Annotated in this window: 62 protein-coding genes, 2 tRNA genes and 2 pseudogenes (2 of these 66 running past the window's edge); 26 read left to right on the top strand and 40 right to left on the bottom strand. The window is 63.3% G+C overall.

From position 1 onward, the window contains the following. The 4 genes from XaFJ1_RS04995 to XaFJ1_RS04980 form a co-directional block, all read left to right on the top strand. Window positions 1-8885: the 3' portion of a non-ribosomal peptide synthetase gene (locus tag XaFJ1_RS04995; protein WP_012915581.1), read on the top strand. The gene continues 4804 nt to the left of window position 1, outside the view; only the last 8885 of its 13689 coding nucleotides appear in the window; its start codon lies beyond the left edge, outside the window; it ends in the stop codon at window positions 8883-8885. A 118-nt stretch (window positions 8886-9003) separates the two neighbouring features. Next, on the top strand, window positions 9004-15384 hold the full coding sequence (locus XaFJ1_RS04990) for a non-ribosomal peptide synthetase (RefSeq protein WP_012915580.1): 6381 nt from the start codon (window positions 9004-9006) through the stop codon (window positions 15382-15384). Window positions 15385-15389: 5 nt separating this feature from the next. After that, window positions 15390-50777 (top strand): non-ribosomal peptide synthase/polyketide synthase, encoded by a 35388-nt coding sequence (locus XaFJ1_RS04985; RefSeq protein ID WP_161525133.1) that lies wholly within the window; start codon window positions 15390-15392, stop codon window positions 50775-50777. A gap of 245 nt (window positions 50778-51022) precedes the next feature. Further along, on the top strand, window positions 51023-52819 hold the full coding sequence (locus XaFJ1_RS04980) for a thioesterase domain-containing protein (RefSeq protein ID WP_045756769.1): 1797 nt from the start codon (window positions 51023-51025) through the stop codon (window positions 52817-52819). Between the two features lie 322 nt (window positions 52820-53141). Here the strand turns inward: XaFJ1_RS04980 and XaFJ1_RS04975 are convergent, their stop codons facing one another. Continuing rightward, the gene (locus XaFJ1_RS04975; RefSeq protein ID WP_238988318.1) at window positions 53142-54056 is read right to left on the bottom strand and encodes a helix-turn-helix domain-containing protein; all 915 of its coding nucleotides are present in this window, start codon (window positions 54054-54056) and stop codon (window positions 53142-53144) included. 604 nt (window positions 54057-54660) lie between these two features. Here XaFJ1_RS04975 and XaFJ1_RS04970 point away from each other — a divergent pair. After that, window positions 54661-54795 (top strand): annotated as a pseudogene (locus tag XaFJ1_RS04970) (IS3 family transposase); the annotation flags it as partial. A gap of 75 nt (window positions 54796-54870) precedes the next feature. On the opposite strand, the gene XaFJ1_RS16475 reads toward XaFJ1_RS04970, so the two are convergent. Then, complete coding sequence (locus tag XaFJ1_RS16475) at window positions 54871-55068, bottom strand: alpha-hydroxy-acid oxidizing protein (RefSeq protein ID WP_080929685.1); 198 nt, start codon at window positions 55066-55068, stop codon at window positions 54871-54873. Between the two features lie 315 nt (window positions 55069-55383). Here XaFJ1_RS16475 and ectB point away from each other — a divergent pair, with 315 nt between their 5' ends. From ectB to XaFJ1_RS04955, 3 genes are all read left to right on the top strand, one after another. Beyond that, entirely contained in the window at window positions 55384-56667 is a 1284-nt protein-coding gene (gene ectB, locus XaFJ1_RS04960; RefSeq protein WP_012915575.1) for a diaminobutyrate--2-oxoglutarate transaminase, read from the top strand. A gap of 766 nt (window positions 56668-57433) precedes the next feature. Continuing rightward, window positions 57434-57610 (top strand): hypothetical protein, encoded by a 177-nt coding sequence (locus XaFJ1_RS16100; RefSeq protein WP_012915574.1) that lies wholly within the window; start codon window positions 57434-57436, stop codon window positions 57608-57610. Window positions 57611-57625: 15 nt separating this feature from the next. Further along, complete coding sequence (locus XaFJ1_RS04955; RefSeq protein ID WP_012915573.1) at window positions 57626-58105, top strand: helix-turn-helix domain-containing protein; 480 nt, start codon at window positions 57626-57628, stop codon at window positions 58103-58105. Between the two features lie 222 nt (window positions 58106-58327). Here the strand turns inward: XaFJ1_RS04955 and adhP are convergent, their stop codons facing one another. From adhP to XaFJ1_RS04930, 5 genes are all read right to left on the bottom strand, one after another. Further along, window positions 58328-59356 (bottom strand): alcohol dehydrogenase AdhP, encoded by a 1029-nt coding sequence (adhP, locus tag XaFJ1_RS04950; RefSeq protein ID WP_045756767.1) that lies wholly within the window; start codon window positions 59354-59356, stop codon window positions 58328-58330. A gap of 143 nt (window positions 59357-59499) precedes the next feature. Further along, the gene (locus XaFJ1_RS04945) at window positions 59500-60882 is read right to left on the bottom strand and encodes an NAD-dependent succinate-semialdehyde dehydrogenase (protein WP_230598221.1); all 1383 of its coding nucleotides are present in this window, start codon (window positions 60880-60882) and stop codon (window positions 59500-59502) included. Between the two features lie 96 nt (window positions 60883-60978). Continuing rightward, window positions 60979-62391, bottom strand: a complete 1413-nt coding sequence (locus XaFJ1_RS04940) for an NAD(P)(+) transhydrogenase (Re/Si-specific) subunit beta (RefSeq protein ID WP_012915570.1) — start codon at window positions 62389-62391, stop codon at window positions 60979-60981. 4 nt (window positions 62392-62395) lie between these two features. After that, a complete protein-coding gene (locus tag XaFJ1_RS04935; protein ID WP_012915569.1) occupies window positions 62396-62713 on the bottom strand; it encodes an NAD(P) transhydrogenase subunit alpha part 2 in 318 nt (105 codons plus the stop codon). A gap of 16 nt (window positions 62714-62729) precedes the next feature. Beyond that, the gene (locus XaFJ1_RS04930) at window positions 62730-63881 is read right to left on the bottom strand and encodes an NAD(P) transhydrogenase subunit alpha (RefSeq protein ID WP_012915568.1); all 1152 of its coding nucleotides are present in this window, start codon (window positions 63879-63881) and stop codon (window positions 62730-62732) included. A 298-nt stretch (window positions 63882-64179) separates the two neighbouring features. Between XaFJ1_RS04930 and XaFJ1_RS15865 the strand changes: the two genes are divergently transcribed. Then, complete coding sequence (locus XaFJ1_RS15865; RefSeq protein WP_012915567.1) at window positions 64180-64392, top strand: hypothetical protein; 213 nt, start codon at window positions 64180-64182, stop codon at window positions 64390-64392. 31 nt (window positions 64393-64423) lie between these two features. Then, complete coding sequence (locus XaFJ1_RS15860) at window positions 64424-64768, top strand: hypothetical protein (RefSeq protein WP_049887168.1); 345 nt, start codon at window positions 64424-64426, stop codon at window positions 64766-64768. Window positions 64769-64973: 205 nt separating this feature from the next. Here the strand turns inward: XaFJ1_RS15860 and XaFJ1_RS04920 are convergent, their stop codons facing one another. Further along, window positions 64974-65489 carry a single-stranded DNA-binding protein gene (locus tag XaFJ1_RS04920; protein ID WP_012915565.1) on the bottom strand — a complete coding sequence of 172 codons (516 nt, stop codon included), beginning with the start codon at window positions 65487-65489 and terminating at the stop codon, window positions 64974-64976. A 292-nt stretch (window positions 65490-65781) separates the two neighbouring features. On the opposite strand from XaFJ1_RS04920, the gene XaFJ1_RS04915 reads away from it, so the two are divergent. Continuing rightward, window positions 65782-66777: a polyprenyl synthetase family protein gene (locus XaFJ1_RS04915; protein ID WP_012915564.1), complete on the top strand. Its 996-nt coding sequence runs from the start codon at window positions 65782-65784 to the stop codon at window positions 66775-66777. Between the two features lie 138 nt (window positions 66778-66915). Here the strand turns inward: XaFJ1_RS04915 and murD are convergent, their stop codons facing one another. The 3 genes from murD to XaFJ1_RS04900 form a co-directional block, all read right to left on the bottom strand. Then, a complete protein-coding gene (gene murD, locus XaFJ1_RS04910) occupies window positions 66916-68328 on the bottom strand; it encodes a UDP-N-acetylmuramoyl-L-alanine--D-glutamate ligase (RefSeq protein WP_012915563.1) in 1413 nt (470 codons plus the stop codon). Beyond that, the gene (gene murL / locus XaFJ1_RS04905; protein WP_012915562.1) at window positions 68309-69664 is read right to left on the bottom strand and encodes a UDP-N-acetyl-alpha-D-muramoyl-L-alanyl-L-glutamate epimerase; all 1356 of its coding nucleotides are present in this window, start codon (window positions 69662-69664) and stop codon (window positions 68309-68311) included. The genes murD and murL overlap by 20 nt, the downstream gene beginning before the upstream one ends. A gap of 144 nt (window positions 69665-69808) precedes the next feature. Further along, window positions 69809-72418, bottom strand: coding sequence for a bifunctional aspartate kinase/diaminopimelate decarboxylase (locus XaFJ1_RS04900; protein ID WP_045756766.1), 2610 nt, complete (start codon window positions 72416-72418; stop codon window positions 69809-69811). 289 nt (window positions 72419-72707) lie between these two features. Here XaFJ1_RS04900 and XaFJ1_RS04895 point away from each other — a divergent pair, with 289 nt between their 5' ends. Then, complete coding sequence (locus tag XaFJ1_RS04895) at window positions 72708-73586, top strand: PhzF family phenazine biosynthesis protein (protein ID WP_012915560.1); 879 nt, start codon at window positions 72708-72710, stop codon at window positions 73584-73586. Window positions 73587-73697: 111 nt separating this feature from the next. On the opposite strand, the gene XaFJ1_RS04890 is transcribed toward XaFJ1_RS04895, so the two are convergent. Next, window positions 73698-74282 carry a glycine zipper 2TM domain-containing protein gene (locus XaFJ1_RS04890; protein WP_012915559.1) on the bottom strand — a complete coding sequence of 195 codons (585 nt, stop codon included), beginning with the start codon at window positions 74280-74282 and terminating at the stop codon, window positions 73698-73700. 846 nt (window positions 74283-75128) lie between these two features. Here XaFJ1_RS04890 and XaFJ1_RS04885 point away from each other — a divergent pair. Beyond that, a complete protein-coding gene (locus XaFJ1_RS04885) occupies window positions 75129-75527 on the top strand; it encodes an HU family DNA-binding protein (protein ID WP_012915558.1) in 399 nt (132 codons plus the stop codon). A 283-nt stretch (window positions 75528-75810) separates the two neighbouring features. Continuing rightward, a complete protein-coding gene (locus tag XaFJ1_RS04880) occupies window positions 75811-76407 on the top strand; it encodes a DUF1439 domain-containing protein (RefSeq protein ID WP_012915557.1) in 597 nt (198 codons plus the stop codon). Window positions 76408-76529: 122 nt separating this feature from the next. Here XaFJ1_RS04880 and XaFJ1_RS04875 read toward each other — a convergent pair whose 3' ends face one another. Further along, window positions 76530-76997: an SET domain-containing protein gene (locus XaFJ1_RS04875; protein WP_012915556.1), complete on the bottom strand. Its 468-nt coding sequence runs from the start codon at window positions 76995-76997 to the stop codon at window positions 76530-76532. 203 nt (window positions 76998-77200) lie between these two features. On the opposite strand from XaFJ1_RS04875, the gene XaFJ1_RS04870 reads away from it, so the two are divergent. The 11 genes and pseudogenes from XaFJ1_RS04870 to XaFJ1_RS04825 all read left to right on the top strand — a co-directional run bounded on the left by XaFJ1_RS04870 (window position 77201) and on the right by XaFJ1_RS04825 (window position 87174). Then, a complete protein-coding gene (locus XaFJ1_RS04870; protein ID WP_012915555.1) occupies window positions 77201-77659 on the top strand; it encodes an SUF system Fe-S cluster assembly regulator in 459 nt (152 codons plus the stop codon). Window positions 77660-77675: 16 nt separating this feature from the next. Next, window positions 77676-79118: a Fe-S cluster assembly protein SufB gene (gene sufB / locus XaFJ1_RS04865; protein ID WP_012915554.1), complete on the top strand. Its 1443-nt coding sequence runs from the start codon at window positions 77676-77678 to the stop codon at window positions 79116-79118. Then, window positions 79115-79522, top strand: a complete 408-nt coding sequence (locus XaFJ1_RS04860) for a lysozyme inhibitor LprI family protein (protein ID WP_012915553.1) — start codon at window positions 79115-79117, stop codon at window positions 79520-79522. The genes sufB and XaFJ1_RS04860 overlap by 4 nt, the downstream gene beginning before the upstream one ends. A 46-nt stretch (window positions 79523-79568) precedes the next feature. Beyond that, complete coding sequence (sufC, locus tag XaFJ1_RS04855; protein ID WP_012915552.1) at window positions 79569-80336, top strand: Fe-S cluster assembly ATPase SufC; 768 nt, start codon at window positions 79569-79571, stop codon at window positions 80334-80336. After that, window positions 80333-81595, top strand: coding sequence for a Fe-S cluster assembly protein SufD (gene sufD, locus XaFJ1_RS04850; RefSeq protein WP_012915551.1), 1263 nt, complete (start codon window positions 80333-80335; stop codon window positions 81593-81595). Before sufC ends, sufD begins: the two co-directional genes overlap by 4 nt. Further along, window positions 81592-82842 carry a cysteine desulfurase gene (locus XaFJ1_RS04845; RefSeq protein ID WP_012915550.1) on the top strand — a complete coding sequence of 417 codons (1251 nt, stop codon included), beginning with the start codon at window positions 81592-81594 and terminating at the stop codon, window positions 82840-82842. The genes sufD and XaFJ1_RS04845 overlap by 4 nt, the downstream gene beginning before the upstream one ends. A 118-nt stretch (window positions 82843-82960) precedes the next feature. After that, window positions 82961-83497, top strand: a complete 537-nt coding sequence (locus XaFJ1_RS04840) for a GNAT family N-acetyltransferase (protein ID WP_012915549.1) — start codon at window positions 82961-82963, stop codon at window positions 83495-83497. Further along, window positions 83494-83826: a non-heme iron oxygenase ferredoxin subunit gene (locus XaFJ1_RS04835; RefSeq protein ID WP_012915548.1), complete on the top strand. Its 333-nt coding sequence runs from the start codon at window positions 83494-83496 to the stop codon at window positions 83824-83826. The genes XaFJ1_RS04840 and XaFJ1_RS04835 overlap by 4 nt, the downstream gene beginning before the upstream one ends. A gap of 193 nt (window positions 83827-84019) precedes the next feature. Further along, window positions 84020-84276 (top strand): annotated as a pseudogene (locus tag XaFJ1_RS16095) (hypothetical protein); the annotation flags it as partial. A gap of 1158 nt (window positions 84277-85434) precedes the next feature. Further along, entirely contained in the window at window positions 85435-85722 is a 288-nt protein-coding gene (locus XaFJ1_RS04830) for a DUF3175 domain-containing protein (protein WP_230598051.1), read from the top strand. A 102-nt stretch (window positions 85723-85824) separates the two neighbouring features. Then, window positions 85825-87174: a sensor domain-containing phosphodiesterase gene (locus XaFJ1_RS04825; protein WP_045756764.1), complete on the top strand. Its 1350-nt coding sequence runs from the start codon at window positions 85825-85827 to the stop codon at window positions 87172-87174. Between the two features lie 192 nt (window positions 87175-87366). On the opposite strand, the gene pnp is transcribed toward XaFJ1_RS04825, so the two are convergent. The 25 genes from pnp to tpiA form a co-directional block, all read right to left on the bottom strand. Then, complete coding sequence (pnp, locus tag XaFJ1_RS04820; RefSeq protein ID WP_012915543.1) at window positions 87367-89475, bottom strand: polyribonucleotide nucleotidyltransferase; 2109 nt, start codon at window positions 89473-89475, stop codon at window positions 87367-87369. Between the two features lie 165 nt (window positions 89476-89640). After that, complete coding sequence (gene rpsO, locus XaFJ1_RS04815; protein WP_003467392.1) at window positions 89641-89901, bottom strand: 30S ribosomal protein S15; 261 nt, start codon at window positions 89899-89901, stop codon at window positions 89641-89643. A gap of 193 nt (window positions 89902-90094) precedes the next feature. Continuing rightward, a complete protein-coding gene (truB, locus tag XaFJ1_RS04810) occupies window positions 90095-91021 on the bottom strand; it encodes a tRNA pseudouridine(55) synthase TruB (RefSeq protein WP_012915542.1) in 927 nt (308 codons plus the stop codon). 157 nt (window positions 91022-91178) lie between these two features. Then, a complete protein-coding gene (rbfA, locus tag XaFJ1_RS04805) occupies window positions 91179-91589 on the bottom strand; it encodes a 30S ribosome-binding factor RbfA (protein ID WP_012915541.1) in 411 nt (136 codons plus the stop codon). A 122-nt stretch (window positions 91590-91711) separates the two neighbouring features. After that, the gene (gene infB / locus XaFJ1_RS04800; RefSeq protein ID WP_012915540.1) at window positions 91712-94414 is read right to left on the bottom strand and encodes a translation initiation factor IF-2; all 2703 of its coding nucleotides are present in this window, start codon (window positions 94412-94414) and stop codon (window positions 91712-91714) included. A gap of 95 nt (window positions 94415-94509) precedes the next feature. Further along, the gene (nusA, locus tag XaFJ1_RS04795; protein ID WP_012915539.1) at window positions 94510-96021 is read right to left on the bottom strand and encodes a transcription termination factor NusA; all 1512 of its coding nucleotides are present in this window, start codon (window positions 96019-96021) and stop codon (window positions 94510-94512) included. Next, on the bottom strand, window positions 96018-96623 hold the full coding sequence (rimP, locus tag XaFJ1_RS04790) for a ribosome maturation factor RimP (RefSeq protein ID WP_012915538.1): 606 nt from the start codon (window positions 96621-96623) through the stop codon (window positions 96018-96020). The genes nusA and rimP overlap by 4 nt, the downstream gene beginning before the upstream one ends. A 205-nt stretch (window positions 96624-96828) precedes the next feature. After that, window positions 96829-96905 (bottom strand) — tRNA-Met (locus XaFJ1_RS04785). Between the two features lie 211 nt (window positions 96906-97116). Further along, window positions 97117-98592, bottom strand: coding sequence for an NADH-quinone oxidoreductase subunit NuoN (nuoN, locus tag XaFJ1_RS04780; RefSeq protein ID WP_045757217.1), 1476 nt, complete (start codon window positions 98590-98592; stop codon window positions 97117-97119). Between the two features lie 36 nt (window positions 98593-98628). After that, window positions 98629-100131 carry an NADH-quinone oxidoreductase subunit M gene (locus XaFJ1_RS04775; protein WP_012915536.1) on the bottom strand — a complete coding sequence of 501 codons (1503 nt, stop codon included), beginning with the start codon at window positions 100129-100131 and terminating at the stop codon, window positions 98629-98631. Between the two features lie 20 nt (window positions 100132-100151). Continuing rightward, complete coding sequence (gene nuoL / locus XaFJ1_RS04770; RefSeq protein ID WP_012915535.1) at window positions 100152-102302, bottom strand: NADH-quinone oxidoreductase subunit L; 2151 nt, start codon at window positions 102300-102302, stop codon at window positions 100152-100154. A 7-nt stretch (window positions 102303-102309) separates the two neighbouring features. Then, window positions 102310-102615, bottom strand: coding sequence for an NADH-quinone oxidoreductase subunit NuoK (gene nuoK / locus XaFJ1_RS04765; protein WP_012915534.1), 306 nt, complete (start codon window positions 102613-102615; stop codon window positions 102310-102312). Then, complete coding sequence (locus XaFJ1_RS04760) at window positions 102612-103262, bottom strand: NADH-quinone oxidoreductase subunit J (protein WP_012915533.1); 651 nt, start codon at window positions 103260-103262, stop codon at window positions 102612-102614. The genes nuoK and XaFJ1_RS04760 overlap by 4 nt, the downstream gene beginning before the upstream one ends. Window positions 103263-103271: 9 nt before the next feature. Next, complete coding sequence (gene nuoI / locus XaFJ1_RS04755; RefSeq protein ID WP_012915532.1) at window positions 103272-103760, bottom strand: NADH-quinone oxidoreductase subunit NuoI; 489 nt, start codon at window positions 103758-103760, stop codon at window positions 103272-103274. A 3-nt stretch (window positions 103761-103763) separates the two neighbouring features. Then, window positions 103764-104855 (bottom strand): NADH-quinone oxidoreductase subunit NuoH, encoded by a 1092-nt coding sequence (nuoH, locus tag XaFJ1_RS04750; protein WP_012915531.1) that lies wholly within the window; start codon window positions 104853-104855, stop codon window positions 103764-103766. Beyond that, window positions 104852-107101: an NADH-quinone oxidoreductase subunit NuoG gene (gene nuoG / locus XaFJ1_RS04745; RefSeq protein WP_012915530.1), complete on the bottom strand. Its 2250-nt coding sequence runs from the start codon at window positions 107099-107101 to the stop codon at window positions 104852-104854. The genes nuoH and nuoG overlap by 4 nt, the downstream gene beginning before the upstream one ends. Further along, entirely contained in the window at window positions 107098-108441 is a 1344-nt protein-coding gene (nuoF, locus tag XaFJ1_RS04740; protein WP_012915529.1) for an NADH-quinone oxidoreductase subunit NuoF, read from the bottom strand. Before nuoF ends, nuoG begins: the two co-directional genes overlap by 4 nt. A gap of 5 nt (window positions 108442-108446) precedes the next feature. Continuing rightward, window positions 108447-108974: an NADH-quinone oxidoreductase subunit NuoE gene (nuoE, locus tag XaFJ1_RS04735; RefSeq protein ID WP_012915528.1), complete on the bottom strand. Its 528-nt coding sequence runs from the start codon at window positions 108972-108974 to the stop codon at window positions 108447-108449. A 157-nt stretch (window positions 108975-109131) separates the two neighbouring features. After that, on the bottom strand, window positions 109132-110439 hold the full coding sequence (locus XaFJ1_RS04730; RefSeq protein WP_012915527.1) for an NADH-quinone oxidoreductase subunit D: 1308 nt from the start codon (window positions 110437-110439) through the stop codon (window positions 109132-109134). Next, a complete protein-coding gene (locus tag XaFJ1_RS04725; RefSeq protein ID WP_045756763.1) occupies window positions 110436-111185 on the bottom strand; it encodes an NADH-quinone oxidoreductase subunit C in 750 nt (249 codons plus the stop codon). Before XaFJ1_RS04725 ends, XaFJ1_RS04730 begins: the two co-directional genes overlap by 4 nt. A gap of 33 nt (window positions 111186-111218) precedes the next feature. Then, entirely contained in the window at window positions 111219-111773 is a 555-nt protein-coding gene (locus tag XaFJ1_RS04720) for a NuoB/complex I 20 kDa subunit family protein (RefSeq protein WP_010343006.1), read from the bottom strand. Continuing rightward, a complete protein-coding gene (locus XaFJ1_RS04715) occupies window positions 111764-112120 on the bottom strand; it encodes an NADH-quinone oxidoreductase subunit A (protein ID WP_012915525.1) in 357 nt (118 codons plus the stop codon). The genes XaFJ1_RS04720 and XaFJ1_RS04715 overlap by 10 nt, the downstream gene beginning before the upstream one ends. Window positions 112121-112230: 110 nt before the next feature. Next, window positions 112231-112315, bottom strand: a tRNA-Leu gene (locus XaFJ1_RS04710). Between the two features lie 49 nt (window positions 112316-112364). Then, window positions 112365-112781, bottom strand: a complete 417-nt coding sequence (gene secG, locus XaFJ1_RS04705) for a preprotein translocase subunit SecG (protein ID WP_012915524.1) — start codon at window positions 112779-112781, stop codon at window positions 112365-112367. A 62-nt stretch (window positions 112782-112843) separates the two neighbouring features. Then, window positions 112844-113599 (bottom strand): triose-phosphate isomerase, encoded by a 756-nt coding sequence (gene tpiA / locus XaFJ1_RS04700; RefSeq protein ID WP_012915523.1) that lies wholly within the window; start codon window positions 113597-113599, stop codon window positions 112844-112846. Window positions 113600-113693: 94 nt separating this feature from the next. Here tpiA and XaFJ1_RS04695 point away from each other — a divergent pair, with 94 nt between their 5' ends. After that, window positions 113694-114494, top strand: a complete 801-nt coding sequence (locus XaFJ1_RS04695; RefSeq protein WP_012915522.1) for an SDR family NAD(P)-dependent oxidoreductase — start codon at window positions 113694-113696, stop codon at window positions 114492-114494. Window positions 114495-114565: 71 nt separating this feature from the next. On the opposite strand, the gene XaFJ1_RS04690 is transcribed toward XaFJ1_RS04695, so the two are convergent. Next, window positions 114566-114997 (bottom strand): group 1 truncated hemoglobin, encoded by a 432-nt coding sequence (locus XaFJ1_RS04690; RefSeq protein ID WP_155393071.1) that lies wholly within the window; start codon window positions 114995-114997, stop codon window positions 114566-114568. A 13-nt stretch (window positions 114998-115010) separates the two neighbouring features. Further along, a protein-coding gene (locus tag XaFJ1_RS04685; protein WP_012915520.1) for a DUF3034 family protein crosses the window boundary here: on the bottom strand, window positions 115011-115343 show its 3' end. It continues 537 nt past the right edge of the window; 333 of the gene's 870 nt are visible here — the last part of the coding sequence; its start codon lies off the right edge, out of view — the gene reads right to left on this strand; the stop codon is at window positions 115011-115013.

Raw genomic sequence — 115343 nt, 5'->3', positions numbered from 1 at the left:
TGCACGCCATGTGCGCCGATGCCCGGCCCAGCGTGTTGCTGGCCCACCGCGAGAGCGCCGCGTTGCTCACACCGCGCGAGGATCTGCACACCATCCTGCTGGATGACGCGCCATCGGCGTGGGCCTGCGCGCCAACGCATGCGCCGGTCGTTGCCACATTGCACCCACAGCATCCGGCCTACGTCATCTACACCTCCGGTTCCACCGGCACACCCAAGGGTGTGGTCAACACCCATGCCGCCATCGACAACCGTCTGCAATGGATGCAGCAAGCCTTGCAGTTGCAACCCCAACAGCGCGTCCTGCAAAAAACTCCCATTGGCTTCGACGTCTCGGTGTGGGAGCTGTTCTGGCCGTTACGCGTGGGCGGGTGTCTGGTGCTGGCGCAACCTGGCGGCCACAAGGATCCGGCCTATCTCAAGACGTTGATCGAACAGGCCAGCATCGACACCGCACACTTTGTGCCATCAATGCTACGCGTGTTTCTCGATGCACTGCCGCAAGGTGCATGCCGCACGCTGAGCCGGATCGTTTGCAGCGGCGAAACGCTGCTCGCCGATCTGGCACGTGACACGCGTACCCGTCTGCCGCAGGCACGCCTGTACAACCTCTACGGCCCGACCGAAGCAGCAGTGGACGTCAGTGCCTGGGAATGCGGCGAAGCCGACGTCACCCAGGTGCCGATCGGCCGACCGATCGCCAATACCCAATTGCACGTCCTCAATGCCTACGCTCAGTTGGCTCCGCTCGGCGTGGCCGGCGAATTGCACATCGCCGGCATGCAATTGGCCCGTGGTTATCTCGGTCGTCCAGACCTGACCGCCGAACGCTTCGTCCCCGATCCGTTCGCCGATCAGCCTGGCGCGCGCATGTACCGCACAGGCGATCTGGCGCGTTGGCGCGCCGATGGTGCGCTCGACTATCTCGGCCGCAACGACGATCAGATCAAATTGCGCGGATTCCGTATCGAACTGGGCGAGATAGAAGCCGCGCTACGCACCTGCACCGGCGTGCAGGACGCGGTCGTGTTGCTGCGCGAGGACAGCCCTGGCGAGCCGCGCCTGGTCGCCTATCTGGTCGGCGATGCCGAGCAACTTGGCGCCGACACGCTGCGCACGCAGCTGGCTGCGCGACTGCCCGAGGCCATGCTGCCAGCGGCCTATGTGCAACTAAAGGCATTGCCATTGACCACCAATGGCAAGCTGGATCGCAAGGCATTACCAGCCCCGGGTGCCGACGCGCTGGCAACGCAGACCTACCTGGCCCCGGAAGGCGAACTGGAAACCGTGCTCGCCGGGCTATGGCGCGAGCTGCTCGGTGTCGAACAGGTCGGTCGTGGCGACGACTTCTTTGCCCTGGGCGGGCATTCGTTGTTAGCCGTGCAGTTGATCGCGCGCATCCGCGACCGCCTCGGCATGGAAATACAGATTGGTGATGTGTTCAACCACAGCCAATTGCAGGCACTGGCGCAATGCCTGGAGCGCAGCGAGCGCAGCGACGCACAGCGGATCGTCACGGTGGATCGCCATGCGGCAATGCCGCTTTCCTTCGCCCAGCAACGCCTATGGTTCCTGGACCGCTTCGATCCCGAGAGCCAACTCGCCTATCTGATGCCCGGCGGCGTCCGCTTGAGCGGCGCACTGGACAGCCTCGTATTGCGCCGCGCGTTGGACCGTATCGTGCATCGGCACGAGGCGTTGCGCACACGTTTCGCGATGGAGCACGACGTCCCGGTACAGCGCATCGCCGATGCGCAGAGCCGCTTTCCACTGCACTGTATCGATCTGCGCACATTGCCCGACCCCGAGGCAGCCGCGCACGACCACGCCGCCGAAGAAGCCGGCACGCGTTTCGATCTGGAACACGACACCCTGGTGCGTGGCCGCCTGCTGCGCCTGGCCGAGCAGGAGCACCTGCTGCTGATCACGATGCATCACATCGTCTCCGACGGTTGGTCGATCGGTGTACTGATGCGCGAATTGGGCGCTTTGTACACCGCTTTCCTGGAAGGCCGCGCCGACCCACTGCCTCCACTTCGCGTGCAATACGCCGATTACAGCAGTTGGCAACGCCAACGGATCAGCGGTCAGATGCACGAACGCCAGCGCGATTTCTGGCGCAACCACCTACAAGGCGCCCCGGCGTTGCTGGAACTGCCGACCGATCACGCCCGCCCGCCGCACCAGGACTATGCCGGCGACAGCGTCGCATTCGCCCTGGACCACGCCCAGAGCACCGCGCTCAAACAGCTCGGTCAACGTCATGGCACGACCCTGTACATGACCCTGCTGGCCGCCTGGGCAGTGCTGTTGTCGCGCCTGTCAGGACAGAATCAAGTGGTGATCGGAACCCCTGTGGCCAACCGCACCCATGAAGAGCTGGAACCGCTGATCGGCTTCTTCGTCAACACTCAGGCACTGCGGCTGGATCTGTCGGGCAACCCTAGCGTGGCCCAGTTGCTGACACAGGTACGCGCGACGACCTTGGCGGCGCAGTCCCACCAGGATCTGCCGTTCGATCAACTCATCGAAATACTCAACCCTGAGCGCAATCTGGCAGCGCATCCACTCTTCCAGGTGATGTTGAACTGGGAGAATCTGCCTGAATCGGAACTGCAACTTTCGGGCTTGCGGCTACAACAATTCGGCCTGCCAGCGCAGACGATCAAATTCGACCTGCAAATGGGACTGCAGGAAGCGCACGACGGCCGCATCGTCGGTACGCTCGGCTATGCCACCGCGCTGTTCGAGCGCAGCACCATCGAGCGCCATCTGCATCACTTCTTCGCCGTGTTGCACGGCATGGTTGCCGACGAACACTGCCGCGTGGAGCGCTTGCCGCTCTTCAGCACCACCGAGCGCCAACAATGGCTGCAACGCCTCGCCCGCCAGCATCGCGTCTTCGCCGACCAGCGCTGTCTGCCCAGCGTGTTCGAGCAGCAGGCCGCACGCACGCCGCAGGCCATCGCCGTGGTCGATGGCCAGTGCACGCTGTGCTATGCCGACCTGGATGCCCGCGCCAACCAACTCGCCCATCACCTGATCGCGCACGGCATCGGCCCGGAAGATCGCATCGCACTGTTCCTGCACCGCGGCGTGGAGGTGATCGTCGCCATCCTCGCCGTGCTCAAGGCCGGCGCCGCCTATCTGCCGCTGGATCCGGCCTATCCCGCCGAGCGACTGGCCTTCATGCTCGACGATGCGCAACCGCGCGTGCTCATCACCCAACATGCGCTGGCGAACGCATGGCAGGAGCGCGACGACATCACCCTCCTCCGGATCGACACGGATACCGACGCCTGGGCACAACACCCCACTCACGCACCACAGCGCACCGATCTGCTGCCGCAACATCCGGCCTACCTCATCTACACCTCCGGTTCCACCGGCACCCCCAAGGGCGTCGTCATCGCCCATGCCCAAGTCGTGCGCCTGTTGCATGCCACCCGCGCGTGCGTCGCGCCGACCGCCGAGGATGTCTGGACCCTGTTCCATTCCTGCGCGTTCGATTTCTCCGTCTGGGAACTGTGGGGTGCACTGGCCCATGGCGGACGCCTGGTCGTGGTGTCACAGGACACCGCACGCGATCCCGACGCCTTCCATACCCTGCTGTGCGAGCAGCGCGTCAGCGTGCTCAACCAGACTCCCAGTGCGTTCCAGGCGCTGATCGATGCGCAACAGCACAGCGACTTGCAGCACCACCTGCGCCTGGTGATCTTCGGCGGCGAAGCCTTGCAACCGGCCAGTGTGTCCGCGTGGTTCACCGCGCATGGTCAGCGCACCACCCTGCTCAACATGTACGGCATCACCGAAACCACCGTACACGTCACCGCCCATGCACTCACCGCGCAGGATGTACAGCGTCCTGGCAACAGCCCGATCGGTGCACCGCTGGCGGATCTGCGCGCGTATGTACTGGGACCGGATGGTCAGTGCCTGCCGGTCGGTGTGGCCGGTGAACTGTACGTGGCCGGTGCGGGTCTGGCGCGCGGCTATCTGCATCGCCCAGGACTGACCGCCGAACGTTTCATCCCCGATCCGTTCGCCGATCAACCGGGTACGCGCATGTACCGCAGCGGCGATCTGGCGCGCTGGCGCGCCGATGGCACGCTGGAGTATCTGGGCCGCAACGACGAGCAGATCAAACTGCGCGGGTTCCGCATCGAACTGGGCGAAATCCAGGCCGCGCTGCACGCCTGCGACGGTGTGCGGCAGGCGGCGGTCATTGTGCGCGAGGACGATGGCGACAGACGTCTGATCGCCTATGTGGTCGCTGATGCGGTCGCCAGCGCCGAGCAACTGCGCGCCACCTTGGCCACCCGCCTGCCCGAGCACATGGTCCCGGCGGCTTACGTACAGTTGGATCGGCTCCCGTTGACCCCCAATGGCAAGCTGGATCGCAAGGCATTGCCCGCACCGGACGCCGACGCGCTGGCGACGCAAGCCTATGTCGCCCCAGAAGGCGAACTGGAAACACAGCTCGCCGATCTCTACCGCGAGCTACTCGGCGTCGAACAGGTCGGGCGTCACGACAACTTCTTCGCCCTCGGTGGGCACTCGCTGCTGGCGATCACCCTGATTGAGCGTCTGCGCCGACATGGCTGGCACTTGGACGTGCGCGCCTTGTTCAACACGCCTACGTTAGCCAGCCTCGCCAGCACCCTCACCTGCGCGTCCACGCTTCGCATCCCGCCCAATCGCATTACCCCCGATTGCGCCCGCATCACGCCGGACATGCTGCCACTGGTCGAACTCAGCCAAACCGAGACCGATGCTGCCGTGGCGACCGTCCAGGGCGGTGCGCCCAACGTGCAGGACATCTACCCGCTGGCGCCACTGCAGGAAGGTCTGCTATTCCATCATCTAGCCAGCCCAGAAAACGATGCTTACCTCAACAGCACCGTGCTGGCATTCGACACGCGCGCGCATGTGGATGCCTTCGTCGTCGCGCTGGAAACGGTCATCGCACGCCACGACATCCTGCGCACCAGCTTCGCCTGGCAGGGTCTGCACACACCCGTTCAAGTGGTCTGGCGGCATGCGCCACTGCTGTTGCACACCCTCGTCCTTGATGCGCAGGACGTGCTGGCAGCGTTGCAGCAGCACATGGATCCGCTTCGCTTCCGTCTGGATATCAGCCAGGCACCGCTGATCCATGCCGACCTCGTCGAAGATCGCGTGCACGGGCGCTGGCTACTTGGCCTTCATTACCATCACCTGATCATGGATCACACCACACTGGAACTGCTGATCGAGGAGATACATGCCCATCTGCACGGACACCAGCACCGCTTGCCCGCGCCGCTGCCATTCCGCAACTTCATCGCACAAGCACGTCTTGATGTAAGCGAAGCCGAACACCGCGCCTTCTTCACCCAGCAGTTGGGTGATCTGGAAACACCCACCATCCCGTTCGGCCTGTACGAAGTGCGCGGCACCGGCGCTGACATGGAACACAGACTGCGCCCTCTGCCCGATGGCCTGTCCAGCGCTGTGCGCCGTCATGCACACCGACTCAATATCACCCCATCCAGCTTATTCCATCTGGCCTGCGCACTGGTGTTGGCTCAAACCAGCGGCCAGGACGATGTGGTGTTCGGTACGACGTTGTTCGGTCGTATGCAAGGCGGCAACGGTGCCGACCGTGTTCTGGGCATGTTCCTCAACACGCTGCCTATCCGGCTGCAACGCAATGGCCGCAGCGTGGTCGAGGCGCTGCGCCAGACCCAGCAGCAGTTGGCGCAGTTACTCCACCACGAACACGCCCCATTGGCATTGGCGCAACGCTGCAGTGGCATCGCGCCACCAGCACCACTCTTCACCGCGCTGCTCAACTATCGCTATGCCGGTGGCATCACGGCGCAGACACCGGCCGACATAGCGCAGCAGGCACACAACCGGCTTGGCATGGAAATGCTGGCAATGCCGGAGCGCACCAACTATCCACTGGCGATCTCGATCAACGACATCACCGCAACTGGAGGTTTTTCGGTGGATGCGACGGTAGAGCCGCGCATCGGTGCCGAGCGCGTCATTGCGCTGATGCAACACGCGGTGCAGGCGCTGATCCAGGCGCTGGAACGGGCACCGGATACCCCATTGAATACTCTGATGTTGTTACCCGCCGACGAACTGGCGCAGTTGCACAGCTTCAACGCCACCACGGACGATCTCGACGGCAACGGCTTCCTGCATCACACCATCGCCTTACAGGCGCGGCGCACGCCGCAGGCGATCGCGGTCGTGGCGCAGACCCAGGCACTCCACTACGCCGAACTCGATGCCCGCGCCAACCAACTCGCCCATCATCTGATCGGGCTGGGCGTCGTACCAGAACGCATCGTCGCCGTGTGCCTGCCGCGCGGCATTGATCTGATCGTTGCCATCCTCGCCGTGCTCAAGGCCGGCGGCGCTTACCTGCCGCTGGATCCCGATGTGCCATCCGCGCGCCTGAACGCCATGCTCGCCGATGCACGACCCAGTGTGCTGCTCACCCATCGCGATACGGCTGCATCGCTTGCGACGCGCAACGGCATGCACACCGTGCGGCTCGATGTCGAGCAAGAGTTTTGGACCTGTGCGCCAACGCACGCACCCAACATTCCCGCACTACATCCGCAGCATCCGGCCTACGTCATCTACACCTCCGGCTCGACCGGCAAACCCAAGGGCGTGCTGGTCTCCCACCACGCATTGACCACGCGCCTGCACGCCCTGATCGACCTGTACCGACTAGCACCACAGGACCGCGTGCTGCAATTTGCCGCACTGGCCTTCGATGCGTCGGTCGAAGAACTCTTCGGCGCCTTGTGCTGCGGCGCCACCCTGGTGCTGCGCGACGATACCTGGCTGGACACCGAGCGGTTCTGGGCGCAGTGCGCGCAGGCCAACATCAGCGTGGTCGATCTACCGACCCGCTTCTGGGCGCAGTTATGCGCGCAGTCGCTGGACATTCCCACCTGCGTGCGTCAGGTCATCATCGGCGGCGAAGCGCTGACACCGGCCATGCGCCAGCACTGGGTCCAGAACACCCGCACGCCGCTGCTGGATACCTACGGCCCGACCGAAGCCGTCGTGGTCGCCACCGCCCAGGCCGTCGCCGCCGACACCCCGAGCGGCATTGGTCGCCCGCTCCTGGGCACCCGGGCGTACGTGCTGGATCGTGCCGCTCAGTTGCTGCCGATCGGTGCGCGCGGTGAACTGTATCTCGGCGGCACCGCAGTGGCTCGGGGCTACCTCGGCCGTGCCGATCTGACCGCTGAACGCTTCGTCCCCGATCCGTTCGCCGAACAGCCCGGTGCGCGCATGTACCGCAGCGGCGATCTGGCCTGCTGGCGTGCGGACGGCACACTCGATTATCTCGGCCGCAACGACGATCAGATCAAACTGCGCGGGTTCCGTATCGAGCTCGGCGAGATAGAAGCCGCGCTACGCACCTGCACCGGCGTGCAGGACGCCACCGTGTTGCTGCGCGAGGATATTCCGGGCGAACCGCGATTGGTTGGCTATGTGGTCGGCGATGCCGAGCAACTTGGCGCCGACACGCTGCGCACGCAGCTGGCTGCGCGACTGCCCGACTACATGCTGCCAGCGGCCTATGTGCAACTGAAAGTGTTGCCAGTGAACACCAACGGCAAGCTCGACCGGCGCGCGCTGCCGGCGCCGGAGGCTGCGACGCCGGCCAATGCGGCCTACGTACCACCCGCCACACCCATCGAGCGTCGTCTAGCCAAACTCTGGGCCAGCGTGCTGGGGCCGCAGCGCATCGGCCGCAACGACCATTTCTTCGAATTGGGCGGACACTCGTTGTCGGTAGTGCGGCTGATCGCCGCCGCCAGACGCAGTCACTTCGAACTGACCGTGCAAATGGTGTATGCCGCGCCGACGCTGCAAGCGCAAGCCGCGCGCCTGAGTGGCGACACACAGGCATTCGGATCCCAGGTGCTGGCTGCGCGGCGCCATGGCAGCCGCCCGCCCGTTTTCGTGGTACCGACCGGCATTGGCGACATCACCTATGCGTTCGAGTTGGCCGGCCACCTCGATGCGGACATTCCGGTCTATGCCTTGCCTTGGCCGGAACCGCTGCCGGCCACGATGGACGCACTAGCCACGCAGATGGCCGCGTGGATTCAGGCGGTGCAGCCGCACGGTCCGTATCACCTGCTGGGGTATTCCTCCGGCGGCCTGTTGTCCTATGCCATCGCCCAACACTTCGACCAGCAGGGCCAGTCCGTCGCTTTCCTCGGCCTGCTCGATTGCAGCCTGCCGACAGCGAAAGCGGACACCGACACGCTCGACACCGCGCTCGGCCAAGCGTTGCTGCAACGACTGGACGGATTGCGACACCATGAACCCTATCAGGAGCGCCATGACGTCCAGGCGGCGCTGGAAGCGCTGCTGAAGCACATCGGCGACAACGCATACGCGGACATGGCCGCAGCCTGCGAAAGCGATCCGATGCTGGCGCAGTTGGCGGCGGAAGAACAGACCACGGTCGCGAACATGTTGCAGGAGTGCGTCAACAGCACCCACTTCAACCGGTTGTGGCCAGCGTTCACCGCCCTGCCATTGCAGGTGGCGTGCAAGCTGCATCTCTTCCAGGCGAGCGAACCCGAACCGGCTACGGATGCCTATGGCTGGCAGCATCTGCTGCCAGCGGCGCAGATCGCACGGATGCCGGTGGGCGGCAATCACGTCACCATGATCGAGAACATGCACATCGTCGGGCTCGCACATTGCATTGAGCAGGCGCTCGACCGCGCGTCCCCTGCATGCACCTCCTCGACACCGCATGCAGCGCCTGCGCATGGCGACGGCATGACTGACTGCGCCAATCCCCGCCCTATGACAGACACCGACTGCGTGACCGCCCAGGTCACGCCATGAACGCCATGATCCTCCTCACCAGACCGCGCGCCTCCAGACTCGCAACCTCGCGCACCGCCTGCCGATGCAGCAGTATGCAAGCGATGGCGCAGCGCATTCCCGCCCCACAGGGAATCGCATGAGCGTCACCGATTTGCTCGCTCCGCTCGATGCGGCGCTGTATCCGCTCAGTTCGGCCCAGCAAGGCATCTGGCTCGGGCAACTGCTCGCACCAAAACAACCCAGTTACAGCATCGGCTGCGTCATCCGTTTCGAAGGCACCATCCACCGCGATGCCTGGGAACATGCCATTGCAACGGTCATCGCCCGCCACGACGCACTGCGCACGGTGCTGGTCGAAGAGGCTCCCTTGCCACGCCAACGCGTGCTGGAGTCACTGCCTTTTTCCCTGCCCTGGCACGATTATTCGGCCCACGCAGACAGCGAACAAAGCATCTGGGATCACCTGCACCAAACCATTGCAAAACCCTTCGCGCTGTATGGCCAACCGCTATGGGACATCCAGTGGCTGCAGGCCTCCACCGAACGTGGCTATTGCCTATACCGCTGCCATCATCTCATCGCCGATGGCATTTCCCTGGGAATGCTGTGCCGACAGGTTGTCGAATCCTACAACCAGCGTCTGCGCGGCCAGCCCGATCAGACAGCTGCCCCTTCTTATCTGCAAGCGCTCGCTGCCGACCAAGCCTATCTTGACTCTACCCGCTATCAGCGCGACCAGGCTTACTGGCGTGCCTATCTGCACACACGCCCTGCGCCGCTGTTTCCCAGCACCACCACCGCACTCGGCCATCAGCCAAGCGTGCAATTGACCTGCACACTGGACACTCCGGACTTCATCGTCTTGAGCACGCTGGCCGAGCGCCTGGGCGGCTCACTCACCAGCATGATCGTCGCCTGCCTGGCGACCTGTCTGGCCCGCCTGAGCCACCATCAAGGGCCTGTGGCACTCGGCCTGGCCGTCCACAATCGGCACAACGCCAGCGAACGTGCCATGTTCGGCATGCTGTCCGCGCAATTGCCGCTCTACCTGGACATATCACCGCACGCGGATATCGCTACCGCCATGCGCGTCATCGCCACGGCATTGCGCACGACCATGCGTCACGCCCGCTTCCCCTTGCAACACGCTATGCGCCAGTTGGGTGCGAGCGCACAGCAGACGCCGCGGCCATTCGACATCGGCGTCTCGGTCGAAGACTTCAGCGTGTTCAGCGATGCCGACATCGCGGAAGGCACATGGCAGACACTGCCACTGCATGCCGGTTACGAAGACACCGCGCTGAGCGTGTTCGTGCGGCGCTACAGCACGCGGCACCCGGCACTGCTGGAATTCAACGTCAACCCGGACCGATTGCCGCTGGCACTGGCCGAGAGCGCCATGACCGCATTGCGGCAGATGCTGCGTGGACTGCTCGCAACTCCACACAGCCCCCTAAGCCAACTGCCGCTGCTGTGCGCCGAGGAGCGCAGCCGGTTGGAGGAGTGCAATGGCCGCGAGGTCGCCCTTGCCGAGCACCCTTACCTGCACCATGAAATCGAACGGCAAGTCCAGTGTACGCCTCAGGCCATCGCCATCGTGGACGACAAGATGGCACTCAGCTATGCCGAGCTCGACGCACGTGCCAACCAGCTTGCCCATCACTTGATCGCACTGGGCGTCGGCCCGGACATCCGGGTGGCCGTCTGCCTGCCGCGCGGCAGCGACCTGGTGGTGGCCTTACTGGCAGTCCTAAAGGCAGGCGGCACCTACCTCCCGCTGGATCCGCGCTATCCGCCGGCACGCCTGGCCTTCATGCTTGAGGACAGCGATCCGCGCTGCCTGCTCACGCATGCGGCGCTCGCCGAACGCCTACCGCACAGCGCGTATCCCTGCGTCGCGCTGGACGCGAGTACCGCCTGGACGATGCACTCCACGCACCGCCCGGATCCAGGCACCCGCGGCTTGCTTCCCCACCACTTGGCCTACGTGATCTACACCTCCGGCTCCACCGGCCGAGCCAAGGGCGTGATGGTCTCCCATCACGCGCTGATGCAGTTCCTGACTGTGCTGCAATCCCAGTTGACGCTGTCGCCCGAGGACAGCCTGCTGGCAGTGACCACCGTCTGCTTCGATATCGCAGGCTTGGAATTGTTCGCACCGCTTCTGCATGGCGCCCGTGTGGTGATGGCCGGCGACCAAGCGATACGGCAACCGTCAGACTGGCTGCGGCTGCTACAACAGCACGCCATCTCGGTACTCCAGGCCACACCGGCGTTTTGGCAAATGCTGCTGGATGCCGGTTGGCAGAGCCATCCGCAGCTACGCATGCTCTGTGGCGGCGAAGCACTGACTCGGCAACTGGCGCAGCGCTTGCGTGCCGGCGGCGGCCAGCTATGGAACCTGTACGGACCGACCGAGGCAACCATCTGGACTAGCACCTATCACGTGCGCGGCGAGGAAGCTGTCAGTGTCGTGCCGCTGGGTCGACCTCTGCCGAACACACGCCTACACGTACTCGACCGCTATCGACAACGCGTCCCGTTCGGGGTCATCGGCGAGTTGTGCATTGCCGGCCCACAACTGGCACGCGGCTATCTGGGCCGTGCGGACCTGACCGCCGAGCGCTTCGTCCCCGACCCATTCGCTGCTCAACCCGGCCAGCGCATGTACCGCACTGGCGACATGGCGCGTTGGCGTGACGATGGTGCATTGGAATATCTCGGTCGCAACGACGAACAAATCAAACTGCGCGGCGTGCGTATCGAATTGGGCGAGATCGCCGCTGCACTACGCGCCTGCGATGGTGTGCGCGAGGCAGTCGTCATTGCCCGCTCCGACAGCGGCGAACAGCGACTGGTGGCCTACCTGGTCGGCGAGACGGTGCCGTCCGGCGACGCGACCAGGCCTGATGCCAACGTACTGCGCACGCGTCTGGCGGCATGCTTGCCGGAGGTCATGCTCCCGTCGGCCTACGTGTGGCTTGCGACCCTGGCGCTGACCGCCAACGGCAAGCTCGATCGCCACGCATTGCCGGCGCCGGATGCCAGCGCCCTGGCCACGCAGGCGTATGTCGCCCCGCAAGGCGAAGCGGAAACGTGCCTGGCCATGCTGTGGTGCGAGCTGCTCGGCGTCGGACAGGTCGGTCGTCACGACAACTTCTTCGCCCTGGGCGGGCACTCGCTGCTGGCTGTGCAATTGATCGCCCGCCTACGCGTCTGCCGTGGCATCGACCTCGCCCTGAGCACGCTCTTCGCCCATCCACGTCTGACCGATCTAGCGGTCGCACTCGCACACGCGCCTGCCAACGCGCTGCCGGCCATCGTGCCGGTGCCGCATCCCGATCCACTACCGCTGTCCTTCGCCCAGCAGCGTTTGTGGGTACTGGCGCAGTTCGATCCGCGTGCCAACCTAGCCTATCTGATGCCCGGCGTCGTGGCCTTGCGCGGCGCTTTGAACCTGACCGCCCTGCGGCAGGCGCTGGACCGCCTGCTCGCCCGCCACGACGCGCTACGCACCCACTTCGTCGCCACCGATAACGGCCCCGCCCAGGTGATCGCTCCGCCGAGCATCGCCATGCCACTGGAGTGCATCGACCTGCGCCACAGCGCCGATCCGCAGGCCGCCGCACAGCGTTACGCCGAACAGGAAACCAGCACTGCCTTCGAGCTGGAACATGGCCCGCTCTTGCGCGCACGCCTGCTGCAACTGGCCGAAGACAACCACTTGTTGCTGGTGACCCTGCACCATCTGATTGCCGATGATTGGTCGATCGGCGTACTGCTGCACGAACTCGGTGCGCTCTACAGCGCCTTCGTTCACGGCCAGCCCGATCCATTGCCGCCGCTGCCGATCCAGTATCCCGACTACACCCTGTGGCAGCGCCGCTGGATCGACGGGCCGCTGCTGCAACAGCAGCGCCAGTTCTGGTGCGAGCATCTGCGCGATGCCCCAGCCCTACTGACCCTGCCGACCGACCGACCGCGTCCGCCCGAACAAGACTACGCCGGCGACGCCATCCCGGTGGCCTTCGATGCCGCACGCACCCAAGCGCTGATCGCCCTGAGCCAGCGCCAAGGCACCACCCTCTTCATGACCCTGCTCGCCGCCTGGGGCGCGCTGCTGGCGCGTCTGGCCGGCCAGAACCAGGTGGTCATCGGCACTCCCATCGCCCAGCGCACGCGTGGCGAACTGGAGCCGCTGATCGGCCTGTTCGTCAACACCCAGGCCTTGCACATCGACCTGCGCGCCGATCCCTCCGTGGCCGATTTGTTGACCCAGGTGCGTGCCACCGCCCTGGCCGCGCAGGCGCACCAGGATTTACCCTTCGAACAGGTGATCGAAGCGCTCAACCCGGTGCGCAGCCTGGCACATGCACCGCTGTTCCAGGCCATGTTCACCTGGCAGAACACCCCGCAGGTCGCCCTCGCCCTGCCCGATCTGCACTGCCAACTGCTGCCCGCAGCGACCCGCGAGGCCAAGTACGACCTGGAGCTGGACCTGCGCCTGGAACACGGCTGCATCCTCGGCAGCCTGCGCTTTGCCACCGCCTTGTTCGACCCCGCCACGCTGCAACGGCAGTGGGACAACCTCGGCGTGCTGCTAGATGGCATGCTCGCCGACGACCACGCGCGCGTAGGCAAGCTGCCGTTGCTCTCGCCCGCCCAACGCCAGCACCTGCATACCTTCACCGGGCATGACGCGCCCGCCGCCGAACCACGCAGCCTGCCGCAGTGGTTCGCCCAGCAGGTTGCCGCAACACCGCACGCCATCGCGCTGGTCTGCGCCGATACCACGCTCAGTTACGAACAACTCGACCGCCAGGCCAATCGCTTGGCCCACCACCTCATTGCACTGGGCGCACAGCCCGAACGCTGCGTGGCGCTGTGCCTGCAACGCGGCATCGCGCAGATCCTCGCCGTCCTCGCCGTGCTCAAGAGCGGCGCCGCCTACCTGCCGCTGGACCCCAGCCAACCGCGAGAACGCATCGCCAACGTATTGGCCGATGCCCAACCGGTTCTGGTGCTCGTTGACGACCCAGAGCACCTCGTCGCATCGACGGCGTTGACGCCTCCGATCATCGCCATCGCCGCCGCACAGGCCGCCGCCGCCGACGCACCCGAGCACGCCCCGGTACTGCCGCCGCTATCGGCGCAACACCTGGCCTATGTCATCTATACCTCCGGCTCGACCGGCAAACCCAAGGGCGTGCTGGTCTCCCACCACGCATTGACCACGCGCCTGCACGCCCTGATCGACCTGTACCGACTAGCACCACAGGACCGCGTGCTGCAATTTGCCGCACTGGCCTTCGATGCGTCGGTCGAAGAACTCTTCGGCGCCTTGTGCTGCGGCGCCACCCTGGTGCTGCGCGACGATACCTGGCTGGACACCGAGCGGTTCTGGGCGCAGTGCGCGCAGGCCAACATCAGCGTGGTCGATCTACCGACCCGCTTCTGGGCGCAGTTATGCGCGCAGTCGCTGGACATTCCCACCTGCGTGCGTCAGGTCATCATCGGCGGCGAAGCGCTGACACCGGCCATGCGCCAGCACTGGGTCCAGAACACCCGCACGCCGCTGCTGGATACCTACGGCCCGACCGAAGCCGTCGTGGTCGCCACCGCCCAGGCCGTCGCCGCCGACACCCCGAGCGGCATTGGTCGCCCGCTCCTGGGCACCCGGGCGTACGTGCTGGATCGTGCCGCTCAGTTGCTGCCGATCGGTGCGCGCGGTGAACTGTATCTCGGCGGCACCGCAGTGGCTCGGGGCTACCTCGGCCGTGCCGATCTGACCGCTGAACGCTTCGTCCCCGATCCGTTCGCCGAACAGCCCGGTGCGCGCATGTACCGCAGCGGCGATCTGGCCTGCTGGCGTGCGGACGGCACACTCGATTATCTCGGCCGCAACGACGATCAGATCAAACTGCGCGGGTTCCGTATCGAGCTCGGCGAGATAGAAGCCGCGCTACGCACCTGCCACGGCGTTGAGGATGCGCTGGTCTTAACACACCCAGACCACGTTGGCGCACCACGGCTGGTGGCGTATGTGGCAGCTGCGCAAAGCGAAACCACTGCCATCCGCACGCAACTACGTGCGCTTCTGCCTGACTACATGCAACCGGCCACCTACGTCCTCCTGGATGCCCTGCCGCTGACATCCAGCGGCAAAGTGGACCGCCGTGCATTGCCAGCACCACACGAGGCGGGCTTCGCACAAGCGCCGTATGAAGCACCCGATGGTCCACTCGAACAAGCACTGGCGACTCTGTGGCGCGAGTTGCTCGGCATCGAGCGGGTCAGCCGCCACGACAGCTTCTTTGATCTTGGTGGACATTCCTTGCTCGCCGTGCGACTAGCCGCCGCGATTCGCCGCACGCTGCATTGCGATCTTTCGATCCAGCGGCTGTTCGCACAGCCAACCCTGCAGCAGATGGCCCATCTGGTACTCAGCATGCGGCTTGCGCAATTGCAGCGCGATACCGCTGCATCCCTCTTCTCCAAAGCCCAATTGGAACGCTAACTACCATGTCCTCTTCCCCCATGTCTCAACAGGATATCTCTAACCTGAGCCGTGAGGAGGCACATCGCCTCTGGGCCTTGTTGGCCGAATCAGACCCTGCTGCGGAAGAGAGCATCCCGCCACGCGACGACGACGCGGCGCTGCCGCTGTCCTACGCCCAGCAGCGACTGTGGTTCCTAGAACAGCTCGATCAACGTGCCGCACGCGCGTACCTGCTCGCCGGCGGCGTGGACCTGCACGGCGTGCTGAACCTATCCGCGCTGCAACAAGCCTTGGATCGCATCGTCGCCCGCCACGAAGCCCTGCGCACCTGTTTCGTCGCCAACGACGATGGCGCCACACAGGTAATTGCGCCGGCCAACGTCGGCTTTGCACTGGAGTGCATCGATCTGCGGCAAACAGCAGACCCCCACGCCGACGCCCAACTCCACGCCGAACAAGAAACCAACACGCCCTTCGACCTGAGCCGTGGTCCGTTGATCCGTGGTCGCCTGTTGCAGCTGGCCGATCAGCAACATCGCCTGCTGGTGACCATGCACCACATCGTTTCGGATGGCTGGTCGATGGCGTTGCTGGTGCAGGAACTGAGCGCGCTGTACGCCGCCTTCGTGCAAGGCCAACCCGATCCCTTGCCACCGTTGCCGATCCAATATCCCGATTACGCCATGTGGCAACGCCGCTGGCTCGATGGGCCACTGCTGCAACGTCAACTTGGCCTCTGGCGCGAGCACCTGCATGACGCGCCGGCACTGTTGGAACTGCCTACCGACCATCCGCGTCCAGCATTGCAGGACTATCGTGGCGACCATGTCGACATCGTCATCGATGCCGAACTCACCGACGCGTTGAATCACTTAAGTCAGCGCCACAGCACCACCATGTTCATGACCGTGCTGGCCGGCTGGGCCGTGCTGTTGTCACGACTGTCGGGTCAAGACCAGGTGGTGATCGGCGCACCCGTCGCCAATCGCACCCGCAGCGAACTCGAAGCGCTGATCGGGTTCTTCGTCAATGCCCAGGCACTGCGCATCGATCTACGCGGCGCGCCGACCGTCGCCGACTTGCTGGCGCAGGTACGCAGCACCGCACTGGCCGCGCAGGATCACCAGGACGTGCCGTTCGAACAGGTGATCGAAGCGCTCAACCCGGAACGGAGTTTGTCCGCGCACCCGGTGTTCCAGGTCATGCTCACCTGGCAGAACACTCCCACTGCAACTCCCACGTTGCCGGGTTTGGAGCTGCGCTCGATTGTTTACCCGGATACCTCAGCCAAATTCGATCTGCAACTCACCTTGGAAGCGCACGACGGCCGCATCGTCGGTACGCTCGGCTATGCCACCGCACTGTTCGAGCGCAGCACCATCGAGCGCCATCTGCACCACTTCTTCGCCGTGTTGCACGGCATGGTCGCCGACGAACACTGCCGCGTGGAGCGCTTGCCGCTCTTCAACACCACCGAGCGCCAACAATGGCTGCAACGCCTCGCCCGCGAGCATCGCGTCTTCGCCGACCAGCGCTGTCTGCCCAGCGTGTTCGAGCAGCAGGTCGCACGCACCCCGCAGGCCATCGCCGTGGTCGATGGCCAGTGCACGCTGTGCTATGCCGACCTCGATGCCCGCGCCAACCAACTCGCCCATCACCTGATCGCGCACGGCATCGGCCCGGAAGATCGCATCGCACTGTTCCTGCACCGCGGCGTGGAGGTGATCGTCGCCATCCTCGCCGTGCTCAAGGCTGGCGCCGCCTATCTGCCGCTGGACCCGGCCTATCCCGCCGAGCGACTGGCCTTCATGCTCGACGATGCGCAACCGCGCGTGCTCATCACCCAACATGCGCTGGCGAACGCATGGCAGGAGCGCGACGACATCACCCTCCTCCGGATCGACACGGATACCGACACCTGGGCACAACACCCCACTCACGCACCACAGCGCACCGATCTGCTGCCGCAACATCCGGCCTACCTCATCTACACCTCCGGTTCCACCGGCACCCCCAAGGGCGTCGTCATCGCCCATGCCCAAGTCGTGCGCCTGTTGCATGCCACCCGCGCGTGCGTCGCGCCGACCGCCGAGGATGTCTGGACCCTGTTCCATTCCTGCGCGTTCGATTTCTCCGTCTGGGAACTGTGGGGTGCACTGGCCCACGGCGGACGCCTGGTCGTGGTGTCACAGGACACCGCACGCGATCCCGACGCCTTCCATACCCTGCTGTGCGAGCAGCGCGTCAGCGTGCTCAACCAGACTCCCAGTGCGTTCCAGGCGCTGATCGATGCGCAACAGCACAGCGACTTGCAGCACCACCTGCGCCTGGTGATCTTCGGCGGCGAAGCCTTGCAACCGGCCAGTGTGTCCGCGTGGTTCACCGCGCATGGTCAGCGCACCACCCTGCTCAACATGTACGGCATCACCGAGACCACCGTACACGTCACCGCCCATGCACTCACCGCGCAGGATGTACAGCGTCCTGGCAACAGCCCGATCGGTGCACCGCTGGCGGATCTGCGCGCGTATGTACTGGGACCGGATGGTCAGTGCCTGCCGGTCGGTGTGGCCGGTGAACTGTACGTGGCCGGTGCGGGTCTGGCGCGCGGCTATCTGCATCGCCCAGGACTGACCGCCGAACGTTTCATCCCCGATCCGTTCGCCGATCAGCCCGGTACGCGCATGTACCGCAGCGGCGATCTGGCGCGCTGGCGCGCCGATGGCACGCTGGAGTATCTGGGCCGCAACGACGAGCAGATCAAACTGCGCGGGTTCCGCATCGAACTGGGCGAAATCCAGGCCGCGCTGCACGCCTGCGACGGTGTGCGGCAGGCGGCGGTCATTGTGCGCGAGGACGATGGCGACAGACGTCTGATCGCCTATGTGGTCGCTGATGCGGTCGCCAGCGCCGAGCAACTGCGCGCCACCTTGGCCACCCGCCTGCCCGAGCACATGGTCCCGGCGGCTTACGTACAGTTGGATCGGCTCCCGCTGACACCCAATGGCAAGCTGGATCGCAAGGCATTGCCCGCACCGGACGCCGACGCGCTGGCGACGCAAGCCTATGTCGCCCCAGAAGGCGAACTGGAAACACAGCTCGCCGATCTCTACCGCGAGCTACTCGGCGTCGAACAGGTCGGGCGTCACGACAACTTCTTCGCCCTCGGTGGGCACTCGCTGCTCGGCGTGCGCCTGATCTCGCGCATCCGCAGCGCGCTGGGATTGGAACTGCCGCTGGCCACCTTATTCGCCCAGCCGCGTCTGGTCGATCTGGCCCAGGCCCTGGACAACACCGACGCCAGCACCCTGCCGGCGATCGTACCAGCCGACCGCGATGCGCCATTGCCGCTGTCCTACGCCCAGCAGCGACTGTGGTTCCTGGAGCAGCTCGATCAACGTGCTGCACGCGCGTACCTGCTCGCCGGCGGCGTGGACCTGCACGGCGTGCTGAACCTGTCCGCGCTGCAACAAGCCTTGGATCGCATCGTCGCCCGCCACGAAGCCCTGCGCACCTGCTTCGTCGCCAGCGACGATGGCGCCACACAGGTGATTGCGCCGGCCAACGTCGGCTTTGCGCTGGAGTGCATCGATCTGCGGCAAACAGCAGACCCCCACGCCGACGCCCAACTCCACGCCGAACAAGAAACCAACACGCCCTTCGACCTGAGCCGTGGTCCGTTGATCCGTGGTCGCCTGTTGCAGCTGGCCGATCAGCAACATCGCCTGCTGGTGACCATGCACCACATCGTTTCGGATGGCTGGTCGATGGCGTTGCTGGTGCAGGAACTGAGCGCGCTGTACGCCGCCTTCGTGCAAGGCCAACCCGATCCCTTGCCACCGTTGCCGATCCAATATCCCGATTACGCCATGTGGCAACGCCGCTGGCTCGATGGGCCACTGCTGCAACGTCAACTTGGCTTCTGGCGCGAGCACCTGCATGACGCGCCGGCACTGTTGGAACTGCCTACCGACCATCCGCGTCCAGCATTGCAGGACTATCGTGGCGACCATGTCGACATCGTCATCGATGCCGAACTCACCGACGCGTTGAATCACTTAAGTCAGCGCCACGGCACCACCATGTTCATGACCGTGCTGGCCGGCTGGGCCGTGCTGTTGTCACGACTGTCGGGTCAAGACCAGGTGGTGATCGGCGCACCCGTCGCCAATCGCACCCGCAGCGAACTCGAAGCGCTGATCGGGTTCTTCGTCAATGCCCAGGCACTGCGCATCGATCTACGCGGTGCGCCGACCGTTGCCGACTTGCTGGCGCAGGTGCGCAGCACCGCACTGGCCGCGCAAGATCACCAAGACGTACCATTCGAAAAGGTGATCGAAGCGCTCAACCCGGAACGGAGTTTGTCCGCGCACCCGGTGTTCCAGGTCATGCTCACCTGGCAGAACACTCCCACTGCAACTCCCACGTTGCCGGGTTTGGAGCTGCGCTCGATTGTTTACCCGGATACCTCGGCCAAATTCGATCTGCAACTCACCTTGGAAGCGCACGATGGCCGCATCGTCGGTACGCTCGGCTATGCCACCGCGCTGTTCGAGCGCAGCACCATCGAGCGCCATCTGCACCACTTCTTCGCCGTGTTGCACGGCATGGTCGCCGACGAACACTGCCGCGTGGAGCGCTTGCCGCTCTTCAGCACCACCGAGCGCCAACAATGGCTGCAACGCCTCGCCCGCCAGCATCGCGTCTTCGCCGACCAGCGCTGTCTGCCCAGCGTGTTCGAGCAGCAGGTCGCACGCACCCCGCAGGCCATCGCCGTGGTCGATGGCCAGTGCACGCTGTGCTATGCCGACCTCGATGCCCGCGCCAACCAACTCGCCCATCACCTGATCGCGCACGGCATCGGCCCGGAAGATCGCATCGCACTGTTCCTGCACCGCGGCGTGGAGGTGATCGTCGCCATCCTCGCCGTGCTCAAGGCTGGCGCCGCCTATCTGCCGCTGGACCCGGCCTATCCCGCCGAGCGACTGGCCTTCATGCTCGACGATGCGCAACCGCGCGTGCTCATCACCCAACATGCGCTGGCGAACGCATGGCAGGAGCGCGACGACATCACCCTCCTCCGGATCGACACGGATACCGACACCTGGGCACAACAACCCACTCACGCACCGCAGCGCACCGATCTGCTGCCGCAACATCCGGCCTACCTCATCTACACCTCCGGTTCCACCGGCACCCCCAAGGGCGTCGTCATCGCCCATGCCCAGGTCGTGCGCCTGTTGCATGCCACCCGCGCGTGCGTCGCACCGACCGCCCAGGATGTCTGGACCCTGTTCCATTCCTGCGCGTTCGACTTCTCCGTCTGGGAACTGTGGGGCGCGCTGGCCCACGGCGGACGCCTGGTCGTGGTGTCGCAGGACACCGCACGCGATCCCGATGCCTTCCATACCCTGCTGTGCGAGCAGCGCGTCAGCGTGCTCAACCAGACCCCCAGTGCGTTCCAGGCGCTGATCGATGCGCAACAGCGCAGCGACCTGCATCACCATCTGCGCCTGGTGATCTTCGGCGGCGAAGCCTTGCAACCGGCCAGCCTGACCGCGTGGTACGCCGAACATGGTCAGCGCACCACCCTGCTCAACATGTACGGCATCACCGAGACCACCGTGCACGTCACCGCCCATGCACTCACCGCGCAGGATGTACAGCGTCCTGGCAACAGCCCGATCGGCGCACCGCTGGCGGATCTGCGCGCGTATGTGCTGGGACCCGATGGTCAGTGCCTGCCGGTCGGTGTGGCCGGTGAACTGTACGTGGCCGGTGCGGGTCTGGCGCGCGGCTATCTGCATCGCCCAGCACTGACCGCCGAACGTTTCGTCCCCGATCCGTTCGCCGATCAGCCCGGTACGCGCATGTACCGCAGCGGCGATCTGGCGCGCTGGCGCGCCGATGGCACGCTGGAGTATCTGGGCCGCAACGACGAGCAGATCAAACTGCGCGGGTTCCGCATCGAACTGGGCGAAATCCAGGCCGCGCTGCACGCCTGCGACGGTGTGCGGCAGGCGGCGGTCATTGTGCGCGAGGACGATGGCGACAGACGTCTGATCGCCTATGTGGTCGCTGATGCGGTCGCCAGCGCCGAGCAACTGCGCGCCACCTTGGCCACCCGCCTGCCCGAGCACATGGTCCCGGCGGCTTACGTACAGTTGGATCGGCTCCCGCTGACACCCAATGGCAAGCTGGATCGCAAGGCATTGCCCGCACCGGACGCCGACGCGCTGGCGACGCAAGCCTACCTCGCCCCAGAAGGCGAACGGGAAACACAGCTGGCCGATCTCTACCGCGAGCTACTCGGCGTCGAACAGGTCGGGCGTCACGACAACTTCTTCGCCCTCGGTGGGCACTCGCTGCTCGGCGTGCGCCTGATCTCGCGCATCCGCAGCGCGCTGGGATTGGAACTGCCGCTGGCCACCTTATTCGCCCAGCCGCGTCTGGTCGATCTGGCCCAGGCCCTGGACAACACCGACGCCAGCACCCTGCCGGCGATCGTACCAGCCGACCGCGATGCGCCATTGGCGCTGTCCTACGCCCAGCAGCGACTGTGGTTCCTAGAGCAGCTCGATCAACGTGCCGCACGCGCGTACCTGCTCGCCGGCGGCGTGGACCTGCACGGCGTGCTGAACCTGTCCGCGTTGCAACAAGCCCTGGATCGCATCGTCGCCCGCCACGAAGCTCTGCGCACCTGTTTCGTCGCCAACGACGATGGCGCCACACAGGTGATTGCACCGGCCAACGTCGGCTTTGCACTGGAGTGCATCGATCTGCGGCAAACAGCAGACCCCCACGCCGACGCCCAACTCCACGCCGAACAAGAAACCAACACGCCCTTCGACCTGAGTCGTGGTCCGTTGATCCGTGGTCGCCTGTTGCAGCTGGCCGAGCAGCAACATCGCCTGCTGGTGACCATGCACCACATCGTTTCGGATGGCTGGTCGATGGCGTTGCTGGTGCAGGAACTGAGCGCGCTGTACGCCGCCTTCGTGCAAGGCCAACCCGATCCCTTGCCGCCGTTGCCGATCCAATATCCCGATTACGCCGTGTGGCAACGCCGCTGGCTCGACGGACCACTGCTGCAACGTCAACTTAGCTTCTGGCGTGAGCACCTGCATGGCGCGCCGGCACTGTTGGAACTGCCTACCGACCATCCGCGTCCAGCATTGCAGGACTATCGTGGCGACCATGTCGACATCGTCATCGATGCCGAACTCACCGACGCGTTGAATCACTTAAGTCAGCGCCACGGCACCACCATGTTCATGACCGTGCTGGCCGGCTGGGCCGTGCTGTTGTCGCGACTGTCGGGTCAAGACCAGGTGGTGATCGGCGCGCCCGTCGCCAATCGCACCCGCAGCGAACTCGAAGCGCTGATCGGGTTCTTCGTCAATGCCCAGGCACTGCGCATCGATCTACGCGGCGCGCCGACCGTCGCCGACTTGCTGGCGCAGGTACGCGTCACCGCACTGGCCGCGCAGGATCACCAGGACGTGCCATTCGAAAAGGTGATCGAAGCGCTCAACCCGGAACGGAGTTTGTCCGCACAGCCGGTCTTCCAGGTCGTGCTCACTTGGCAGAACGTGCCTGATGCCGAGTTGGTCCTGCCCGACATTCGGTTGCAGCCCATCCCCGCACAGGCCGGCGATGCCAAGTTCGATCTGGAGTTCTCGCTGCTCGAGCAGCAGGATCGTATCGTCGGCAGCCTGGGGTATGCCAAGGCCTTGTTCGAGCGCAGCACCATTGAACGCCATCTGGCCCAGTTCGTGACCCTGTTGCGCGGCATGGTCGCCGACGCGCATGTCCGTGTCGCGCAACTGCCGCTGTTGCCCGCCGCCGAACGCGCGCAATTGCAGCGCTTCACCGTCACCGAGAGCACGTCGCTTCCACCGGCCACCTGCATCCACCACCTGTTCGACGCGCAGGTGCGGCGCACCCCCGATGCCATCGCGGTGAGCGAAGGACAACGCACTCTGCGCTATGCCGAACTGGATGCACGCGCCAATCGGCTCGCCCAGCGTCTACGCCGTTCCGGTGTCGGCCTGGAGAGTCGAGTCGCCCTGTACCTGCCGCGCAGCATCGAGCAAGTGGTCGCGGTGCTTGCCACGCTCAAGGCCGGCGCGGCGTATGTGCCGCTGGATCCGGAACTACCAAGCGAACGCCTGGCCTTCCTGCTGGAGGACAGCCGCCCGCGCGCAGTGCTGACCTGCACCGATCTGCAAGATCATCTCCCGGCCAGCCGCGCCATGCTGCGCGTCAGCGTGCTGACCATGGACGACATTGCCGAGACACAACACGATGATCCCGGCGCGCCGGATGTTCCCTGCCTGTGTCCGGACAATCTGGCCTATGTCATCTACACCTCCGGTTCCACCGGCCAACCCAAGGGCACCTTGCTCACGCATGCGGGTGCTGCGCATTATTTGCAATGGGCCATCGAAACCTATCGACCGCAGCCCAGCGCGGTGGTGTCCTCGTCGCTGTCCTTCGATGCCACCTTGACCAGCCTGCTCGCCCCGTTGCTGTGCGGTGCGCAGGTCGAACTGCTGCCCGACCACGACACCCTCGATGCCTTGCGTCAACGCCTGTGCGATCCGACTCCGCTAGGCTTGGTCAAGCTTACCCCGGCGCATCTGGAAGTGCTCGGTCAGCAGTTGGCCGACCACCCAACACCGCTGAGCCCGTCAGTGATGGTGATCGGCGGCGAAGCGCTGCCGACAACTACGCTGGCCCGTTGGCAGACCCTCGCGCCCCATACCCGGCTGATCAACGAATACGGCCCGACCGAGACCGTGGTCGGTTGTGCGGTCCACACGACCACCGCTGACGATGCACATGCGTCCAACGGACGCGTGCCGATTGGTCAACCGATTGCGCATCTGCGTCTGTACGTGCTCGATGCACACGGGCAACACGCGCCGATTGGCGTGGCCGGTCACCTGCATATCGCTGGGCCGCAACTGGCGCGCGGGTATCTCGGTCGTGCCGATCTGACCGCCGAACGCTTCGTGCCCGATCCGTTTGCCGAACAGCCAGGCCAACGCATGTACCGCAGTGGCGATATCACCTGCTGGCGTCCCGACGGCACGCTCGATTATCTCGGCCGCAACGACGACCAGGTCAAACTACGCGGGTTCCGCATCGAACTGGGCGAAATCGCCGCCGCGCTACGCGCCTGCGCGGGCGTGCAGGATGCCGCGGTGGTGCTGCGCGAGGACAACCCGGGCGAACCGCGATTGGTGGCCTATTTGGTCGGCGATGTCGATGGTATTGCCCTCAGCCCGGAGGCCATGCGTACCCAACTCGACGTGCGCCTGCCCGACTACATGTTGCCCACCGCTTACGTGCAACTGGAAACGCTGCCGTTGACCGCCAACGGCAAGTTGGATCGCAAGGCGTTACCAGCACCGGATGCAGCGGCCTATGCGGCGCGTGCATATGAAGCACCGCAGGGTGCGATCGAACAGACCATTGCCGCGATCTGGGGCGACCTGCTCGGTCTGGAGACGATCGGTCGCCACGACAACTTCTTTGCACTTGGGGGACATTCCTTGTTGGCGGTGACACTGACCGAGCGCATGCGACAACAAGGTCTGCGGGCCGACTTGCGCACCTTGTTCGCCACGCCGACGCTTGCTGCATTGGCGGCTGCGAGCGATGCCGTATCGGTCAATGTTCCGCCCAACCAGATTGCGTCCGACAGCGCGGTGATCACGCCGGAGATGCTGCCGCTGGTGACACTCACGCAGGAACAGATCGACAGCATCGTCGCGATAATCCCGGGCGGCTCTGCCAATCTCCAGGACATCTATCCGCTGGCTCCCTTGCAGGAAGGCATTTTCTTCCATCACCTGCTGCAACGCCAAGGCGATGCGTATCTGCAACCAAACCTGATCGCCTTCGACAGCCGTTCGCGTCTGGACGGATTTATCGATGCCTTGCAACGTGTGATCGATCGTCACGACATCCTGCGCACAGCAGTGGCGTGGGAAGGACTGGCCGCCCCCGTGCAAGTGGTGTGGCGTCGCGCCGCGCTGGTGATCGAGCACCTCTGCCTGGATGAGGCCGATGGCGAGGTGGCCGCACAGTTGCAGTCGCGCTTCGACCCACGGCACTGGCGTCTGGACGTGCGTCAGGCGCCGCTGATGCGTGGCGTGGCGGCACAGGATCCGGCCAATGGCCGTTGGTTGTTGCAGTTGCTCTGCCATCACCTTGCCCTGGATCACACCACACTGGAAATCGTGCTGGAAGAAGTCCGCTGCCACTTGGGTGGTGAAGCCGACAGCTTGCCGGCGCCGCTACCGTTCCGCAATTTTGTGGCGCAGGCGCTGTTGGGCGTGAGTCGCGAGGAGCATGAGGCGTATTTCCGGGCGATGCTGAGCGATGTGGAGGAGCCCTGTGCACCGTTTGGCGTGGTCAATGTACAAGGCGATGGAGCGGACGTGGAAGAAGCACGGCTTGAATTGCCGGATCCGCTGTCGGCATTGCTGCGCGACCAGGCACGCGTACTTGGCGTGAGTGCGGCCAGCCTGTTCCATCTGGCCTGGGCGCAGGTGGTGGCGCGCGCCACGGGGTGTGAGACGGTTGTGTTCGGCACGGTGCTGTTTGGCCGCATGCAGGGCGGGACGGGGGCCGACCGTGCACTGGGGGTGTTCATCAACACGTTGCCGCTACGGATCGAAATTGATGCATCCAACGTGGCGGAAAGTGTACGGATGGTGCAACAGCGTCTTGCCGGGCTGTTGCGGCACGAACATGCGCCGCTATCGCTGGCGCAGCGGTGCAGCGGTGTTCCTGCGCCAGCGCCGTTGTTCACCTCGCTGCTCAACTACCGGCATGGCGTCCAGGCAGAAGATACTGCCGAGGCGATGGCCTGGGAGGGAATTCAGACGCTGTCAAGTCATGAGCGAACGAATTATCCGCTTGCCGTTTCCATCGATGATGTTGGATCGGGTTTTACAGTGAATGTGCAGTCGCAGCACCCACTGGTCCCGGGACGGATAGGCGCGTTCCTGATGCAGGCGCTGACAGGGCTCGTTGATGCGCTTGTCCATGCACCGGAGAAGAGGGTGCGCGATCTCGACGTGCTGCCTGAGGCCGAGCGTCATCAGGTGTTGACCCAATGGAATGCGACAGCAGTTGATTATCCACGCGATGCCTATGTGCACGAACTGTTCGAAGCACAAGTGGCGCGAACACCATCAGCCATCGCACTGGTGCAGGGCCAGGTGTCGCTGACGTATGGCGAGTTGAATACTCAGGCCAACCGGATGGCGCATTACCTGCGCGAGTTGGGCGTGCGCCCGGACGACCGGGTGGCGATCTGCGCCCAGCGCAGCGTCGAGATGGTGGTGGCGTTGTTGGCGGTGTTGAAGGCCGGTAGTGCCTATGTGCCGCTGGATCCGGCTTATCCGCCGGAGCGGCTGGCTTACATGCGTGCCGATTGTGGCGCGTTGACGGTGCTGACGGATACCGCCAGCCGCCATCTAGTCGAGGACAGTGTCGCTTCGGCGGTGATCGTCGATCTGCAAGCCGATAGCAAATGCTGGGAGCACCTACCGGACAGCAATCCCGACCGTCATGCAAGCGGTCTGACTGCACGCCACCTAGCGTATGTCATCTACACCTCAGGATCGACCGGTGCGCCCAAGGGCGCGATGAATGAGCATCGCAGTGTCGTGAACTTGGCGCTGGCTCAGATACGCGCATTCAATGTCGAAGAGAACAGCCGCGTCATGCAGTTTTCCTCGCTGAGTTTTGATGCATTTGCTTCTGAGTTGTTTGTATCGCTGCTTTGCGGAGCGTCACTGTATATCGCTGATCGAGATGCGGTATTGGCAGGCGAAACGCTCACGAAAATCTTGAACGAACATCAGATTAGTCACGTCACCCTACCACCTTCGGTACTGAACAATTTGCCTGAAAAGCCAGCGTTTTCCTGTCTGAAGACACTCGTCGTTGCCGGCGAGGCACTCTCTGCAAGCATCGTAGAACGTTGGGGCCAAGGCAGACGCCTGATCAATGCATACGGCCCCACAGAGACGACGGTCTGCGCATGTCTACATGAATGTGATGCGAGTATGACGGGCGCGCCACCGATCGGTCGTCCGATTGCCAACGTACGGATCTATATTCTCGATGCACACATTGCGCCGGTCCCGATTGGGGTGGCGGGTGAGTTGTATATCGGTGGCGACGGCGTAGCTCGGGGGTATTTGAACCGAGACGATTTGACGGTCGAGCGCTTCCTGCCTGATCCATTCAGTGCCGATCCGACAGCACGGATGTACCGCACTGGCGATCTGGGGCGCTGGCGTGCCGATGGGACGATCGAGTTTGTGGGCCGCAACGATCACCAGGTCAAGATCCGCGGTTTCCGCATCGAACTGGGCGAGATCGAAGCGCGTCTGAGCGCGCATGCGGAGGTGCGCGAGTGCGTGGTGGTGGCACTGGATGCGGTGACAAGCAGCGATAAGCGACTGGTGGCGTATTGGGTCGGTGCAGAGGGTGTGATCTCCGAACATCTGGGCGCAGAAACTTTGCGCAGCTGGCTAACGGATGTGTTGCCGGATTACATGGTCCCAGCCGCTTATGTGCGGTTGGATCGCCTGCCACTGACCCCGAATGGCAAGCTGGATCGTAAGGCGTTACCGGCACCTGATGGGTCGGCGTATGCGGCGCATGCGTATGAAGCACCGCAGGGGGAAATCGAACAGACCATTGCTGCGATCTGGAGTGAACTGCTTGGCCTGGAGAACATCGGGCGTCACGACAACTTCTTCGCCCTCGGTGGGCACTCGCTGCTCGGCGTGCGCCTGATCTCGCGCATCCGCAGCGCGCTGGGATTGGAACTGCCGCTGGCCACCTTATTCGCCCAGCCGCGTCTGGTCGATCTGGCCCAGGCCCTGGACAACACCGACGCCAGCACCCTGCCGGCGATCGTACCAGCCGACCGCGATGCGCCATTGCCGCTGTCCTACGCCCAGCAGCGACTGTGGTTCCTAGAGCAGCTCGATCAACGTGCCGCACGCGCGTACCTGCTCGCCGGCGGCGTGGACCTGCACGGCGCGCTGAATCTGCCCGCGCTGCAACAGGCGCTGGATCGCATCGTCGCCCGCCACGAAGCCCTGCGCACCTGCTTCGTGACCGACGACGACGGCGCCACCCAGTCGATTGCTCCTGCGGATGTAGGCTTTGCGCTGACGTGTGCAGATCTGCGCAACACGCCAGATGCCCAGGTCGCCGCGCAAGATCAAGCCGAACAGGAAACCAACACGCCCTTCGAACTGAGCCGTGCTCCGTTGATCCGTGGTCGCCTGTTGCAGCTGGCCGAGCAGCAACATCGCCTGCTGGTGACCATGCACCACATCATCTCCGATGGCTGGTCCATCGGCATCCTGCTGCGCGAGCTTGGTGCACTGTACGCCGCCTTCGTGCAAGGTCAACCCGATCCGCTGCCGCCGCTGCCGATCCAATATCCCGATTACGCCGTATGGCAACGCCGCTGGCTCGACGGACCACTGCTGCAACGTCAACTTGGCTTCTGGCGTGAGCACCTGCATAGCGCGCCAGCACTGTTGGAACTGCCCACCGACCACCCGCGTCCAGCATTGCAGGATTATCGCGGCGACCATGTCGACATCACCCTCGATACCGCACTCACCCACGCCCTGCGTGCCCTGAGCCAACGCCACGGCACCACCGTGTTCATGACCGTGCTGACGGGCTGGGCCGTGCTGTTGTCACGGCTGTCGGGGCAAGACCAGGTTGTGATCGGCGCGCCCGTCGCCAACCGCACCCGTAGCGAACTCGAAGCGCTGATCGGGTTCTTCGTCAACGCCCAGGCACTACGCATCGATCTGCGCGGTGCGCCCACCGTCGCCGACTTGCTGGCGCAGGTGCGCGCTACCGCACTGGCCGCGCAGGATCACCAGGACGTACCGTTCGAACAGGTGATCGAAGCGCTCAATCCCGAGCGCAGTTTGTCCGCGCAGCCCGTGTTCCAGGTCGTGCTCACCTGGCAGAACGTGCCCGATGCCGAGTTGATCCTGCCCGACATTCGGTTGCAGCCGATCCCCGCACAGGCCAGCGATGCCAAGTTCGATCTGGAGTTCTCGCTGCACGAGCAGCAGGATCGTATCGTCGGCAGCCTGGGGTATGCCACGGCGTTGTTCGAGCGCAGTACTCTCGAACGCCATCTGGCCCAGTTCGTGACCCTGTTGCGCGGCATGGTCACCGACGCACATGTCCGTGTCGCGCAACTGCCGCTGTTGCCCGCCGACGAACGCGTGCAATTGCAGCGCTTCACCGTCACCGAGAGCACGTCGCTTCCACCGGCCACCTGCATCCACTCCCTGTTCGAAGCGCAGGTACAGCGCACACCCGATGCCATCGCGGTCAGCGAAGGCGAACACACCCTGCGCTATGCCGAACTGGATGGCTGCGCCAATCGGCTCGCCCAGCGTCTGCGCCGCTCCGGCGTCGGTGTGGAGAGTCGAGTCGCCTTGTACCTGCCGCGCAGCATCGAACAAGTAGTCGCGGTGCTCGCCACGCTCAAGGCCGGCGCGGCGTATGTGCCGCTGGATCCGGAACTGCCCAGCGAGCGTCTGGCCTTCCTGCTGGAGGACAGTCGCCCACGCGCAGTGCTGACCTGCACCAATTTGCAGGATCATCTCCCAGCCAGTCGCGCCATGCTGCGCGTCAGCGTGCTGACCCTGGACGACATTGCCGATACACACCACGATGATCCGAGCGCGCCGGATGTCCCCGGCCTGTGTCCGGACAATTTGGCCTACGTCATCTACACCTCGGGTTCCACCGGCCAACCCAAGGGCACTTTGCTCACCCATGCTAGTGCCGCGCATTATCTGCAATGGGCCGTCGCGACCTATCGGCCAACTCCCAGCGCGGTGGTGTCCTCGTCGCTGTCCTTCGATGCCACCTTGACCAGTCTGATCGCCCCGTTGCTGTGCGGTGCGCAGATCGAACTGCTGCCCGAACACGACACCCTCGATGCCTTGCGGCAACGCCTGTGCGATCCGACTCCGCTGGGCTTGGTCAAGCTCACTCCGGCGCATTTGGACGTGCTCGGCCAGCAGTTGGCCGACCACTCAACACCGCTGACTCCGGCGGTGATGGTGATCGGCGGCGAAGCACTGCCGCCAGCCACGCTGGCCCGTTGGCACGCCCTCGCACCGCACACCCGGCTGATCAACGAATACGGCCCGACCGAGACCGTGGTCGGCTGTGCGGTCCACACGACCACCGCCGACGATGCGCATGCACCCAACGGACGCGTGCCGATCGGTCAACCCATTGCGCATCTGCGCCTGTACGTGCTCGATGCGCACGGACAACACGCGCCGATTGGCGTGGCTGGAGAGCTACATATCGCCGGGCCACAGCTGGCGCGCGGCTATCTGGGGCGTGCGGATCTGACCGCCGAACGTTTTGTCCCCGATCCGTTTGCCGAGCACCCCGGCCAACGCATGTATCGCAGTGGCGATATCGCCTGCTGGCGCGCCGACGGCACGCTGGAGTATCTCGGTCGCAACGACGACCAGGTCAAGCTGCGCGGGTTCCGCATCGAGCTGGGCGAAATCGCCGCCGCATTGCGTGCCTGCGCGGGCGTGCAGGATGCCGTCGTGTTGCTGCGCGAGGACACCCCAGGCGAACCGCGATTGGTGGCCTATGTGGTCGGCAATGCCGACGTGCACAGCGCCGAGCGCCTGCGCAGTCAATTGGCCAATCGCCTGCCCGAGGTGATGCTGCCGACGGCTTATGTGCACTTGGAAGCGCTGCCGTTGACCGCCAACGGCAAGCTGGATCGCAAGGCGTTACCGGCACCGGATGGCACGGCCTATGCCGCGCGTGCGTATGAAGCACCACAGGGTGCCATCGAACAGGCCATTGCCGCGATCTGGGGCGACCTGCTCGGTCTGGAGACGATCGGTCGGCACGACAACTTCTTCGCCCTCGGTGGACATTCCTTGCTGGCGGTGCGGGTCGCCTCGCGCTTGCGTCATGAGCTGGGGACCGAGATCGGCGTGGCGGAGCTGTTTACGCATACGACGCTCCAGCAACTTGCCGCGTGCGTGGCGTCCTCGTCCGCTTCAGTTTTACCGCCGATCACGCCACTGGAGCCGGATGCACCACGCATGCTCTCCTTCGCGCAGCAGCGGCTCTGGTTCCTGTCGCAGTTCGAAGGCGTCAGTCAGGCGTATCACATCAGCGGTGGCCTGCGGTTGCGTGGGGCACTGGATACTCAGGCACTACAACATGCCCTGGATCGTATCGTGGCTCGGCATGCGTCGCTGCGCACAAGCTTCGCGCTAGTCGATGGGCAGGCGTTGCAGCAGATCGCCGCCGAGGACAGCGGCTTCCAGTTGATCGCTCACGACCTGTGCGATGTGCAAGATCGCGAGACCGCATTGGAACGGTTATTGGCCGACGAGGCGCAGACACCGTTCGCGCTCGAGTGCGGCCCGCTGATCCGTGGCGTGCTGGTACAGCTCGCCCACGACGAACACGTCCTCTTCGTGACCATGCACCACATCGTCTCGGACGGGTGGTCAATGGGGATTTTGATCAACGAGTTGAGTGTTTTGTATCGGGCATTTGCGCGCGGCGAAGCCGATCCGCTGTCGCCGTTGTCGATCCAATACGCCGATTATGCGCACTGGCAACGGCAATGGTTGACAGGCGAGGTGTTGCAGCGGCAGGCCGCTTATTGGCGCGAGGCGCTGTCTGGTGCGCCGGTGCTGTTGGAACTACCAACGGATCGTCCGCGTCCAGCGCAGCAAGATCATGCCGGTGCGATGCTGGAGGTGGTCATCGGTCCGCAGCAGGCACAGGCGCTGAAGGCGCTGAGCCAGCGGCATGGGCTGACGCTGTATATGACGCTACTCGCCAGTTGGGCACTGTTGTTGTCGCGTCTGTCCGGACAGGGTGATGTGGTGATCGGCAGTCCGGCGGCCAATCGTGGTCGCTCGGAAACCGAAGGGCTGATCGGATTCTTCGTCAACACGCTGGCGCTGCGGGTGGAACTGTCTGGCTCGCCGACGTTGGCGCAACTGCTGGCATCGGTGAAGGAACGTGCCCTGCAGGCACAGGCGCATCAGGACATTCCGTTCGAACAGGTGGTGGAATTGGTACAGCCGCCGCGCAGCCTGGCGCATGCACCGTTGTTCCAGGTGATGTTCGCCTGGCAGAACACGCCACAGGGCGAGTTGGATCTTGCCGAACTCGAAGCCAGTGGTCTTGGCACAGCGCAGACGAGTGCGCAGTTCGATCTGGCGTTGGCGTTGGCCGAAAGCGAGGACGGGATCCTCGGAAGTTTGAACTATGCCACGGCGCTGTTCGAGCGTTCGACGTTGGATCGCTGGATAGGGCATTGGCAGCATCTGTTGAATGCGATGGTGGCCGAGGGTGCCGAAGATCAGGCAGTGGACCATTTGCCACTGCTGAGCGAGGACGAACGGTATCAGGTGCTGATGCAATGGAATGCAACGGCATCGGATTATCCACGCGATGCCTGTGTGCATGAACTGTTCGAGGCTCAAGTGGCGCGCGATCCATCGGCCATCGCGGTGGTGCAGGGCGAGGTATCGCTGACGTATGGCGAGTTGAATGCGCAAGCCAACCAGTTGGCGCATTACCTGCGCGAGTTGGGCGTGTGCCCGGACGACCGGGTGGCGATCTGCGTGCAGCGCAGCGTCGAGATGGTGGTGGCGCTGTTGGCGGTGCTGAAGGCAGGCGGTGCGTATGTGCCGCTGGATCCGGCTTATCCGCCGGAGCGACTGGCTTACATGCGTGCCGATTGTGGCGCGGTGGCGGTGCTGACGGATGCCGCCAGCCGCCATCTAGTCGAGGACAGTGCTACTACGGCCGTGATCGTCGATCTGCAAGCTGACGGCGAGCGCTGGGAACACCTGCCAGACCTCAATCTCGATCACCACGCCAGCGGTGTGACTGCACACCATCTAGCCTATGTCATCTACACCTCGGGATCGACCGGTACGCCCAAGGGCGCCATGAATGAGCATCGCAGTGTCGTGAACCTGGCACTGGCTCAGATACGCGCGTTCAATGTCGAAGAAAACAGCCGTGTCATGCAGTTTTCCTCGCTGAGTTTTGATGCATTTGCTTCTGAGTTGTTTGTGTCGCTGTTTTGTGGAGCGTCACTGCATATCGCTGATCGAGGTGCGGTATTGGCAGGCGAAACGCTCACGAAAATATTGAGCGAACATCAGATTAGTCACGTCACCCTACCACCTTCGGCATTGAATAACCTACCTGAAAAGCCAGAGCTTTCCTGTCTAAAGACACTCGTCGTTGCCGGCGAAGCACTCTCTGCTGGCATCACAGAACGTTGGGGCCAAGGCAGACGCTTGATCAATGCATACGGCCCCACAGAGACGACGGTCTGCGCATGTATGCATGAATGTGATGCGAGTATAACGGGCGCGCCACCGATCGGGCGTCCGATTAACAACGTACGGATCTATATCCTCGATGTACACGGTGCGCCGGTCCCGATTGGGGTGGCGGGTGAGTTGTATATCGGTGGCGACGGCGTAGCTCGGGGGTATTTGAACCGAGACGACCTGACGGTCGAGCGCTTCCTGCCTGATCCATTCAGTGCTGATCCGACAGCACGCATGTACCGCACTGGCGATCTGGGGCGCTGGCGTGCCGATGGCACGATCGAGTTTTTGGGCCGCAACGATCACCAGGTCAAGATCCGTGGTTTCCGCATCGAATTGGGCGAGATCGAAGCGCGACTGAGCGCACATGCAGAGGTGCGCGAGTGCGTAGTGGTGGCGCTGGAGGATGCGACAGGCACGGGCAAACGGCTGGTGGCGTACTGGGTTGGCGCCGAAGGGGTGAGGTCCGATAGCGTGGATGCGGATGCTTTGCGCAGCTGGCTAACGGATGTACTGCCGGATTACATGGTCCCGGCGGCTTACGTACAACTGGATCGGCTGCCGCTGACGCCAAATGGCAAGCTGGATCGTAAGGCATTGCCAGCACCGGACGTCACGGCGTATGCGGCGCATGCGTATGAAGCACCCCAGGGCGAAATCGAACAAACCATCGCCGCAATCTGGCGCGAATTACTGGGTCTGGAAAACATCGGACGGCACGACAACTTCTTCGCCCTCGGTGGGCATTCGTTGTTGGCGGTGACACTGGCCGAGCGCATGCGCCAACAGGGTCTGCAGGCCGATTTACGCAGCTTGTTCGCCACGCCGACGCTTGCTGCATTGGCTGCTGCAAGCGGCGCGGTATCGGTCAGCGTTCCACCCAATCAGATTGCGCCCGATAGCGTGGCGATCACACCGGAGATGCTGCCGCTGGTCGCACTCACTCAAGCACAGATCGACACCATCGTCGCGATGACGCCAGGTGGCCCGGCCAATCTCCAGGACATCTATCCGTTGGCTCCATTGCAGGAAGGCATTTTCTTCCATCACCTGTTGCAGCGCGAAGGCGATGCCTATCTGCTGCGCAACCTGATTGCGTTCGATAGTCGTTCACGCCTGGATGGGTTTGTCGATGCCTTGCAACGTGTGATCGATCGTCACGACGTCCTGCGCACGGCGGTGGTGTGGGAAGGACTGACCGCACCCGTGCAAGTGGTGTGGCGTCGCGCCGCGCTGGTGATCGAGCACGTCTGCCTGGATGAGTCCGACGGCGAGGTGGCCGCACAGTTGCAGTCGCGCTTCGACCCACGGCACTGGCGTCTGGACCTGCGTCAGGCGCCGTTGATGCGTGGTTTTGCGGCGCACGATCTGGCCAATGGCCGCTGGTTGCTACAACTGATGAGCCATCAACTTACGTCCGACCATACAACGCTTGCGATCTTACTGGATGAGGTAAAGCAGCACCTTGGCGGTCACAGCGACAGGTTGCCACCTGCCCTGCCATTCCGCAATTTCGTGGCGCAGGCACTACTTGGCGTGAGCCAAGACGAACATGATGCGTATTTCCGCACGATGCTGGGCGATGTAGCTGAGCCCTGCGCGCCTTTCGGTCTTTTGAATGCACAGGGCGATGGGTCGGATGTGGAGGAGCTTCGGTTTGAGCTACCCGATCCGCTGTCGGCATTGCTGCGCAAGCAGGCGCGCGTGCTCGGCGTGAGCGTGGCGAGTCTGTTCCATCTGGCCTGGGCGCAGGTGGTAGCACGCGCCACGGGACGTGAGAGTGTGGTGTTCGGGACACTTCTGTTTGGCCGCATGCAAAGTGGCACGGGGGGCGACCGTACGCTGGGCATGTTCATCAACACATTGCCGTTACGCATCGAGATTGATGGATCCAGCGTGGCGAAGAGTGTGCGGCTGGCTCAACAGCATCTTGCTGAGCTGTTGCGGCATGAACATGCGCCGCTGTCGCTGGCGCAGCGTTGCAGCCGTGTTCCTGCGCCGGCCCCCTTGTTCACCTCATTGCTCAACTACCGGCATACCGCACCGGCAGAAAGCTCAGCCGAGTCATTGGCATGGGAAGGGATAGAGACACTAGTGGAGAATGATCGGACGAGTTATCCGCTCATGGTTTCCATCGACGACTTGGGATCCGATTTTGGATTGACGGTGCAGTCGCAGCGGCCACTGGTTCCGGGACGGATAGGCGCCTTCCTGATGAAGGCACTGGAAGGACTTGTCGATGCGCTTGCCCATGCGCCGGAAACGGCGGTGCGCGATCTTGACGTAATGCCTGAGGCCGAGCGCCATCAAATACTGATGGAATGGAATGCGACGGCGGCAGATTATCCGCGCGATGCGTGTGTGCACGAATTGTTCGAGGCGCAAGTGGCGCGTGATCCAGCGGCGATCGCGGTGATGCAAGGCGAAGTGGCGTTGACGTATGGCGAGTTGAACGCACAGGCAAATCAGTTGGCGCATTACCTGCGCGCATTGGGTGTGCGTCCAGATGACCGTGTGGCAATCTGCATACAGCGCAGCGTCGAGATGGTGGTGGCGCTGCTGGCGGTACTGAAAGCGGGTGGTGCGTATGTGCCGCTGGATCCGGCTTATCCGCCGGAGCGGCTGGCCTATATGCTCACGGATTGCGGCGCGACAGTGGTACTGACGGATACAGGCAGTCGCTACCTGGTCGAGGGTAGCCCCGCCTCGGATGTGATCGTCGATCTGCAAACCGACGGGGAACGTTGGGCATATTTGCCGAACCGCAACCCCGACCGCAACGCAAGTGATCTAACTGCACGTCATCTGGCCTATGTGATCTATACGTCTGGATCGACCGGTGTGCCGAAGGGGGCGATGAACGCACATCGCGGCGTCGTCAATCGCCTTGTGTGGATGCAGGACGCCTACAAGCTCGACCAATCCGAGATCGTTCTGCAAAAAACACCGATCAGTTTCGATGTCTCGGTGTGGGAGGTGTTCTGGCCCCTACTGAGCGGAGCGCGTGTGCAACTGGCGGAGCCAGAGGGGCATAAGGATCCGGTGTATCTGAAGGCATTGATCCGCGATGCGCACATCACCACGCTGCATTTCGTGCCGTCGATGCTACGGGCGTTGATCGAGCATGGCGATCATGCGCCATTCCCAGAGATCAGGCGTGTCATCTGCAGTGGTGAGGCATTGCCCCCAACGCTTGCAGAGCGTGCGCAGGCGACTTTCCCAGCGGCCGGGATTTTCAATCTTTATGGACCGACAGAAGCGGCAGTGGATGTCACGGCGTGGCGCTACCACGTGGGATGGGGACATGCCAGCAACCTTCCGATCGGCCGCCCGATCGCGAACACGCAGATTTACATCCTGGATTCACACGGCGCGCCAGTGCCGATCGGGGTGGTCGGTGAGTTGTATATCGGCGGCGATGGTGTAGGCCGAGGGTATTTGAACCGAGACGATTTGACTGCCGAGCGTTTTATTGCCGATCCATTCTCCGAAACAGCCAATGCGCGGATGTACCGCAGCGGTGATCTAGCACGCTGGCGTGCCGATGGCACGATCGAGTTTTTGGGCCGCAACGATCACCAGGTCAAGATCCGTGGTTTCCGCATCGAATTGGGCGAGATCGAAGCACGGCTGAGCGCACATGCAGAGGTGCGCGAGTGCGTAGTGGTGGCGCTGGAGGATGCGACAGGCACGGGCAAACGGCTGGTGGCGTACTGGGTTGGCGCCGAAGGGGTGAGGTCCGATAGCGTGGATGCGGATGCTTTGCGCAGCTGGCTAACGGATGTACTGCCGGATTACATGGTACCGGCGGCTTACGTACAACTGGATCGGCTGCCGCTGACGCCAAATGGCAAGCTGGATCGTAAGGCATTGCCAGCACCGGACGTCACGGCGTATGCGGCGCATGCGTATGAAGCACCCCAGGGCGAAATCGAACAAACCATCGCCGCAATCTGGCGCGAATTACTGGGTCTGGAAAACATCGGACGGCACGACAACTTCTTCGCCCTCGGTGGGCACTCGCTGCTCGGCGTGCGCCTGATCTCGCGCATCCGCAGCGCGCTGGGATTGGAACTGCCGCTGGCCACCTTGTTCGCCCAGCCGCGTCTGGTCGATCTGGCCCAGGCCCTGGACAACACCGACGCCAGCACCCTGCCGGCGATCGTACCAGCCGACCGCGATGCGCCATTGCCGCTGTCCTACGCCCAGCAGCGACTGTGGTTCCTAGAGCAGCTCGATCAACGTGCTGCACGCGCGTACCTGCTCGCCGGCGGCGTGGACCTGCACGGCGTGCTGAACCTGTCCGCGTTGCAACAAGCCCTGGATCGCATCGTCGCCCGCCACGAAGCCCTGCGCACCTGTTTCGTCGCCAACGACGATGGCGCCACACAGGTAATTGCGCCGGCCAACGTCGGCTTTGCGCTGGAGTGCATCGATCTGCGGCAAACAGCAGACCCCCACGCCGACGCCCAACTCCACGCCGAACAGGAAACCAACACGCCCTTCGAACTGAGCCGTGGTCCGCTGATCCGTGGTCGCCTGCTGCAGCTGGCCGAGCAGCAACATCGCCTGCTGGTGACCATGCACCACATCGTTTCGGATGGCTGGTCGATGGCGTTGCTGGTGCAGGAACTGAGCGCGCTGTACGCCGCCTTCGTGCAAGGCCAACCCGATCCCTTGCCACCGTTGCCGATCCAATATCCCGATTACGCCATGTGGCAACGCCGCTGGCTCGATGGGCCACTGCTGCAACGTCAACTTGGCTTCTGGCGTGAGCACCTGCATGACGCGCCGGCACTGTTGGAACTGCCTACCGACCATCCGCGTCCAGCAGTGCAGGACTATCGTGGCGACCATGTCGACATCGTCATCGATGCCGAACTCACCGACGCCCTGCGTGCCCTGAGCCAACGCCATGGCACCACCGTGTTCATGACCGTGCTGGCCGGCTGGGCCGTGCTGTTGTCGCGACTGTCGGGTCAAGACCAGGTGGTGATCGGCGCGCCCGTCGCCAATCGCACCCGCAGCGAACTCGAAGCGCTGATCGGGTTCTTCGTCAATGCCCAGGCACTGCGCATCGATCTACGCGGCGCGCCGACCGTCGCCGACTTGCTGGCGCAGGTACGCAGCACCGCACTGGCCGCGCAGGATCACCAGGACGTGCCATTCGAAAAGGTGATCGAAACGCTCAACCCGGAACGGAGTTTGTCCGCACAGCCGGTCTTCCAGGTCGTGCTCACTTGGCAGAACGTGCCTGATGCCGAGTTGGTCCTGCCCGACATTCGGTTGCAGCCCATCCCCGCACAGGCCGGCGATGCCAAGTTCGATCTGGAGTTCTCGCTGCACGAGCAGCAGGATCGTATCGTCGGCAGCCTGGGGTATGCCACGGCGTTGTTCGAGCGCAGCACCATCGAACACCATCTAGCGCAGTTCGTGACCCTGTTGCGCGGCATGGTCGCCGACGCGCATGTCCGTGTCGCGCAATTGCCGCTGTTGCCCGCCGCCGAACGCACGCAATTGCATCGCTTCACCGTCACCGAGACCGCACCGCTCACGCCGGCCACCTGCATCCACCACCTGTTCCAAGCACAGGTGCAGCACACCCCCGATGCCATCGCGGTGAGCGAAGGACAACGCACTCTGCGCTATGCCGAACTGGATGCACGCGCCAATCGGCTCGCCCAGCGTCTACGCCGTTCCGGTGTCGGCCTGGAGAGTCGAGTCGCCCTGTACCTGCCGCGCAGCATCGAGCAAGTGGTCGCGGTGCTTGCCACGCTCAAGGCCGGCGCGGCGTATGTGCCGCTGGATCCGGAACTGCCCAGCGAACGCCTGGCCTTCCTGCTGGAGGACAGCCGCCCGCGCGCAGTGCTGACCTGCACCGATCTGCAGGATCATCTCCCAGCCAGTCGCGCCATGTTGCGCGTCAGCGTGCTGACCCTGGACGACATTGCCGATAGACAACACGATGATCCCGGCGCGCCGGATGTTCCCGGCCTGTGTCCGGACAATCTGGCCTACGTCATCTACACCTCCGGTTCCACCGGCCAACCCAAGGGCACCTTGCTCACGCATGCGGGTGCCGCGCATTACCTGCAATGGGCCATCGAAACCTATCGGCCGCAGCCCAGCGCGGTGGTGTCCTCGTCGCTGTCCTTCGACGCCACGCTGACCAGTCTGCTCGCTCCGTTGCTGTGCGGTGCGCAGGTCGAACTGCTGCCCGACCACGACACCCTCGACGCCCTGCGGCAACGCCTGTGCGATCCGACTCCGTTGGGCATGGTCAAGCTCACACCGGCGCATCTGGAAGTGCTGGGCCAGCAATTGGCCGACCATCCAACACCGCTGAACCCGGCGGTGATGGTGATCGGTGGCGAAGCGCTGCCGCCCGCTACGCTGGCCCGTTGGCAAGCCCTCGCGCCCCATACCCGGCTGATCAACGAATACGGCCCGACCGAGACCGTAGTCGGTTGTTCCGTCCACACGACCACCGCTGACGATGCACATGCGTCTAACGGACGCGTGCCGATCGGTCAACCGATTGCGCATCTGCGTCTGTACGTGCTCGATGCCTATGGACAACACGCGCCGATGGGCGTGGCTGGAGAGCTACATATCGCCGGGCCACAGCTGGCGCGCGGGTATCTGGGCCGTGCCGATCTGACCGCCGAACGCTTCGTGCCCGATCCGTTCGCCGAACAGCCCGGCCAACGCATGTACCGCAGTGGCGATATCGCCTGCTGGCGTGCGGACGGCACGCTGGAGTATCTCGGCCGCAACGACGACCAGGTCAAACTACGCGGGTTCCGCATCGAGCTGGGCGAAATCGCCGCCGCGCTACGCGCCTGCGCGGGCGTGCAGGATGCCGTCGTGTTGCTGCGCGAGGACCACCCGGGCGAACCGCGATTGGTGGCCTATCTGGTCGGCGATGTCGATGGTATTGCCCTCAGCCCGGAGGCCGTGCGTACCCAACTCGACGTGTGCCTGCCCGACTACATGTTGCCCACCGCTTACGTGCAACTGGAAACGCTGCCGTTGACCGCCAACGGCAAGCTGGATCGCAAGGCGTTACCGGCACCGGATGCAGCGGCTTATGCGGCGCATGCGTATGAAGCACCACAGGGTGCGATCGAACAGACCATTGCCGCGATCTGGAGTGACCTACTGGGTCTAGAGACGATCGGTCGGCACGACAACTTCTTTGCGCTTGGCGGGCATTCGTTGCTGGCGGTGACACTGACCGAGCGCATGCGACAACAAGGTCTGCGGGCCGACTTGCGCACCTTGTTCGCCACGCCGACGCTTGCTGCATTGGCGGCTGCGAGCGATGCCGTATCGGTCAATGTTCCGCCCAACCAGATTGCGTCCGACAGCGCGGTGATCACGCCGGAGATGCTGCCGCTGGTGACACTCACGCAGGAACAGATCGACAGCATCGTCGCGATAATCCCGGGCGGCTCTGCCAATCTCCAGGACATCTATCCGCTGGCTCCCTTGCAGGAAGGCATTTTCTTCCATCACCTGCTACAGCGCCAAGGCGATGCCTATCTGCAACCGAACCTGATCGCCTTCGACAGCCGTTCGCGTCTGGACGGATTTATCGATGCCTTGCAACGTGTGATCGATCGTCACGACATCCTGCGCACGGCGGTGGCGTGGGAAGGACTGGCCGCCCCCGTGCAAGTGGTGTGGCGCCGCGCCACGCTGGTGATCGAGCACCTCTGCCTGGATGAGGCCGATGGCGAGGTGGCCGCACAGTTGCAGTCGCGCTTCGACCCACGGCACTGGCGTCTGGACGTGCGTCAGGCGCCGCTGATGCGTGGCGTGGCGGCACAGGATCCGGCCAATGGCCGTTGGTTGTTGCAGTTGCTCTGCCATCACCTTGCCCTGGATCACACCACACTGGAAATCGTGCTGGAAGAAGTCCGCTGCCACTTGGGTGGTGACGCCGACAGCTTGCCGGCGCCGCTACCGTTCCGCAATTTTGTGGCACAAGCGCTGTTGGGCGTGAGTCGCGAGGAGCATGAAGCGTATTTCCGGGCAATGCTGAGCGATGTGGAGGAGCCCTGTGCACCGTTTGGCGTGGTCAATGTACAAGGCGATGGAGCGGACGTGGAAGAGGCACGGCTTGAATTGCCGGATCCGCTGTCGGCATTGCTGCGCGACCAGGCACGCGTACTTGGCGTGAGTGCGGCCAGCCTGTTCCATCTGGCCTGGGCGCAGGTGGTGGCGCGCGCCACGGGGTGTGAGACGGTTGTGTTCGGCACGGTGCTGTTTGGCCGCATGCAGGGCGGGACGGGGGCCGACCGTGCACTGGGGGTGTTCATCAACACGTTGCCGCTACGGATCGAAATTGATAGATCCAACGTGGTGGAAAGTGTACGCATGGTGCAACAGCGTCTTGCCGGGCTGTTGCGGCATGAACATGCGCCGCTATCGCTGGCGCAACGGTGCAGCGGTGTTCCTGCGCCAGCGCCGTTGTTCACTTCGCTGCTCAATTACCGGCATGGCGTCCAGGCAGAAGATGCTGCCGAGGCGATGGCCTGGGAGGGAATTCAGACGCTGTCAATTCAGACGCGGACGAATTATCCGCTTACCGTTTCCATCGATGATGTTGGATCGGGTTTTACAGTGAATGTGCAGTCGCAGCACCCACTGGTCCCGGGACGGATAGGCGCGTTCCTGATGCAGGCGCTGGCAGGGCTCGTTGATGCGCTTGTCCATGCACCGGAGACGGGGGTGCGCGATCTCGACGTGCTGCCTGAGGCCGAGCGTCAGCAGGTGTTGACGCAGTGGAATGCGACAGCAGTTGATTATCCACGCGATGCCTGTGTGCACGAACTGTTCGAATCACAAGTGGCGCGAACACCATCAGCCATCGCACTGGTGCAGGGCGAGGTGTCGCTGACGTATGGCGAGTTGAACGCACGGGCGAATCGGCTGGCCCATTACCTGTGCGCATTGGGCGTGCGCCCGGACGACCGGGTGGCAATCTGCCTGGAACGCGGCATCACCGCCATCGTGGCCATGCTCGGCGTCCTCAAAGCCGGCGCCGCCTATCTTTCGCTCGATCCGGCCTTGCCTGACAGGCGTCTGCACGATCTGCTGGACGACTGCCGCGCCTGCGCCGTCGTCGTCGACCAGACGCTGCCTGCCGCGTTGCGCGATGGACTGACGCAACCGACGATCGCCTTGGCCAATCTCGCGATCACGCCGGAGTCCGCGCGTAATCCCGAAATCGCAGGACTGGGGCCGCAGCATCTGGCCTATGTGATGTACACCTCCGGCTCCACTGGCCGGCCCAAAGCGGTCATGATCCCCCACCAGGGTCTTGTCGGCTACACCGCAGCACTGACCGAACGCTGTGCCCTGCAAGCAGGCGATATCTCACTGGTTTTCACTTCGCTGCATTTCGATCTGGCCCTGACCGGCGTCTATCCTCCACTGCTGTGCGGGGCCACCGTGCAGTTGTGCGCGCACGACAGTACACCGGCGCAGTGGGCGCATGCACTGCGGCAGGGGCGCGGCATCGCTCCGCTCAAACTCACCCCTTCCCATCTGGCGCTGTTGCAGCAGGAACTTGGCGATACTCCGCTGGACGGGTGCGTGCGGGTGCTGGTGCTCGGTGGCGAGGCGTTGTCAGCCGATGCCGTGCGCTGGTGGCGTGCGCGTTCGCCCAGCACGCAGATCTTCAACCACTACGGCCCGACGGAAACCACGGTGGGCTGCCTCATGCACGGGCTGGGTGAGGATGAGGAGCGCATCCCGCTAGGACGCCCGCTCACCGGCGTGCGCGTCTACGTTCTCGATGCGCATGCGCAGCTGTGCCCACATGGCGTAGCGGGCGAACTCTATATCGCCGGCGCGCAGCTGGCGCGCGGATATCTCGGTCGTGCGGATCTGACTGCCGAACGCTTCGTGCCCGATCCGTTCGCCGAACACCCTGGTGCACGGATGTACCGCAGCGGCGATCTGGCGCGTTGGCGTGTCGACGGCACGCTCGATTATCTCGGTCGCAACGACAATCAGGTCAAATTGCGCGGATTCCGCATCGAACTGGGCGAAATCGCTGCCGCGCTGCGTACCTGCACCAGTGTGCAGGATGCCGTGGTGTTGCTGCGCGAGGACACACCAGGCGAGCCGCGATTGGTGGCCTATGTAATTAGCGATGCCGATGCGCACAACGCGCAGAGCCTGCGCAGCCAGTTGGCCAATCGCCTACCCGAGGTGATGCTGCCGAATGCCTATGTGCATCTGGAAACGTTCCCGCTGACCCCCAACGGCAAGCTGGATCGCAAGGCATTGCCCGCACCGGACGCCGACGCGCTGGCGACGCAAGCCTACCTCGCCCCAGAAGGCGAACGGGAAACACAACTGGCCGATCTCTACCGCGAGCTGCTCGGCGTCGAACAGGTCGGAGGTCACGACAACTTCTTCGCCCTCGGTGGTCACTCGCTGCTCGGTGTGCGGCTGATCTCGCGTATCCGCAGCACGCTCGGCCTGGAACTGCCGCTGGCCACCTTGTTCGCCCAGCCGCGTCTGGCCGATCTGGCCCAGGCCCTGGACAACGTCGCCACCAGCACCCTGCCAGCCATCGTGCAGACCGAGCGCAACGCGCCGCTGCCGCTGTCCTTTGCACAGCAACGGCTTTGGTTCTTGCAGCAACTCGACGAACGCGCCGGACTGGCCTACCTGATGCCCGGCGGCGTGGACCTGCACGGCGTGCTGAACCTGTCCGCGCTGCAACAAGCCTTGGATCGCATCGTCGCCCGCCACGAAGCTCTGCGCACCTGTTTCGTCGCCAACGACGATGGCGCCACACAGGTGATTGCACCGGCCAACGTCGGCTTTGCACTGGAGTGCATCGATCTGCGGCAAACAGCAGACCCCCACGCCGACGCCCAACTCCACGCCGAACAAGAAACCAACACGCCCTTCGACCTGAGTCGTGGTCCGTTGATCCGTGGTCGCCTGTTGCAGCTGGCCGAGCAGCAACATCGCCTGCTGGTGACCATGCACCACATCGTTTCGGATGGCTGGTCGATGGCGTTGCTGGTGCAGGAACTGAGCGCGCTGTACGCCGCCTTCGTGCAAGGTCAACCCGATCCGCTGCCGCCGCTGCCGATCCAATATCCCGATTACGCCGTATGGCAACGCCGCTGGCTCGATGGGCCGCTGCTGCAACGTCAACTTGGCTTCTGGCGTGAGCACCTGCATGGCGCGCCAGCACTGCTGGAACTGCCCACCGACCATCCGCGTCCAGCATTGCAGGACTATCGTGGCGACAGTGTCGACATCGTCATCGATGCCGAACTCACCGACGCCCTGCGTGCCCTGAGCCAACGCCATGGCACCACCGTGTTCATGACCGTGCTGGCCGGCTGGGCCGTGCTGTTGTCACGACTGTCGGGTCAAGACCAGGTGGTGATCGGCGCACCCGTCGCCAATCGCACCCGCAGCGAACTCGAAGCGCTGATCGGGTTCTTCGTCAATGCCCAGGCACTGCGCATCGATCTACGCGGCGCGCCGACCGTCGCCGACTTGCTGGCGCATGTACGCAGCACCGCACTGGCCGCGCAGGATCACCAGGACGTGCCATTCGAAAAGGTGATCGAAACGCTCAACCCGGAACGGAGTTTGTCCGCACAGCCGGTCTTCCAGGTCGTGCTCACCTGGCAGAACGTGCCTGATGCCGAGTTGGTCCTGCCCGAGATTCGGTTGCAGCCCATCCCGGCACAGGCCGGCGATGCCAAGTTCGATCTGGAGTTCTCGCTGCACGAGCAGCAGGATCGTATCGTCGGCAGCCTGGGGTATGCCACGGCGTTGTTCGAGCGCAGTACTATCGAACGCCATCTGGCCCAGTTCGTGACCCTGTTGCGCGGCATGGTCGCCAACGCGCATGTCCGTGTCGCGCAATTGCCACTGTTGCCCGCCGCCGAACGCACGCAATTGCAGCGCTTCACCGTCACCGAGACCGCACCGCTCACGCCGGCCACCTGCATCCACCACCTGTTCCAAGCACAGGTGCGGCGCACCCCCGATGCCATCGCGGTGCGCGAGGGTACACACACCCTGCGCTACGCCGAACTGGATGCACGGGCCAATCGACTCGCTCAGCGTCTACGCCGCTCCGGTGTCGGCCTGGAGAGCCGAGTCGCTTTGTACCTGCCACGCAGCATCGAGCAAGTGGTCGCGGTGCTCGCCACGCTCAAGGCCGGCGCCGCGTATGTGCCGCTGGATCCGGAACTACCAAGCGAACGCCTGGCCTTCCTGCTGCAAGACAGTCGCCCGCATGCGGCACTGACCTGCAGCGACCTGCGCACACAATTGCAGTCCAACTCTGGCCTACACACGGTCAGCGTTTTGATCCTAGACGACATTGCCGATACACAACACGATGATCCCGGCGCACCGGATATCCCCGGCCTGTGTCCGGACAATCTGGCCTATGTCATCTACACCTCCGGTTCCACCGGCCAACCCAAGGGCACCTTGCTCACGCATGCGGGTACCGCGCATTACCTGCAATGGGCCATCGCGACCTATCGGCCAACTCCCAGCGCGGTGGTGTCCTCGTCGCTGTCCTTCGATGCCACGCTGACCAGCCTGCTCGCCCCGTTGCTGTGCGGTGCGCAGGTCGAACTGCTGCCCGACCACGACACCCTCGATGCCCTGCGGCAACGCCTGTGCGATCCGACTCCGTTGGGCATGGTCAAGCTCACTCCGGCGCATCTGGAAGTGTTGGGTCAGCAATTGGCCGACCATCCAACACCGCTGAACCCGGCGGTGATGGTGATCGGCGGCGAAGCGCTGCCGCCCGCCACGCTGGCGCGTTGGCAAGCCCTCGCGCCCCATACCCGGCTGATCAACGAATACGGCCCGACCGAGACCGTGGTCGGTTGTGCGGTCCACACGACCACCGCTGACGATGCACATGCGTCCAACGGACGCGTGCCGATCGGTCAACCGATTGCGCATCTGCGTCTGTACGTGCTCGATGCCTACGGACAACACGCGCCGATTGGCGTGGCTGGAGAGCTACATATCGCCGGGCCACAGCTGGCGCGCGGGTATCTTGGCCGCCCCGATCTGACCGCCGAACGTTTCGTCCCCGACCCGTTCGCCGAACAGCCCGGCCAACGCATGTACCGCAGTGGCGATATCGCCTGCTGGCGTCCCGACGGCACGCTCGATTATGTCGGCCGCAACGACGACCAGGTCAAACTACGCGGGTTCCGCATCGAACTGGGCGAAATCGCCGCCGCGCTACGCGCCTGCGCGGGCGTGCAGGATGCCGTCGTGTTGCTGCGCGAGGACCACCCGGGCGAACCGCGATTGGTGGCCTATGTGGTTGGCGATGCCGACGTGCACAGCGCCGAGCGCCTGCGCAGTCAATTGGCCAATCGCCTGCCCGAGGCGATGTTGCCGACGGCCTATGTGCACCTGGAAACGCTCCCGTTGACTGCCAATGGCAAGCTGGATCGTCGCACCCTGCCAGCGCCGGACGCCGACGCGCGCGTAATGCAAGCATATGTGGCGCCCGAAGGCGAACGAGAAACACAACTGGCCGACCTTTGGCGCGAGTTGCTGGGTGTCGAACAGGTCGGTCGCCACGACAACTTCTTCGCCCTCGGTGGACATTCGTTGCTGGGCGTGCGGCTGATCTCGCGCATCCGCAGCGCGCTGGGATTGGAACTGCCGCTGGCCACGTTGTTCGCCCAGCCACGTCTGGCCGAATTGGCCCAGGCGCTGGACAACGCCGCCACCAGCAAGCTGCCGTCCATCGTGACAACCGACCGTAGCGCGCCATTGCCACTGTCCTTCGCGCAGCAACGGCTGTGGTTCTTGAACCAGCTCGACCCACGCACCGGCACCACGTACCTGATGCATGGCGGCGTGCGCCTGAGCGGCATGCTGCATGTCCCGGCGTTGCGCCGTGCATTGGATCGCATCGTCGCCCGCCACGATGCCTTGCGCACACGCTTTTCAAGCGTGGACGACGTCCCATGCCAGATCGTCGCGGCGCCATTTGCATTGGATTTGCACTTGATCGACTTGAGCAAAAAGCCAGATGCGGAAGCCGCCGCGCGTGCGCATGCACACGCCGAAGTCAGTACCGGTTTCGACATCGCCAACGGGCCACTGATTCGTGGCCGCCTGCTGCGCCTAGCCGAACACGAGCATGTGCTGCTGCTGAGCATGCATCACATCATCTCCGATGGATGGTCCATCGGCGTGCTGATCGAGGAACTAGGCATTTTGTATACGGCGTTCGTCAGCGATGCGCTCGATCCACTGCCGCCATTGCCGATCCAATACGCGGACTACGCCGCCTGGCAACGTCGCTGGGTCGATGGCGAGCAACAACAGCGCCAACTGGAGTATTGGTGCGCCCAGTTGCGCAATGCCCCAGCGGTGCTGGAATTGCCGACGGATCGTCCACGCCCGCCAGTACAGGACACGGCTGGCGACGATGTGGAACTGGTACTGGACGAAGCCCTGAGCATGCGTGTGCATGCCTTGGCCCTGGAGCAAGGCACCACGAGCTTCGCGCTTCTGCTGTCGGCGTGGGCCGTGCTGTTGACGCGCTACAGCGGCCAAACCGACCTGGTGATCGGCACACCGTCGGCCGGCCGTCACCGCAGCGAACTGGAACCGCTGATCGGCTTCTTCGTCAACACCTTGCCACTGCGCATCGACCTGTCGGCTCGACCAAGCTTCGTGGCATTGCTGGAGCAGGTTCAAAGCAACCTGCTGGCGGCGCAGGCCAACGAGAATATCCCTTACGAGCGCATCATCGAAGCGGTACGCCCAGTGCGCAGCCTGGCGCATGCACCGTTGTGCCAAGCGATGTTCTCGTCCGATACCACGCCGTCCCGCGCCCTCGATCTGCCAGAGCTGCAACTGCGCGCCTACCCGAACGACCATCGCGTCGCCCAATTCGACCTGTCGCTGGACATGCAGATTGCACCCTCGCGGATCGGCGGCATGCTGCGTTACGCCACGGCACTGTTCGATCGCAGCACCATGCAGGGTTATCTGGCGCATTACGCACGCTTGCTGGCCGCACTGGTCGATGCACCGACATTAGCGGTGGACCGACACCCGCTACTGGATGCGACGCAATGGCACTTGCTGCAGCAATGGAACCGCACGACATCCCCGTTGCAGGCACCAACGACGCTGCACAGCGCGTTTCAGGCGCAAGCCCGCCGCACACCGGACGCGGTCGCCGTCATCGACGGCACGCAGCACCTGTGTTATGCCGAACTGGACGCGTACAGCGACAGGATTGCACAACAATTAGTGCAGGCCGGCGTAAGCCCGGGCGCATGCGTGGCGACGCTGCTGCCGCGCAGTGCCGCGCTGGTGGCCGCGCAACTCGGCATCCTCAAGGCGGGCGCGGCGTATGTGCCGTTGGATCCGCAGCAACCGGCGGCCAGACACGCCCAGTTGGCCGATGTCTGTCAAGCACGCGCCATCGTGCACGCGCCCAGCGAGGCGCCACCATGGGCGAACGCGCCCTGTCTGCCGATCGTTCTGGACACAATGGCGGCTCTACCGTTCGCGGCGCCGCCGCTACCGGCCTGCGCGCCAGCCTATGTCATGTACACCTCCGGCTCGAGCGGTACGCCCAAAGGTGTAATGGTTCCGCATCAAGGCGTCCTCAACCTGGTGCGCGATCCTGACTACGCCAGCTGGCAGGCGAACGACCGCTTCGCGTTCGCGTCCAACCCGGCCTTCGACTCCAGCACGCTGGAAGTGTGGGCGCCGTTGTTGAGCGGTGGCAGCGTGGTCGTCGTGCCCCAGGAAGTGATGCTCGACCCGAGTGCACTGGCCGACTTCGCCCGCCACCACGCCATCACCGTGCTGATCCTGGTCGCCGGCGTGCTGCGTGCCTATGCGAGCGAACTGGCGCGCGAATTGCCGACGTTGCGCTATCTGATCACCGGTGGTGACATCGCCGATCCACAGGCGCTCGCCACACTACTGCGTGACACTCCACCACAAACCTTGCTGCAAACCTACGGCCCGACCGAAACCACGCAGTTCGTCACCGCCCTGGCGTTGACCGACGTGGCTGACGATGGCCGGCGCATTCCGATCGGCAAACCGATCGGCAATCTGCGTGTGCATGTCCTCGACCGACATCGTCAAGCATTGCCGGTGGGGATGCAGGGCGAGCTGCATATCGCCGGCCTGGGCCTGGCGCTGGGTTATCTACGGCAACCAGGGCTGACCGCCGAACACTTCGTCCCCGACCCCTTCAGCGAGGAACCGGGAGCACGCATGTACCGAACCGGCGACCTGGGCCGCTGGCGCGCCGACGGTCTGCTCGAATGCCTGGGCCGAGGCGATGCGCAGAGCAAGATCCGCGGATTCCGGCTGGAACCCGGCGAGATCGAGGCAGCGCTGCAGCGCCATCCCGAGGTCAGTCAAGCGCTGGTGCGCGTGCGCGAGGACGTGCCCGGGCAACGCCGTCTGGTGGCGTATGTGATCGGCACCCACGCCGATGCCACATCGACGCCCGATCCGAGCGCACTGCGTCGCCACCTGGCCGCCACATTGCCCGAGTACATGTTGCCGGATGCCTACGTGGGCATGCAGGCCTGGCCACTGACCCCCAACGGCAAGGTGGATGTGCGTGCGTTAGCCATCCCCGACGACGCCCAGCGTGGCATCGCCGAGGTCGAACCACCCCAGGGCGAGAGCGAATGTGCACTGGCGCAGATCTGGTGCGAATTGCTCGGTGTCGGCAACGTCAACCGGCACGACAATTTCTTCGACATCGGCGGCCATTCGCTACTGGCAGTGCAACTGACCACGCGCATTCAAGCCAGACTCGGACGCCGACTGCCACTGTCGCGACTCTTCGCCGAGCCCACACTCGCACGCATGGCCGCGGCGATGGCCGACAGCAACGTCGCGTCCAGCGCCCCGATCGCCGCATTGGTGGACCGTAGCCGTTACTACGAATGATCCCGAAGACCCGGACACGCACTTGCCTGACATGCGTCCTATGCCAGGCAAGTGCGTGTCACGTTGAGTCAAGCGCGCCCGCTCGGCAACGGAGAAAAAGCGTAATCACAATGCGCTTCGACACATCGCACGAATTCATCTACGCGTGGGGCAGCGCTGGCGCCACTTCTTCGAACTTGGCGAATATTCGCCGACAGCGCTATGGTTGACGCTGATTGCCAATCGCCCACCACTTTTTCCATCACATGCTCGCATATCCCACTTCACGTCGGCAGGCCGATCCTCTGGTCGGCGACACCCCCGCAGGGGACAGCCATGCGCTTGCCGTCCGCTCCCAAGGGACACGTCCGCCGCTATTCGTGGTGCCGACCGACGCCGCAGATATCGCCTACGCCTTCGCGCTGGCAGATCATCTCGACGCAGACATCCCGGTCTATGCACTGCCCTGGTCAGACCCGTTACCGACCATGCTGGAAACGCTGGCTGCACAGATGGTCGACATGATCCAGGCGGTGCAGCCGCACGGACCGTATCACCTTCTCGGCTACTCCTCCGGCGGCTTGCTCGCCTATGCCATCGCACAGCACTTCGGCATGCACGACGCGCCGGTGGCCTTCCTGGGTCTGATCGATTGCGACTACCCTGACCGCGCGCCGGATCCCATGACGTTGGAGGACGCGTCCAAACAGCACCTGCTCGCACGCATGAAGCTGCTATTGCAGCACACACCGGACCACGACGCTGCCCTCCAAGCGGCGTTCGACGACCTGCTTGCGAAAGCAGGACAGGCATCATTGCAGGAACTGGCCGCGCATGCTCACGGGGATCGACTGTTGAACGAGCTGGCCGCTCGCGAGCAGACCAGCCTGGAGCAGCTCTTCACCACCAGCCGGATGCGCGCAACGTTCGAACGGATGTGGCCCACGTATTGGGCACAGCGGCTTGCCCCGCACTATCCACTGACGGTATTCCATGCGTCCGAGCCCTTGCCCGAGGACACGACGCTCGGCTGGACACGACTGTTACCGCCACGCCAGGTGCAATCGGTGGCCGTCCCCGGCACGCATGTCTCGCTGATCGAAGCCGAACATCTACCGGGCCTGGGTCAATGCATCTCGGCCACGCTCTGCGCGTGCAAATCCACGGTTACGACATCGGCATACGAACCCGCATTCACGCTGCAACTGGGGCGCGCGACGGCGCACGTGGTCGTCTGTGTACCGGGTGCGGGCGACAGCATGACCGGTTTCGTCGATCTGAGCAGCGCGCTGGGACAGAGCTGCCATGTGATCGGCATGCAGCCGCGCGGCACCGATGGCAGTTGCCCGCCGTTCGGCTCGGTGGAACTTGCCGCACAGCACTATCTCGATGCCTTGCCCGGCATCGCGAACAGCGCCTCTGCGCTGCATTTGATCGGTCATTCGTTCGGCGGCTGGGTGGTGTTGGAGATGGCATTGCGTCTGCATGCCCTCGGCCGCCCGCCAGCCAGCCTGACCCTGATCGACACCCGCCCCCCGCATCGCGCCCTGGCTCCGCACGACTGCAAGCGCGACATCATCGTGGACTATTTCCTCGACGCGTTGCAGATGCGTGTACGGACGCCACTGAACATCGACCGCCAGGCACTGCATCGTCTAGGCCAGGATGCATTGATTCAATCGGTGCATCGGGTCATGGTCAAACACGGCCTGATGCCGCAGCGCTCACGCAGCGAGGCCATCCGTGGCAGCCTGACCACGTTCGCCCATTGCTGCCGGACCACCTACACTCCTGCCAAACCCTATCCAGGGACCTTGCATCTGGTCCTTGTCGACAACGCCCAACACGAACAGACGCAGCTGGCCGACACGTATCAAGGCCTGAGCGAAGCCTGGGCCGCGCATGCCGCCGATCTGCGCCCTTGGCGCGGCCCAGGCAATCACATGACCGTGCTTGCCAAACCGCATAGCCAGACCTTGGCCGAGTGGTGGATGTCCAGCGTGCGCGACACACCGACCGCCACAACCGCCTCCGCCCTCCCTGTCGCGGCCCCCGGCAGGTGATCGCATGACTGCGCACTTGGCGTTGCCGGCACGGCACATCCGCTCCACCCGGCACAGCGGAAGATCGTGATCGGGTGAGGCAGGATGGAGATGCATCTGTGGACAGTGCGAGCATGTCCGCAACAGCTTGGCCACCTCGATCAGGAGTAGCCACCAAGTGCAGCGGCGCGGACGATGACGAAGCGACGATGCCCAAGGCAGGCAATTGCCGCACGACCTTCATGACCTGGGCGTGCGGAAACCGCGAGCGCGAGCCTTACGTCCAAGGCGACACTGCACCAGCGTCGTGGCAATCAGGTTGCCATCGGCGACTCGCGCTGACTCAATGATCGCCGCGACGATACCGCAGCGGCGAGGCGCCCATGTGCTGCTTGAACAAGCGGCTGAAATGTGGAGAACTACTGAACCCGAACGAATAGGCTATGCCGGTGATGCTCTGGTTACCAGGCCCGCGCAACTCCTGCGCGCACTGTTCGACCCGTCGTCGCCACAGATAACTGTTCAGACTCTCGCCGTCACTGCCCTTGAACGCCCGATAGACCGTGCGTTTGCTCCAGCCCAGCGCACGCGCGATGCTCTCCGGAGAAAGCTCCGGGTCACGCAAATTGCGTTCGACGAACTGCACTACCATCTCCCGCGACGGCCGGTTGGGTTCCAATTGTGGCTGCACGTCGCTGGACTCTTTGAACGTCAGTTCCAGCAACTTGGTCAGGGCTTGCGCAAGGAATTGCTCGCTGTCGGAATTGCATAAACCCGGCTCGCTGAACAGGCGCTCGATCAGACTACATGCCAGCCGCTGCATCGGCGCGGGTCCGCACAGACGCTGCAAGGCAACCTCATCGACCAGCTTCATCGCATGCCGCGGCTGCGCAAACCAAACAAAGTAATTTTCGACATTGGCTTGACTGGCGAAACAAAACTGCCGATTGACCTGCAACACCGCCAGCTCGCCCGCGCGCAGTGCGGTCGAGACGCCATCGCACACCATCCGGCTCGCGCCTTTGTGCTGCAGGGCCACCAGGATGCGCGGCCGCTCTTCATCGTTGTCGGCCAAAGTCAAATGGAATTCATGCCCTGTCGCCAATACCTTGGCAAGGTGCACATTTCCCAGGCGTAGCTGGTTGATACACCCGTCGAATACCGGTTGCAGAGGCGAAAAAGAAAATTTGCGCCGCGCCCGTACGCCAGGCCGATCCACGCCGATCGAGCGCGCCATCCAGTCAAGCCAGCGCGGCACGCGTTCGCCAGGATGCACTTGCGAAGTAAAAAATGAATCGAAGGGGCGCGACTTAGAAGCAGGTCGTGCTTCCACCACTCCACGAAAAGGCTCCATCTGCACTCGCTGCACTCGGCATGTCTTCGCCATCTCATCCGGCCTCAGAAGTCAGGTTCTGGGCGGCGGATGCTATACAAAAATTGCGTCTCTCTTATGACAAGTTTCGCACAAGAAATCTGTACCGAAACACAAATTTCACTATATAAATATAAATTCCATAAAAATAAAATAAATTATAAATGTTTCCGCATATCCGACTGACCCTGTCTTGCTGCTCCTGGCAGGATTTCGTCAAGCCGCGCTACGACTGACATGCGGTACGCCACCGATCCGACAATGACAGTTGCGTATGCACAGAAATCCAGGCGCACTTGTCATCGCAGCTTGGCATTGGCGAAGCAGACTGGCTCAGTGAATCTCCCCGGATTTCGAGGAGGCTCCTTCGATTGAGAATGGAGCCAAGATGAGGAAGTCCCCGAAGTATTCCCACGAGGTGATCGAGCGCGCGATGCGTATGGTCTTTGACACCAAGGACCAGCACCCATCGTAGCGGTCGGCGGGCGAAGGCGAGCTCGTGCATCACAATGACCGCGGCAGCCAGTAAGTCTCCATGCGCTACAGCGAACGCCTGGCCGAGGCGGGCATCGAACCTTCCGTGGACAGCACAGGCGACAGCTACGACAACGCGCTGGCCGAGACAAAGACAGAACCCAAGAACCATCATATCATAGCGGTCTGACTCAAGCCAACAGGCCTCCTCGAATCTCGGGGCGATTCAGATGCTTATCATCGACAAGACTAAAGTGCACCCCGAACGCTTCGGCCGCACGCGCGCCCAGGATCTCGCCATTGGCCAGATCAGCCCCGCCAATCCGGTGGGCCCCAGCACAACCGGCATGCTGACCTGGCAACCCAATATGCACGCAGCAGTGCTGCGTCGCACAACATCGCAACCGATAAGTTGACGTAACATAAACCTATCGAAGTCACGATGGTTGGCATGCAAGGTCGCCTACGACAAGCGACCGGCATCCACGTAGTCGTTAGAACATGCGCGGCACGTGGCGTTGCGCAAAGGCTTTCGAAAAAAACGTCTTCCCGTCATATATCGGTCAATGCATGGACTGATACTTGGCACAGTAAGCATAGTGAAAACGTCGGACGGAGTACCACTGGGGTAGCAGCAACTGGAGCCGGACACTCGATCCGGGCAGAATCTGCAACGACGTTTTCACAACACCAGGTGTATGCACGCACAAGCCACTTTCGCTAAACGATCGAGACCCGTATGAACGATCCTCGCCTGATGTTTCAACGCCACGAATCCAACGTGCGCAGCTACTGTCGTTCGTTCGATGCTCTGTTCGTCCGCGCGGCGGGAAGCCTGATGTTCGATACCCATGGGCACCGCTACATCGACTTTCTGGCCGGCTGCGGCTCGCTCAATTACGGCCACAACGATCCGGACATGGCCGAAGCACTGATCGCGCACCTCCGCAACGGCGGCTTGGCGCTATCGCTGGATATGTACTCGCAGGCCAAGCACGATTTCATCGACGCCTTCGTCGAAAGGATCCTCAAACCGCGCGGACTTGCCCACCGCCTACAGTTCACCGGCCCGACCGGTACCAATGCAGTCGAAGCCGCACTCAAGCTGGCGCGCAAGATCACTGGTCGTCACAACGTCATTGCCTTCAGTAATGCCTATCATGGGCTGTCGATGGGAGCGCTGGCGGTGACCGGCAATCGCCACCATCGCATGGAACTGCCGCACACCGGCGTCACCCGATTGCCCTACGACGGCTATCTCGGCGAGAGCGTGGATAGCGCCGCCTTGCTGGAGGGCATGCTCGACGACCCCTCCGGCGGCATCGATCCGCCCGCGGCGATCATCCTGGAACTGGTGCAAGGCGAAGGCGGGCTCAATGTGGCGTCCACGCCCTGGCTACGCCGGATATTCGCCGCTGCCCGCCGCCACGGCGCGCTGGTCATCGTCGACGATGTCCAGGCCGGTTGCGGACGCAGCGGAGGCTTCTTCAGTTTCGATGGACTGGACTTGGTCCCCGACTTGATCGTACTGTCTAAATCCCTGTCCGGCTTTGGCCTGCCATTCTCTCTGCTGCTGGTCGCGCCCGAGCATGACAAATGGTCTCCCGGCCAACACAACGGCACCTTCCGCGGCAACAACCATGCGATGCTCACCGCCAGCGTCGCACTGCATAAATTCTGGGCCGACGACACATTCGCCACACAAGCGGCAGCGCGTGGCCAGCGCGTGACCGAAGCACTGACCCGGATCGCCGCACAGGTGCCGGGGGCACGCGTCAAGGGACGCGGCATGTTCATGGGGTTGGACGTCGGGACGGGGCAACTTGCCGCCTCAGCGCGCACGCATGCGTTCAAACATGGCCTGGTGATCGAAAGCGCTGGCCCGAACGACGAAGTGCTGAAAGTGATGGCTCCGCTGACCACACCAGACGCCCTGCTGGACGAGGGTCTGGACATTCTTGCGCGCGCGGTGCTACATGCATACGAGGGGTCGCAACGGCTCAAACTGAGCCGAGTTGCATAAAAGCCTCTGCGCCCCAACCTGCCCGATGGCAATGTTGCTGCGGTTGATGCGCCGGTCTTGAGCGTTATCGGGGCCACTGACCATGACGTTGGCACTGGTTTCTGCACCAGTGGTTCGTATGCATCCACACCAGCCAGCCATCGCCTACATTTTAAGACACCTTGAACACGGCCTTGTCGGTGCATGCGCCGGCTTCACCTTCACTGTGATTGACACGCGGATCCAGACAAGGCAGCTGCACGCGATCCAAGCACTGGCCCAAAATGAAAAGCCCCGCAAAGCGGGGCTTACTGGAAGAGCAGCCGAGGATCGTTTCAAAAATCCTCGCTCAAGACTAAATCACCGATTTTCAAATCCTATCAGCCCCCTCCAGGACATGCCCTATAGCGGGCGGCGCCAGACAACCCCATCGCCAGCACCCAACAGTCCGCCTTCGTCAAGTTGGCCGACTCGCAGCACCCAACTGATCCACAGCATTCATGGCACGCAATATCGTCGGCATGCCGAAACCCTTCTTCGAGAGTCCGCCATTTTTCTTACTTACCAGTGACTTGGCGTTTTTTGGCTGTTTTCCCTACAGAAATCCCTGCCCCTAAATGATCCACATCAATAAACTCGCCGCAGTCTTGATTTAACCTCAACCCTACTGGGCTAGGTCGGCTGAAGCATGACGTATATCTCGCCGTGTGCTTTGGACCTTACCCATTTTTCGTTCTCTTAAAACGATGGACTAGTCATTGCATCATCTACATCCGCCGAAGGGGCCATGAAACATCGCACTCTGCCTTTTGACCCAATGGATTTGCGTCAGCTCAAGCGCAGTTGCAGCCATTGCGCGTTAAACAAAATTTGCCTTCCGGCAGGAATCAACCAGGCCGATCTGGAACGCCTGGATATGGCTGTGCGCGACAAACGGCTACTTGAACGCGGCGACTACCTGTAAAGCAACGAGGGCGACGTGCAGATATTGGGATTTCATTTGCCTGGCGAATTGATCGGCGTTGACGCAATGGCTAACGAATATCATCTTTGTGCCGCCGATGCCTTGGAGCGAACCAGCATCTGCGAGCTACCTTATACGCAGCTACAGAAAGTAATGACCGAGGTTCCATCGCTGCAACACCAGCTGATACGCGCAATCAGCCGGGAGTTGGTCGCCGAACAGCATCATCTGGTGATGATGGGGCGCCCGCAGGCGCAGGAGCGTCTGGCTATTTTTCTGCGCAGCCTCTCAGAACGCTATGGCCGGCTATCGCGCGATGCCGAGACCCTGACATTGACGATGTCGCGCCACGACATCGCCAATTATCTCGGCCTAGCCGTTGAAACGATCAGCCGCCTATTCACCCGGATGGAAGCAGGCGGCATACTGTCGGTCAATCGTAAAACCGTGTCCATTCTCAAAGTCGATATGCTCGTGGCCATGTGTGGCACTTAGGAAAGCGGGAAAAAGGAACGGGTATCTCGAAAGGAAAAAATTACTCTGGTTTCGATCCGATAATTGGAGCACATCCATGTTCCTTTCCCTGATACTGGACCTGGCAGTCATGCTAAATACGTTTCCGGTCGTCCAATAAGTTCATTGGATTGAATAGCTGGCAGCATAGATCGCGGATCCTGGCTATCGAGAGCAATGCGGACCAGCCGCCTCGACAGCTCGTTAGGCAGCGAAGTCCAGTACTACCCTGCCCTCGATGTTGCCTTCACGCATACGTTTGAATACATCGTTGATGTTGTCCAGTCTCTCTCTAGAGACCGTGGCCACCACTTTGCCATCCTTCGCGATATCCAGCGACTCCTGTAGATCCAGGCGGGTGCCGACGATCGAACCGCGCACAGTGACTCCGTTGAGCACCATGTCGAAGATCGACAGGTCGAATTTTCCAGGCGGTAGGCCATTAAGCGACACGGTCCCGCCACGGCGCACCATGTTCATCGCCTGACTGAATGCACTAGGCGAAACGGCAGTCACCAGTGCGCCGTGCACACCGCCGATTTCCTTCTTAAGAAAAAGCGCTGGATCGATGTTCTTTGCGTTGACCGTGATCTCCGCGCCGAGCCGACGCGCCAGATCTAGCTTGGCATCGTCGACGTCCACCGCTGCAACTTTGAGTCCCATCGCCTTCGCGTACTGCACTGCCATGTGGCCCAGGCCTCCGATGCCGGAAATAGCTACCCACTGGCCAGGCCGGGTGTCGGTGACCTTCAACCCCTTGTATGTAGTGACGCCCGCACACAGCACCGGCGCGATCTCGACAAAGCCCACGTTATCCGGCAGATGGCCCACGTAGTCGGCAGCAGCGAGAGCGTATTCGGCAAAAGCGCCGTTGACCGAGTAACCGGTGTTCTTCTGCGTTTCGCACAGCGTCTCCCAGCCGCCCAGACAATGCTCGCAATGACCGCAAGCCGAGTATAGCCAAGGCACGCCAACGCGGTCCCCCTCTTTCAAGTGGATGACGCCAGGCCCGAGCGCAACGATGTAGCCTACTCCCTCATGACCCGGAATGAAGGGCAATGTGGGCTTTACCGGCCAGTCGCCATGCACCGCATGCAAGTCGGTGTGGCACACGCCACAGGCCTCGATCTTCACTAGTATCTCGCCAAACCCCGGTTGCGGTACCGTTACCTCCTCGATTTCCAGTGGGCCACCGAATTTATGGACAACCGCTGCTTTCATGGTCTTGCTCATAAGTAAATTCCTCGTATCAAGATGTAGATGGTTTTGGAGACCAGGTGTAACAGTCAGGCTGATATGCCGTCGGTTTCCTCAAACACAGTTGTCGCCCTGGAAAGCCGAAGCGAGGTTTTTCGCTCTGGCATCGCTGCCACCGTTCAGAACGTGCCGTTGATGTCGGTTACGGCAATCAACTTGCGATTCACGAATTCCTTGATACCTGAATCCACTAGCTCACGCCCATAACCAGAGCGACGTATACCGCCAAAAGGCAGATCGGCAGCTACGCCAGTGGGATGGTTGATGTAGACCATGCCGGTGGATATCTTCCGCGCTACCTCGATACCGTGCTTGATATCCGTAGTGAATACCGAGCCGCCGAGCCCATAAGGAGAGTCGTTGGCGATACGAATGGCATCAGCCTCGTCCTTGGCTCGGATCACTTGCGACACCGGGCCGAAAAACTCCCAAGCATGCGCCGGATTGTTGTTACTGACATTGCTAAGTAGCAGCGGACGAAAAAACGCACCGGTGGACGGCACTTCCGCGCCGATGAATTCGGCTTTGGCACCATGCGCTACCGCATTTTCAACCTGCATCTTTAAGTCGTCCACAGCGCTTTGTGAAGACAACGGTGCCAACGTAGTGGAGGGATCCATCGGATCGCCCGCCTTCAACTTGGCTACACCCATCTTGTACTTTTCCAGGAAAGCGTCGTAGATCGCGTCGATCACAATGATTCGCTTGGACGAACAACACACTTGGCCTGCGTTCCAATGACGGCCGGCGACCGCCCATTGCACCGTCTTGTCCAGATCGGCGTCGGCCAGCACCACGAAAGCATCGGCGCCTCCCAGTTCCATCGTTGATTTTTTCAATGCCTGGCCAGCCTGGGAAGCGATTACCGCGCCAGCACCCTCCGAACCCGTCAAGGCTATGCCCTGCACACGCGGATCCTCGATGATGGTCTTGAGTTGATCGTGGGTGGCATAAAGGTTGGTGAAGCCGCCCTCTGGCAGACCCGCTTCGCGAAAAAGGCGCTCGAACGCTGCTGCACATTGCGGCACGTTGGAGGCGTGCTTGAGAATGATCACATTACCTGCCGCCAGTTGCGGCGCAGCGATACGTACGACCTGATAATACGGGAAGTTCCATGGCTCCACGGCCAACAGGATGCCTTCCGGCACGTATTCGACCCACGACTCGACATAGGAAGTATGCTTACTAAACAGCCTCTCCGGCGCAAGCAATTCTTCAGCATTATCGACGTAGTACTCAAGAATCTGCGCGGACAATTCCACCTCAACCTCAGCCTCACCGATCACTTTACCCATTTCGAGAGTGAGGATCTTCGCGTATTCGGCATGGCTCTTACGCAGCAGGTTTGCGGCTTTTCGAAGAATTTTTACCCGCCCGGCAACGCTGATATCTTTCCATGCATCGAACATGGCTTGCGCCCGATCCAGAGTCTGCTCGATCTTCGCATCGGTGGCATTTTGGAACGTTTTGACGACTTGGCCAGTATAGGGATTGGTGGTCATGTAAGGCATATTTGACCTCTTTGGGGTGCGCTCGCATCATCGATGATGAGAGAGGCGGAAATATTGAGTAGGAAAGTAGATGGCCTACGGCCTTGCTCAGCGGGAAGCAAGCTCCTTGACCGCTTGGACCATAGCCGTCAGCACAGCCAGCGCATCCCCGTAAACCATGTTGCAGTTGTCGCCATAGAACAGGAGGTTCTCCACACCGGCATAGCCCTTGCCCTGGCCACGCTTGATTACGTAGACCTGATGCGCCTTGTCAGCATTGAGGATGGGCATACCGTAGATAGGCGAACGCTTGTCGGTGCGCGCGGCAGGATTCACTACGTCATTGGCACCGATCACCAGTGCTACGTCTGTGCTGGCGAAACTGTCGTTTATATCTTCCATGTCGTCGATAAGGTCATAGGGCACGCCTGCTTCGGCCAACAACACGTTCATATGTCCCGGCATACGCCCGGCCACCGGATGGATGGCAAACTTCACGTCCACTCCACCGCCCTGTAGCAGCTTTACGAACTCGTAAAGCTTGGCCTGTGCCTGGGCTACAGCGAGGCCATAGCCAGGTATTACGATCACGCTGCCGGCGTAACGCATGGTCACCGCCGCATCGGACGGATCGGCGGGCTTGAGCCCGCCGGCGATGTCTCCCTGTGCCGCGGCAGTCGTTTCGCCGAAGCGGCTGAACAGCACGTTGGTCAACGAGCGGTTCATTGCCTTCGCCATCAGCACGGTCAGCAGAGTGCCGGCTGAACCGACCACCATACCGGCAATCATCAGCGCCGGATTGTGCAGGGCGTAACCCTCCAGCGCCACCGCCAAGCCGGTGAAAGCATTGTACAGCGAGATAACCACCGGCATGTCCGCACCACCGATCGGCAAGGTCATCAAGAAGCCGAAAGCCAACGCACAGAGAAAGAACAGAGCAAGCCATGTCGTGGCCTCACTGCCGAAGTCGGTCAAAGTCAGGGCGCCGAATATCAGAGTCGTGATTAACACCCATGCATTGAAGACGCTCTGCCCCTTAAAGCGCCAAGCGCTACGCATACGTCCATCCAGCTTGGCCCAGGCGACCATCGAACCTGTCAGCGACACCGAGCCAATCAGTGCACCTAACGTAGTTACGGTCAATTGCAGAATGCTGCCGTTATGTGGTTCGGTCAGTTCCATCGCGGCCACCGCCGCCGCGGCACCACCGCCCATGCCGTTATACAGCGCCACCATCTGAGGCATGGCCGTGATCGCCACCCGCTGGCCGCGGTACCAAGCCCAACCAATGCCGATAGCCAGCGCCAGCATCGCCAGCCCCACGTTGGCAAGCCGATGTGGTCCTGCTGCGGTGTCCACGTCGGCCAGATAACCGAAACTGGCCAGCACCGCGACTAGCATGCCGAAACCCGCCAATACGATGCCGTGCCCCGCTGTCGCCGGCGACGACATCCGTTTCAGGCCCAAGATGAACAACAGGGATGCCGCAAACCCACTGACTTCGACAATCAACTGCCACATGGGTTTACTCCTTCCCGCCCGGCGCTGGCGTGCTAGGCTTGAACATTGCAAGCATGCGATCGGTTACCACATAACCGCCAGCTGCGTTGCCGGCACCAAGCAGCACGCCAAAGAAGCCGATAACCTGATCGATTACGGTGCTGGCATTGAACAATGCATGCAGCGCACCTACCACCACGATGCCGTGAACGAAATTGGATCCGGACATCAACGGCGTATGCAGGATGGATGGCACACGACTTATTACTTCGTAGCCGGTGAACGCTGCCAGCATGAACACATAAAGCGCGATCAGCCAGCTCATCGACAAATCGATGCTCATGTTTAGACTCCTCAAGCTATGGAATCTGGGGACGAAGAGTTAATAAGTTATTAAGTGAAAGCTGGGTCACCGAATGACGGATCTCTCCGGCATGCGCCAGCAGGGTTCCCGCCACCACTTCGTCGCCCAGATCCAGTGACAGCACACCGTCCTTGATGATCAATTCGAGCAGGTTCAGCAGATTCTTCGCGTACAGCTCGCTAGCGTGCTGGGCCAGCAGTGATGGCACATTTAACGGCGCGAGGATCGTGGCAGGCCCCACCCTCGTGACCTGACCAGGCAGCGTGCCTTCGCAGTTGCCTCCACTTTCCGCCGCCAAGTCGACGATGACAGAACCAGCTTTCATGCCCTCGATCTGCGCACGCGACACAAGCTGCGGCGCGGTGCGTCCCGGCACATTAGCCGTTGTAATGACAAGATCGGCTTGCTGGATGTGCCGGGTCAATACTTCCTTGGCCTGCGCCTGCTCTTCGGCGGTAAGTTCACGTGCATAGCCACCTTCGCCACCTGCCTCCACACCCGTGTCGACAAACTTCGCACCCACCGATTGCGCTTGTTCCTTTGTCTCAGGTCGCACGTCATAGCCTTCGGTAATCGCACCTAGCCGATGTGCTGTCGCCAATGCTTGCAATCCGGCCACACCCAGCCCCATCACCAGCACATGAGCGGCGCGCAGTGAGCCGACAGCAGTGGTCATCATCGGCAGGATGCGCTGCAAGTGCACTGCACCCAACAACAGTGCGTAATAGCCAGTCAATGTTGACTGGCTGGACAGCGCGTCCAGCGCCTGTGCGCGGCTGATGCGTGGGACGCTCTCCAAGGCGAAAGCACTGATGCGGCCATCGCGCAGAGGTTTCAGAAGATCGGCATTTTTTTGAGGATAAACGAAGCTGACAAGCACTGCGCCAGGCTTCATCGCTACGATCACCTCAGCTGGCGGCGCCTGTACCGCAAGCACGATGTCTGCATCAGCCACCATGCGCTGTGGATCGTCCATTATCTTGACGCCAACGTAATCCGCGTCGGCGAATCCCGCGGTGACGCCAGCACATGTCTGCAGGGTGATGTTCGCCCCTAGCCTCATGAAACGTGCAACAAGCATAGGCACCATTGCAATACGGCATTCATTTATGCTTGTTTCTTTTAGTACGGCAATCTTGAGCGACATCCCGCAGCTCCATGTCCATGTTGGAGAAAGAGTGCCAGTCTTACGGCAAACACCACTTGATCTGCGTCAATTTCCTCTACTAAATCGGATTCGAGCTGGAGGCCACTGGCTACGTCGAACTCACGCCTGATCGGCCGATCGTCGCCGAGGTCCGCATCATGCTCTGAGGAGATTACCCATGGAAAAACGCACTGCCCGTGTCATCACGGTTGCCGTCACGCTAGGTGTACCCGCCATCGGCGCTAGCGCGCTCGTCTGTTCGGGCCTATAAAACATTGGTATCGACGATCACCACACCATGCCGCTATTTGCGATGCTCCGAATTTTGCGCGCCCGCTCAATTCATTTGTGCTCGAACGATCTGATCGTGCCGAACCTCGACAACCTGCAACTGCCCCTCAGAGGCGCTGGCCAATACTGGAAGATGTGCATCACCTACCGCCTGTCCCCCGACGTCGACGAATCCAAACTGCGTGCTGGCATGTCCCCACAGCCGCCCAATCTCTCCTAGGTACATTGTCGTCCCCAAGGATGCGTTCTGGATGATCACGCACGGCATCAAGATGAGCGCCATGCCGATCTGGGACAAGGCGGATCACGACGACCCCACCATCTGGATCATGGTCGTGTTCCATGAAAAACTGACCGGCATGAGGCCGGCCGAATACATGGCCATCGCGACCAAGTCGCCACCAGATAAAGACAAGGACGAAGACGTCGGCCACCGTCATGAGGAGGGCGATGCACACCCCTACGGTGTAGCTGAAATGAGGAACATGGAAATGCCCAAGCAAAGACGCCGTTTCCGCAACACCGCCTGCGACGACCAGTTCGGCCGGGACAACGCCGGCCGTTGGTGTACCTGTGCATCCTTAACTGGCGCGTAGGCCAGCAGTTGCTTCATGCCCCTCAATTAGCGCCGCGCATCCTCGAAAGCGTAGATATCTCGGCGATGACCGCAGGAGCGCACGCACCGCCAACTGCAAGGCATGGCGAGGGGATTACCCTATAGTTCCGCAGTGGCTTACGCGCTAATTCGCGGCAGCCCCTCTACCGGATCTTTGCGACACAGACGAAACCATGTCGTGTACGTCAGAACGGAATGTCGTCGTCCGCGAAATCATCCATCGGTGCGGAATGCGACGGCGACGGCTGCTGGCGCCGCGGGGCGTAGTCCTGCCCGCCGCCGCCCATGTCGGAACGCTCCTGACGCGGCGGCGCCGAACGCGACGGACGGTCGCCGCCACTCATGCCCCCACCCCCGCTACCTTCGCCACGGCCGCCGAGCATCTGCATCTCATCGGCGACGATGTCGGTGGAGTACTTCTCCACGCCGTCCTGGCCGGTGTACTTGTCGTAGCGGAGCGAACCTTCGACGTAGACCGAACTGCCCTTGCGCAGGTACTCGCCGGCGATTTCGCCCAGTTTCCCGAAAAACACCACACGATGCCACTCGGTGCGCTCCTGCTGGTTGCCGTCGCGATCCTTGCGCACGCTGGTGGTGGCCAGACTGACGCGGGTGATGGCCATGCCGGACTGGGTGTACTTGGTGTCGGGATCGTTGCCGAGATTGCCGACGAGGATGACTTTATTGATGCCGCGGGCCATGAGCTGCTTCCGTCTGGGGTCTCCACGGCCAGACGGCGCGCGGAGCGGTAAAGAACACGATTAGGAACTCCTAATTCGGCAATCCTAACATTGCCGGGCTGGCCCCAGCCGCGCCAAACGCGCGCAGACGCCTCGGAAACCACCGCGCCACAAGATCGGAATGCCGGCAATGCAGCACTGGCGCGGCTCTCCAACGCCCCCACCACAAGGCCAGACCAGCCCGATCAAGCCCAGCGCAGGACGAATGTCGTCGCGCAGCCTATACTCAGCGCACGCATTCAGCCCAGTCCGCATGAGCATCGCCGAAGACCTCCCCGCCCTGGGCCTGCCCCAGATCCAGATGTTCGCCGCACCCGACATGGCGGCGGTCGATGCCTTGATCCGCCACCGCCTGGCGTCAGATGTCGTGCTGATCAACCAGATCGCCGACCACATCATCTCCGCCGGCGGCAAGCGCCTGCGGCCGATGCTGGTCATGCTGGCCGGCCGCGCCTGCGGTAGCCATGGACCGAAGCACCACCAGTTGGCGGCGATCATCGAATTCATCCACACCTCGACCCTGCTGCACGACGACGTGGTGGACGAATCGGATCTACGTCGCGGCCGCAGCACCGCCAACGCGCTATGGGGCAATGCGCCCAGCGTGCTGGTCGGGGATTTCCTGTACTCGCGCAGTTTCCAGTTGATGGTGGAGCTGGACAGCATGGCAGTGATGCGCTTGCTTGCCGACACCACCAACCGCATCGCCGAGGGCGAGGTGCTGCAACTGCTGCACGTCCACAACCCCGATACCGACGAGGCCGCCTACCTACAGGTGATCGAGCGCAAGACCGCGGTGCTGTTCGCCGCCGGCACCCGCCTGGGCGCGCTGGCCGCCGGTGCCACCGACGCGGTGCAGCAGTGCTTGTACGCATACGGCATGCACCTGGGCTACGCGTTCCAGATCGCCGACGACGTGCTCGACTACACCGCCGATGCCGCCGATCTGGGCAAAAACCTGGGCGACGATCTGGCCGAAGGCAAAGCCACGCTGCCGCTGATCCACGCCATCGCCCACGCCGACGCCAGCACCCGCGCACGCCTGCGCCAGATCGTCGAACACGGCGATGCCGACGCCATGCCGGAGGTACTGACCGCGATCCAGGCCAGCGGCGGACTCGACTACAGCCGTCGCCGCGCAGCCGAGTACGCCGCGGCGGCCGAGCGCGCGCTGGACAGTCTGCCGGACAACGACGCGGTGGCCGCATTGCGCGGGCTGGCCCGCTACGCGGTCGAACGCAAGCACTAGCCGCGCGTGGTACGCCGCTCGGCGCGACCACCGACAGCACCGTCCCGCTGCCGGTGAAAAGCACGCCACGACCAGAGTCGCGCACGCAGGAAAATATCCGCAAGCTACCGCCCATGCGGCACGTGCCGCATCGCTGGATCAGGCGATGCCCAATCCCGCAATCGCACTGATCGCCTGCGGATCGAACCCGGCCAATTCGGCGAAATGCCGGCCACGCGCCACGTAGTCGCGATAGGCACCGAAGCTCGGCGCGCCCGGCGACAACAGCACCACCCCTCCCGCCTCGCCCAGCGCATCGCGCGCCAGCGTCAACGCATGCGCCAGATCGGCGGCGGCATGCAGACCAAAGCCGACCTCGGCGGCCAATGCCACCAGCAACGCATGAATACGCGGCCCGTTACTCCCCATGGTCACGATCTCCAGCGGTGCGCCATGCCGCATGCGCTCGACGAAGTCCTGCCAATCCAGGCCACGGTCATGCCCACCGACCAACAACGCGATGCGACGCCCACGAAAACACTCCAGCGCCGCCAAGGTGGCGTGCGGGGTGGTACTGATCGAGTCGTTCACGTAGGTCACACCGTCTCGCGTACCCAAGGTTTGCAGCCGGTTGGGCAATGGTCGAAACGTGGTGGCCGCTGGCGCCAACGCCGTCGCATCCAGGCCCAGCGCCTCGATCGCCGCCAGCACCGCGCACAGGTTGCCGCGGTTGTGCTGGCCCGGCAGCGGGGTCTGCGCACTGTCGTACACCGCCGTGGAGCCGCGGTACACCACCTCGCCGCGCAAATGCCAGCCGTCCTCGCGGTTGAACCAGCGCACCTCGCTCTGCGGCAAATGCAACGTCGCCAACTGCGGATCGGCGGCGTTGAGCAGGGCGATGCGTGGCCGCGCCTGCGTCAACAACGTCAGCTTATCGGCGACATAGCGCGCCTGGCTGCCATGCCAATCCAAATGCTCGGGAAACAGGTTCAACACCATCGCCAAGTGTGGACGCGCACCGCTGCAGGCGACGTCGCCGGTCTGGTAACTGGACAATTCGATCGCCCAATACTGCGGCGGTTGCGGCGGCGCCAACACGTCCAGCAGCGGCACGCCGATATTGCCGACCAGACCGGTGCGATGACCGCCGGCGCGCAGCAGATGCGCCAACAGTGCCGTGGTAGTGCTCTTGCCCTTGGTGCCGGTGATGCAGAGGCTGCCGGGCACAACGCCATCGGTGTCGGCATGCTCGGCGAACCACAACGCGGTGCCGCCGACAAAGCGCGTGCCACGCGCCGCCGCCGCCTGCGCCTCGGGGAGGTACGGGCTGATGCCCGGCGATTTAATCACCACTTCGAACGCCGCCAAGCGCTCGGCGCTGGCCTCGGTTTCCACGCGCAGGTGGGGATCACGCACCGCGGCGACCTCGGCGGCATCATCGGCGGAACAGAGCAGCGTCAGCGGCAGGTGGGCCGTGCTGCGCGCATCGCGCAACGCGCGATACGCCGCCCGACCCTCGCGGCCCCACCCCCACAACGCGACACGGCGGCCCTCAAGCTGCGAAATTCGCACGCACACGTTCCCACAGCGCGGCCGGAATCCGGTGCTGCTCGTCCAGCGCCAACAGTGGCTCCATCCGCAGTTCGGCGGGATCGAGCTGCGGCTGGATGTCGCGGATGAAGCGCGCGACCAGCGCATCCTCCTTCCATTCCGCGCGCGTGGCCAAAGTCGCCATCGCCGCGCGCGATTCGCGGCCTTCGCCGACGCATTCGAATGGTTTGTGATCCTGGAATTCCAACAACGCGTCGAAGCCCGGCGCCTGCGTCGCGTCATCGAGCAGATTGCGACCGAAAATCTGCACCAGCCGCGTCTTGGGCATGAACGGCGCCAATGCCAGGAACACGAAATGGCACTTCGGACAGATCCCGCACCAGCGGTGCGCCGGGCGCTCGCCGAGAATATGGAAATTGCGGTTGCAACTGGAAAAATGCGCGTCGTAGTGATCGTTCTTGGCGAACTGCCGCGCCACCGCCAGTTCCGACAGCGGACGCAACAACGAGTAATAGCGCAGGTCCGCGGCCACGTAGCGCTGCACGTGCGCGCCGAACGCCTGCTCGAAGGCCCAGCCCTTGGACCACTGGTGATTGACCTCGCCAGTGCCGGCGATCTGGCTGCCGTAGCTGGCCGAGCGCTCGTTGGAGAACACCACCTGCCCGGCATCGTGCAACAAGGCGGCGAACACCAGGATCGCCGAGTTCACCGCCGTCACCGGGATATGTCCGTTCCACGCCCCCTGCCGGTTCAGTTCGAACAGTTCCGGCGCCAGCGCACGACCAATGCTCAGGGTCGGCAGACCCGTGCGCTCGGCACAGGCACGGATCAGTTGCGAACCGCCGATCCAGGCCACGGTTTGGGCCACGCCGGCCGCACGCAGCGCTTCGATACTGACCAAGGAGTCCTTGCCCCCGCCGATCGCCACCAGCGCACGATCGCTCAACCCCAGATCCACCGCCTCGGCGTCGCTGCTGGCCAAGGCCGGAAAGCGAATGCGCGCACGCAGGTCCAGGCCGTTGCGGTAAGCGAATTCGCCCAGCCCATGCAGATACACGCTATCCAGCAATGCAGCGGTCTCGGCGTCGATGGTGTAATCGTCGATGACGATGCGCTCCGGAACCGCCGCCTTGTAGTAGCTGATCCCCGCCACCAGATGCAACAGACGCAAAGCACGCTGCAACGCCTGCGCGCGCTGCGGATCGAGCGCGAACGGCGCGCCGGGGACGCTGATGGTCTCCACCAACTCCGGACCATCGTCGAACGCATAGACCAGACGCGCCACGCCGCTGGCGGCATCAAAGCCACAGCGCACGAAGCGGAAAGTGGCGACCTGCTGTTTGTCGAATGCGCTCATGGACGTCCTGCCAAAACACCGGCGTGCCACACGTCGCGGCGGCACAGGAAAAATTCGCTCATCGAACACCGCAACGCCGCGCGCAGCGGCGGCAAACCGCCACGCACGTCTGCCATCGGCAAGCACGGCCTATGCGGGTGCATCTCAGCGTGCAGGCACATCGATCACTTCCTCGCGGGGCAACTCGCGCTGGTTGTAGGTGCTGGCCATGACATAGCCGTAGGCGCCGGCATCGGCGATCAGCATCACATCGTCCGGCGCGGTCTCCGCCGGCAGGCGACGGCGATGACCGAACACGTCGCTGGACTCGCAAACCGGCCCGACCACGTCGAACACCGTGTCGGCCTCTCGCTCCAGACGGCTGAGGTTGACCACATCGTGCCAAGCGTCGTACAGCGCCGGGCGGATCAGCGTGTTCATGCCGGCATCCAAACCAACCCGGCGGATGCCGTCCTTCTCGATCACCTGGGTGGCGCGCGACAACAGCACTCCGCATTCGGCAACCAGATAGCGACCTGGCTCGATCGCCAGGCGGAACCCCGGATGCACCTGCTTGACCTCGGCCAGACCCTGCGCCCAGGCATCCAGGTCGAACGGTTCGTCGTCGGCGCTGTATGGGATCGGCAGACCGCCGCCGATGTCGATGACCTCGATACTGCCGATGCGCCGCGCGAATCCGGCCAGTTCGTCGCAGATGCGTCGCCAGTGCTCCGACGTCTCCACGCCGCTGCCCAGATGCGCGTGCACGCCGACAATGCGGATGTCCAACGCGCGCGCGGCCTCGACGAACTCGTCCACGCGGGTGGCCGACAAGCCGAACTTGGAACGCTTGCCGCCGGTGTTGACCTTCTGGTGATGACCGTCGCCGTGACCCAGATCGATCCGCAACCACAGGCTTCGGCCACGAAACAACGCCGGCCAGCGCTGCAGCGCCTCGACGTTGTCCAAGGTCACGGTGACGCCCAGGGCGAAGGCGGCCTCGTATTCGGCCCTCGGCGCGAAACTGGGAGTGAACAACACGCGCCGCGGCGATAGCTCCGGCAGCGTCTCGAACACCCGGCGCAGCTCGCCGTGCGAGACGCATTCCAGGCCGAAGCCCTCCTCCACCAGCGTCTGCAGGATGGCCGGATGCGTATTGGCCTTGATCGCGTAATAGCGCTGATCCACCGCGGCGATCGCCTTGAGCGCGCGTGCGCGTTCGCGCAGGGTCGGCAAGTGATAGACGTAACGCGGCGTGCCGGCGTCGGCCAAGCGCAGCAGATGCGCGCGCTCGTCGTGCCACCAGGGCGTCGGCCGCGAGCGCACGCTGCCGGCGATCTCGCGCCAGCGCGGGCCGAACACCTCGGTTTCTTCCACCGGCATGGCACCGCTGTCGATCAGCGCGGCGTGCAGGATCGGCAGCAGCCCGTCGGCGGCGGCCTCATCGATGACGAAGGTCAGGTTCAAGTCGTTGGACGACTGCGAAATCATGTGCACGCGCTCCTTGCCGAACGTGGCCCACACGTCCGAGAGCTTGTGCAGCAGCGAACGCATGCCGCGCCCGACCAGGGTGATCGCCGCGCACGGCACGATGATCTTGACCCGGCACATCTCCGCCAGATCGGCTGACAACGCCGCCAGTACATCGGTGTTGACCAGATTCTCGCTGGGGTCCAGCGACACGGTGACATTGGTTTCGGCCGAGCCAATCAAATCCACCGACAAACCGTGCTTGGCGAAACGCGCAAACACGTCGGCCAGGAAGCCGACCTGCTGCCACATGCCGATGCCTTCCATCGACACCAGCACGATGCCGTTGCGGCGACTGATCGCCTTGACCCCCGGCACAGTAAGCGCATTGCCATCGATACTGGTGCCGGGCAAGTCGGGCCGCTCGGTGTCCAGGATCGCCATCGGCACGCCGCCGTCGCGACAAGGCTTGATCGAACGCGGGTGCAGCACCTTGGCGCCGGTGGTGGCGATTTCCTGCGCCTCGTAATAATCCAGCCGGGTCAGCAGACGCGCATCCGGCACCTCGCGCGGGTTGGCGCTGAACATGCCCGGCACGTCGGTCCAGATCTCCACCCGGCTGGCCCCGAGCAACGCGCCGAAATAGGCGGCCGAGGTGTCCGAACCACCACGACCGAGGATCGCGGTCCCGCCATCCTGATGACGTGCGATGAAGCCCTGGGTGATCAGCATGCGTGTGGGCTGGGCGAGGAAACGCTCTCGCCAGGCGGCATCGGCCTGCCACTGGCAGGACACCGATAGGCGCCGCGACCAGGCACTCTGGTTCGGCTGCGGCGGCAGCGCATCCAGCCACTGGCGCGCGTCCATCCAGCCGATGTCCAGGCCGTTGCTGCGCAGGTAAGCCGCGCCCAGGGTCGAGGAAAGCAATTCGCCCTGGCCCAGTACCTCGGCCTGCCAATCCAGCGTGCGGCTGGCCGCGCGTGGGTCCTCAAGCAGGCCGCGCAGCACTTTCAGGCGCTCGCCGAGCACGGCATCGGCATCCAGTTCCAACTCGGCCAGGAAGGCGCGATGGCGCTGTTCCAGCGCATCCACGCGCTGCGCGCTGTCGGTGCTGCCGTCGGCGATCGCGGTCAGTTCGTTGGTGACGCCGGACAACGCCGAGACCACCACCAATACCCGCGCACCAGTCTCTTCCGCGCGCTTTTTCGCCAGCGTCCCAATCGTGTCCCAGCGATGACGCCGCGACACCGATGTGCCACCGAACTTGAGAACGATCCAACGACCGGCAATAGAAGGAACTGACATGGAATGGGGTATCTAGAAATGTTGGGGGAGACGCCGAGATGACCGGGCGCAGCCGTCGATTCTACTGCCAACCGGCCAGCGCCAGAACGATGAGCGCGGCGCACCCGATCCAACAGGGACGCTTACCCGGCCCACGCCAGCCGCGAACTCCACCTCGACAGCGACCACATCGCGCTCCAGATCGACGAGGCCGGAGAGGTTCTGATCGGACTCCTAGTGCATGTGCCGACCGATGAACGCATCGCTTGGTAAGCTCCACCTCTCACACCGAGATGCGGAATAGATTGCGATGAGCAAACGCCGTTTCATACAAGTTGACGTCTTCTCCGCGCGCGCCGGCAGCGGCAATCCGTTGGCCGTGGTACTCGATGCGGATGGACTGGACGAGGCCACGATGCAAGCCATCGCACGCTGGACGCGCTTGCCGGAAACCACCTTCGTCTTCGCACCGACGCGACCGGAAGCCAGCTATGGCATCCGCATGTTCAGCCCGCAGAAAGAAGTGCCGTTCGCCGGCCACCCCAGCGTCGGCACCGCGCACGTAGTGCTGGAAAACGGCATCGCCACCCCGCGCGATGGCCTGCTGGTACAGGACGGCATCGCAGGGTTATTTCCATTGCGGTTGGAAGCAGATGCCGGGGTGCCCAGCATCGCCATCCGCACCCCGCGCGCGCAGGTGGCCGAAATCGCCGACCCGGCGGACACGCGCCTGACCGACGCCCTGCGCAACTGGTCGCTGGGGGCGCTGCCACCGGTGCGTATGGACGGCGGCCGCTGCTGGTGGCTGGTCGAGGTCGCCGATGAAGCTGCACTGCGCCAACTGACACCCGAGTGGGACGCGATCGCCGCCCTGGCCGAAAACACCGCCAGCATGGGCGTGTTCGCCTACGCACGCGCCAGCGGTCAACCCTATGCGCTGGCGGTACGTGCCTTCGTCGGCAACGGTCGGCGCTTCGAGGATGCCGCCTCGGGCGCGGCCAATGCGGTGTTGGCAGCGTGGCTGGATCACCGCGGCGCTATGCCTGGGCGCAACGGCCGCTATGTGGCGAGTCAGGGCCGCGAAGTCGGCCACGATGCGCTGCTGACGCTGAGCGTGGATGCCGCTGGCGAGGTCTGGTCAGGCGGCCAAGTGCAGACGGTGATCCAGGGCCAGATCGATTGGCCCTGATCGCCAGGAGGGCGAGGAAAATGGCCGCTGCCCTATAACGCCGGGGCCAGCGGCAAAAGAAAAGGGCGCCTGCCGAGCAGGCGCCCTGTCTCCATTTACGTTACTTAGTAATTAGTAGGGCAACACGTCCACACGCACGCGGATGCGATCGCCCGGAGGCGAGGCCGTACGGGTGTGGTAGTAACGACCGCCGTACTCGTAGGTCACGTCGTAGCCGTCAACCCGGTCGTAGCTTTCGGTCCGGTAGGACACCGGCTCGCACTCCCTGACCACGCCGCCGCTGACATAACCGCCGCCATAGGAACGGGCATTGGAGTCGTAGATCGAACGTCCGGCCAAGCTGCCGAGCATGGTGCCGACAGCGGTGCCGACGAAGCGACCATTGCCACCACCGACGCGGCTACCGAGCAACGCACCGGCGATACCACCGGCCACGGTCGAAGCCGTCCGGCCACCCTGGGTGCCGCCATAGCCGCTGACGTAGGTGTCAGGAGCCTGGCGTTCGTAACAGCGCTCGGTGGTCTCGCGTGGGCCATTGACCTGCACCATGATCGGATCGACGCGTATCACACGCGCATATTCGTAGGTGCCGAGACCGTTCTGGTAACGGGTATAACCGTAATCCTGCGCAGCGACGGAGCCGATCACGCCGATCGTCAGCGCAGCGGTCAACAAATGGGTCGAGAGCTTGTTCATGGCGATGATTCCAAGCGCGTGGATCGCGCGAGTACATGCTCGATCCTCCGCGGTGAAACCAAACTGAATTGGCGCGGATCGGCCATGCGCGTTTAGCGTCGCGACAGCTGGACGCCATCGTCGGCATCTGCATCCACCGAGCCGACCAAACGGCGCTCATGCAGCCGCCACCCGCCGCAGCCACCATGCCGGACCACACGACGGCTCCACCTACATGCCGACCTGCACGACACCCAGTGCCCTGGAAACCCGTGCGGCGCTGCATGTCTCCATCGAGCAGGACGTAAAAACCCGTAACGTCTTTTATCGGCAGCAGCGTACTGAAATTTAGCGCGAGCCATGCACTCCCAAACGCAATGCGTTGCTCGTCGACCATGCGCAATGAGGAAACCGCCCACCTGCGCGGTGGCGATCCACGCTTCGGGATGTACCCCGTCTCGTCACCGAAGCAGCGATTGAATCCGTCGGCAGTGCATCCCGGCAAATTCGTGCTGCGGGGTATTCGAGCATCTTTCGCAGGTCCTGAGATGGGCTTCCCAGCACCCGACGACACAACATGCCCCCATGCCCCCCGTTAACGAATAGCGCCTCTCAGGACAGGCAATGTGCCTTCGCTGCGCTGCGCGACAGCATGGTCATCGCATCGCAGACGGGGCGACAAAACCCGGCATGCACCCACGTTTTTGCCCTCGAGAACGCCCTTCCAGGAAAAAAATCACTACAAAGAGAGTTTTTTCCGCTTTTTTTGCCGATTACCTATTGGCGCGGCGTAACACATGCCCTACATTTCGCCATGCCGACGGGGTCGGCGCGACCCACACCACTCATTTACGGAATCAGGACATCATGGCAAAGACCGCAAAAAAGGCTGCCCCGAAAAAGGCAGCGAAGAAAACAGCAACCAAGACCGCCGTCAAACCGGCCGCCCCCAAGCCCATCAAGGACGTGCTGAGCAAGTCGGCTCTGGTCGCGCATATCGCCGAAACCAGTGGCGTGATCGCCAAGGACGTGCGCGCCGTGATGACCTCGCTGGAGCACGCGATGGCCGGTTCGATCAGCAAGAAGGGCGCTGGCTCGTTCACCCTGCCTGGCCTGTTGAAGATCACCTCCACCCAGGTCGCCGCCAAGGCCAAGCGCAAGGGCATCAACCCATTCACCAAGGAAGAGCAGTGGTTCGCCGCCAAGCCGGCCACCACCAAGCTCAAGGTGCGCCCGCTGAAGAAGCTCAAGGACGCCGCGCTCTGAGCCGCGTCGCCTGATCCAGGCAAACGTGTAACGACGAGACGGCCCAGGCCGTCTCGTTTTTTTGTGCTGTCTGGACGAACGCAACGACAGCCAGCCACATGCGTTGCTGACACCACGGCGTCCAGCGCTGGAAACGTTGCGGCTCTGCAGCTCGCACCCTCGCCGCCGCACGACCCGATGAGCGTTCATTCCCAAGCTGCGCGCGACGCAGCCGATTGCGCTAATGGCACATTCACCGGCAGCGGTTATGGTGAAGACCCAACTTCAAGCAAGGCGCTCATCGATGACATTTCGCCAGTGGACCCTGCGCAGCACGGTGCTGTTGACCTTGATCGCCGCGCCCTACGCGCAAGCCACGCCGACGATCCAGGGCCGGCAGATCAGCGTCGGTGCCGCCGATGTCCAGCACTACCTCGACGGCAGCTTCCCGCAGACGCACAAGGCGCTGGGCGGGCTCATCGAGATGACCATCCGCGATCCGAAACTGACCCTGCCACCAGGCAATCGACTGAAGATGAAGTTCGATCTGAGCATGGCCAGCGGTGGGGGTGCGCCGGCGCCATTGGGCACGGTGCTGCTGACCAGCGGGCTGCGCTACGAACAGCAGAGCCAGGCTTTCCATCTGCAATCGCCGACCATCGACGATTTCCGTCCAGCCGCCAATGGCGACAAGCTCGACACCAACACCCGCGAGCTGCTCAACGTGTGGCTGGACGATTACGCCCGCCGGGAACCCATCTACAAACTGGACCCGCGTTTGGCCACCGCGATGGGCAAGCTGCAGATCGAATCGGCGGGAGTGGAGAACGGCGCGCTGGTGGTCCATTTCAATCAGGACATCGCCAACTTGGTGCCGGCTGGCTTGTTATCGGGCCAGTGAGACGACGGACGGCAGGGACGGCGCGTGCCCTTCCGCCACACGTCTACACGCAATAACGGCGGCCTGCGAGCCGCCGTTTTGCGTAATAGACCACAAGAGTACATCGGACTCCAGGCAGCAACTCAGCGCTTGGGTTGCAGCATCGTGCCGGTGCAGTTGATGGCGCCGCAGCGGCAGGCCCAGATCTTCTTCAGCCTTGGCGTATGCCGCTCGGCCAGGACGATGCCGTAGTTGTAGGTCAACTCCTCGCCGGGCGCGATGTCGCGCAGCGCTTCGATCACCACTTTATCCTTGCGCCGGTCCTTGCCTTCGGCCTCGACAATCACCGCCTCGCAGTTCGGCGCGCAACTGTGATTGATCCAGCGCGCATCGTTGCCTTCATAATTGGCGTCGATCACGTATTCGTCGCTGAGAGTGAAAAGGAAGGTATGGCCGGTCTCCACGTCGCCGGCATCGTCGCGGTCAACCTCGGCATGAGTCCGCAGGCGTCCCTTGTATTCGATGATCCGCTCGCCTTGTTTGAGCGGTACCAGGGCGAAGACGCCATTACCATGGATGCGGGATTTGCGCGCGGCGATCTTGCGAGGCATACAGCAATCCAAACGGGAAAGTGCTGATTCTGAAGCACATCGGGCGCGATCCCAAGCCCATCCCCAACCGGCGGCACGAACGACACCGGCGAGGACATCGCGCCAACGCATCGCTGCGATAGAAACCATCGCACACGGCACGCTTGGACACCACGCCGTAAAAGCGTACAATTTTGGTCCGCATTGACATCGCCGCTTCCGCCATGCTCCGCGTCACCAAGCTGACCGATTACGCCACCGTCGTGTTGAACGTGCTCGCTGCACGTCCGACCGAAGTGCTGAGCGCGACCGAACTGGCCGAACAGGCCGGCCTGGAGCCGCCCACCGTCAGCAAGCTGCTCAAGCCGTTGGCGCAGGCCGGTCTGGTCGAGGGCCTGCGCGGCGTGCATGGCGGCTACCGGTTGGCGCGCCCGGCCAATGCCATCACCCTGATCGAGATCGTCGAGGCCATGGAAGGGCCACTGGCGATCACCGAATGCAGCCACCACGGCAACCAGTGCAACATCACCCATACCTGCGGGGTGCGTTCCAACTGGCGGCTCATCAACGACGTGATCGCCGATGCCCTGGGCGGCGTGACCCTAGCGCAGATGCTGCGCCCCCTTCCTCCTCCCGGCGATCCCAAACGGCGCCCGATCGCCGTGCGATTCGCGACCACCTGACCCTGTAGGCAGCCCAATGGCCACCGAAAACGCTGAAATCCTGGAACGGCTGGGACGTCGCTACGACGCCGGCTTTGTCACCGACATCGAATCCGACGCGTTCCTGCCCGGCCTCAACGAAGACGTTGTGCGCGCCCTGTCCGCGAAAAAAGACGAGCCGGCGTGGATGACCGAATGGCGCCTGGCAGCGTACCGGCACTGGTTGAAAATGCCGATGCCGCATTGGGCCAAGCTCGACATCGCCCCGATCGACTTCCAGGCGCTGAGCTACTACTCCGCGCCGAAAGGCCCCAAGTACGCCTCGCTGGACGAGGTGCCGAAGGAATTGCTGGACACCTACGACAAACTCGGCGTGCCGCTGCACGAACGCGCCCGGCTGGCCGGAGTGGCGGTGGACGCGGTCTTCGACTCGGTCTCGGTCGGCACCACCTTCCGCAAGGAACTGGCCGAAAAGGGCGTGATCTTCTGCTCGATGTCCGAGGCGATCAAGGAACACCCGGAGCTGGTGAAGCAGTATCTGGGCAGCGTGGTGCCGGTCGGCGACAACTTCTTCGCCGCGCTCAATTCGGCGGTGTTTTCCGATGGCAGCTTCGTCTTCATCCCCAAAGGGGTGCGCTGCCCGATGGAACTGAGCACCTACTTCCGCATCAATGCCGGCCATACCGGCCAGTTCGAGCGCACCCTCATCGTGTGCGAGGACAAGGCGTATGTGTCCTATCTGGAAGGCTGCACCGCACCGATGCGCGACGAAAACCAATTGCATGCGGCAGTGGTCGAGCTGGTCGCGCTTGAGGATGCGGAAATCAAATATTCCACCGTACAGAACTGGTACCCGGGCGACGAGGAAGGCCGCGGCGGCATCTATAATTTTGTCACCAAACGCGGCGAATGCCGTGGCGCGCGCAGCAAAATCGCCTGGACTCAGGTCGAAACCGGCTCGGCGATCACCTGGAAATACCCATCGTGTGTCCTGCTCGGCGACGACTCGGTCGGCGAGTTCCACTCGGTGGCGCTGACTCACCACCGCCAGCAGGCCGACACCGGCACCAAGATGATCCACGTCGGCAAGCGCACCAAGAGCAAGATTGTCAGCAAGGGCATCAGCGCCGGCCACGGGCAGAACACCTACCGCGGCCTGGTCAAAGTGGAGCGCAGCGCCGAGGGCGCACGCAACTACACCCAGTGCGATTCGTTGCTGATCGGCAAACGCTGTGGCGCACATACCTTCCCGTACATCGAGGTCAAGCACCCGACCGCGACGGTGGAGCACGAGGCAACCACCTCCAAGATCAGCGACGACCAACTGTTTTATTGCCGCGCCCGCGGCATCGATCAGGAGAATGCGGTGTCGATGATCGTCGACGGCTTCTGCAAGCAAGTGTTCCGCGAACTGCCGATGGAGTTCGCAGTGGAGGCGAAGAAGCTGCTGGAAGTATCGCTGGAAGGGTCGGTCGGATGAAGACGCTGCTCGCTCTGGCGCTACTGGTCAGTGTCGCCGCACCCGCCCGGGCCGACAACGTCGGCTGCGATCCCGCAGGCGCACAGGCACAGATCGACGCCTGCGCCGCACAGGATCTGCGCAAGGCCGATGCCGAACTGAACACGGTTTACCGGCAGATCATGGCCAAACTGGTCAAACAACCACTGGCGCTGGACAAGCTCAAGACTGCGCAGCGGCTGTGGGTGCAACTGCGCGATGCCGACCTGGAGGCACGTTATCCGGCCGGCAACCATCGGAGTGCGCAGGTACTGTACGGCTCGATGTACCCGACACTATACGCCAGCGCCAAAGCCGAGCTGACTGCTGCGCGCACCGCCTATCTACGCGCCACTTTCCTGGAGCGCCGCGAAGGCGACCTCTGAGTCGCACCGCCGCCACTTCCCCCAATTCGACAAGACGAACATCGCCATGCTGAAGATCGACAACCTCCACGCCCGCATCGGCGGCAACGACATCCTCAAAGGCCTGTCGCTGGACGTGCAGCCCGGCCAGGTACACGCCATCATGGGCCCCAACGGCGCAGGCAAGTCCACCCTGGGCAACGTCCTGGCCGGCCGCGACGGCTACGAGGTAAGCCAGGGCAGTGTGCGCTTCGACGGCGCCGACCTGCTCGCGCTGGAGCCGGAAGCACGCGCCGCCGCCGGTCTGTTCCTGGCCTTCCAGTACCCGGTGGAAATCCCGGGCGTCAACAACACCTATTTTCTGCGTGCCGCGCTCAATGCCCAACGCAAGGCGCGCGGCGAGGCCGAACTGGATTCGATGCAATTCCTCAAACTGGTCCGGCAAAAACTGGCCGTGCTGCATCTGAAGGACGAACTGCTGCATCGCGGTGTCAACGAAGGCTTCTCCGGCGGCGAGAAGAAGCGCAACGAAATCTTCCAACTGGCGGTACTGGAACCGAAACTGGCGATTCTCGACGAGACCGACAGTGGCCTGGACATCGACGCACTCAAAACCGTCGCCGCCGGCGTCAACGCACTGCGCTCGCCCGAGCGTGCATTTGTGGTCATCACCCACTATCAGCGCCTGCTCGATTACATCAAGCCGGACGTGGTGCATGTGCTGGCCGACGGGCGCATCGTGCAGACCGGCGGCCCCGAGCTCGCGCTGGAACTGGAAGCGCACGGTTATGCCTGGCTGAAGGAGCGCGTGGCGCCCGAGGCGGCACTGCGATGAGCACCCTGCTCGACTCCCTGGCCGCGGCATTCCACGGCGACAGCGTGCGTCGCGTACCGCTGGAGCAGGCACTGCGCGATGGCCTGCCCGGTCCGCGCAGCGAGGCATGGAAATACACCTCGCTGCGGGCGCTGGAGCGGCGTCGCTTCGTCCCGGCAGCAGACGCCGCAGCAGACGTGAACGCCGCCGTGATCGCCAGCATTCCGGCGCCACGGCTGGTCTTCGTCAACGGCCGCGCAAGCGATGCGCTGTCGGAGCTGAGCTGCCTGCCCTGCGGTGTGGCACTGCAACGCCTGTCGGCGCTGCTGCGCGGTGGCGAGGATGCGATGCGCTTCCTTGGCCGGCGCTTCGAGCGCGTCGACGAGGTATTCGCCCGGCTCAACGCCGCGCTCGCCGACGAAGGTTGCGTGTTGCGCGTGGATGCGGGCGTGCGTGTAGAAACGCCATTGCACCTGGTGTTCGTCTCCACTGCGGCGGCGGCCGATCTCGCCTGGCACCACCGCCATCTGATCGAACTGGGTCAGAACGCTTCGCTATCGCTCGTGGAACATCACCTGCATCTCGAAGACGCACCGCACCTGAGCAACAGCCTCGCCCACATCCACCTGGCCGCTGGCGCGCAACTGATGCATGCACGGGTGCAGGAGGACGCGCCCAGCATCACCACGCTACTGCGCACCGACGCGGTACTGGCACGCGAGGCGCAGTACCAACGGGTGGACCTGGAACTGGGCGGCGCGCTGGTGCGGCACGAACTCAACGTCCGCCTGGAAGGCGACAACGCACGACTGACCGCCAACGGTGTACTGCTCGGCAACGGCCGGCGTCAACTCGACACCCGGCTGGGCATCGAACACATCGCCCGCGACACTGCCTGCGAACTGCTCTGGCGAGGCATCGCCACCGCGCGCAGCCGGGTCGCATTCCACGGTGGCATCCACATCCGCCAGGGCGCCGACGGCAGCGATGCCCAGCTATCGAACAAGAACCTGCTGTTGTCCACCGATGCCGAGATCGATACCCAACCAGTGCTGGTGATCGATGCCGACGAGGTCAAGGCCGCACACGGTGCCACCGTCGGTCAACTCGACGCCAACGCACTGTTTTACCTGCGCTCGCGTGGATTGCCGCAAGAACGCGCGCAGCAACTGCTGACCGCCGCGTTCTGCCGCGAACCACTGCGGCTGCTACCGACGACATTGGGCGAATTACTGGCGACACACTTGGAACGCGCGCTCAGTGACGCAGACGTGACATGAACGGTACCGCTACGCACATCACTCCAGCGCAGGCACCGGACTGGGACAAGGTCCGCAGCGACTTCCCATTGCTGCAGCGCAACGTCCACGGCAAGCCGCTGGTGTATTTCGATAACGCCAACACAGGGCAGAAACCGCTGCCGGTCATCGCCGCAACGGACACGTTCTATCGTCGTCACAACGCCAACGTCAGCCGTGCAGTGCATGCGCTCGGCAGCGAGGCCACCGAAGCCTACGAGGGCGCGCGGTCCAAGCTGGCCCGCTTCCTCAACGTGCGCGCCGACGAACTGGTGTTATGCAGCGGCGCCACCTTTGCGTTGAATCTGGTGGCGTATTCGTGGGCGCTGCCGCGCCTGCAGGCCGGCGACAGCATCCTGGTGTCGCGCATGGAACACCATGCCAACATTGTTCCCTGGCAACTGGTCGCACAACGCACAGGCGCCACGCTCAAAGTCGCCGAGATCACCGCCGAAGGCGCACTCGACCTGGACGCACTGCGCGCGGCCATGACCGGCGAGGTGAAACTGTTGGCCCTGACCCACGTCTCCAACGTGCTGGGCACCGTCAACCCTGTTGGCGAAATTTGCCGCGAAGCGCGCAAGCGTGGCATCGTCAGCGTCATCGATGGTTCGCAGGCGGCACCGCATCGACCGCTAGACGTGGCCGCGATCGGTTGCGACTTCTATGCAATTACCGGACACAAGATGTGCGGCCCCACCGGTACCGGCGCACTATGGGCACGCCGCGAACATCTACACGCGATGCCACCGTTCCTCGGCGGCGGCGAGATGATCAAGGAAGTCAGCTTCGACGGCACCGTGTTCAACGACCCACCGCACAAATTCGAGGCCGGCACGCCGAACATTGCCGGCTTCGTCGGCCTCGGTGCGGCGGTGGATTACCTGCAGGCGCTAGGATTACAGCACGTGGAAACGCGCGAAGCCGAGTTGCTCGAGCACTTAACCGAAGAACTGCTGCGGATCGACGGCCTTCGCCTGATCGGTACCGCGCCGGGCAAAGCGGCGGTGGTCTCGTTCCTGATCGAAGGCGCACATGCCCACGACCTGGCCACCCTGCTCGACCTGGAAGGCGTGGCGGTCCGTTCTGGCCAACACTGCGCACACCCGCTGCTACAGTTCTACGGCATCGCCGCCACCTGCCGTGCCTCCATGGCGTTCTACAACACGCATGCGGAAATCGAACGCTTCGTGATCGCGTTGCGGAAAGTGCGAACACTGCTTGGGTGAAGCCAAGACGGATGAAGTTGAAAGACCAAAGCAAAAAGCACCTCGCCGTTGGACAAGCGAATAGCACAGCGTTGCACGCACCGCTTCCCGCATTGCAGCCTTACGACATAATCGCCACATGCACGACCTCGCCTTCCGCAATGCCAGCCTCGACGATCTAGACACCATCACCGCTCTGGTCACATCAGCCTATCGTGGCGACAGCAGCCGTCGCGGCTGGACCACCGAAGCCGATTTACTCGACGGCCCGCGCATCGACCGCGACCTGCTACGCGCCGACATCCTGCGTCCACGCAGCACGGTGTTACTCGCCGAACGCGAAGGTGCGCCGATCGCCTGCGCACACATCTCCGCCGCCGACAATGTCGGCTACTTCGGCATGTTCGCAGTGCAACCGCAGGCGCAAGGCCACGGGCTGGGTAAAGCCGTCCTGGCCGAAGCCGAGCGCATCGCCTGGAAGACGTGGCGATTGCCCATCATGCGCATGAGCGTGATCGACGTGCGCGACGAATTGATCGCGTTCTACCAACGCCGCGGCTACCGTCGCACCGGGATCAAGCAGCCGTTCCCGTACGGCGATGCACGCTTCGGCCTACCCAAGCGCGATGACCTGCGTTTTGAAGTACTGGAAAAACCGCTGGACGGTGCAGCATGAGCGAGACTTGGACCTTCGTCTGTGCCGACGGCGAACTACTGCCCAGCGAAATGAAAACAGTGTGGGACGAAGTGACCGCCACACCGATCGTCGTGTTCAATTTCGATGGACACTTCTATGCACTGGAAGATCGCTGCAGCCACGAAGACTACGAACTCTCACCAGGCACCTTCGACGGCGCCACGGGCAGCATCGAATGCGTGCTGCATGGCGCGCGTTTCGATGTGCGCGATGGCCGCGCGCTATGCGCCCCGGCTTACGGCCCGGTCACAAAGTTTCCAGTGAAATTCCAGCACGGCGGCGTGTGGACCCGCGACGATCGTGGCTGAGCGTTGACTCGGCGCTTTACCCCAGATCAGGCCCAGCGCATCCGTGCGCATCGGCGCCCGCGGTCAACGCATCGGCGCCGACCGCATCGCAAAGATGGAGATATTGTTGACCCAGGACTTCAGTCCGGAGCAGATCACCGGTGGTATCGGCGATTGGGTGCTGGATAGCAGCCGCTCATGGGCGCATTGTCGCTGCATTGCAGACGATGTTTACTTCGCTGATCCATATTGTGCTTGGTAGCGAGTCAACAACGAGAACGTCATCAGATTGACCCGCCAATAACTGCAACGCACACCGCTTTCAGCACCATTATCGATACACATATGCGATGAATCGAGCAAAGACTGTGCAATCGTCCGCACAAGAGACTCGGATTCAAAACGCATCTGGAAATTTTCCCCGGGCTTCCTAGACAGCATTGCGAATCGGATTTTAATCCGCCGAAATGACGCCAATGGTCATCGTGTAAATCGGCGCAACCATATCCGCACAACGCCGACGACATACCTACCTTCATACTTCACCTGAATATATCCCATACCAACGGATATAGCGCATTAATGCGCACCCGAACATCGACGCCGTTAGCACACACAGCAACTCAAGCGCAATCACTTATACATGCGATGAATATCGTAAAACCCAGATGCATTCGCGCGCGGAGATGACAAGAGTGGAATGCGATACGCTCCCCCGCACCATGCAAACCAATCTCAGTCAATTCTTCGGAGACTACTTGCATTAGCGCTGCAAAATTGCGCAAATCCTCGTTTGAAATCGCTTTCAATAGCAAGATATACGCACAATGTGCGCGATTGCACAACCCATCATCACACATGAAAACGCGCGCCACTGCCTCGAACAAGGCATGGCGCGCGGACAAGCTTCTTGACGGCATCGATTAACGTGGCGCTTAGTCCACTCCGCATGCAAGATATCAGCGCCCATGCCACAACCTGCGCTTTACGGGATCGATAGCGCGACGCAGAACCCCACGATGGCGCGGCGAAAGCACATTAGCGCGCACGGAATACGAATTCTTTCGTGCCGTAGCGCAACTGCGCCCACATGCAACGACACTGCCCTCAATGACCGCGGAATAACCTAACAGCACTATTACAGCAAGCAGTGGTGACGTTACCTCCACCATCAAGCGCAGCCGCAGGAAGTGCGCCTTTTTAAATGACCTTCCGTTAATCGTTCATCGAATATGACACTGTCTACCACGCATGCCGCAGAGCGCGGTTATGGTGTTGATGAGGTCATGCCTGCCCGCCTAGTGCCTGCACTTGCAGTGCGAGCTTCAGTTCGGGAAACGAAATGCAACACGGCATTCGATCGGACAACAACATCACCGAGCACGCATGCGAAAAATCGCATCGCGCGCGAACGTGGCAGTTTCCGATTGTGCCGCGACCGCACCGTTTCCAGATTCCGTGCCGGCATGTTTCTCGGCTCGTGGCGCACATCAGCGTCGCGGCATATGCATCCCCTCGCATCACCAAGCACATCCACACTTTGCAGTTATTAATCCATCCCCTTCCCCCCGCAATCGCCAAGGAGCGCCATCAATGGCACATAGCAGTTCCAATGTGTCCAACCCCCATATGAGCCAGACCCTATCCAACGACTCTCACCGTTCGCTCGGTGTCACACCCAGCGTGTTCGAGCGCGACGATCCACTCTCGATCGCGCAATCACTCAAACAATCAGCCGATCAGAATGCACGGCGTCGCACCGGCCCCTATCGATCGGCGATGTCGATGCTCACCTTCTACATCAATCGCACCGGCAATCAGTTGTCGGCGCATCGCCGTAAGATTCTCGAACAAGCCAAGGACGAACTGCGCAGCCTGTATGGGAAACCGCGCAAGGGCAGCGACAGCAACGGCTGAGCCCCTCCCCTCGCAGCGTGATGGACGCCGTTCCACACGCTGCGACACCACACATGCACCGACGTATCGCCGCACTCCAACGCATTTCCACATGATGCGAACATGTCACAGGCACCCGACACTCCGGACGAGGTCCAGCAACCCACCCCCATCGCGGCGAACGACGACGCGGTGCTTCTGTCGCGCATCATTCTGGCGCAAGGCGAGATCGCCGCCGCTGGCGCAGATCCGCTGCAGGTCGTCGACGTGGTAGCACGACGCGCACAGGAGTTGACCCGCTCCACCGGCGCCGTGGTGGAAATGTGCGACAGCAGCGACATGCTGTACTGGTCGGCAAGCGGCATCGCCGAGCCCCATCTGGGCTTGCGCCTGCCCAGCATCGGCAGTTTATCCGGCCTGTGCATGCGCAGTGGTCAGGTGCTGCAATGCGATGATTCGGAAACCGATCCACGCGTGGATCGCAGCGCCTGCCGCAAGATAGGACTGCGGTCGATGCTAGTGGTTCCACTGTGCTACGGCGAACGCGGCATCGGCGTACTCAAGGTGATGTCGCCTTACCGCTTCGCCTATACCGCACAGGATGTACGCACGCTGGAGATGCTGGCGACGCTGGTCGGCGCGACGCTGGCGCTGGCGATGGACCGCGCGGCGCTGCAAACCGATATCGAGCGCCGTCAGAATGCCGAAAAACACGCGTTTCGCGAAAAAGCGGCGATCGCCACGCGCATTCGCGAGACGGTCGCCAACGCACGTCTGCAGATCGTCACCCAACCGATCTTGGCGCTACCGTCGCAACGCATCGTCGGAGTGGAGGCGCTGTCGCGGTTTCCATCCAATCTCGCTCTGCCGCCACTGCGCTGGTTCGACGACGCAACTCGGGTCGGGCTGGCACTGGAACTGGAGTTGACCGCGGCAAGGCAAGCGCTGGAGTTGCTGGCACAGTTACCGGCGCCGCTGTACCTGGCGATCAACGTGTCCACGCAAACACTGCTGCATCCGCAACTGCAGGAGGTGTTGCATGGCTACGATCTGTCGCGTCTTGTCCTGGAGATCACCGAACAACTGCAGGCTCCGGATTATCCGCGCCTGTCCGAGCAAATCGGCACACTGCAACGCCAGGGCCTACGTATTGCCCTGGACGATGCCGGCACCGGCTTCGCCAGCCTGCGCCATCTGCTGCATCTGGCACCGGACATCATCAAGCTGGACCTGACCCTGACCCGTGGCATCGATGCCGAGCCCCGACGTCAACGGCTCGCAATGGCGATCCTGTCCTTCGCCGCCGAAACCGCCGCCGACGTGATCATCGAGGGCATCGAGACCGAAAGCGAATTGATCACCCTGCAGGCGCTGGGCGCACGCTACGGACAGGGTTACCACCTGGCACATCCGGGTCCACTGTCGGCGCATCTGGCGCGCTATCCAACGATCGACGATGACGCACTGAACTGAGCTGCGATCAGACCGCCTGCAGCCGCTACGCGGCGATACGCACGCCGTTCCGACAATGCGCGAGCGCAACGTGATCTTACTCTGGACACCTCCTGCTGCATTCAGGACGAACGCCTGCCTCACAGCGCGCGGCCCATGAAAAAAGCGGGCCGAAGCCCGCTTTTTCTTGGAACCGCAATGGAGGTCGGCGACTTACTCGGCCGACACGCCCTCGCCTTCCTCAACCGCCTTCATCGACAGGCGAATACGGCCCTGCTTGTCGACTTCCAGCACCTTGACCTTGACCACGTCGCCTTCCTTCAGCTTGTCGCCGACCTTCTCCACGCGCTCGCTGGAGATCTGCGAAACGTGGACCAGGCCATCCTTGCCCGGCAGGATGGTGACGAATGCGCCGAAATCCATGATCTTGGCGACCTTGCCTTCGTAGATCCGGCCCGGCTCCACGTCCGAGGTGATCTGCTCGATGCGGGCCTTGGCGGCCTGCGCGGCGATCGCGTTGACCGAGGCGATGACGATGGTGCCGTCATCCTGAATATCGATCTGGGTGCCGGTTTCCTTGGTGATCGCCTGGATGGTCGAACCGCCCTTGCCGATCACTTCGCGGATCTTGTCAGGATGGATCTTGATCGTCAGCAGGCGCGGCGCGTAGTCGCTCAGTTCCGCACGCGGGCTGGTCAGCGCGCTGGCCATCTCGCCGAGAATATGCAGGCGACCCGCCTTGGCCTGCGCCAGGGCCTGTTTCATGATCTCCTCGGTGATGCCTTCGATCTTGATGTCCATCTGCAACGCGGACACGCCTTCGGCAGTACCGGCGACCTTGAAGTCCATGTCGCCCAGGTGATCTTCATCGCCCAGGATGTCCGACAGCACAACAAAGTCGTTGCCTTCCTTGACCAAGCCCATGGCGATACCGGCTACCGGCGCCTTCACCGGCACACCGGCGTCCATCAGCGCCAGCGAGCTGCCGCACACCGAGGCCATCGACGAGGAACCGTTGGATTCGGTGATTTCCGAAACCACGCGAATGGTGTACGGAAACTCTTCCATGGTCGGCATCACCGCCAGCACGCCGCGCTTGGCGAGACGGCCGTGGCCGATTTCGCGACGCTTGGGCGCACCGAAGCGGCCGCACTCGCCCACCGAGTACGGGGGGAAGTTGTAATGGAACAGGAAGTTTTCCTTGTATTCGCCGGAGACCGCATCGATCACCTGACCGTCGCGGGCGGTGCCCAGCGTGGTGACCACGATCGCCTGCGTCTCGCCGCGGGTGAACAGCGCCGATCCATGGGTGCGCGGCAACACGCCGGCTTTCACGCTGATCGGACGCACGGTGTCCAGCGCACGACCATCGATACGCACCTTTGTGCTCAGTACCGAACCGCGCATGGTCTGGTATTCCAGCTCACCGAATTCCTTGGCCAGGTCGGCAGCGACCCAGTTCTCGGCGGTGGCGCGCGGCGCCAACTGCGCCAGCACGTCCTTCTTGATCGCGGCAATCGCATCGCGACGCTGCAGCTTGTCGCGCACCTGGAACGCCGCGGCCAGTTGACCGCCGACAGCCTCCTTCAGCGCGACGATCATGGCCGCGTTCTTGGCCGGGGCGACCCAATCGGACGGCTTGGTGCCGGCTTCGGCGGTCAGTTCGTTGATCGCGTTGATGACCTTCTGCATCTCGCGGTGGCCGAAGGTGACCGCACCCAGCATCACGTCTTCCGACAGCAGCGCGGCCTCGGACTCGACCATCAACACCGCGTTGCTGGTACCGGCCACGACCAGTTCGAGTTGCGAGTCCTTCAGGTCCGACACCGTCGGGTTGAGAATGTATTCGCCATTCTTGTAGCCGACCTTGGCGGCGCCGATCGGCCCATTGAACGGGGTACCCGCGAGCGACAACGCAGCCGACGCACCGATCAGCGCGGCAATGTCGCCATCGATGTCCGGGTTCATCGACATCACCGTGGCGATGATCTGTACTTCGTTTTTGTAGTCTTCCGGGAACAGCGGCCGGATCGGACGGTCGATCAAACGCGAAATCAGCGTCTCCTTCTCGGTCGCACGGCCCTCGCGCTTGAAGAAGCCACCGGGGATGCGGCCGCCGGCGTAGAACTTCTCCTGATAGTCGACCGTCAGCGGGAAGAAGTCCTGACCTTCGCGCGCGCTCTTGGCGGCGACGGCGGTGACCAGCAGTACGGTGTCGTCCATCTTGACGATGACGGCACCGCCAGCCTGGCGGGCGATCTCGCCGGTTTCGAGGGTGACGGTGTGCTTGCCGTACTGGAAGGTTTTGGTGATTTTTGCCACGGGGGTTCCTTGGAAGATGCTATCTGCAAATGGACCGCGAACGGCCCATGCCGTTGGCGGGTGGCCGGGGGGGTCCGGCCGGTGGCGCGGAGCATTCCCCGGACCACGGTACTACCCAAAACAAAACCGCGGCGCATCGCTGCGCCGCGGTCGGGTTTGGTTGACTCAGCGGCGCAGGCCGAGCTTCTCGATCAGCGCCTTGTAGCGCTCGCCATCCTTCTTCTTCAGGTAGTCGAGCAGACTGCGGCGGCGGTTGACCATCTGCAGCAGGCCACGACGGCTGTGGTGGTCCTTCTTGTGGGTCTTGAAGTGGCCGGTCAGCAGCTCGATGCGCGCGGTCAACAGCGCGACCTGGACTTCCGGCGAACCGGTATCAGCGGCGCCGCGCTTGTTTTCTTCGATGACTTTCTGGGTGTCGATGGACATGATGCGTTTTCTCTTGAGATGCGGGGCCGGCAGGAACGTGCGGAAGACGCACCACCTGGCTCGCCGATTGCGAAGGATTGCGCCGAAGCGCGGTGTGCCTGGAAAGGCTGCGGAATTGTACCGGCCCCGGCTTTGTCGGACAAGACGTTAAGACAGCGTCATGACAGCTCGCCCCGTGGCGTATCGGATTGGATCACAGATTAAACATCCGCTGCGGCGCCAACAGTCCACCGGCATCGACCTGACCCAATCCCAGCGGCTCGCCCTCGGCGTCGAACACCGCTGCCAGACCCGGCGTCCACGATGCATCGCGCAGGCGCTGCCCCATTCGAAACCGCTGCGCCGCAGCGCCATCCAGCCGCAGCGGCGGGAAATCCGCCAGACCGGCCGCCAACGGCAATAGCAGCGCGTCCAAAGCGGCAGGATCCTGCGCGGCAAGTTGCTGCAACCGCTCCAGGGTGACCATCTGCGGCGTGCGGAACGGCTCCACCCACAAACGCCGCAGCGCGGCAATGTGCGCGCCGCAGCCCAGCGTCTCGCCCAGGTCGCGGGCCAGACTGCGGATGTAGGTGCCGGAGCCGCATACCACATGCAAGCGCAGGCGCTCGCCGACATGGGCGAGTACCTCGATGGCCTGTACCTCGACCTCACGTTCGGGTGCCTCGATGGTTTCGCCGCGGCGCGCCTTCGCGTACAGCGGCTCACCCCCCTGTTTGAGCGCCGAATAGATCGGCGCACGCTGACGGATGCGTCCGCGCAGCGGCGCCAGTGCCGCCCGCAGCGTGGCCGCGTCGAGCGGCGGCAGCGGACGGGTGCGCAACACCGCACCATCGGCATCGTCGCTGTCTGTCGTCACCCCGAGCACGATCTCGGCCTCATACGCCTTGGCCGAGCCGAGCAACAACCCGGCCAGCTTGGTCGCCTCGCCGAAGCACAGCGGCAGCAGGCCGGTGGCAAGCGGATCCAGGCTGCCGGTGTGACCACCTTTCTCCGCGCGGAACAGGCGTCGCGCCGCCTGTAGCGCCGCGTTGGAACTCATGCCGGCAGGCTTATCCAGCAGCACGATGCCGTCGAGACGGCGGAAGGCAATGCGGGGCAGTCGAGGGCCGATGAGGGGCATGATGACGAGACTCGGGACTCGGGATCTGAGGACCCCGGAAAGCAGAAACTACGGCACCGGATGCGCGCGGCAGGGCAACGATGCGCGAGGCGTCTCTCTCAGCGCATAAAGACAATCCGCGCGGCTGCACAGCATGCCGCATGTAGCGGTGACGCCCTCAGTGCTTGGGGGAATCCGGCGCGTCGGTGGCGTCACTGCCTTCGGCCTCGACGCCGGATTGAAGTTCGGGCATATCGCGCAGCAAGGTGTCGATTCGCTCGCCGCGATCGACCGAATCGTCGTAATGAAAATGCAATTCGGGCACGTGGCGCAACTTCATCGCCCTCGCCAACTCGGTACGCAGTTGCGGGGCAAGTTCTTTCAGCCCCTTGACCGCCTCGCTCGAGCGTTCCGGCATCAACGCGGTGACGAACACCTTGGCATGGGCCATGTCCCGGGTGACTTCGACATCGGAGACGCTGACCGACGGCAGGCCATGATCGCGCACGGCCGCATGCACGATCGTGCCGAGATCGCGGCGGATCTGCGCGGCAACGCGGTCGGTGCGGCGGAAGGATTTGGTGGGCATGGGTCCGGAATCTCGTTATTCGGGACCCGTGACCCGGGATCGGGAACCCGGAAAAGCAAAAGCCGTTGCACTTGGCTCTCGCGTTTCCCGGACCCCAGGTCCCAGGCCCCGGGCCCCTGCTTTCAAAGCGTGCGCTGCACTTCGATGCGCTCGAAGCACTCGATCTGGTCGCCGGCCTTGACGTCGTTGTAGGCCTTCACGCCGATACCGCACTCGGTACCGTTGCGAACCTCCTCGACGTTCTCCTTGAAGCGCCGCAACGATTCCAGTTCGCCCTCGAACACCACGGTGTTGTCGCGCAGCACACGGATCGGCTTGTTGCGCTTGACCACGCCCTCCACCACCATGCAGCCGGCAACCGCGCCGAACTTGGAACTGCGGAACACATCGCGTACCTGCGCGATACCGATGATTTCTTCGCGGATCTCCACGCCCAGCAGACCCGATGCCACCTGCTTCACCTGGTCGATCACGTCGTAGATGATCGAGAAGTAGCGCAGGTCGATGCCGTTGGTCTCGATGATGCGCCGCGCCGAAGCATCGGCGCGCACGTTGAAACCGATCACCGTGGCTTTGGAAGCCAGCGCCGAATTCGCATCGGATTCGGTGATGCCGCCCACGCCGGAGTGAATCACGTTGATGCGGATCCGCTCGTTGGACAGTGCGGTCAGCGACTGTTTCAGTGCCTCCACCGACCCCTGCACATCGGCCTTGATCACCAGGTTCAACGACAACTGGCCCTCGCCCTTGCCGAGCTGGGACATGATGTCTTCCATGCGACTGCCCGCCGAGGACACCAAGCGCGATTCCCGACGCTTGGTCTCGCGCTGCTGCGCCACGTCCTTGGCCAGACGCTCGTCGTCGACGACCACGAAATCGTCGCCCGCATCCGGCACACCGGACAAACCCAGCACCTGTACCGGAATCGACGGACCGGCTTCGCTCGGCTGCCGGCCGGTTTCGTCGAACAACGCGCGCACACGACCGTATTGCACGCCGCACACCAAGTAATCACCCTTCTTCAGCGCGCCCTGCTGCACCAGCACCGTCGCCACCGGGCCACGGCCCTTGTCCAGCGAAGACTCGATCACCACGCCGCTGGCGCGGCCTTCTGCCACCGCGCGCAGTTCCAACACTTCGGCCTGCAACGAAATCGCATCCAGCAGCGTGTCGATACCCTGACCGGTCTTGGCCGAGAGTTCAACGAACTGGGTGTCGCCACCGAATTCCTCGGCCACCACGTCCTGCGCCAACAGTTCGTTCTTGACCCGCAGCGGATCGGCCGCGGATTTGTCGATCTTGTTGACCGCCACGATCAACGGCACGCGAGCCGCTTTGGCGTGCTTGACGGCCTCGATCGTCTGCGGCATCACGCCGTCGTCGGCCGCGACCACCAGTACCACAATATCGGTGAGCTTGGCGCCGCGCGCGCGCATCGAGGTGAACGCGGCGTGGCCCGGAGTATCCAGGAAGCTGATGACGCCACGGCCGGTCTCGACGTGATACGCACCGATGTGCTGCGTAATGCCACCGGCTTCGCCGGTCGCGACCTTGGTGCGGCGGATGTAGTCCAGCAGGGAGGTCTTGCCGTGGTCGACGTGGCCCATGATGGTGACCACCGGCGGCCGCGGCCGCTTTTCGCCCTGATCATCCTCGGTGTGCGCCAACAGCGCGTCCTCGGCATCGGCACTGCCGGCACGCAGCGGCTTGTGGCCGAGTTCTTCGGTGACCAGCGCCGCGGTGTCGTGATCTATCGTCTGGGTGATGGTGGCCATCACGCCCATCTTGAACAACGCCTTGACCACATCGCCGCCCTTCAGCGCCAGCTTCTGCGCTAGATCGGCCACGGTAATGGTGTCGCCGATCGCCACCTCGCGCACCACCGGTGCGGTCGGACGCTCGAAGCCGTGCGAGCCCCCACCGCTGCGCGACGGTTCGCCCTGACGGCGTCCACCGGCATTGCCACCGCGCGGCTTGCTGCGGACGTTGGAACGGCGCGCACGATCAGCCGCAGACAAGTGCAGCTGACCAGCGAAACGACTGGTGCTGTCGTCGTCCTCGACCCCGGCCACCATCACATGCGAACCGCGGGTCTTATGCTTATGCCCGGTAGTACGGTCATCGCCCCGCGGGGCGGATGGCTTCGGCGAATGATGCGGCGCAGGCGCCGGACGCGGCGTAGTGGCCGGACGCGGCGCGCGCGGGGCGGCAACGGTGCTCGGCGCAATGGCTGGCGTGGACGCCGCCACTTCCTCGATGTCGGCTTCCTGCTCGGCTTGAGCGGCCTTGCGCTCGGCTTCGGCACGTTCGAGCACGTCCTGCTCGGCCTTGCGCTTACGATCCAGTTCGTCGGCACGGGCACGATCCTGCTCGGCCAGACGCTGTTGCTCGGCCAGATTGCGCTGTTTGGACTCCTCCAACTTGCGCAGGATCTCGGCGCGTTCGTCGTCCACCCGTCCACCCGATGCGGCAACGCCCACCCGACCGGCCGCCAGATCCTCGGCCGACTTCACGTAGGTACGCTTCTGCCGGACCTCGACATTGACCGTGGTCTTGCTGCGCCCGGCGCTGACCGTCACTTCCTGCAGCTTGCGGCGGTTCAGGGTGATCTTCTTCGGCGCCGCCTGGGCCTCTTCCTCGACCGGCTTATCGGTCTTGCCGTGGGTACGGCGCAGGAAGCCCAGCAGCTTCATCTTTTCGGTACTGGTAACGACCTGGTCAGGCCCGCTGAACTTCATCCCGGCCTCGGCCAGTTGAACCAGCAGTTTTTCGACCGGCGTATTCACCAGTTCGGCCAACTTACGGATGGTGGTTTGCTGCGACATTCGGATCCTATGATCTGGTTGGCGCCCCCTCGACGCGTGCGAAGGTAGCGCGGATTCTAAGCCCTGATCGGGTCAGGGCGGTGGTCATCGCTGACTCATTCGCCGCGCTCCAAACGGGCGATCTCCTCGGCGCGAGCAGCCAGGATCAGCACCGCGGCGCGCTCGTGATCCATGTCCTCGATACCGAACTCGAGGATTTCGTCGGCCGCCAGATCCGACAGATCCTCGCTGGTGCGCACACCATGGCCAGCCAGCGCATAGGCGGTGGCTTCGTCCATGCCCGGCAACGACAGCAGATCGGCCGCCGGCACGCCACCGTCGTCGCTCTCTTCGGCGGCCAGCGCCTCGTTGAGCAGCGCATCGCGCGCGCGCGCGCGCAGTTCCTCGACGATGTCCTCGTCGAAGCCTTCCACCGCCAGCAGCTCGCCGACCGGCACGTAGGCGATTTCCTCGACCGAGTTGAAGCCTTCGGCGACCAGGATCGCGGCGATTTCCTCGTCCACTTCCAGTTTGTCCATGAACAACTGGCGGGCGACAGCCTGTTCGGCCTCGGACTTGGCCGCGACCTGCTCGGCAGTCATCACGTTGAGCTGCCACCCGGTCAAGCGGCTTGCCAGACGCACGTTCTGGCCGCCTTTGCCGATCGCCTGAGCCAAGCGATCTTCCGCCACCGCCAGGTCCATCGAGTGTTTCTCTTCGTCGACGATGATCGACTGCACCTCGGCGGGCGCCATCGCATTGATGACGAAGTTGGCCGGGTTGTCGTTCCACAGCACGATGTCCACACGCTCGCCGTTGAGCTCGTTGGAGACCGCCTGCACACGCGAACCGCGCATGCCGATGCAGGCGCCGATCGGATCGGTGCGGGTGTCGTGGGCGAGCACCGCGATCTTGGCGCGGTCGCCCGGATCGCGTGCGCACGCCTTGATCTCGACCAGGCCCTGACCCACTTCCGGCACTTCCAGCTTGAACAGCTCGATCATGAACTCCGGCGCGGCGCGGCTGATGAACAGCTGCGGGCCACGCGGCTCCGAACGCACTTCGGCCAGGTAGCCGCGCACGCGGTCGCCAGCGCGCAATACGTCGCGCGGAATGCCCTTGTCCTTGGGAATGAACGCCTCGGCATTGCCGCCCAAGTCCACGTAGATGTTGCCGCGCTCGGCACGCTTGACCACACCGGTGACCAGTTCGCCGACACGATCTTTCCAGGCATCCACCACCTGTTGGCGCTCGGCCTCGCGCACGCGCTGCACAATCACCTGCTTGGCGGCCTGTGCGGCGATACGACCGAAATCCGGGTTCTCGATCTGCTCCTCGATGTAGTCGCCGACGTCCACGCCTTCGGCTTCATCGACCGCATCCATCAGACGGATCTGCCGGTCCGGCGATTCCATCACCACATCGTCAGCCACCACTTCCCAGCGACGAAAGGTCTCGTAGCTGCCTTCCTTGTGATCGATGGTGACGCGCGTCAGCACGTCCTGATCGGGGTAGCGTTTTTTCGCCGCCGAGGCCAGCGCAGCCTCGATCGCATCGAAGATCACCTCGCGTGGCACGCCCTTCTCGTTAGCGACCGCATCGACTACCAGCAACAGTTCCTTACTCATTCTTTCGCTCCGCGCGCAGCCGTATCGGCCGCCGGTTCGTTGGATGGTTTCTTATTGGATTTTGCGTTTTTGCCGGCAGGCTTTGGCCCCTTGCCCGGCTTGGTCGGCGCTAGGCCCAGTGCTGCCCAGTCGGGCAGAATCCGCGCCTTATCGATATTGTCGAAATCCACCGTCAGCTCGGCGCCGTCGACCTCGAACACGATCCGACCGGCGTCCAGCTCGACCTGGACGATACGCCCCTGCAGACGCCTGCGACCCTGCTGCGGCAGTTTCAGCACGACTTTTGCCGATTCGTCGCGATGGCGCGCAAACTGCTCGGCGGTGAACAACGGGCGATCCACACCCGGCGAGGACACTTCCAGCGTGTAATTGCCGCTGATGGGATCCTCCACGTCCAGTTGCGCCGACACTTCACGGCTGACCCGTTCGCAGTCGTCGATGTTGACCATGCGCTCGGGCTGTTCGCCCAACGGCACGTCGATATACAAGCGCAACGTGGCACCACCGGACGCTGGCAGATACTCCGCACCCAGCAACTCCAGACCCAATGCATCCACGGTCGGACCCAGCAAATTCGCGATTTCGTTTGCTTTGTCGCTCACAGACTGCCTTGCATCAGAATGAAAAAGAATCGGTTTAACGCAGTTCCCACTCCCCGGAAACGACAAAGGGCCCGCTGGGCCCCTTGTCCGGTAAGACTCCGGTCACGCTGGATTCCGGTTGCGACGACGGGAACATACGTCATCGCGAAGCCCAAACTTATCTCTTACAAACAACCGTTGTGCTGATTGTTGCAGAAAACAAATATGGTAGCGGGGGCAGGATTTGAACCTGCGACCTTCGGGTTATGAGCCCGACGAGCTGCCAGACTGCTCCACCCCGCAGCAGAAGCGGAATTATGAAGACTTAGCGACGCACTTGCAAGCCCTGATCGCATTTTGATGTGACCTAGATTCCAGCCGACCGCAGGGCACATACCAAACACCTGCGCTCGCAGGCGAAACAGCGCTCACATCGCCGTATGCGTAAAACGACAACGCCGCCTTTCGGCGGCGGCGTCGCGAAACGTTTTGAAAACCGGGAGCGGCTGCCCGCTCAAGTCAAATGCGCAAAGGCGCGCTGGCACCATGCCATCAACGGGCTCCACGCCATACCGAACGCCAACAAGCCCAGCGCATTGACGCCCAGCGCAACCCCCAGCACACGGTCGTCGTTGGCCGGCAACGGCGCGCCGACCGGCTCGTCGAAATACATCACCTTGATCACGCGCAGGTAGTAGAACGCGCCGATCACCGCGCACAGCACCGACAGCACGGCCAAGCCAGTCCACCACAGGGTTTGGTCGGGCACTGCGACCACCGCGCCCAGCACAGCCATTTTGGCCCAGAAACCCAGGAATGGCGGCACACCGGCCAACGAGACCATGATGCACAGCACCAGCAACGCCATCCACGGGTTACGCGCGTTCAAGCCCTTGAAATCGTCGATCTGCTCAGCCTCGAAGCCCTTGCGCGACATCGCGATGATCGCGCCGAACGCCGCAGTGGACATCACCGCATAACAAATCGCGTAGAACAGCGCCGCGGCATAACCACGCTCGCCACCACCGGCCACACCCAGCAGCAAGAAACCGATATGCGACACCGTGGAGTAGGCCAGCATGCGCTTGAGGTTGCTCTGCGCCACCGCCATCAAATTGCCGACCACCAGCGACAACGCCGCCAGGCCACCAATCACCCAGTGCCATTGCGTGGACAGCGGACCGACGCCCACTTCCAGCAAACGGTAAGCCATACCGAACGCCGCGACTTTCGAGGCGGAACTGATGAACAGCGCGACCGGCGCGGGCGCGCCTTGGTACACATCGGGCAACCACATGTGGAAGGGTGCGGCACCGAGCTTGAAGGCAATGCCGGCGATCAGGAACACCGTACCGGTGAGCAGCAAAGTGCGCTCGTGACCGCTGCCGATCACGTCATGGATGGCGCTCAAACTCAACGTGCCAGTCGCACCGTAGATCAGCGACATACCGTAGAGCAGCAGGCCGGAGGCCAGCGAACCGAGCACGATGTACTTCATCGCCGCTTCGGCGGCCATGCCGTTGTCGCGACTGGAGGCGACCAGCGCATAGGAACACAGCGCCAGCAACTCCAGTCCCAGGTAGACCATCAGCAGGCTACCGGCCGAGACCAGGATCATCATGCCGACCGTGGCGAACAGCACCAACACCGGGATCTCGCCCTGGTAAAGCTTGCGCTCGCGCAGGTAGCTCCAACCGTAGATCAAGGTCAGCGTACTGAGACCGACGATCACCGTCTTCATCACATCGGCAGCGGCATCGCGCACGAACATACCGTTGAATACCGTGCCCTGCCCGCCAACGCCGGCCAGCAACATGGCGAACACCGCAAGCAGAATCGCCACCGAGACGATGTGGGTCCAGGCCTTGTTACGCTCACTGATGAACAGATCGAGCATCAGCAGGGCGAAAGCACCGGCCGTCAACGCCAACTCAGGGAGCAAGGGCGGCAGGTCAACGGTAGTCAGGGGCAGCAGCGCAGGGGTGGTCATCATCAAGTCTCTGGAATCAATACGCTCGACAGCCGCTTACAACTTGCTGGTGGCAATCTGCGCCGCCAGCTTCGCGATCGAGGGCTCCATCAGGTCGGTCAACGGCTTCGGATACAGGCCAAGGGCGAGCACGCCGAGCGCAAACACGCCCAGCACCAGCGCCTCGCGGCCATTGATGTCCTTCAACTCGGCCACGTGTGCGTTGGCAACCTCGCCAAAGAACACGCGGCGATACAGCCACAGGGTGTAGGCAGCGGTGATCACCAGCGTGGTCGCAGCCCCAAAGGCCAGCAGCGGATGCGTCTGGAAGCTGGCCATGATCACCATGAACTCGCCGACGAAACCACTGGTGCCGGGCAGGCCCGCGTTGGCCATGAAGAACAGCATGGCGAAGGTGGCGAACCACGGCATCACGTTGACCACGCCGCCGTAGTCGGCGATGCGACGACTGTGCATGCGGTCGTACAGCACACCGACGCAGGAGAACATCGCGCCGGACACGAAACCGTGCGAGATCATCTGCACCATCGCGCCTTGCAAGCCCAACCGCGCGGCATCCACGCTCCCGAACCCGACCAGGGCGAAGGCGACGAACGCGCCCAGGGTGACGAAGCCCATGTGCGCAATCGACGAATACGCGATCAGCTTCTTCATGTCGTCCTGAACCAATGCGACCAAACCGACATAGACCACCGCGATCAACGACAGCGCGATCACCAGCCACGCCCACTCGTTGCTGGCGTCGGGCAGGATCGGCAGATTGAAGCGTAGGAACCCGTAACCGCCGATCTTCAGCGCGATCGCCGCCAGGATCACCGAACCGGCGGTCGGCGCCTCGACGTGCGCGTCCGGCAACCAGGTGTGCACCGGGAACATCGGCACCTTCACCGCGAAGGCGATCAGGAAGGCAAAGAACAGCCAAGTCTGCTCCTTGGCCGTCAGTGACAGATGATACAGGTCGGCGAGCTGGAAGCTGCCGCCCTTCAGGTACAGGTAGATCAACCCGACCAGCATCAGCACAGAGCCGAGGAAGGTGTAGAGGAAGAACTTGACCGCCGCATAGATGCGACGCGGGCCGCCCCAGATGCCGATGATCAGGAACATCGGGATCAGCATCGCCTCGAAGAACACGTAGAACAGCATCGCATCGGTGGCGGAGAAGATACCGACGGTGACGCCTTCCAGGATCAGGAATGCGGCCACGTACTGGTTGACCCGCTTGTCGATCGAAGTCCAGGCACCGATCAGCGCCAGCACCGTCACCAGCGTGGTCAGCACGATCAAGGCCACCGCGATGCCGTCGGCGCCGAGGTTGTAGCCGATGTTGTAGGCCGGGATCCAGGCGTGGGTCTCGACGAACTGCAACGCATCGCTGGCGTAATCAAAGCCGGTGAGCAGCGGAACGCTGAGCGCGAAGGTCAGCAACGCCACCAGCAGCGACGCCCAACGCGCCGCGTGCGCATCACGCAAGGCGAGGATCAGCGCGCCGCCGACGATCGGCAGCCAGATCAAGAGAGAGAGTAGAGGCCAGTTCGACACGTGATCTTTTTCCGTACAGGTCAACGCCAGAAATGCATCAGCACGCCCAACAGGGCAATGAGACCGATGATCATCGCGAAGGCATAGTGATAGAGGAACCCGGACTGCGTGCGGCGCAGCAGATTGGCCGCCAGGTCGACCACGCGGGCGGCGCCGTTGACCATGACGCCGTCCACGACATGGGTATCGACCGCGCGCGACAGCTTGCCCAGGCGCAGGCCGCCACCGGCGAAACCGCCGATCCAGAGCTTGTCGAAGCCGTATTTGTTCTCAAGGATCCGCACCGGCAACGCAAAGCTCTTGCGCGCCTTTGCCGCCAGCTCGGGCTTCCACAGGTACAGGCCCCAAGCCAGGAAGAAACCGGCCACGGTCAACCAGAACGGAGGCTGGGCCAGCCCCGCCAATGCGGACGCGACCGGCCCATGAAACTCCTCGGCCAGCGCGCCGATGGTGTCGCGCGCCGGATCATAAAAATCGACAATGCCGGTGAAAAAGCTGACCGTCTGGCCCTGGATCGCCTCCACGGCCGGATGCCCCGCCCAGTCGGTGCCGTACAACATGGGGCCGATGGTGAAGAAACCGATCGCGATCGACGGGATCGCCAGCAATACCAGCGGCAGCGTCACCACCCACGGCGACTCGTGCGGCTCATGTGCGCCGTGATGACCATGCCCATGATCGTCGTGCGCATCGTGTGCATGTGCATCATGCGCGCTGCCGTGATGCGCGTGATCGTCGTGTGCCGCATGCGCGTCGCGGAAACGCTCCTGGCCGTGGAAGGTCAGGAATAGCAGGCGGAAGCTGTAGAAGCTGGTGATCAACACGCCACCGAGCACGGCCCAGTAACCGTAGCTGGCGATGCTCCAGAACGCAGCGCCCTCGGCATGATGCTTGGCAGCTTCTATGATCGTGTCCTTGGAGTAAAAACCGGCGAAGAACGGCGTGCCGACCAGGGCCAGGGTGCCGATCACGCTGGTCCAGTAGGTGATCGGCATGTATTTGCGCAGGCCGCCCATTTTGCGCATGTCCTGTTCGTGGTGCATACCGATAATCACCGAGCCGGCAGCCAGGAACAGCAGGGCCTTGAAGAAGGCATGGGTCATCAGGTGGAACACCGCCGCCGAATACGCCGACACACCCAGCGCCACGGTCATGTAACCCAGTTGCGACAGCGTCGAATAAGCGACCACGCGCTTGATGTCGTTCTGCACGATACCGATCAGACCGGTGAAGAACGCCGTGGTGGCGCCGATGCACAACACGAAGTTCAACGCGGTCTGCGACAATTCGAACAGCGGCGACATCCGCGCCACCATGAAGATGCCGGCGGTCACCATGGTCGCGGCGTGGATCAGCGCCGAGATCGGCGTCGGGCCTTCCATCGAGTCGGGCAGCCACACGTGCAATGGCACCTGCGCCGACTTGCCCATCGCGCCGATGAACAGGCAGATGCAAATGATGGTGGCCACGTTCCATGGGTGGCCCTGCAACAGTTGCACATTGGCCATGCCACCAGCAGCATCGCTGCCGAGCACGGCGGTGGCATTGGCGAACACGGTGGCGTAGTCCAGCGTACCGAACCACAGCAGCACGCCGGCAATGCCGAGGATGAAGCCGAAGTCGCCGACGCGGTTGACCAGGAACGCCTTCATATTGGCGAACACCGCGGTCGGGCGCTTGAACCAGAAGCCGATCAACAGATACGAGACCAGACCCACCGCTTCCCAGCCGAAGAACAGCTGCAGGAAGTTGTTGCTCATCACCAGGCTCAACATCGAGAAGGTGAACAACGAGATGTAGCTGAAGAAACGCTGGTAACCCGGATCGTCGGCCATGTAGCCGATGGTGTAGACGTGCACCAGCAACGACACAAAGGTCACCACTACCATCATCATCGCGGTCAGGCGGTCGACCATGAAGCCGACATGCGCCGAATAGTGGCCCACCTCGAAGAAGGTGTAGAGGTTCTGATTGAACGGCGCGGCGCCCTGCCCGACCAGCTGATACAACGTCCAGCACGACAGCGCGCAGCTGATCGCCACGCCGAGGATGGTCGCAACCTGGGCACCCTTGCGGCCGACCTGACGGCCGAACAGGCCGGCGACGATGCTGCCCACGAGCGGTGCGAGCACCACTGCGATCAACAGACTCTTGGAGAGAGTGATATCCATCTGCGGGTCAGCCCTTCAGCGAATCGACTTCGGCCACGTTGATCGTGTGGCGGGTACGGAACAGCGTCACCAGGATCGCGAGGCCGATGGCGGCTTCGGCCGCGGCCACGGTCAAGATGAAGAACACGAACAACTGGCCGGCGGCGTCGCCGAGTTCGCGCGAAAACGCGACGAAATTTATATTGACCGACAACAGCATCAATTCGATCGACATCAGCAGCACGATGACGTTCTTGCGATTGAGGAAGATGCCGGCCAGGCTGATGCAGAACAACACCGCGCCAAGCGCCAGCAGATGGCCTAGGGAGATCATGGCTGGCCCTCCTGCGATGCCGGTGCCGGGGTGTGGAGCGTGGGCTTCTCCGCGTCCATCTTGACCATGCGCAGACGATCGCCGGCCTTGACGCGGGATTGCTCGCCCGGGTTCTGGGTCTTGATACCAGTGCGCTTGCGCAGGGTCAGCATCACCGCCGCGACCACCGCCACGGTCAGGATGATGGCCGCGAACTCGAACGGCAGCAGGAACTGGGTGAACAATGTCTTGGCCAGCCAAGCGATGTTCGAGGTATCAGCCGCCTGCGCCGCGGCGTTATCGGCCGGGAACGGCGCCACAGTGCGCGCCTTGACCCCGATCAGGGTGACCATCTGCACCAGCATCGCCAACGCCACCGCCAACCCGACCGGCAGGTAGCGCACCCACCCCTCGCGCAGGCGGACGCTATCGATGTCGAGCATCATCACCACGAACAGGAACAGCACCATCACCGCGCCGACATAGACCAGCACCAGGGTCACGCCGAGGAACTCGGCGCCCACCAGCAGCCACACGCAGGCGATGGAGAAGAAGGTCAGGATCAGACACAACACTGCGTACACGGGGTTGCGCACGCTGATCACCGCGCCGGCGGCAACCGCGGCGATGGTGGCGAAGATCCAGAAAGCGATATTGACCCAATCCATGTCGGAACCTCAGCGGAAGGGAGCGTCGGCGGCGCGGCGCTCGGCGATCTCGGCCTCAAGCCGGTCTCCGATCGCCAGCAACTGCGGCTTGGTGACGATGTTCTCGCCGCGCTTTTCGAAGTGGTATTCCAGCACCTGGGTTTCCACGATCGAATCCACCGGGCAGCTTTCCTCGCAGAAACCGCAGTAGATGCACTTGAACAGATCGATATCGTAGCGAGTGGTGCGGCGGGTGCCGTCCTCGCGCTTGGTCGAGTCGATGGTGATCGCCAGCGCCGGACACACCGCTTCACACAGCTTGCAGGCGATACAGCGCTCCTCGCCGTTGGGATAGCGACGCAGCGCGTGCAGGCCGCGGAAGCGCGGCGATTGCGGGAACTTTTCCATCGGGTACAGCACGGTGTACTTGGGACGGAACGTGTACTTCAAGGTCAGCCACAGGCCGCCGAGCAATTCGAGCAATAGCAGGCTCTTGAAGTAATGGGTGATTTTATTCATCGCTTACACGCCCTTGTGGATCACGCCGTAGAACACCATCAATGCCGTCACCGCGATCCACACGATCGTCAGCGGGATGAACACCTTCCAACCCAAGCGCATGATCTGGTCGTAGCGGTAACGCGGGAAGCTGGCGCGGAACCAAATGTAAGCGCTGGCGAAGAACAGGACCTTGCCCAACAGCCAAGGCCAACCGCCCTTCCAGATCCAGTCGATCCACGGCGAAATGTCGGCCTGCACCCAACCCTGGATCGGGCTCAACCAGCCGCCCAGGAAGAAGATCGAGACCAGGAAGCTGACCAGGATCATGTTGGCGTATTCGGCCAGGAAGAACAGCGCGAACGCACCACCGGAGTATTCGACCATGTGGCCGGCGACGATTTCCGATTCGCCTTCGACCACGTCGAACGGCGCGCGGTTGGTCTCGGCCACGCCGGACACCCAGTACACGATGAACAGCGGGAACAGCGGGATCAGGAACCAGTCGAAGAAGCCAGAATTGCCAACCTGGGCCTGCACGATCGTGCTGAGATTCAAGCTGCCGGCTGCGATCATCACCCCGACCAGGGCAAAACCCATCGCGATCTCGTAGCTGACCACCTGCGCCGCCGAGCGCATCGCGCCGAGGAACGCGTACTTGGAATTGGACGCCCAGCCAGCCAGGATGATGCCGTACACGCCCAGCGAGGTCATCGCCAGCAGATACAGCAAGCCGGCATTGGCGTTGGACAAGACCAGCTTGGCGTCGAACGGCACCACCGCCCAGGCCGCGAACGCCGGGGCCAGGGTGATCAGCGGCGCAATCACGAACATCGCCTTGTGCGAACTGCTGGGCTGGATGATTTCCTTGAACAGCAGTTTGAACACATCGGCAAAGGCCTGGAAGATGCCCATGCCCACGTACATCGGACCGTGGCGCACGTGCATCCAACCGATCAGCTTGCGCTCCCAGACCACGTAGAACGCCACCGCCGTGATCACCGGCACGGCGATCACCAGGATCTTCAACACGATCCACAGCACCACGCCGAGGGCGCCCAGGCCGAGGAACCACTGATGCAGCGGATCGACCACGTTCAACAGCATCTCGTTCATGCAGCCACCACCGTCACCCGACCGGCACCCAGCGGCGCGGTCGCGCCATGCCCCGTTTCGATCCAGGCCGCGCCTGACGCGACCCGCTTATCCGTTTCCAGCGGCAACGTGGCGCTGCCCGCGGCAGTCCCGACCTTGACCATCTGCCCCGGGTTCAGACCCAGTCGCGCCGCGTCCTGCGGATGCAGGGTCACGCTGGGCGCACGATTGAGCGGGTGCTGCTGCAACGCCTGCGCGCGACGCACCACCGCGTCGGTACGGTAGATCGCCGGACTTGCGGCCAGTTCCAGGCCATCGTCCTGCCGTACCGGCTGCGCCGAGGTCGTCACGGCGACCTCGCGCGGCTGCAAGCTGTCGCGCAACCCAGCCAGATCGATGAATTCAAAACCAGGCAGCCCCAACTCGCCACCGAGCGCACGCAGCACACGCCAACCTTCGCGGGCCTCGCCCGGCAAGGTGCCACCGGCACGGGTGCGCTGGTCGTTACCATCGAGGTTGGTCAGCGTCGCTTCGATTTCCGGCAACGCGCCGATTGGCAAGATCACATCGGCCACATCGCGGGTGGAGGCGCAGGCGAAGTGGCTGAAGGCGACCACCTTGGCGCCTGCCAGCGCGCGACGCGCCGCCGCCGCGTCGGCGAAGTCCAATCCCGGCTCCAGGCCGTACAGCACATACGCGCTGCGCGGCTGGTCGAGCATCGCCGCGACGTTGCGGCCACGCGGCAGCACACCATAACGGGCCAGGCCGAGCGCGTTGGCACCCTGCGGAATGCGGCACAGCGCGGCACCGGTGGCAGCGGCGAAATCGCGCGCGGCGGCACGCAACGCGGCGGCCTGCGGATGGTTCTCGACCAATGCACCGACGATCAGCACCGCGCGTGCGGCGCCCTGCACCGCCTGACGCAGCGCGCCATCGGCCAGCGCCTCGGCAAAGCGCGACGGCGCCACGATCTGGCGACCCGCCAGATCGAAGGCGAACTCGAAGTCGACCGGATTGATCGCATACACCTTGGTCTGGCGCTGCATCTGCGCCTTGCGGATGCGCGCGTGCAGCAGCGGCAGTTCATGGCGCACATTGCTGCCCAGGATCACCACTACATCAGCCTGTTCGATCTGCGCCAGCGGCAGCGCGAACGGTTCAGCGAGCGCGGCATCGGAAAAATCGCGGTTATACACCCGGTGATCGAGATTGCCGCTGTCCAGGCCATCGGCCAGACGCGCTAGCAGCGCGCCTTCTTCGTTGGAGGTGGACGGATGCGCCAACACGCCCAGCGCATCGCCACGGTTGGCCTTGAGGATGTCGCCAGCGGCGGCAAGTCCTTCGGACCACGACACTTCGCGCCACTGTCCATCGACCTTGCGCAACGGCCGCAGTGCGCGATCCTCGGCGTACAGGCCCTGGTGCGAATAGCGGTCGCGGTCGGACAGCCAGCACTCGTTGACCACTTCATTGTCGCGCGGCACGGTGCGCAGCACTTCGCCACGACGCACGTGCAAGAACAGGTTCGAGCCCATCGCGTCGTGGTAACCCAGCGACTCACGCGCGGTGAGTTCCCATGGGCGGGCGCGGAACTGGAACACCTTGTTGGTCAGCGCGCCGACCGGACACACATCGATGACATTACCGGACAACTCGGTGGTCAGCGGCTTGCCATCGTAGGTGCCGATCTGCAGGTTCTCGCCGCGGTACATGCCGCCCAGCTCGTAGGTGCCGGCGATGTCCGCGGTGAAACGCACGCAGCGGGTGCACTGAATGCAGCGGGTCATCTCGGTGGCGACCAACGGACCGATGTCCTCGTCCGCCACCACGCGCTTGCGCTCGTTGAAGCGGCTGACCGAACGACCATAGCCCAGCGACACGTCCTGTAGTTCGCACTCGCCGCCCTGATCGCAGATCGGGCAGTCCAACGGATGGTTGATCAGCAGAAATTCCATGACACTGCGCTGGTACTTGAGCGCCTTGTCGCTGCGGGTCTGCACCTTCATGCCGTCCATCACCGGCGTGGCGCAGGCCGGCGATGGCTTGGGCGACTTCTCCACGTCGACCAGGCACATGCGACAGTTGGCCGCGATCGGCAACTTCTCGTGGTAGCAGAAGCGCGGAATCGGGATACCGGCCTTGTCGGCGGCCTGGATGATCATCGCGCCTTTCGGCACGACCAAGGACTGGCCGTCGATCTCGACGGTGACGTGTCCCTCAGGCACCACCGCGGGAGTTGCGCCGGGATTGCTGGGTTGTGCGCTCATGCGGCGGCTGCCTCCACCTTTTTGCCATCGACCATCGAATGACCGTTGACGATGTAGTACTCGAATTCGTCCCAGAACTGGCGCAGGAAGCCTTGAATCGGCCAGGCCGCCGCTTCGCCGAAGGCGCAGATGGTGTGGCCTTCGATCTGACCGGCGACGGTGCGCAGTTGATGCAGGTCTTCCATGGTCGCCTTGCCGGCGACGATGCGCTCCAGCACACGGTGCATCCAGCCGGTGCCTTCGCGGCACGGAGTGCACTGACCGCAGGATTCCTTGTGGAAGAACTGCGAGATGCGGCAGGCGAACTTCACGCAGCACACGCTGTCGTCCAGCACCACGATCGCGCCAGAGCCCAGGCCTGTGCCCAGCGCGCGCAGGGTGTCGTAATCCATCTGCAGGCCCTTGAGTTCCTCGGCCTTGAGCACCGGCATCGACACACCGCCCGGGATCGCCCCCTTGAGGGTGCGGCCCGGCTTCAACCCGCCAGCCATCTCCAGCAATTCGTCGAAGGTGGTGCCCAACGGCACCTCGAAATTGCCGCCCTTCTGCACGCAGCCGGAGACCGAGAAGATCTTCGGCCCGCCGTTCTTGGTCTTGCTCAGCCCCAGGAACCATTCCGGGCCATTGCGGATGATCGCCGGCACCGAGGCGTAGGTCTCGGTGTTGTTGATCGTCGAGGGCTTGCCGTACAGACCGAAGTTGGCCGGGAACGGCGGCTTGTAGCGCGGTTGGCCCTTCTTGCCTTCCAGCGACTCCATCAGCGCGGTTTCTTCGCCGCAGATGTAAGCGCCGGCGCCCAGCGCACCGTAGATGTCGATATCCACGCCGCTACCAAGGATGTTTTTGCCCAGCCAGCCGTTGGCGTAGGCATCGGCTAGCGCCTGCTCGAAGTGCTCGAACGGCTCGTGGTGGAACTCGCCGCGCAAGTAGTTGTAGCCCACGGTCGAGCCGGTGGCGTAGCAGGCGATGGCCATGCCCTCCACCACCGAATGCGGGTTGTAGCGCAGGATGTCGCGGTCCTTGCAGGTGCCTGGCTCGGACTCGTCCGAATTACACAAAATGTACTTCTGCGGCGCGTTCTTGGGCATGAACGACCATTTCAGCCCGGTCGGAAAGCCGGCACCGCCACGGCCACGCAGGTTCGACTGCTTGACCATCTCGATCACCTGCTCCGGCGGGATCTTCTCGTCGAGGATCTTGCGCAGCGCGGCGTAGCCACCGGTTTTCAGATAGCTCTCGTACGACCACGGGGTGTCGTAGTGCAACGTGGTGTAGACCACTTGGTGCGGCAGTGGAGCAGGGCCGACCGGACCTGTGGGGGCGTGGGGATGCTGTGCCATGACCGTTACTCCAACCCATCCAGCAATGCGTCGACCTTATCCTTGGTCAAATGCTCATGGTAATGGCCGTTGATGACCATCATCGGCGCGCCGGCACAACCGGCCAGACATTCTTCCTCGCGCTTGAGGTAGACGCGGCCATCGGCGGTGGACTGACCCAGCTTGCAACCGAGTTTCTTCTCTGCATGGGCGACCAGATCTTCGGCACCGTTGAGCCAGCAACTGATGTTGGTGCAGAACGCGACGTTGTGACGACCAACCTTCTCGGTTTCGAACATCGAGTAGAAGCTGGCGACCTCGTAGGCCCACACCGGCGGCAATTCCAGATACTTGGCCACACCGACGATCAACTCGTCGGTCAACCACCCCTGATTCTGCTCCTGCGCGGCATGCAACCCTTGCAGCACGGCCGAACGCTTGCGCTCCGGCGGGAACTTGCTCAACCAGTGATCGATGTGCGCGCGCGTCTTATCGCTCAGCACCACCATCGGATCGACGTCGCGCGCCGTTTCGAAATTACCTGTCGCTTTCATGCCAAAACCTCCGGGACTCGGAACCCGGGACCCGGGACCCGTGAAAGTCCTCTCCCGCTCACCGCTGCCGCATCAAAATTTCCAGTTCTACTTGCCGGTACGGCCGCCACAGACCCGCTCTTGGCGGGCCGCGGACCCAGGGCTCCGAGTCGCGGCCTCATCGATCCACCTCGCCGAACACCAGGTCGTAGGTGCCGATCATCGCCACCACGTCGGCCAGCATGTGACCACGCACGATCGCATCCATCGACGACAGATGGACAAAACCCGGCGCGCGCAAATGCACGCGGAACGGCTTGTTGGCGCCGTCGGACATCAGGTAACAGCCGAACTCGCCCTTCGGCGCTTCGACCGCACAATAGGTCTCGCCGGCTGGCACGCAGTAGCCTTCGCTGAACAATTTGAAGTGATGGATCAACGCTTCCATGTCGTCCTTCATGTCGGCGCGCTTGGGCGGCGCCACCTTGAAGTTCTCGACCATCACCGGCCCGGGATTGGCTTTGAGCCACTGCACGCACTGCTTGATGATGCGGTTGGACTCGCGCATCTCCGCGACGCGGACAAGATAACGGTCGTAGCAATCACCGTTGCTACCGACCGGAATGTCGAACTGGACGCTGCCGTACTTGGCGTAAGGCTGTTTTTTGCGCAGATCCCAGGCGATGCCCGACCCACGCAGCATGACACCGGTCATGCCCCAGGCATAGGCCTGCTCCGGCGTAACCACGCCAATGCCGACGGTGCGCTGCTTCCAGATACGGTTGTCGGTGAGCAAGGTCTCGTACTCGTCGACCCGGCCCGGGAAGGTGTTGGTGAAGTCTTCCAGGAAGTCCAGCAACGAACCTTCGCGCGCGGCATTGAGCCGCTTCAGCGCATTGCCCTTGTGCCAGCGCGATTCCTGATACTTGGGCATGCGGTCCGGTAGATCACGGTAGACGCCACCGGGACGGTAGTAAGTCGCGTGCATGCGCGCGCCGGATACCGCCTCGTAGGCGTCCATCAGCTCTTCGCGCTCGCGGAACGCGTATAGCATCACCGCCATCGCGCCCAGATCCAGGCCATTGGAGCCGACCCACATCAGGTGATTCAGAATGCGGGTGATTTCGTCGAACATGGTGCGGATGTACTGCGCACGCTCCGGCGCCTCGATGCCCATCAGGGTCTCGATCGCGCGCACGTAGGCGTGCTCGTTGCACATCATCGACACGTAGTCGAGGCGATCCATGTAACCGATCGACTGGTTGAACGGCTTGGACTCGGCCAGCTTCTCGGTGCCGCGATGCAACAGGCCGATATGCGGATCGGCACGGACCACGGTCTCTCCGTCCATTTCCAGGATCAGGCGCAGCACGCCGTGCGCGGCCGGATGCTGCGGGCCGAAATTCATCGTGTAGTTGCGGATCTCCTGCCTAGCTTCGGCAGGATTGCTGGCGAACCCGTCGTGCGCCTGCTGGTACTCGCTCACTTGGCGGACTCCTTCTGTGCTTCGCCCGCCGCGGTCTGGTAGCGCGCATCGTCGCGGATCACCCGCGGCACGCCCACGCGCGGCTCGACCGAGGTCACCGGCTCGTAGATCACGCGCTGCTTCGCTTCGTCGTAGCGCACTTCGACATTGCCGATCAACGGGAAGTCCTTGCGGAACGGATGGCCGACGAAGCCGTAGTCGGTGAGAATACGCCGCAAGTCGGGATGGCCGGCGAAGACCACGCCGAACAAGTCAAACGCCTCGCGCTCGAACCAGTTGGCGCCGGGCCAGATATCGGTGACCGAGGCCACCACCGGCAAATCCTCGTTGGGCGCATAGCAGCGCACCCGCAGACGCTGGTTATGGCGGTAGGACATCAGTTGCGCCAGCACCGCGTAGCGCTGCTGCGGCACCGGCAACGGCTGAGCGCCGCCATCGGCCTCGCCGCTGGGGAACTCGCCCCAGGCGAAACGACCCACGGCCTTGCCTTCGACCCCGCGACTGAAGCCATGCGAGGACACGTCCGAGGTATCCCACTCGTCGCTGCCGTACCCCAGATAGTCGACGCCGCACAAGTCGGTCAATTGTTCGAAACCGAACTCGTCGCGCAGCACCAGACAGGTGGCGTGCCAGGCATCGGCCGCCACTTCCAGGGTGACTTCGCCGCGCGGAAAGGCCACAAACACCCGGCTGCCCGGGAAACGGGCACCGAGTCGGTCGCTAAAGGAAGATGCTTGCTCTGCCATGGGGACTTGGCGTGCTCTCGAAGAAATGAGGAATCAGCGCGCGATGGTCTGGGTTCGCCAGATCTTCTTCTGCAGCTGCAAGATGCCGTAGACCAGCGCCTCGGCGGTCGGCGGGCAGCCAGGAACGTAGACGTCCACCGGCACAATGCGATCGCAGCCGCGCACCACCGAATACGAATAGTGGTAGTAGCCGCCGCCATTGGCGCAACTGCCCATCGAGATGACCCACTTCGGGTCCGGCATCTGGTCATAGACCTTGCGCAGCGCCGGGGCCATCTTGTTGACCAGAGTGCCGGCGACGATCATCACGTCGGACTGGCGCGGCGACGGGCGGAACACCACGCCGTAGCGATCCAGATCCAGGCGCGCGGCGCCAGCGTGCATCATCTCCACCGCGCAGCACGCCAGACCGAAGGTCATCGGCCACATCGAGCCGGTCCGCGCCCAGTTCAGCAGCGCATCGACGCTGGTGGTGACGTAGCCCTTCTCCAGCAGCGGGTTCTCGCCTTCGGGGCGCAGGATGTCGTCCACCCGCCCTTCCGGGATCGGGTTGGTCATCAGGCGATCCAGGGTCTGAATCACTCCCATTCCAGCGCTCCCTTCTTCCACACGTAAACAAAACCGAGGAACAGCATGCCGACGAACAGGCCCATGGTGACCAGGGAGCGAGCGCCCAGATCCATGAACACCTGCGTCCACGGCACGATGAAGATGATTTCCAGGTCGAAGACGATGAACTGGATCGCGATCAGGTAATAGCGCACGTCGAACTTCATGCGCGCGTCCTCGAACGCCTCGAAGCCGCACTCGTAGGGCGAGAGCTTCTTCAGGTCAGGACGCCGGGGACCGAGGAACCGCCCTATCAACATCAGCGCAACGCCGATACCGGTAGCCACGATCAGAAACAGCAGGGTCGGCAAATATTCGGCCAGCACTCGCGATTCTCTCTTGCCTTTGCCCACGCGCATAACGCGCAAGCATGGGGTAGACGATTTCCTGGGCAAAGGCGCAACGCCCCTTCGCACAAAAAACCGCAGCCAAACAATGGTGCCCAAGAGGGGACTCGAACCCCTACGACCTAAGTCGCTACCACCTCAAGGTAGTGCGTCTACCAATTCCGCCACCTGGGCCTGCATCACATGCGCGGCAATCCCGCCGCGCAGCATAGTGTAACCGTCTTCAGTGTTTCTGCGATGGGGCGGGCGACTTTTCTTGCACCTTCCCCGCTGCCGGGGCGGCGGGCGGCGCCACGGCCGGCGCCGACGATGGCGCCTGCGGAATCTGCAATTCGCCGGCCGGCGCGGCCGGCACCGGGGACGCGCCCTGCGACATCACGCCCAGGTTGGCGTCGGCCGGTTGCGCGCTGTGAGCAGCGTACCAAGCCATGAACAGACTGATGGCAAAGAACGCCACCGCCAGCCACTTGGTCGTCTTGGACAAGAAGTTGGACGCACCACGCGACCCGAACACGGTGCCGGACGCACCCGAACCGAACCCCGAGCCCGCCGCCGCACCGGCACCGCGCTGCATCAGGATCAGCGCGATCATGGCGATCGCCACCAACACGTACACCACATTGAGGATGACAATCAGCATTTCGAGATCCGTCCAGACAGTACGACTTGAATTACGAGCGACAACCAGCGGCGACAGCTCGGTTAACAGGCGGCCGCCGCTTGCACGATGGCCAGGAATTGCGCGGCAACCAGCGAGGCACCGCCGACCAGCCCACCATCCACATCGGGCTGCGCGAACAGCTCCGCGGCGTTGTCGGGCTTGACGCTGCCGCCATACAGGATGGGCAGCGAATCTGCGATTCTAGCATCGCGGGCAGCCACTTCGCCACGAATGAAGGCATGTACCGCCTGCGCCTGCGCCGGGCTGGCGGTGCGCCCGGTACCGATCGCCCACACCGGCTCGTAGGAGATCACCGCGTTGGCGAAGCCCTCCCCGCCGACCAGGGCCAGCACCGGCGTCAGTTGCGCGGCGATGGCCGCCTCGGTCTGCCCGGCCTGACGCTGCTCCAGGGTCTCGCCCACGCACAGGATCGGGCGCAGCCCGGCAGCAATGGCCGCGGCGAACTTGCGCGCCACCAGCTCACTGCTCTCGTGTTGATACTGGCGCCGCTCCGAATGCCCGACCAACCCATAGTCGGCACCGACATCGACCAGCATCGCCGCCGACACCTCGCCCGTATAGGCACCCTGCACGTTGCAGCTGACATCCTGGGCTCCGAAACACAACTCGCGACGCTGGAACGCCTCGATCAGGCCAGCCAGATACGGCAATGGCGGCAGAATCACCACCTCCACCGCATCACCGGACAAGCCTGCGACCACCGCCTGCAGCAGCGCGTGAGCGCCCTGGCGAGTGCCATGCAATTTCCAATTTGCAGCTACGATCTTGCGTCGCATCGGCGCATTTCTCGGCTAAAAGTGCCCAGAGAATAGCCGATGCGGCACCAAGGTCAGTCATCCTCCCGTCCCCGCCCCCCGACCCGAGACCGCCATGCCCACGCCTCCCGGCTACGCCCTGATTACCGGCGCATCCAGCGGCATTGGCCGCGAAATCGCCCGCGAATACGCCAGACGTGGCATCCCGCTGATCCTGAGCGCACGCAGGGAGGCACGGCTACAGGCGCTGGCGGAGGAACTGCGGCCACAGGTGCCGGTGGCAGTCCTGGTCGCCGACCTCGCCGACCCGACAACGCCAGCTGCGCTCGTCGCGGAACTGGAACGACGCCGGCTGCCGGTACGGATCCTGGTCAACAACGCCGGCTATGGCGTACCGGGCCGCTTCCCCAACCAGGATTGGACGGTACACGCCGCATTCCTGCAGGTGATGATCGCTGCGGTCTGCGAACTGACTTGGCGCCTGTTGCCGACACTGCGCGCCAGCGGTCATGGCCGCATCCTCAATGTGGCCTCGTTCGCCGCCCTGGTCCCCGGCGCCGACGGCCACACCCTGTACGCGGCAGCGAAGAGCTTCATGCTGCGCTTCAGCGAATCGCTGGCGCTGGAGAACGCCGACCGCGGGGTCAAGGTCTGTGCGCTGTGCCCAGGCTTCACCTGGTCCGCGTTCCACGACGTCACCGGCACCCGCGAACGTATGGACAAACTGCCACGCTGGGTCTGGCTGCAGACCGCCGCAGTGGCCCGTGCCGGGATCGATGGCGCCGAACACGGCAAGGTCCGCGTGGTGCCGGGCACGCTCTATCGCGCACTGCTCGGGATGGCCGCGCTGCTGCCCAACGCCCTGCTGCTGCGCCTGATGCGCCGCGGCTCGCGGCGCATCAGATCGGTGGAATAGCGCACGGCCTGCCCGTGCGGCGGCGGCCGCCACCGAATACTGCGCCGGGCAGCGGGAAGCCCGGCACGACCCTAGGGCTGGTTGACGATATCGCCGTGCAGCGGCGCCAGCCTTGCTAGCAGCCGGTTCTGGGTGCGGCGTGGGATGCCGCGCTGGTCCATCGCCCACACCAGGTCCTCGACCAGCGCATTGAAGTCCGCCTCGTGGATCGACAGATGCTGGTGCGCCTGCTTCATCGGCTTGGCAGTGTCGGCACACGGGCCATCGCTGAGATGGCAGAACTTCTGTACCAGGCGCTGGTTCAGCATCACGATGTTGACCCGAGCGAAGTGCTGGACGATCCGCGGGTCGTCGGCGATGCGCGACAGCAGAGTCTCCACCAGCGCATCAATGCCAGGCTGGCCGCCCAGGTCGGCGTACAGCGTGCGCGGCGGCGGCGGAGCGCTAGCGCAGCCAACCAACAGCGCCGCCGTCGCCAGCAGGATCGGGATCAGTACACGCATCGGCCGGACCATGTCAGAACGCCACCTGCAGAGAGAGATAGGGCCCGCGCTGATCGCGCAGGGTGGCCACGTCCCCGAGCTCGGCCCAGGCGCCGACCACGGACACGCGCTTGTTCGGGAACCATGCCACAAACGCGTCCGCCCAGGCGTGCTCGCGGGCGAATCCCAGGTTGTCCGGCTTCTGTCGGTATTCCAGACCCAGCACCCAGGACGGATCCAGCACTACCGCAACGCTGGCCTCGGCCATCAGCCGATACGCATTGCCGCGGTCGCCGCCGAAACCGAGCAATCCGGTCTGGTTGGCGCGGGTGGCGCGCACCGTGCCGTTGACCAGCAACTGGTAGCC

This window comes from Xanthomonas albilineans (genome assembly GCF_009931595.1).
Classification (GTDB): domain Bacteria; phylum Pseudomonadota; class Gammaproteobacteria; order Xanthomonadales; family Xanthomonadaceae; genus Xanthomonas_A; species Xanthomonas_A albilineans.
Note: the sequence above shows the minus strand (reverse complement) of the source record. Positions and strands in the feature narration are given on the sequence as shown.

Excerpts from the sequence above, each read along its gene's own strand:
- XaFJ1_RS04990 (WP_012915580.1), top strand. The coding sequence starts at position 9,004 with ATGAGCGTCACCGATTTGCTCGCTCCGCTCGATGCGGCGCTGTATCCG.
- XaFJ1_RS04985 (WP_161525133.1), top strand. The coding sequence starts at position 15,390 with ATGTCCTCTTCCCCCATGTCTCAACAGGATATCTCTAACCTGAGCCGT.
- XaFJ1_RS04980 (WP_045756769.1), top strand. The coding sequence starts at position 51,023 with ATGCTCGCATATCCCACTTCACGTCGGCAGGCCGATCCTCTGGTCGGC.
- XaFJ1_RS16475 (WP_080929685.1), bottom strand. The coding sequence starts at position 55,068 with ATGTTACGTCAACTTATCGGTTGCGATGTTGTGCGACGCAGCACTGCT.
- ectB (WP_012915575.1), top strand. The coding sequence starts at position 55,384 with ATGAACGATCCTCGCCTGATGTTTCAACGCCACGAATCCAACGTGCGC.
- XaFJ1_RS16100 (WP_012915574.1), top strand. The coding sequence starts at position 57,434 with ATGAAACATCGCACTCTGCCTTTTGACCCAATGGATTTGCGTCAGCTC.
- adhP (WP_045756767.1), bottom strand. The coding sequence starts at position 59,356 with ATGAGCAAGACCATGAAAGCAGCGGTTGTCCATAAATTCGGTGGCCCA.
- XaFJ1_RS04945 (WP_230598221.1), bottom strand. The coding sequence starts at position 60,882 with ATGACCACCAATCCCTATACTGGCCAAGTCGTCAAAACGTTCCAAAAT.
- XaFJ1_RS04940 (WP_012915570.1), bottom strand. The coding sequence starts at position 62,391 with ATGTGGCAGTTGATTGTCGAAGTCAGTGGGTTTGCGGCATCCCTGTTG.
- XaFJ1_RS04935 (WP_012915569.1), bottom strand. The coding sequence starts at position 62,713 with ATGAGCATCGATTTGTCGATGAGCTGGCTGATCGCGCTTTATGTGTTC.
- XaFJ1_RS04930 (WP_012915568.1), bottom strand. The coding sequence starts at position 63,881 with ATGTCGCTCAAGATTGCCGTACTAAAAGAAACAAGCATAAATGAATGC.
- XaFJ1_RS15865 (WP_012915567.1), top strand. The coding sequence starts at position 64,180 with ATGCCGCTATTTGCGATGCTCCGAATTTTGCGCGCCCGCTCAATTCAT.
- XaFJ1_RS15860 (WP_049887168.1), top strand. The coding sequence starts at position 64,424 with ATGATCACGCACGGCATCAAGATGAGCGCCATGCCGATCTGGGACAAG.
- XaFJ1_RS04920 (WP_012915565.1), bottom strand. The coding sequence starts at position 65,489 with ATGGCCCGCGGCATCAATAAAGTCATCCTCGTCGGCAATCTCGGCAAC.
- XaFJ1_RS04915 (WP_012915564.1), top strand. The coding sequence starts at position 65,782 with ATGAGCATCGCCGAAGACCTCCCCGCCCTGGGCCTGCCCCAGATCCAG.
- murL (WP_012915562.1), bottom strand. The coding sequence starts at position 69,664 with ATGAGCGCATTCGACAAACAGCAGGTCGCCACTTTCCGCTTCGTGCGC.
- XaFJ1_RS04900 (WP_045756766.1), bottom strand. The coding sequence starts at position 72,418 with ATGTCAGTTCCTTCTATTGCCGGTCGTTGGATCGTTCTCAAGTTCGGT.
- XaFJ1_RS04895 (WP_012915560.1), top strand. The coding sequence starts at position 72,708 with ATGAGCAAACGCCGTTTCATACAAGTTGACGTCTTCTCCGCGCGCGCC.
- XaFJ1_RS04890 (WP_012915559.1), bottom strand. The coding sequence starts at position 74,282 with ATGAACAAGCTCTCGACCCATTTGTTGACCGCTGCGCTGACGATCGGC.
- XaFJ1_RS04885 (WP_012915558.1), top strand. The coding sequence starts at position 75,129 with ATGGCAAAGACCGCAAAAAAGGCTGCCCCGAAAAAGGCAGCGAAGAAA.
- XaFJ1_RS04880 (WP_012915557.1), top strand. The coding sequence starts at position 75,811 with ATGACATTTCGCCAGTGGACCCTGCGCAGCACGGTGCTGTTGACCTTG.
- XaFJ1_RS04875 (WP_012915556.1), bottom strand. The coding sequence starts at position 76,997 with ATGCCTCGCAAGATCGCCGCGCGCAAATCCCGCATCCATGGTAATGGC.
- XaFJ1_RS04870 (WP_012915555.1), top strand. The coding sequence starts at position 77,201 with ATGCTCCGCGTCACCAAGCTGACCGATTACGCCACCGTCGTGTTGAAC.
- sufB (WP_012915554.1), top strand. The coding sequence starts at position 77,676 with ATGGCCACCGAAAACGCTGAAATCCTGGAACGGCTGGGACGTCGCTAC.
- XaFJ1_RS04860 (WP_012915553.1), top strand. The coding sequence starts at position 79,115 with ATGAAGACGCTGCTCGCTCTGGCGCTACTGGTCAGTGTCGCCGCACCC.
- sufC (WP_012915552.1), top strand. The coding sequence starts at position 79,569 with ATGCTGAAGATCGACAACCTCCACGCCCGCATCGGCGGCAACGACATC.
- sufD (WP_012915551.1), top strand. The coding sequence starts at position 80,333 with ATGAGCACCCTGCTCGACTCCCTGGCCGCGGCATTCCACGGCGACAGC.
- XaFJ1_RS04845 (WP_012915550.1), top strand. The coding sequence starts at position 81,592 with ATGAACGGTACCGCTACGCACATCACTCCAGCGCAGGCACCGGACTGG.
- XaFJ1_RS04840 (WP_012915549.1), top strand. The coding sequence starts at position 82,961 with ATGCACGACCTCGCCTTCCGCAATGCCAGCCTCGACGATCTAGACACC.
- XaFJ1_RS04835 (WP_012915548.1), top strand. The coding sequence starts at position 83,494 with ATGAGCGAGACTTGGACCTTCGTCTGTGCCGACGGCGAACTACTGCCC.
- XaFJ1_RS04830 (WP_230598051.1), top strand. The coding sequence starts at position 85,435 with ATGAGCCAGACCCTATCCAACGACTCTCACCGTTCGCTCGGTGTCACA.
- XaFJ1_RS04825 (WP_045756764.1), top strand. The coding sequence starts at position 85,825 with ATGTCACAGGCACCCGACACTCCGGACGAGGTCCAGCAACCCACCCCC.
- rpsO (WP_003467392.1), bottom strand. The coding sequence starts at position 89,901 with ATGTCCATCGACACCCAGAAAGTCATCGAAGAAAACAAGCGCGGCGCC.
- truB (WP_012915542.1), bottom strand. The coding sequence starts at position 91,021 with ATGCCCCTCATCGGCCCTCGACTGCCCCGCATTGCCTTCCGCCGTCTC.
- rbfA (WP_012915541.1), bottom strand. The coding sequence starts at position 91,589 with ATGCCCACCAAATCCTTCCGCCGCACCGACCGCGTTGCCGCGCAGATC.
- infB (WP_012915540.1), bottom strand. The coding sequence starts at position 94,414 with ATGTCGCAGCAAACCACCATCCGTAAGTTGGCCGAACTGGTGAATACG.
- nusA (WP_012915539.1), bottom strand. The coding sequence starts at position 96,021 with ATGAGTAAGGAACTGTTGCTGGTAGTCGATGCGGTCGCTAACGAGAAG.
- nuoN (WP_045757217.1), bottom strand. The coding sequence starts at position 98,592 with ATGACCACCCCTGCGCTGCTGCCCCTGACTACCGTTGACCTGCCGCCC.
- nuoL (WP_012915535.1), bottom strand. The coding sequence starts at position 102,302 with ATGGATATCACTCTCTCCAAGAGTCTGTTGATCGCAGTGGTGCTCGCA.
- nuoK (WP_012915534.1), bottom strand. The coding sequence starts at position 102,615 with ATGATCTCCCTAGGCCATCTGCTGGCGCTTGGCGCGGTGTTGTTCTGC.
- XaFJ1_RS04760 (WP_012915533.1), bottom strand. The coding sequence starts at position 103,262 with ATGGATTGGGTCAATATCGCTTTCTGGATCTTCGCCACCATCGCCGCG.
- nuoI (WP_012915532.1), bottom strand. The coding sequence starts at position 103,760 with ATGAATAAAATCACCCATTACTTCAAGAGCCTGCTATTGCTCGAATTG.
- nuoH (WP_012915531.1), bottom strand. The coding sequence starts at position 104,855 with ATGAACGAGATGCTGTTGAACGTGGTCGATCCGCTGCATCAGTGGTTC.
- nuoG (WP_012915530.1), bottom strand. The coding sequence starts at position 107,101 with ATGAGCGCACAACCCAGCAATCCCGGCGCAACTCCCGCGGTGGTGCCT.
- nuoF (WP_012915529.1), bottom strand. The coding sequence starts at position 108,441 with ATGGCACAGCATCCCCACGCCCCCACAGGTCCGGTCGGCCCTGCTCCA.
- nuoE (WP_012915528.1), bottom strand. The coding sequence starts at position 108,974 with ATGAAAGCGACAGGTAATTTCGAAACGGCGCGCGACGTCGATCCGATG.
- XaFJ1_RS04725 (WP_045756763.1), bottom strand. The coding sequence starts at position 111,185 with ATGGCAGAGCAAGCATCTTCCTTTAGCGACCGACTCGGTGCCCGTTTC.
- XaFJ1_RS04720 (WP_010343006.1), bottom strand. The coding sequence starts at position 111,773 with ATGGGAGTGATTCAGACCCTGGATCGCCTGATGACCAACCCGATCCCG.
- secG (WP_012915524.1), bottom strand. The coding sequence starts at position 112,781 with ATGCTGATTGTCATCCTCAATGTGGTGTACGTGTTGGTGGCGATCGCC.
- tpiA (WP_012915523.1), bottom strand. The coding sequence starts at position 113,599 with ATGCGACGCAAGATCGTAGCTGCAAATTGGAAATTGCATGGCACTCGC.
- XaFJ1_RS04695 (WP_012915522.1), top strand. The coding sequence starts at position 113,694 with ATGCCCACGCCTCCCGGCTACGCCCTGATTACCGGCGCATCCAGCGGC.
- XaFJ1_RS04690 (WP_155393071.1), bottom strand. The coding sequence starts at position 114,997 with ATGCGTGTACTGATCCCGATCCTGCTGGCGACGGCGGCGCTGTTGGTT.